Here is a 115,343-nt window from a genome sequence, read left to right as displayed (position 1 = left end):
AATGACCGCTTGATGGAAGAGGTGATGCTGTTCATTTATCGACTTTGCGTTTTGCGCCATCAGCAAGTAAGCATCCGGGCTGTTTGGATAAATGTCCAGTGCTTCTTGAATCAGCTTTCTTCGTTTTTCTCCTTTTTCCGCTTGAGCCTCATACAGCTTGTCCTGAGCCTGATCGCGTGGAGAGGATGGGACAGGATATGGAATATCCTGGCTTTTCATGAACTCATCCATAAATGCATCCAATTCCGCTTCCGATTCGATGTTTTGCTCTTCCAGTGCTTTTTGCATATCACGCATCATTTTTTCTATATCTATACGTTCATCGATAAACGACTCATACAAGTCACCTTCCTCGACCATGTCTTGGAGGGTCTCTTCCATTAGACTCATTGTTCTTCTGATATAACGAGATTTTTTCGATATGGAACTTGCATTTGTACGATATTCTTTGGCAAGTTCACTTTGAGATATATGCCCGATTAATTGGTTATAAATGAGGTGTTCAAGTGCCGCTGCATAGGCTCCGGGTTTTTTGAAAGATGGGTGGTGCATGTGACAATGTGCATTCCAAATTAAAACACCTGTAGCGATCACATCCTCATCATCTGTTTTTAATCGCATATGGCTCGTGAAAAGGTCAGCGACCATTTCATATAACGGGTTTTCCCATTCCAGTTCTTTCGTTGTTTCGGTTGATAGTGCCTCACCTATAAAATTAGGGAAGTCGTTAGCGAGACCAGTTTCCCCAGCCTCGTCTATATAACGTTTACCTAAATGAATTATATCTTCTTTCATCTGGCCGGGCAATTCCATCGTTGTGAAAAGAAACTGGTGATGATCTACATAAGGAAGTAGTATTCCAATGGCCACGTTACCTTCTTCAAAATCATTCCCTTCATCTTGCGGGACGTCATAGGTTTCATGTGTAAATACATCCTTTAAAGTTGCTATTTTCTTTGTTTGGTTGTCGACGGTTAGAATCTCGTAAACAGATGGCTTGCAGTTTCCCCATTCTTCAAACGTGTTCTTTATTCTTGTATGTTTGATTTTTGCCTTTTCCTTATGATAAAAGGCTTCATATATCGTCCTGCCTCCAGCGAGGAGGGGTACGTTCATGATTATCCAGGGCGTTATCCCAGTCATATACGTATCCATTGCTTCTCCGTCATCCTGCAAAGATGGCTGCGGATATTTTATAATGAGGTTCTTCATTTTAGATTCATGCTCGTCTATGGCAAAAGCGATAAGGTTGTTGTGCAGTGTATCCAATTCAACGTTATACCGTCCCATGCCAATCTCAACAACATTCGAAGCCCCACAGCATTTCTTATACTTTTTCCCACTTCCACATGAACAAGGATCATTTCTACCAAGTTTACTCATAAGGAGCCTCCTTATTAAACGTCTATTTATCCTTTATTATGTAGAAAAATGGCGATTTGTTCAAGGGAATTCGGGTGGTGCCTGTCACGCCCCGGTTTTTGTCAAATTATGTCGAATGCTTAAGAGGCCTCTCCCTCACCACGCTACACTTTAGTGTGGTGAGGGAGAGACCTGCTGTATTATAATGATAATAGACTTTCTTATTACATTGGAGGTTTTATCATGAGCTATAGTTACATTTCCCATCTTGATTGCCCGAAGTGTGGGGAAACGTATTCGGATCAGGAGGTACAGCAGTTATGCGAATGTGGGTCGCCGTTGCTTGTTCGATATCGACTGGATGAAGTAAAGTCCCAATTTAAAAAAGAACATTTACTTACACGCGAGAATAGTTTATGGCGCTATCATGAGGTCCTGCCGGTGAGAGATGATAAAAACCGCATGTCTTTAGGTGAGGGGATGACGCCTCTCGTAAAGATGAACGCGTTAGGTGAGAAGATGGATCTGTCTCACTTATATATGAAAGATGAGGGGATCATCCCGACAGGTTCCTTTAAAACGCGAGGCGCTAGTGTGGGGATCTCGAAAGCAAAGGAGCTTGGGGTTGAGCGACTGGCCATGCCAACAAATGGAAATGCGGGTGCGGCGTGGGCACTGTACGCGGCGCGAGCAGGGATGAAAGCAACGATTGTTATGCCTCTGGATGCGCCAAACATCACCAGAAAAGAAGTTGCCATCTCTGGAGCAGATCTCCATTTAGTCAACGGATTGATCAGTGATGCTGGAAAAATTGTCGGTAAAGTCGTCAAGGACCAAGGCATTTACGATGCTTCGACGCTCAAAGAGCCATACCGTATCGAGGGCAAAAAGACGATGGGCTATGAAATGTTGGAACAGTTGAATTGGAAAATACCTGATGTGATCTTGTATCCGACCGGGGGAGGCGTTGGGTTGATCGGCATCTATAAAGCACTTCTTGAGCTTCGGGAGCTGGGCTGGATTTCAGCGGAAAAATTCCCTCGACTTGTAGCCGTACAGGCAGAAGGCTGCGCGCCGATTGTCAAAGCATGGGAGGAGGGCAAGTCTGAATCAGCGTTCTGGGAAAATTCCAAGACGAGTGCTTTTGGTATCAATGTGCCAAAAGCGATTGGCGACTTCCTTGTCCTTGAAGGGTTATATAAGACAGAGGGCTGCGCTGTTGCTGTTTCTGAAGCTGAGATTTCCCGTGCGCAAAAAGAGGTTGCGGAGTCGGAAGGAAATTTCATTTGTCCAGAGGGAGCTGCCACATTTGCTACAGCAGAAATGTTGCGACGGCAGGACTGGATAAAGGCGGAAGAAAAGGTTGTCTGCTTGAATACTGGCCAGGGTGTGAAGTATCCGGAATCGGTTGATATGGAGGATGTGAGTGTATTGGAACCTGGGGAGGAGATATTTTAATGAATATCGAACGTTCATTCTTTTAAAGCTATTAATCTATCAGAAAATGTGGTAAAATAAATTTAGCAACTACATAGGTATAGTGGGCGGTTGGCCATGTCCTGTCCCCTAAGTCACATGAGAACTTAGGAAGGGAGGTGGTAGGATGACGACATATGAGGCACTAAGTTTGGTAGCACAATTCAGTATTACACTGATAGCTACTCTAACTTTAGTTTTTACCATTGTCGATTATCTAACAAAAAAGAAGTAACCGCCCCTACCATGGCCGCGATTACTTCCTAGATAATGCATATTAAACCGGCCAACTGCTCTTTATGCAGTTTGTAGTTGCCGGTGCCGGGTAGTTGACGCTACTCGGTACCTTATTTATAAGTATAGTATAAAATACATTTATTATACTGTCAATTCGAACGGTTATTGCAAAAACTAAAAAAGACAACAGGGACATCAGAAGCCCTAGATTGTAATTACAGCATTTTTTCTTTATCTATATTTACGCATTCCATTCGATTTTACTTGTATTATCCAGTCATCGATTTGTTTTTGTGTCCATCCTGCCCTTTTCCCGATCATAACCGCAGGCTAGGGCAATAACTCTCTGCTTTTATAGAGGGATAGCTCCCGTGTACTATATTCTATGCCTTCCTCTTTCCCAAAATCGGAAAAGTCTTTTAGGCCATAATACTGTACCGGTTTTTTAGAAGCCATATATGCTCACTCCATTTACGCGAATTTAGCTTTTTCTTCTTTTGGCTTTATAAATAATGGTTAATGTTGTACAACTGATGAAGATCGAAACAAGCGAAATAATAAGAGTAGCTGTTTGCATCAGTCCAACTCCTTGACAATTTTATTATAATCAGGGTATGATATGCATATAATAGTGGTAAGGAGAGGGAGTTTTAATCCCCCTCGTCCTTAGTTGTTGTCTTTAGAATCCTTTTCCGGTTGGGACGGAGAAGGATTCTTTTCTGTGCGACTATATAATTCTCGGTACGCTGTTACCATTGTTGTAACAAGCCCAACAATTGACGTAACAAGACTTACAATAGCCGTTAGAAGTATGGCCATATCCACTATTATCACCCCCTTTCATAAAGGGGTCGGGCATTTATCATACCCTCTATTTAAATATACCCCATTCCTTTGAATAGGTCATCATATTTGTTAAATTTTCCAAAAAATAAGCATGCAATTTATTTAAAACAAATTGCATGCTTATTTAGCTGTTTACTTTTACCTCACTATCCCCTTCATTTGACCTCTACAGCCAAGTGTCCCCTTGGATTTAAATGTTTTATCATTCCGCCTTCAAAAAGGTAGTGAATCATATTGCAAAAAGTAGGGGATTATTAAGCTTAGGTAGCTTCATATACAAACCCAATAAACAACTGTAACGCACTCGCCAATCTCCATCCACCAACTTATTAAATAATGTCAACATCGCCCATGACAAATTAGCATTTAAATTCAATTGAAAAGCCCGTTGTAAGCGCATATCATTAAAGGTAGGAAAACGACATCCATAAACTTTATCATATAAAAAAGGAGAATTTTAAAATGGCTGAAAAGAAAGGATTTCGTGCGAAGGCCCAAAAGTTTGGCAGCTATTTGAGTGGCATGATTATGCCGAACATTGGCGCGTTTATTGCCTGGGGGATTATCACGGCTTTGTTTATTCCTGATGGCTGGTTTCCTAATGAGCAATTGGCAGCATTGAACGATCCGATGATTACTTACTTACTGCCACTGTTAATTGGTTTTACCGGTGGACGAATGGTTCATGACCTGCGAGGCGGGGTTGTCGGTGCGACTGCTACGATGGGAGTTATCGTAGGTGCAGATATACCGATGTTTTTAGGTGCCATGATTATGGGGCCACTGGCCGGTTATATCATGAAAAAAATTGATCAGAAATTCCAGGATAAAGTTAAATCCGGATTTGAAATGCTTTATAATAACTTCTCAGCAGGTATTTTGGCAGCAATTTTAGCGGTTATTGCTGTGCTTGGCATTGGGCCATTAGTAGAAGGATTAAATAATGCACTAGCAGCAGGCGTAGACGCGATTATTGCTGCCGGATTGTTGCCACTTGCCAATATTATTATTGAACCAGCTAAGATTTTGTTTTTAAATAATGCAATCAATCACGGGATACTAGGTCCGATTGGGATTGAACAAGCTACAGAAACAGGGAAATCGATATTGTTCTTACTTGAGGCAAACCCTGGCCCGGGGCTTGGAATCTTGCTTGCATTTGCTATTTTTGGAACAGGCATGTCGAAAAGTTCGGCATCAGGTGCAGCGATTATTCAATTTTTCGGGGGTATTCATGAGATTTATTTCCCATACGTCTTAATGAAACCTACCTTGATTTTAGCGGCTATCGCTGGCGGTGTAAGCGGTGTGTTCACGTTCTCACTCTTTGATGTAGGGACAGTAGCTACGGTATCGCCAGGGAGTATTTTTGCTTTATTTGCATTAACGCCACAAGGGAATTATCTTGGTATGGCTCTTGGTGTAATCGTTGCTGCAGTCGTCTCATTCGTGATAGCTGCATTTATTTTAAAAACAAGTAAGACAGATGCGGATGATTTGGCTGAAGCAACCGGACAGATGGAAGAAATGAAAGGGAAGGAAAGTTCTGTATCCGCGAATTTAACACAGGATGCGGAAGAGGAAACATTTGAACAAGCAAATGAAGAAGTCGAGGAAAAAAGCGCAGAAGAAGTGGATAAAGTTATCTTTGCCTGCGATGCGGGTATGGGTTCCAGTGCAATGGGATCATCGTTGTTAAAAAATAAATTCAAAAAAGCGGATATTGATACTTATGTTACGAATACCGCGATTAATGAAATCCCGGATGATGCAGATATCGTTGTGACCCATAAAGATTTAACTGATCGTGCAAAAGCAAAATTACCAACTGCAGAGCATATTTCCGTGGAGAATTTCTTAAACAGTCCGAAGTATGATGAGCTGGTTGAACGTCTTAAAAAATAAGAGGTGAGCCGTTTGTATATTGCTGGTCGACAGCGGAAAGTGATCGAGCTTTTACTCAATCACTCGGAAGGCATAACGGTAAAAGAGATGGCGAACAAGCTAGGAGCAAGCAGCCGAACGATCCACCGTGACTTGAAAAACAGTGAAAAAGTCCTGTTTGATCACAATCTGATACTAGCGAAAAAGACAGGTGTGGGTGTTCGTGTTACGGGGAGCGAGCAAGACACAAACCAACTGAAGCTGGCACTTTCATCCACGGCTTCTTCGGATTTTACACCGGATGAACGACGGGCCGTTATTTTATCAACCTTGCTTGAAGCGAATGAACCAATCAAATTATTCGCTCTAACGCAAGATCTGCACGTAACGGTTGCGACGATTAGTCACGACCTGGATTCTTTGGAAGAAGCGCTTTTAAGCTACAACCTCTCCCTTATCCGAAGAAGAGGGTATGGCGTTAAAATCGAGGGAGATGAAAAAGATAAACGGGCTGCGATCAGTAATTTAATCACACAGTACATGGATCCATTCGAATTTGTCTCGGTTTTAAAAGAAAACATCCAGAAGAAATCGCAATTAAACACCATTTCAAATCGTCTACTCGGCTTAGTCAATCCGGAAAAATTAAGCCTGATTGAATCCCGGGTGGAACAAACAAGAGATGAATTACCATATACGCTGGCTGACAGTGCGCATATCGGATTAGTTGTTCACTTAGCTTTGGCCATAGAACGATTGCAAAAAGGCGATACGATAACCATTGATCCAGCGTACCTGCAGCAAATCGAAGGAACTAAAGAATACGCGATTGCAAAAAAGTTGATACGTGACCTGGAAATCTCATTTGATATGGAGATTCCTGATGATGAGATTGGCTATATCACGATGCATTTAATGGGGGCAAAACTACGCCGAGATCCGTCTTATCTCATGGAAGATTCCAGTATCAATATAGCGCATAAAGCAAAGGAATTGATCCAATTTGTCAGTATAAAATTGGATATCGACTTAACGGCAAATAGTGCTTTATTGAATGATTTGGTTACACATTTGAAACCAACGATTTATCGCATGAAACAGGGAATGAACATCAATAATCCGATGATTGATGAAATCACGCGAGATTACGGGGATCTTTTTCAATTGATCACGCAAGGTGCGGAGGAAATTTTTCCGGATGCCCCCTTTCCGAAAGACGAAATCGGCTATCTAGTGCTCCATTTCGCATCCGCTTTATTGCAAGATGAAAAAGAAGTGGCCGTGCAGGCATTAGTGATATGTTCCAGTGGCATTGGCACAGCAAAAATACTTGCCACGAAGCTTATGCAGCATGTTCCGGAAATTAAACGTGTTGAAAATAAATCCCTATTTGATTTGGATCGATCCCAAATAAAAGCATATGACCTTATTGTGTCGACCATTCCGCTAAAAGGGTTCGAGGGTGACTATATTCTAGCCTCACCAATGCTGACACAAGCAGAAGTTCATCGGATTAAAAAAGCAATCCGGCAAAAGACGCTTACACGTAGAGCAGCCCCTAAGCGGGTGGAAAAGATAAGCACGGATACTGTCTTGCAAATAGAAGCAATGCATAATTATTCCAAGGTGATTTTGGAACTTTTACATGCTTTTTATGTGAGCGAAATAGCGAAAAAGCGGACCATCGAAGAGATTTTACAATCCATTTGTATCGAATTAGAAAAAAGTCGAATGATAGATGATAAAGGGGCCGTTTTGGAGAAGTTGCTGAAAAGAGAAAAGGCAAGCGGACTCGGCATTCCGGGAACTACACTCGCCCTGTATCACACGCGATCCGGTGACGTGAATGCGCCGAATTTTACCATCTATTCCTTAAACCATCCCATCATGATAAAAGGGATGGATGGGGATACGATGAAGATGGAGCGAATGCTGTTAATGCTGTCGCCAGAGGATACGCATCAAGAAGTGCTGGAGATCTTAAGTTATGTAAGCAGTTTGATCATCCAAAGTCAGGAAAGCATGACATTGTTTCAGTCAGGAGACGAAGCACAAATTAGAAAATTCCTGACGAAGGAGTTTCAGGCGTTTTTAAAGGATGTTTTATAAAAGATTTTTTGATGAAAAAGAGATATAAAATACGACGCAGTGAAAATTCATTTGGAAACGCTGGTTGAGAGCAGGGATTCGCTCCGGAAACACACTTCGCTTTCCGCGGGCGGCTGGTGAGCCCCCTCGTGCTATCGCACTTCAGGGTCTCACCTATGCCTTTCCTCCCGCAGGAGTCTTCGTGTGTTTCCTCCGCTGAAGCTGTGCTTTGCAACTTCATTACATTTTACCTCTAGCTATCCACTTTTATGATCGTTGATTGGAGCGGAGCACAGTCGACTCCTGCGGGAATAGCATGTGTCCGAAGACCCCGCAGAGTGGTTTTCTCGAGTTATCATGAACGAAACTAGCTCCTTACTCGTAAATTCGTAGGTTAATCTGGTTAGAATGACTACTAGAAAGACAAAAACCAAATCAGAGCTACATTACGGAAGGAGCTAGTTATTATGAAGGATACCATTAAATACGTTGGATTAGACGTACACAAAGAAAAAATTTCAGTTGCTATTGCAGAGGAAGGCCGAGAAAAACCAAGATATTGGGGAATGGTCCCTCACAAGTATGAAAACGTTAGAAGGTTAGTAAAGAAATTAGGGGATCCTAAATTACTTCGAATATGTTATGAAGCGGGGCCAACAGGCTACAAACTGCACAGATTCTTTCTTAGTCTCGGAATTGAATGTGATGTAATTGCTCCATCTCTCATTCCCCAAAAGCCTGGTGAGAGAATCAAAACGGACAAAAGAGATGCTGTTAGACTCGCTCAACTTTTTCGTGCTGGTGAATTAACATCTATTTATGTACCAACCGAGGACGATGAAGCCCTTCGTGACTTAGTTCGGGCAAGGGAAGATGCGAAAGAAGATGAATTAAGAGCGAAACATCGGTTAACCAAATTTCTGTTACGATATAATATCTATCCTCCAGAAGGAGTAAGAAAAAGTGGACCTATAAGTATAGGGAATGGTTAAGTACTTTGAAATTCGAACGGTCTTCATCAAGCATTGTCTTTCAGGAATATTTTCATCAATTACAGGAGATTGAACAGCGAGTAAAAAGGTATGAAGAAGAGATAAAATTACAAGCAACTGAAGGTGTACATGCCCAAAAAATTCAGGCACTACAGTCTTTGAGAGGGGTGGCTCTAATTACGGCTACAAGCCTTGTAGCTGAGATTGGATCATTCAAAAGATTTACTACCCCTAAACACTTTATGGCTTATGTTGGATTAATTCCAAGTGAGGATTCAAGTGGTGACAGAAGAAATCAAGGGAATGTTACAAAAACAGGAAATCGACATGTACGTCGTCTATTAGTAGAATCAGCTTGGAGTTATCGTTATCAACCTGCCGTGAAAGGAAAGCTGAAGAAAAGACAAGAAGGTCAGAGTGCCAGTGTTCAAGCAATATCCTGGAAAGCACAAAACCGGTTACACAAAAAATATTATCGATTATTATCCAGAGGAAAGGAAAGTGGTAAAGCGATTACGGCAGTGGCAAGGGAATTAGCAGGTTTTATATGGGCGGTTACGCAAGAAATTGAGGATGTTCCAACAGTCTAATGTCTAATAAATGATGGAAGCAAGCATACAAATTTTATTAATAAAAATAGAAGAATGAGAATAGGGCTCGAAGGCAAAGAGAAAAACCGGAAAGGAAAACCCACGCGCCTCCTCTGTGCCATTTCTGTATAGAATAACGCACGTCTCGAGTTAGTGGAAAAGTCCTTTATACGGAAAGATAAAATGTGAAAACCCACGAATATCAGAATGCTAACCGCAGTAGAGATTTTTGCCTTCGTGCCGTGTTCTTATCCCATCTATATCCAAAAATGATGAAGGAGGTAAGATTATTTCTTCTTTAGCTTAAAAGAGTGTCTCACCTCTTCGAATGGTTGTAAAGGAGAGCACTTGACAACCATTCGAAGAGGTGAGAAGTGCTCAGTAAGCTAAAGAAGAAGCCACTCTAGCCAGTAGGCTACACATTTAACCAAGAAAGTAAAGAAGCCAAAAATCGCTTCTCTTCTTAGAGTTGTCAAAAATAGTTCAAAACCTGGCGCAGAGTGGGGGCCTTGACAGTTTCGTTCATATCAGGAGGCTGAGGCCGTGCCCGCGGAAAGCGACTGTCCGGAGTGGAAATCAACGTAGCAGTCATGTCGCATTTTTAATCAGCTGGATGAAAAGCAGCAAAACTTACGAAAAGAACCTTACTAAAGGAAAAGAAATTATTTTAAAGGAGTGCATGAATCATGGCAAAGGAAATTTTAAGCAAAGATAATATAGCGTTGAATGTAGAACTGGGAGGAAAAGAAGAGGCTATTCGTTATACTGGCGAACTTCTAGTAGATAACGGATACGTGGAAGCATCCTATGTTGATAAAATGTTGGAGAGAGAGGAAGTGACCTCCACATTTATGGGCAATAATGTCGCTATCCCGCATGGAACCGAAGACGCGAAGGAGGCTGTTCTAGAAACGGGACTTTCTATCGTGACAGTACCAGGTGGTGTTGATTTTGGTGATGGAAACATTGTAAAAGTGCTCATCGGTATTGCAGGAAAAGGGGACGAACACTTAGAGGTTCTGTCTAAAATCGCCATTGTTTGTTCTGAAGAAGAAAACATTGAAAAGATCGTAGGCGCAGAATCAAAAGAGGAAATCATAAGCTTATTTAGTGAGGTGGACTAAATGCTGGCTGTACATTTTGGGGCAGGGAATATCGGCCGTGGCTTTATCGGCTCCCTACTCTATCAAGCGAATTACCACACGACATTCGTGGATGTAAATGATAAAGTAGTTAAGCAGTTAAACGAGAAACAGCAATACAATGTCATACTAGCTGCTGAGAACAGTGAAACAATAACGGTAAAAGATGTCTCCGGGATTAACAGCATCAATGATCCCGGGGAAGTTATCGAGGCGATTACGAAAGCAGATATTGTGACAACTGCTGTTGGACCTAACGTGCTAGCGATTATTTCCGAACTTATTGCAAAAGGCTTGCGCGAGCGGTTGAAAACGAACCAGGAAGACCTAAATATCATTGCTTGTGAAAATATGGTAGGCGGAAGTTCCCTATTAAAGGAAAAAGTGTTTGAACATCTGGATGAAGCAGAAAAGCCAGCATTTGAAAAGGTCTATGGCTTCCCAAATGCTGCAGTAGATCGCATTGTTCCCAACCAGGTGAATGAGGACTTATTGGAAGTATCCGTTGAACCGTACTATGAGTGGGTAGTGGAAGAAGCTCACGTCAAGGGCCAAAAGCCTGCGATCGATGGCATTACGTATGTAAGTGACCTAACCCCCTATATCGAGCGGAAATTATTCACGGTCAATACAGGCCATGCGGCAGCTGCATATATTGGTAGTTACTTGGGACATGAGGCGATTGCCGATGCGATGAAGGATGAAAACGTGCAAGAAATCATCAATGGTGCCCTGTCCGAATCAGGCGAAGCATTGATCCAAACCTATCATTTTAATAGAGAAGAACATCAAACATATATCCGTAAAATCGTGCAGCGGTTTATGAATCCATACATTTCCGATGATGTAACCAGGGTAGGGCGAGGCCCGATCCGTAAGCTCGGAGCACGCGATCGTTTGATTCGTCCAGCCAGTATGTATATGGAAGTGACGGGTAAGAAGCCGCATTATCTTGCTAAAACAATCGCAGCCGCGTTGCAATTTAAAAATGAACAGGACCAAGAAGCTGTTGAATTGCAGCAAATGATTGATGAGCATGGGGTTGAAAAGACGTTGCAGTCAGTGTCTAGGTTGGATGTTGACGGCGAGTTGATGGCGGTTGTTTTGGAGGAAGTGGACGCGGTTCGGAATTTGCGAGGCTAGAGATTGTTCACCGTTTCCGATCGTAGTGGATAGGATGCAGCATAAGACTGGATGCCATTTTGGTGTCTGGTCTTTTTGCGTTATATTCCATATACCAACTAATATTTATCGAACAATTATTCTCTTTTTTGCTATTAATCTATGAAAGGTATGTTAAAATAAAAAACAGCAACTACATAGGTATAGTGAGCGGTTGGCCATTTCCTCATCTTTAAAGTCCTCATGAGAGGAGGTGGCAAGGAATGACGACGTATGAAACATTAAGTCTATTAGCTCAGTTTGGATTACTCCAAATTGCTAGTTTGACTTTGAATGTAACTATTGTCGTTTACCTGATAAAAAGAAGTAACCGCTCCTAACCCAAGGCTAGCGGTTACTTAATTTAGGTAAACACGGCCAACTGCTCTTTATGCAGTTTGTAGTTGCCGGTACCGAGTAGTTGACGCTACTCGGTACTTTCTTATTAAGTATAGTATAAATTTAATTATTTATACTGTCAATGAAAACATTGGCTTGACGTGTGATGTAAGTATAAGTAAATGGATTATCGAGATAATTCTCTGGATGGATAAAATTACTCCAAAACAACGCTGACTGTCTATCTACCCGTAAATTTAGCTGATGCATAATATTACCGAACCAGATCCATACCCATTATTTCAAAATAATAGTTAAACGCAAAAATGTTATGGATTTGCCTTTCCTTCGCATTATTTAATGGTGTGAATTATTACTTAAGACGTGTATAAGGTGAATAAATACCAAGAAATGTACGATTTATATCTCATCAGGATTATCATTGGTGACAAATGATTAAGATATTTCTAAAAAATGATTAGCACTGATACCAAAGGAGATGAATTTCAATGGAAAATCATAAAGGATGTATTAAATGCGGAAGTAGAGACGCGGATAAGAAAGATGTAGCAATGACCGGGACTGGTTTATCTAAAATGTTTGATGTTCAGAACAATCAATTCACAGTTGTTTTCTGTAAAAACTGTGGGTACTCGGAGTTTTATAATAAAAATAGTTCAAGTGGAAGTAACGTTTTTGACTTTTTCTTCGGTTAAGATAATCACTTCGTTTAAAGAAGCTTAACTTGAATTGGATCAGCATGCTATTCTTTTTAGAACCGTATTCTGCTAAGCGATGAGGCGATATTAGTAACGCCTTTGATCAAGCTATGATACCCCATGTGAATGATTTAGTTTGATCACACCGAACAATAAGCCAGCAGGCAAGTTTTTCTAGGTTATGTTAAGATTGGGCAATACGTGTTCAACGTTGAAATTGTTTACTGTGGAGCATCTGAGAATGAACGAAAAAAATACCAAACATGAAAAATTAATTATCTTAACCATTTCCTGAAAGAGGTAGATAGTATTTCGCCTCAAAAATCGATTGAAAACTTAGCCGATTCCTATCAACGCTATTACAAGAAACAAAATAAAAAACCTCGCTTTAAAAGCAAAAAGAACAAGGTCCAATCTTACAGTACCAAGCAAACAAATGGCAATATTCATGTGGCAGATAAACACATCAAACTACCAAAATTGGGTCATGTCCGTTTTGCCAAGAGCCGTGAAGCAGAAGGGCGTATCATAAGTGTCACCATCAGACGGAATGCCAGCGGGAATTATTTTGTGGCCATTCATACCGAAACGGAAGTTCAAGCATTGGCAAAAGTCAATTCGGCAGTTGGAGTGGATTTGGGGTTGAAGGATTTTGCGACACTTTCAGATGGAACCGTATTCCGTAATCCAAAGTGGCTCCGCACATTGGAGAAAAAATTAACAACGGCACAAGTTATTCTCTCACGACGTACAATTGGTGGATCCAATTGGAACAAACAACGGATCAAAGTCGCCCGTATTCATGAAGCGATAGCCAATGCTAGAAAGGATTACCTGGACAAGATTTCAACCTATCTCGTCAAAAACCACGATGTGATTGGCTTGGAAGACTTGTCTGTGAGCAATCTGCTTAAAAATGGAACCCTTTCCAAGGCAATTAGTGAAGCTTCCTGGTCCCAGTTCAGAACGATGTGTGAATACAAAGCAAAGTGGTACGGCAAAAAGGTCATCATTGTCGGCAAAAACTTTGCAAGCAGTCAGCTCTGCTCAGGTTGTGGCCATAAAAATAAAGACGTTAAAAATCTCGCTTTGCGTGAATGGACTTGTCCTTCTTGTGGATGTCATCACCAAAGAGATATTAACGCAGGATTAAACCTTCGAGACGAAGCCATTCGTCTCTTAACTGTCGGAATGGCAGGGATAGCCTAATAAAAAACTGGCGGGTACACCGGTGTTCTTAGGAATCCCCCACTTCAAGCGTAAGCTAGGTGGCGGTAGTTCAATTGACAAGGCATGAAAAGAAAAGGAAGATGGAAAGTCAGTGATGTTTATGACTTGGATTTCCATAACTAAGCCTTTTGCCGTACAGGCTTGGCAAAATCCAAGTTTTCTAAAAGTTATTGGAAAGTAACTCGTTGTGGTTAATAAAAAACGAAGCTCTAAGTAGAAATATTCTTAGGAGTTGAATACAATGAAAATGCATCAGTTTGGCTGCTTTTTTCTAGTTCATGCCCATTGTATTTTTTATGCGATGTATATCCACTTTGTTTTCCCATGTATCGTTACGTAGAAGCTCCAAGTTAGTAGATATATTTCCCCAACCTTCTTTGATCTCCCCAAACTCCCTAGCATTAGAAACTTTCATCCCGTCTAATTCCGCCTTGAGATGTTCTTGTCCAGACCTGAGCGCGGTAAGTATCTGGCCATGTTCTTGTAGTGTGGACTCGTGATTATCTAATTTCTGGCTGTGCTCGCCAAGGATAGCTGTGTGCTGATCAAGTATCTTCGTGTGCTCATCCAAGATTTGACTGTGCTCGTCCAATTTTTGACTATGTTCATCCTGCTTACTCATTACCTTTTCAAGCATTCCGATTATCTGATCTTCTTTTTGCATTAAAATCACCTCCCATTTGATGTATCTATTATAGCATAAGAACATGCGAACATAATGTGACATTTTACTTTACTGAAATAGCAAAAATTGCAGGAAGGCTTGGATAGTTTAATTTCTCTGTCATTAAATTTACTAAAATCGGTAAACGTAGATGCAAAATAGATTTTTAGGCATTAAATATCCATCGAAAATTTTTCATGATAAAAAGTACATAGAGATCATTTAGAAAGCGACAGTTGAATCGGGACAGAAGTGAGTTAAATCGGGAGAGAGCCAGGCCCAAGCGGGAGAGCACGCGTTCAAACCGGGAGAGATCCAGGCTGAACCGGGAGAGCGCGCCTTCAGATCGGGAGAGAGCGCTATCTCCGAAACCGGGACACACACCTACCCTGAATCGAAGTCTGTTTCCCAATAATATTCAGCAAACCCCACAGCCTTACATCACCTTCACATGAAACTTCCGACTCCGTGGTCCATCGAACTCACAAAAATAAACACCTTGCCATGTACCTAGCACAAGTTTGCCGCCGGATACTACCAAGTTCTGAGCATGTCCTACTGTACTTGTTTTCAGATGGGCGGCTGTGTTGCCTTCGCCGTGTTTATCTTGCTTGTGATGCCATGGATACACTTCGTCAAGCCGCATTAGCATGTCCGTCTTCACGTCGGGATCGGCATTTTCATTGACGGTAATTCCCGCAGTGGTGTGCAGGGAGGACACTATTAAAACGCCGTCCTTCACGCCTTGTTCTTTGATCCAATTTTCAATGGTTGATGTGATATCAGTCATTTCGGAGTGCTGGTTTGTTTTTACATTAAATAATTTTTCCAAATTAGCTCATCCTTTCTAATATGTCTTTTCCTCCATTTTACTAAAATGAAACCATAAATAAAATCTCCTGCTGGTTATCAGCGGGAGATCAAGTTCCTAATAATAAAAACCATCATATTCGCTGAATACATTTTCCAGGAATAGATTCATATCGAACACATCTAATTCCATGCCGTCGATGGCGACCGAAGACACTTCGAAATCTTCGCTATCTGCAAAGATTTGAAATTGAATGGCAACATCATCATTTTGGGAGTCGATGCCGGTGTATTCCACGATGTCATAGGTGTCGCTGTCTTCTACGTGATCCCACTCGCCATCATCGAAAACGGAATCGAACATGACACTGATTTCAACATCAGGGTATTCATAAAATGAGCTGTTTCTGACTTCATCAACCGCATTGACATTCATTGGTATGAACAGGCTTGGGATGACATAAACACCTATTATGATTAGGAATGCAAGAATTGGGCCATACCAGACCTTACCGCCCTTTATCTTTAATTGCAGCTCTTTTTCACCTGTCGTGGTTGTTGTATTTTGGATCGATTGAACGCGTTTTTCTGCTTCTTTTTTGTATAAATGATTGCCATAAAGTCCAAGCATTGTAGCTACACCTATGCCGATTCCTCGATCAATCGGGTCAATACCCGATACGTTGTATTCATATCCTATTAAATATAATACTAGATCAAAGGCTAAAAATAGGAGTGCAATATAAAGAACGAACTTATACATTTTTCTATAACCAAGCCAAAGCATTGATAAAAAGAATGCCGCAAAATTAAAGGAGACCCCATTTTTTTCTTCGGCTTTCTGCCATTTTCTATCGTAATAGTCACTATTATGGCCGACGAATAGCCGTATGTCTTCCTCGAAAATTACGTCGTCTGGGGTGTCGTCCGACTCCGTGGCTGCTGCTTGATTAATTTGTGTTGTATGTAATGGATGGCTGCAATGCGTGCAAAAGCGAGCATTTGGATCAACTTCTTTTCCACAATTGGAGCAGTACATTTTCAATCACCTCCTTCTACATCCATTATTATACAGTTATTTTTGGAAAAGTGAATAGGGGATTTTAAGCGGGGTGCTGAACCGGGAGAAAGGCACGCAGAGGGCATCGAAATGGGAGGGGAGAGGTCCAAATCGGGAGACAGCACGCTCGAATTGGGAGAGAATAGCGCCGAACCGGGAGAGAGCACCGGAAAGTTGGGAGAGAGGCACATCAAACCGGGAGAGGGCACCGCAAAGTCGGGAGAGCGACACATCAAACCGGGAGAGCGCGCCGCAAAGTCGGGAGAGAACCACACCGAACCGGGAGAGAACCACATTCAATCAACACCCTTCCAAACAGGGCCCAGCGCCACGAAAACAGGGGATCCCCTCGGCCCCACCTCCAAGTTCAGTTATCAAATTAAGCGGCTCCCTCCTTAAGTAATAGGGATTTAGAATTATAAAAATTAGTAAACTATTAACGTTATATTAATCTCACGTTAATATTCATTCGTTATACTTGTCCTGTAATAAAAATAGATAGGAGCGGTTGGATGTTTAAAAGAGTTGGAGCTGTTGCACTAAGTGCGGGGCTTTTATTTACAGCTGGTAGTAGCGGGGTTGCTGCGGCGCCGCCAGAATGGGCTGGCCCTCCGGATTGGGCTGGGCAACCAGGTGGCCCTGGGAACGGAAATGGCAACGGCAACGGGGATCAAAAGGTAGAAAACATAATTTATATGATTCCAGACGGCTTTAATGCCGATTACGCTACCAATTATCGCATGTACAAAGGCGAAGAGGCGGTGTGGGATGAGCATATGAAAGGAATGTTTACTACTTATTCCGCTGATTCCAGCATCACGGATTCTGCGGCTGCGGGGACGGCGATGGCTACCGGGAACAAAACGAATAATGGTGTGATCGGACTTGATCCAGAAGGCAATGAGCTGGAGACGATTTTGGAAGCATCCCAGGACGAAGGAATGGCATCTGGATTAGTTGCGACATCTACCATTACGCATGCAACGCCAGCATCTTTTGCCTCTCACGTGGAGGATCGCAATAATGAAACAGCCATCGCGCCACAACTACTTGCCAACGAAGTAGACGTACTTCTTGGCGGTGGAAAAAATAACTTCCTACCTGAATCAGAAGGTGGAAACCAAGAATCAGATAATTTGATCGAGCAAGCTGAAGATCAAAACTATGAATTTGTAGAAACCCGAGACGCGCTACTAGATTCAGAGATTGATATCGAAGACGGGGAAAAATTACTCGGCCTTTTTGCAGGTGACGCGCTTGCGCCTGAAATGCATCGTGCTGAGACCGAGGAGCCAAGCCTTGCTGAAATGACCGAAAGCGCAATTGGCAGTTTAGAAGAAGATGAAGATGGATTTTTCCTAATGGTGGAAGGCAGCCAGATCGACTGGGCCGGCCATGCCAATGATGCAGCATGGGCCATGCAGGACACTGCAGCCTTTGAAGCGGCTGTTGAAGAAGCCATCGCATTTGCGGAAGAAGATGGAGAGACCCTCGTCGTTGTCGGTGGAGATCATGAAACAGGCGGAATGACAGTTGGCACCGGAGAAAATCCTGATATGAGCACCAATCCATCCGTTCTTAAAAATGTTACGGCAACAGGTGATCATATGGCATCAGAATTAAATGAAGATCGCTCCAATATCAATGAAGTTATCGAAACATACACAGACTTTGAGCTATCCGAATCAGAAGTACAAGCGATTCAAGAAGCAGACAATGCTGCGATGGCGATTAACACAGTAATTAGCGACAGAGCACTCATCGGCTGGACAAGCACGAACCACACCGGTGTCGATATTCCCGTCTACGCGTACGGCCCGGAAGCTGATGAATTTTCAGGCTATCTGGATAACACCGATTTGCCGAAAATTATGGCTGATGCGCTGGGCGTTGAATTGGGAGAATGATTTAATAGATAGGGCTCGCCTTGAGGGGTGGGCTCTTTTTTAGTTGTTGAGGTTGGGGGTCGGGTCGAGCAGCGGTGGCTCGGTGGTTCAATCGCTAGCATTCTTAGGTCGAGCATCAGGACCATTAGGCCGAGCGCGAGCCCCTCCAAGCCGAGCAACGGCCGCCTCAGGTCGAGCGGCAGATTTCAAAATACCCCTCGCTGCTCGAGTAAGGCCCACTCTGGCGCGAGAAAAAGCGCCTGTTGCTCGAGTAGAAGCTCTTACTACTCGAGTGAAGCATTTTCCCGCTCGTTCGAGCAACACTACCTCTAGGACGAGCGCCAGTTCCGCAGAAAGTGCTTTACTATAGTAAAATTAATTTATCTGATGAAATTTTTAAATTTTGCTTATGCGATTATGTGTAAAATTCAATAAAATAGATTAAAAAGCCCCTTTCAGCCTGTTCTTTATCGTGATTTTTCATTTTTTGATAATTGCATAACTAATCGAATGCAAATATAATTTGAGTACTTAAAATCACGAAAAGGAGTTTAAAATTATGACAGGTCGAACGAAACCGCTTGTACTTAAAAAATATGAAATCCTCATGTTGTATCTGAAGCGGAGTTTTCCACGTTTTAAGGATGTGGAGAAGGAATATAAAAAAAGGAAGAAAGGATACGAGGGAGAATTGCAGGTTGATTATCATCTTGATCTTTTATCTCATCAATTTCTGATTCTTAGGGATATATGTCTAAGTGTCCAAGGCAGAACATTTCAGATAGATAATCTCATTATTACCCAGAACGCTATTTTCATAGTGGAAGTGAAAAATTATCAGGGCACGATTATTTTCGATACCATCCTTGATCAATTCACTCGCGACAATGGCAAATTGGAAACAGGATTTAGTCATCCGGTGTCACAGGCAGAACTCCAACGGCTTCATCTTCAGCAATGGTTTCAAGAGAGAAATTATCCTACCATCCCGATTTATTCCTTTATCGCAATCAGTGATCCAAGCACCATCATAAAAGTAGAAGGGGACAGAGAGGAGATTGCCAAGGTGGTTGCTCACGGGGCAAATATTCCACGAAAATTAGTGGAGATCAACAAGCAACTTCCGGCTCATGCTGCACTGCAAGATCGGAAAATTGGAACGGTGATACAAAAGGAATCCAAGGAATATGAAATTGACATCATGAAGCGTCATGATGTGAAAATGAGTGACCTGCTCCCGGGCGTGCAGTGTCCGGCTTGCAAGGTTTTGGGCATGGAACGGATTTATAATAATTGGCAATGCAGAAAATGTAATTACCGTTCGCCTAATGCGCATGAACAAGCACTCACTGATTATATGCTGATTGGTAACATGTGGATAACCAATTCGAACTGTAGGTGGTGGCTTCAGATTGATTCTAGAAACACTGTAACCAGGCTATTGAAAAAATCCAAATTAGTTTATAATGCAAAGCGACGGCGCTGGGAAAAGTGATTTCACAATAAAGCAGGAAATACGTTCATGCTCGAGTAGAATTCCTTATTGCTCGATTGAATCGATCCCCCGCTTACTCGCGCACCAGCACCACCATCGGGACGAGCGAGAGCACCCCGGGGACGAGCACCAACCCAACCAGGTCGAGCGTCACTCATGAAAATTCCCGATGTCGCTCGATTGAAATACGTTCATGCTCGAGTACAAGCCATTATTGCTCGATTGAATCGATCCCCCGCTTACTCGCGCACCAGCACCATCAGCTCGAGCGAGAGCACCCCAGGGACGAGCACCAGCACCACCAAATTTGAGCGTCTCGCAAACCTCTTAACCAAAAAAAGGAACCCCAGCCCCGCTGGAGTTCCTTCATCTTTCTTCTTATTGCAACGCTCGCTTTCTTCTCAAATAACCCACTATCCATACGGCAGCACCTGTCATAATCAACAGCGCTCCAATCAATAGATAGTTAAATAGATTTGTAGCAGTATCCGGTAATGGACTTCCGCTTTCATTTTCACTTCTATCACCGTTACCACTTGATGCATTTTCAAATAACGGGCTTTCGCCTTCTCCTTGATCACCCTGGTCATTGCCATTCACAGACACATTGTTCACATGATTCATACCAGGCTGCTCACCGTCATTCCCAGGCATCTCTGGATCAAGGGCGTCACCTGGAAATTCCTCATCTCCAGGCAATGATGGATTTAAAGGAGAATCGTCGCCTCCATTATTCCCGGGCGCCCCAGGATCAACAACCTCATCCTCACCCGGCGCACTAGGAGTACCATCCCCATCATCTCCAGGCACTTCCGGAACCTCAGGAGGCTCGACAACCTCGCCCTCTTCCGTCAAAAAGCTCCATATATCCGAACGCCGCTCACCGCCGTATTGATCAGTGGCCACGACATGCCAGAAGTACTCGCTATTAGGTGGGAGTTCATTCCATGTTACCGATGCTGTTTCGCCGCTTGGTACATTTTCGACCACGTCGATAACCTCATCCGTGTAGACATTGACCTCCACATGATCTGTTGCAACTTTTTTCACTTGTGGCGCTGTGTCAAAGTCCATTTGGAATTCGTCTTTGCCAGGGAATTCCGCGGGATCATAGTAATTATACTGATCCAGGTATGGAGAATAGGTTTGGACTTCAATTTGGTCTGTTAGCATATTAAAATGAAACAGACGCATGAAGCCTTGTCCACCCTCTGGACCGCCTTGGTAATCGGCCAGTAGCTGGTATACCGTACGATCGGACGAGCCATCCCCATCGTCGTCAATGTCATCGATCAGTGTTTGGCTATTATGGTAATGGCCGGAAAGAACCATAAACACGTTTTCGTTCGGGACGACTACTTTTTCGAAAAGTTCATCCCCAATCGGGCTTCTGTTTCCCGTGGCTAGTAGGTATTCATGAACATTAAGAACCGCTTTTCGATTCGGGTGCTCCGCGAGAACCTCATTCATCCATGCTATCCCTTCATCGTCAACGCCCCATCCCATGTATACCATGATAAAATCATTGCCATTTACGGAAATTAAATCATAATGCCCCCGGTTATCTTCGTAGGATCCGCCATAATAGGAGCGACCCTCAAATCGTTCTTCCCCGAAGTATTCCGAGTAATTTTCGTAATTATGGTCTTTGTTATGGACATCATGGTTTCCTGCCAGTACACCATAAGGGATTTCGGCATCGTCCAGGACTTTCATTGCATTGTCTGCAACTTCCCATTGGTCAAAATCATCATATACATTCACTAAATCCCCTGTGTGGAAGACGTATTCAATATTCAGTGCTTCCCGGGTTTCTTCAATCCATTCCACCTGTTGCCCATAGATGTGCGGATAGCTTTCGGAATAATATTGCGTGTCCGTCATCCAAACCATGGAGAAATTTTCGCCTTGACCCGCGATTTGATCCTGCACGATGACACTGATTTTCTGATCCTGGATGTATGCCGGTCCCGTAACAGACCCTACCAGTTCAAATGCCTCATCGCCGGCAATGGTGGTGACAAGCGCTTCCCAATTGCTTGTTTCATAATTCCATGCATACATCGTTACTTTTCGTCCTTCCAGGGAGGATCCGTTCCAGACAATCTCCACCTCATCGTCCGGTTCTACTGCCTCATCAACGGTTACGTCAAAACGATGGTATGGAAATTCTGTCGCTGATTCGGTAGAAAATTCATTCCCGTCAACCTGCATTAATTGATCGCGCTCATCATCTGTCAATCGTGTTTCGTTTTCCGGTAAATATTCCTCCGGCGGCTCGGTGCCAACTGCGTTATGCGATAGTGTTATATTTTCTTTGTCTTCTGCTGTGTATTGATAGGATTCATAGAAAGCAACATCCATCGCATCATTCGTCGGATCGTTCACCCGTACCGATAAGTCGGCACTTGTATGATCCGAGTTGCTATCAAGGAAATCCGGCAGTAGCGGATGTTCGTCCACAACGGTAAATTCAATTGTTTCCGTTGAAGTATTTCCTGCCGCATCTGTTGCCGTAAACACCACTTCATGTGCTCCCGGATCCAGCATGGCAGAAGAAGTTTCGTAAGGCATTGAGATATATTCCCCGTCGAGTTGGGCCGTGAGCTCCGTGACTTCACTTGTTGCATCATGCGCTCTCGCATCAATCACAAATTCACCTTTATATTCAGCCCCATCCGCGATGCTTGGTTCAATCACAGGGTTCGTGTTATCTGTCAAAACAGTTGCGGCAATTTCCTCATTACCTGAAACTGCTTGTATTTCATGGGCACCATCTTCAACTGTTGTTGTATCGAAAAGATAGGCGGTTGATGCAAAGGCCTCATCTTCCAGTGTGAAGGTGAAATCATAAATAGGATCCTTCCCAGGGCTGTCGCCGATGGGATGTTCTGTGTTCGGATCACTATATTCCGGATCGTAAATGATTGTTCCATCCGATAACACCAATCGAATATTTTTGATGGTAAAATCATCCCGATTTTCGTTGGATGTCTCATCAAATGGACCCACCTTATTTCCGGCACGGATCGTGATCGTATTGTCACCCGGCTCAAGGCGCTCTGCTGAGATAGGGACGGTCAATGTTGTGAAATTGGTATACGTATCGTCAAAAATCTCTAACGTTTCGTCTCCCATGGTGACACCATTTTTAAAATAGATATTGGTTTCACTCACGTCAAAGGCAAAATAAGCTTTTGTTTCCATTGCCATGAACGTATCCGTAACTTGCGCGTCATCCATATATAACTCGGTTTCTTCGGTATATTCATCATCTGTTGCTTTAATGATATGTTCACCGGAGAGCAGGTCATCATCTGCAACATTTAAGCGCAAGCCTTCTTCCATGTTCGGATGCTCAATCGGAAGGACTTTACTTTCTGTTGTGGCTTCATTCCTGCCGTCACTTGCTACAAAATAGTATTCCAGCTCATTTTGGCCGATTAATTCCGGTTCATAGATCACGTGCTGATAGGTATCATCCTCGGATCTTTCCAGGTTTACGTTTTTAAAATTTTCCCCTTCGATCGTGCGGTAGTATAGGGAAACAGCTTTTACCTGATTATTATCTGTAATGTTCGCTGTAATCGTAACCGGTTCTTCGGATGTAATATCCGTTTTATTTGTTGTATCCTCAATCACCGGGTCAACAGGGTCTGCAGGAAGTGATACTTTTTCCGCTGGCACTTGTTCTGGTAAAACAGACCCTGGTGTTGCGTCGGTTTCTCCAGCGCTGATTTTCGTAGAGATGTTACTGCCATCAATCGGATATTTGTAAAAAATCCCCTTATCAGCAACCGTATCATCTACACCTGCTTCATCATTATAGCTGGCATAGGAAAGTTCATAGCCGGATTTGGTTGCCATGACCAGTGTACGCTCACTGCCATTGGCCATCCCATTGTTGTGAATTTTGATCAGGTCGGTGCCTTCCGTTAGGTCTGAGCCGAAATTCGCATTAAAATCAGCACCTGTTTTGTCTGTATTGCCACCATTGATGACCCAAAAAACAACCGTCTCTCCAGATGGGATGACTATCTCCTGATCGCTAGGCGGTCCCCATAATAAGTCCCCAGCCGGTCCTGAATTTGGATAACGGTAGCGCATCGTATAATCACTAAAATCGATTGCCTCCGTTGTATTGTTGTAGACTTCAATAAACTCGTAGCCATCCGCACCGCCGGAATTTGTCGTATCCGGAACCACTTCTGTAACAAGCAGTGGTGGAATAGATTCATAATTTAAATCAGACTGCGGAACGTCCATTTCAGCTATATCCGTTGTTGTTTCGCCAGCTTGATTGGCTGCTTGAAAATAATACTGGACGCGATCACTCCAAATGGCTTCACGTGGAATCGTGATCGCATAGACGGATGGATCATCTGTTGCTTCCATTGGCAGTGTTTGAAAATCCAGTTCGCTGCTTTGTCTGACATACATATTCATACCAAGGAGATCCTGCCCGGATGTGACATCTACTTCCACGGTAATATCCGATTCTGTCGTAGAAAGGGATGGCTCTCCGATAACAGGAACCGCCGCGTCGGTATCCACCGCAACAGGTTCACTTGGAACTTGTCCGGGAATGATGGACAAAGGTGTAATCGTCTCACTCAATCCAACCTTATGCATGGATGTTCCTTCCCGAGGGTATTGATACTGAATACCCTGATCAACAAAAACATCATCAGCCCCGTCGTTATAAGAAGCTTGTACGATTTCATTGTTGAATGCATCAGCCAAAATCAGTGTGCGCTCACTGCCATTGGCCATCCCGCCGCTTTCAACAATCGTGACCTTATCTTCTGTTAAGTTCAACCCATACTGTGCATTAAAATCAGCAACTGTTTTATCCTGGTTGCCATCATTATGAATCCAGACAATAAAACTTTCCTGTGGTTCGATGACTTTATCATCTGTTAAATTCCAAATTTGATCCGCTGTACTCGTCGGATAACGGTAAATAATCTTGTAATCTTCCATATTGATCGGTTGATCGGAGTTGTTATAGATTTCAATAAATTCATAGCCATCTGCCCCGTTTAAATTTGCTGTATTCGGTGTGATTTCTGTAATTAATAGGGGAGGCAGGCTTTGCGTATCCGGCTGATTCGTGTAGCTTACTTCTGCTTCTATGTAGTCATTTTCCGGATAGGTAAACGTTTCTCCACTTTCATCTTCCGCAATGATTTGATAGTTGAAATCAGGTGACCAGAAAGCCGTACTCGGAATTTCTATCGCGTAATTGTCTGTTTCTTCTTGCTGTGTAAAGGCGAGCTCTTGGACTTCCATGTTACTACCTGATTGATAGTTTAATGTTACGTTCGCTGCATTGGGAACAACAGCTTCGAGGGTTAGGTTCGTTTCCCCGTCAATTTGTGTAGTAGGGCTGTGTTCGATAGCCGGTTGTTCTTGTTCGTTCGTGTTATTTTCGTTGTTTTCTTGGTTTGTTTCGTTTTCAGATGATTCTTCTTCGGTTCCTTCTTGCTCCGTTGAAGAAATTTCTTCTTCGGATGCTTCTTCTTCATTTGAAGGACCTTCGTCTGCGGGAGCGTCTTCTTCATTTGAAGCCGTTTCTTCATCAGTTACTTCTGTTTCTTCCTCGCTCGGAACATCTTCGCCCTCCACGTGTACAACTTCTGCTGGGGCTTGGCCTGCGATGAGCGTGCCAGGACGCGCATCAGCTGCAAAAGCCCCATGGCTCATTTCACGTTCCCCAGCGTAATATAAAATTTGGCTTGCGGCTGTTTCGGATTGGTTGTAAATAGCTGTTACTTCTGCTTCCTGCGCTTCTTTTTCCGTTAGCGTGATGCTTGAATCATTAGCCGCTGCAGGAAGTGCTTCGACCATATCCATCTGTTCTTCGGCAAGACTGCTATCGTAATGATTGTTAAAATCACTAGCAGTTGAATCGCTTATTACGATCGTTTCTTCCTTATTAATCGTCGCATCCGGAAGTGTAAAGTCTTCCCCTTGAATGTTTAAAATGTAATCTTCCAATTGGATCGGTTGATTTGTATTGTTATAGACTTCGATAAACGGATGTGCATCCTCGCTTAGATTTACTTCAGTCATTAATAGTTTTGGCGCCGCATCTGCTTCTGACTCCGTGTTCGTACCAAGCGTCACGGTATAAGCATCTGTTTCTACTTCTTCCTGCTCATTTTCCGCTACGAACCAGTATTCGATGTCCGCTGACCATAAAGCTGAACTTGGAATCGTAGCTGCATACGTTTCCTCGTTTTCTCTTTCCATTTCTACAGTTACTGGCTCCGCATTCGGTGTAGACTTGTAAAAAAGTGTCACTGTTTCTGCATGCGGACTAGTAACATGAACTAGGAAGTCTTCAGCAGGCGACAATTCTTGCGGTTGTTCATGCTGCACTTCCAACGCTGGCTTTTCCTCCGGTGACTCCGCATCTTCTGCTGGCTCTTGTTCTGGTTGCGATGGTGCTTGTTCATTCGCGTAGACCAGCGCAGGGCCCTGAAAAATAGTAGTAAATAAGATAAGCGCAATCATCAACGTCGACAAAAAAGCCCTATTTTTTCTCTTTCTCATCATTTCCCCTCCCATTTATTAAATTCTCTTTAAGTATATATGTTAACTATTAATAGAATGTAAAAATTGGAAATAGTTTTTGTAAAGATGTGTTGGACTAAGGTAGGGGGTTGGAAGGCCTAGTTGAGGTGTAGGGGAGGGGATTTGGAATGCACCTACAGGACGAGTAAAAGGACGGCCAGGTCGAGCGGCAATATTTCAAGGTCGAGCAGCAGTACCTTAAAGTCGAGCGCGAGGATTCAAAATAGTATCTGCCGCTCGTCTAGTACTCCTTCTTGCGCGAGTAGAAGTATGTGACGCGCGAGTGCGCCCTTCTTCCGCTCGCTCGAGCACCAGCGCTTCAAAGACGAGCGTCAAGCTATCAAGATCGAGCAGCAGCACCTCAAAGACGAGCGCGAGGATTCAAAATAGTATCTGCCGCTCGTCTAGTACTCCTTCTTGCGCGAGTAGAAGTATGTGACGCGCGAGTGCGCCCTTCTTCCGCTCGCTCGAGCACCAGTACTCCAAGGTCGAGCGGCAAGATATCAAGGTCGAGCACCAGCATCTCAAAGAAGAACGCCAGGACTCAAAATAGTGTCTGCCGCTCGTCTAGTACTCCTTCTTGCACGAATAGAATCATGTGACGCGCGAGTGCACCCTTCTTCCGCTCACTCGAGCACCAGTAGCCTAAGGTCGAGCGGCAAGATATCAAGGCCGAGCAGCAGCATCTCAAAGACGAGCACCAGGACTCAAAATAGTGTCTGCCGCTCGTCTAGTACTCCTTCTTGCGCGAATAGAATCATGTGACGCGCGAGTGCGTCTTTCTCCCGCTCGTTCGAGCACCAGTACTCCAAGGTCGAGCGGCAAGATATCAAGGTCGAGCACCAGCATCTCAAAGAAGAACGCCAGGACTCAAAATAGTCGCTTCCCATCGATTGGTATCCTATCCTGCTAGGGTAGAACTTCTGTTGAAAATTCAAGCACGTTTGCGCTTTTGTCCCGATAGCAGGGGGAGCGCTCTCCTAATTTAACGCTTCTCTTTTCAAGTCTTTTCCTATAACTGGATTTTAATTAACTAAGCACGAATTGGTAAAATCGAATTGAGTTGTAAGTGGTTCTGGAAAGGGGGAGAAGCGCGCCTCGAAACCGGAAAAGAAGCATACCAAGCCGGGAGACAGTCGCTGTGAATTGGAAAACGGGAGAGAGCCGCCCCATCACGAGACGACTCCACACAATCTCACACTTCCTTCACCGAAATAGCCGCCGAATAGCTGGTCATTCTGCATCCTTCCAGATCTTCTTCACGCAATAATCCCAGTTTAACAGCTGAATTTATTTTCTCACTATCCGGTTTTCGAACGACTTGAATCAGGTCATTCATCTTCATTTCTTCCAATCGGCTGACCGTTGTTTCTTCATTGAATTTTTCAGACTTGCGAATCTGGCGCTGCAGTTTGTACCCGCCATCGACCAATTCTCCTTTGTTGTTGGTGCCGACCTCTTTGTCAAAATAAGCATGAAAATCCTTCTTCAGCTGGTTTATTTCCTGCTCAATTTCCTTCTTTTTTCGATTCAGTGTATAATATCGCGCTAACTTGTCCGCGCTTATTGCATCATGACTCATCGTATCCCCCCAAATAGACGTGATAGTAAATTCTATTTTGGTGGAAGGTTAAATATGCCTCTACTTGATCCCTAATGTATTTTTAACAGCACTCCGAAAGAAGTCTCCCACCTCAAGGACTGTGAAGGGCAATAATCCAAGGACTAGGTGTGAGATGAATTTCGGTTGACCTCAGCCAAACGACTTCTGTTCAATTTGCCAATTGTTGTTATGGTTGACTCTTGTCAAATCCTTGAGACCAACCTGTTTATAGCTTTTATTGGGCATGGTGATATATTCCCCATCAATAGTCTTGACGTAAGCACCACTTGTCCCTGTAAATCCTGTAATGTAGCCGGTTGCTTCATATAGCCATACGTCTGACCCTGTTGGTAGGACACGCCGGCAATATCCGGGTCGATCATCTTTTGCACATCGAATTTGCCAACCTCTATGGCTAACGAAGGATTTGGCACAAGATTGTAAAACTTGTCGATCCAAAAGAAGGTGTTTTCCACCCGGCTTTGGATACTTGGCGGCAACCATCCTTTCTCCCGGCTGCGGTTTTGAAAGCGCGGCTTGCGATAACGCGTTTTCCGGTTTCTTCTGGATCGCCTGTAAGTTCTTCTGGTATCAATCGCAGCTTTGACATCCTGACGCAATTCCAGTTCCCCTTTAGCTAGCACCTTGTCGTCACTTGTAATAGCGATGCCAACATGTTTGGCTCCCAGATCCACCCCGATATTCACTTCTTGCGTATATCCACTGCTTCCATACAGTAATTGAATCGTAAAAGGGTTGTGAGATACAATCTTTGCTTTCTTTTCTTTCAGTAAAACCCGAGCTTTCCTTGGTTTACAAGGCATCAAAGGATTGCCGTGCTTGTTGATAACGAACACTATCATAGAGTGTTCCTCCTCTCAGAGTGGTTACCCTTCGCCAATGTTGGTAAGGCTTTGCTTCTATAAGCCAAATTCAGGTTGACCGTTCCTACCCATTCAGAACAATTACAGCGCCTGCACAGAGCAACGGACTAGGGTATCATCCGAGGGTGTGATAACCAAACCAACGTAGTCAATGAAGACTTAGGCTAGACAACCAAAGGCTTTTTCAAGCCCCCACTTCAATCGGAACGAAAGTTCGATAAGTGGTGGGTAGTTGACTTCGTTGGATATCTAATCTGTTTTGCCATACATCTTCATACAAAAGTTCTGTTTTTGTAGCTAAATCTTTTAAAACAGCAGACTCCGTATGACTATCTCCAGCGCTATGATTTTCAGCAGGTTCACTACGCTCGTCCAACTTACTCCGGATATCCTCCAGTATATTAATGATTTGATCTTCCCGTTGCATGATGACACCTCCGCTATTAGTAGTGCCTTAAGTATAGCAAAGGAGCATGCGAACATAGTGTGCCATTTTATTATACTCGAAAAATTAGTTGGATAGGCTGCAAATTTCCAATTTTACCAGGGCAATTATCCATAAAAATGAAAAAGGTAATCGAAAGCGTTTATTTTACCCATTTTTAAAATCGTAAAATTAATTTTTGGACTTTTGACAATAAAAATAGTGGGGATATACTGTTTTTACAAAGACATGAACAAAAAATAGTTTTGCATTTATGCTCTTATGGAATATAATAAAAGCATAAATGCAAAAAGGGAGGTTAACATTATGGATTATCGTTCGGAATTATTAAATGTGGTCAAAGAAAATAATGGATTAGTTCTTACTAAAGATGTAGAAGGTTCCGGGATTCCACGACATTATTTAACTACGCTGGTGAGGGAGAATGTACTGGATAGGGTTGGTCATGGCGTTTACATTTCCCGTGAGGCTTTTGAGGATGAGATGTACATTCTGCAAGCAAGGAATAAGAGTGTTATTTTTTCCCATGAAACGGCACTTTACCTCCATGATCTAACAGACAGGGATCCGCTTCAATTAGTTGTGACGATTCCAACTTCCAATAACGGGACTAAATTGAAAGAAGATGGGGGTAAGGTTTATAAAATAAAGAGGGAACTTCAGACCCTGGGGATGATGGAAGCAGAAACTGTCTACGGAAGGCCTGTTACGATTTACAATAAAGAAAGAACAATTTGTGATCTTGTAAGGAGTAGAAGCAGCATCGATATTGCTGTTTTAAATGAAGGCATCAAGCGATATTTGGAAAGCAATGATAGAAACATTCCCCTGTTATTGAGATACGCTGATAAATTTAATGTCCAACGAATTTTAAGAAATTACTTGGAGATATTGTTATGAAAAGTTCGAGACAGTTAAAGGACTTAATTAAAAATATGGCAAAGGAAAAGGATATCAATTCGCAGATTCTTCTAAGAAACTATATGCTCGAAAGGCTTCTTGAAAGAATCGCACTATCCGATTTCAGAAATAACTTCATTTTAAAGGGCGGTATGTTAGTTGCAGCAATTGTGGGTGTGGATATGCGATCAACAATAGATATGGATGCAACTATGAAAGGTTTTCCTTTAACGAAGGAATCTATTCAAAGAGCAATCAATATCATCCTTTCTGTACCAGTCAACGATGGTGTAACCATGATGCTCAAAAAAACGGATGAAATACGTGATGAAGGGCTATATGCGGGTTTTAGATTATCACTAGAATCTAGAATAGATAATGCAAGAATTCCAATTAAAGTAGATATAACAACAGGGGACCAAATAACGCCGAAAGAAACTATATATAAGTTTAAGCTGCTATTAGAGGATCGATATATTGATGTTCTTGCATATAATATTGAAACAGTAATGGCTGAGAAACTTGAAACAATGATATCAAGAGGTATTGCTAATACAAGAATGAGAGATTTTTACGATATCTATATTTTATTAAAACTTCAGGAAAGTAATATTACACCTGAATTATTAACAAAAGCAGTGTTAGATACGGCTGAAAGAAGAGAAACAATGTTTCAGCTAATGGAAGGCACTACTATTTTGGAAGAGGTCTTATCAAGTGAAGTATTATATAAATCATGGCAGCGATTTCGAAAAAAGTATATGTATGCGGATGACATTACGTGGGAAGCCATAACAGAATCAGTCTTCAAATTATGGAAGATGATAGATTTCGGGAGTGAAAAATAAATGATTACGAATAAAGTTATGAAAAAACGAACCAAACCACTCATACTTAAAAAATACAAAGCCCTCCTTCCGCGCTTGCACCCAAATTTCCCGCGTCTAGCTGATGTGCGGCATGAAGACAATAAAAGCAAGAAGGGCTACGAGGGCGAGTTAGAAGTTGATTATCATCTTGAACCGTTGTCTCGTGAATACACGATTCTACAGGATGTTTGTCTGCAGGTACAGGGGAAGACGTTTCAAATGCACAACCTTGTGATTACGCAGCAGGCAATCAACATTGTCGATGTGAAAAATTATAATGGGACGATTATTTTTGATACCCCGCTCGATCAATTTACCCGCGACGATGGCGCAGTTGAGACTGGCTTCAGTCACCCCATCACTCAGGTCCAACTCCAAAAATCTAACCTTCAACAATGGCTTCTAGAGAGGAACTTCCCTAACATTCCCATTAATTATTTCATTGCAATTAGCGACCCAAGCACGATTATAAAAGTCGAGGGCGATAAAGAAAAAATAGCTGAGGTGTCGGGCACGGAGCAAATATTCCTAAAAAAATTATCGATGTGAACAAGCAGATTGCAGGCCGTGCTACTTTGCACGATCGAAAAATTGGACAGGCAATATGGAAGAAGTCCACGGAATTTGATATGGATATCATGGAGGTGCATGGTATCAAAAGTAAGCATATATCGCCGGGTGTAAAATGTCCGGAGTGCGATGTGCTAGGGATCAAGCGCGTGCACAGTGGGTGGATTTGTTATAGATGTAAGAAGAAATATCGCGCTGCACATAAGCCTGCACTCGCAGATTATCTTCTATTGGTGAGGCCATGGATTACAAATTCGGAGTGTATGCGTTTTTTGAAATTTAATGGTAAAAATGTTGCGACAAGGCTGCCTGAGGGAGTATGGGTTGTTTTATGATGGGGCTCGGCGGCGGTGGGTTGAGAGATGGTGATTTGGGGGAGTGGGGTTGAAACGGGAGAGGATGTCGCCGAAACGGGAGGGAGCGCAGTCAAATCGGGAGAGAACGCGTTCGAAAAGGGAGAGCGCACGTTCAAACCAGGATACAGCATACTTTCCCCCATGGAAGAATATTACCAGAAAAGGATATCCATAAGAAGCGGCTGTGGCTATACCTGATCAGAAGCTTCCTCCTCTAATTTAAACAAAAAAGAGAGCATTTCCACTAAGGTGACCAAACCCGTGTGTGCTCTCTTTTAGACCTTAAATGGCGTTCGAACTAGAACTGTTTACTAAGTAGATTATCCTACTTTATCATTATTATATGGTATCCCTATAAAATTACAAGTAAAAAATTCAAGAATAGTGGCAGACTGGATTGTTTACTATAAACTCAACACTTGACTCTTCCGCAAAACCATTTAAAATAAAAGTGCAATAATGAATTTATTAAATATTGCCCTTGCAAATTGTATAATTTGTAGTGCGGCCATAAAAGCTTTATGACTGTATTAATAAGTCGAAAAAGGAAAAGTCACTCCATTACGGGGTGGCTTTTTACGTTATTTATTGAAAGTTGAAGACTCTATTGTTTGACAGGCCAAGGTACAGGATCTTTATCATATAAAGAGAACTCCAATCTCGCTGGAGTTCTCTTAAAATGAGTCTTATATTGGCCTTATCGATACATATCCTGTTGGATTTTAATAACATGATTTGTATCGATCCCTGTGGTCTCAGCAACGAATTCAACGTTTGATCCCTTCAATAAAAGTTCACGGGCAATTCGCTCTTTTGTCTTTTGCTGTGCTTCTGCAGCCGCTTTTGCAGCCTTTTCCTCTGCTTCCTGCACTCGAAGTTCCATTTCGCGTGGAAAAGCTGCTTCATCAAGGATCCACTTCAGACGTGCTAAGTAGGCAAAGTATTGATCTTGTGTAGCGGAATGGTCTTCTTCTTTATGGTTCTGGGCTAAAAGCTGAGCCATTTTTATCTCAAGTTCTCCTGCTTCATCGAGAGAAGTCATGGTAACTGCATCTTCCTTTTAATTTCAATGACTCGCTCTTTTTCAAGTTCTGTAGCAACAATAATGGTTTTGATGTCCGCACCACTCGCTAAAAGACGTCGGGCGGTTTCTTCTTTTTCATTTTGTTTCTCTTCCTGCACCCGCAACTCAGCTTCCCGCTGCGCAGCTTCTTCATCGAAAATATGTTTCAAACGTGCTTCATAAGCAAAGTATTCATCCTCTGAGCTACTTAGATGTTCCCAGTTTTGGAAGGCGGTACGTAATGTTTCGTCTTTCATGGCTATTTCCTCCAATTCCTTGAAAATGTCATCGTAGACTTTGCCATTTCGGCGGTCTACCATACCGAGCATCAACAACCATCTGGCCAAGACGTCATTCCATGGATTTAGTTTGTCTTGTTTCCAATCTCTTATTAGTTTTGACATTTCTATAAAATGAAATTCCATGACATTGGTTAATTTAAATTTTTCTTCATCCTCATATAAGTGATATGATGTGTGAAAGCGCTCCGTTTGATCCAATAAATCAAAATTCAGAATGTTAATGGCGATCGATGGTTGCAATTCGCTATAAGCCATCCCTTTTTTCAACGGCGATTGATATACTTTAGACCAGTAATAAATGGAGCGCTTAATCATATGGTGTTTATTAGTAAATTGAATTTCCACATTGATCCTTTCGTCAGCGTCTGTAACAACTAACAAATCTAATCTGGATTGCTTGTCATCGACATATTCAGCGCTGGATTCCGTATTGGAAAATGAGATGTCTTTGATGCGATCCCGCCCTGTCCTTTGTAAAATAGCATTTAGAAAAACAATCGTGATATTTTTATTTTTCTCATTGCCAAATAGCTGTTTGAAAGCATAGTCGATTTTCAAATCCATTAATCGTTCAAGCGGTATTCGTTTCAGTAATGTTGATCGCATGAGACTCACCCCATTATTAAGTTATCTTTAGTATATCATATTTTTGGGTAGTGCGGTATCGCATGGCGAGGGATAGTGGGAAAAGTTTTGTGGTATATTGCGCGTTGAGTGAGAGCATTCTTAGAGCTTAGAGTATACAAATAAAGGGAACTGCATAATATAAACTAATCAATTATTATATAGCTCATTTAGACGATGGGGGTTGCGCCTGTGAATAAAGAAGAATGGAGAAATGCATTTCTCAGTAACATTCATAATACGAATTGGAAAGAAAAGTCTTTTTCGGTCAAGAAAGTGGAATTTGGTGGCCCAGAAAGCACGCTGCGTCGATTAGCTCCAGAGATTCTACGCATATTAAAAAAACCCTATTTAATAGGGTTTTTTTACCTGTACATATACTTTTTTAGCTTAGAGATGATCGCATCATTTTTAAGTTCTTTTTTTTCTACTTTGAAATCCTTGAGCAGCTTCGCGATAAAACTTCATTAACGCTTCTCCATGCTCACTTCTGGATTTTTTAGTAACCGGTCGTTTCGGACGTTCTTTTAAAGTTTTTCCCATAAAATTCACGCTCCTCTTATTTAATTATATTATATAGTCGCTTTTGATGGAGGAAGAATGAAATAATATGAAGAATAGCATACCAATTTGCGTAATGGTTGGTATGCTATTTTATATATATCAATTTAGCAAATTAATAAAACCGCTTATACCCCTCAAAATGCTTACTCCAATAATAAGGATCATTAACATTCGAAATTGTTACACCGGTAGATGATCCTGCATGGATGAAGTCACCGTCGCCGAGGTAGATTCCCATGTGGGAGATGCCTGCTTTGTAGGTGCCTTCAAAGAATACGAGGTCGCCTACTTGTGGGTTGCTCACGTCGTATGAACGGTCATAGTATCCTTGGGTGTTTGTGCGGCTGATGTCCATGCCTGCTTGTTTGTATGCATAGTAGATGAAGCCACTGCAGTCGAATCCGCTTGTTGTGGAGCCGCCCCATACGTAGGGTGTGCCCATTTGAGCTTTCGCCGCGTTGATCAGTTGGTCGACATTGTAGTCGACGTCTGATGGTGCGCTTGATCCGCCGCCGTTGCTGCTGTCAGATCCCGAGCTTGAACCGGAGCTGCCACTAGAGCCACTGGAACTTCCATTGATGCTCAGTTGCTGTCCGATCACAATTAAACTTGAGCTCAAGTTGTTCCAGTCTCTCAAGTTGGAGACGCTGACGCCGTGTTGTACCGCGATTTCGGATAGTGTATCACCTGATTTAACGGTGTAAACACTGCTACCGGATGATGATCCGCCTGAACTCGATCCGGAGTCACCGCTAGAGGATCCACCAGAACTTGATCCTGAACTGCTACCGGAGGATCCACCGCTAGTCACTGTAAAAACATTCCCCGGATAAATCAGCGTTGTATCTAAGTTATTCCAGTCCATCAAGTCAGATATGGAAACATTGTGTTCTGATGCGATGCCGCTAAGGGTGTCACCACGTTTTACCGTGTATGTAGATGAATTGCTGCTACTATTATTGTTAGAGTTAGAGGACGATGATTGGGTACTTGTTTCGATTACCTGGTTCGGAAAAATCAGGTCTCCAGACAAGTTGTTGATCGATTTCAATTGGGAAACACTGGTGCTGTATTGCTGTGCGATCGCCCATAACGAGTCTCCGCTTTGGACCTTGTGCGACGCTGCTTCTGCTTCTTCTGCCGCGAAAATTGCCGATGCAATTGCTGCACTTGCAGTTACTGACATAAGTATCTTTTTGTTGGCCATTCTTAGTATCCCCCTAGTTTATTTAGATTTAATTGGAAAGTAGGATTTCTAATTCTGAAATTTTTAAGATTCGATTGGAAAGCACGATTTCTGTTTCTGAAATTTTTTCGTTTGAAGAAGTACGATTCCTGTATCAACATTTTTTCGATAAAAAATGCACCGCATCTGTTTCAGCGCTTCTCGATTGGGAAATGCCTCACTCACTCCGGTATCAACCAGGAAATCCACACCTCATCTTCATCAATTTTCACACTCCAGAAACCCACTCCCTACATTTCTACATTATTTTTCCAAGTACTATTAGTATATCTTTTTCCGCAAAAATTAGATAGACTAATAGAGCATTTGTAATACAACTGTAATGTTAAATATTTCCAGTTATCCAGCTTCATTCAAATTTAACAATTCCAGCAACCCTACAACGATGCTGTATCTCAGCATCAGATTGTAAATTCCCTGAAATTAAGTATTGATTTTTCGGTAAATGTGTTATAATTTCGTTGGTAATGTCGATATATAGTATAGGCAAGAAATTATGTAGAAATAAAAACTAGATTCACATCATGTCTGTTTCTGCTGAATCTGACGAAATGTCCATACAACTAGACTAGAATCAAATGGAGGCTTACACATGGAAGAAACGATTTCCCTCAAGGAAATATTTGAGGTCATTAAAAAACGCTTTTGGCTTATCGTCGCTTTTGTTTTAGGGGCGGCATTAATTGCGGCTGTTGTTAGTTATTTTGTTTTGACCCCAACCTATGAAAATAGTTCACAATTTCTTGTGAATCAAAGCAGTGACCAGAACGGCGAGGAACAATTTAATTCATCTGATATCCAGACGAATGTTGAACTCATAAATACGTATAATGTTATTATTAAAAGTCCGGCTATTTTAGATAACGTCATTGAAGCATTAGATTTAAATATGACAAGTGGGGCACTTTCAAACAAGATTGAAGTATCGAGCGCGGAACAATCGCAAGTCGTAACTGTTACTGCAACAGATCCCAGTCCAGAGCTGGCTACGAATATAGCGAATTCAACGGTAGAAATCTTCCAGGATGAAATTCCTGATATCATGAATGTTGATAATGTCACGATATTGACAGAGGCAGGATTGTCCGAGAATCCTTCGCCAGTTGCGCCTAATCCGCTTCTCAACATCGCGATTGCAATTGTATTAGGTGGCATGGTCGGCATAGGACTAGCATTCTTACTGGAATATCTGGATAACACGATTAAATCTGAAGATGATATTGAGAAAAATTTAGAAGTACCTGTGCTTGGAGTTATCTCACATATTGACGATGATGATATTCATGTGGAGCAATTGAAGCAGGCGCAATACAACACGAGAAGGGGTGGCTTTGATGGCTCGCAAAAAGAAAAAGAATCAGTCTAGACAAAATAAAATGCGGTATTTAATTACAAAATTAAGCCCTCGCTCGCCGGTGTCTGAGCAATATCGAACGGTTCGTACAAATTTACAGTTCTCAGCGGTGGACGCGGATCTGAAATCAATGGTTGTCACGTCAGCTGGACCGGGCGAAGGGAAATCGATGACCACAGCCAATTTAGCGGTTGTTTATGCACAACAAGGTAAAAGAGTTCTTTTAATAGATTCTGATCTGCGTAAGCCAACGGTTCATTACACATTTCGTGTAGACAATCTTAAAGGATTAAGCAACTACCTTGTGGGGGGCGATGCGCTAACAGACGTGGCTACACCAAGTGATGTAGATAATTTAGATATTATCTCTTGTGGGCCAATCCCACCGAATCCATCTGAGCTACTTGCATCGAAGCGAATGGAGAAACTGATGGAAGAAGCAAGGCAAGCCTATGACATCATTATATTTGATACACCCCCAGTGTTAGCTGTTGCAGATGCGCAAATTCTCTCTAGTATGTGTGATGGCGCGATTCTGGTTGTACGGAGTAAAGAAACGGAATATGAAGGAGCAAATAAGGCAATCGAATCACTGCAAGCAGTGAATGCGAAAATTTTAGGCACGATTCTAAATGATCGTACCAAACAAGATTCCAATTACTATTATTACTATGGTCAATAATGAACCCATTAAAAAACTTCTCATCTATCATGATGGGAAGTTTTTTAGTAATATGCTACTATCATTTGATAACTTGCTTACTGTAAGTATCCATCCAAATGCCCGCCTATTATAATATGACTTTTTCCCAAAAAAGTGATTAAATGATGACTCTCATAAACTTCGAATAATCACTAATTTTGATATACTAACATTCATTAGGTTTTTTTACCTATAGATACCGTGGAAAAATAGAGAGATTAATTAGAAGCTATTAAAGGGGTGGTCAAAATGATCGATATTCATTGTCACATTTTGCCGGGCGTAGATGATGGCGCTGTTTCATTACCAGAGAGTCTTGCAATGGCGCGGGAAGCTGCTAATGAGGGAATACAGAAAATAATTGCTACACCACATCATCAAAATGGATCGTATATGAACCCGGGAGCGAACATTATTGGAGCAACGGATTATTTGAATGGAAAGCTTCAAAAGGAGCAGATTCCAGTGCAGATACTCCCAGGTCAGGAAACGCGAATTTACGGGGATATAATTGAAGATATAAAAAGAGGCGACATACTTCCGTTAAACGGGGATAGTGGATATGTATTGGTGGAATTGCCGTCTAATCATGTTCCCGGGTATACGACGCAACTATTGTTTGATATGCAAATCGCAGGATACAAGCCGATCATTGCCCATCCAGAAAAGAATCATGAAATTCTGGAGAATCCTGATAAGCTGTATCGAATTGTAAAAAATGGTGCATTAACACAAATTAGCGCGTCTAGTTTGATTGGGAAAGCCGGGAGGAAAATTCAACGTTTTTCCCATCAGTTACTCGAAACAAATCAGGTTCACTTTATGGGGTCCGATGCACATAATAATAAACGGCGCGGGTTTTACTTGCGTCAAGCTTATTCGGAAGTTAGAAAGAGCCATGGAAATACACTTGAATATCAGTTGATGGAAAATAGCGAAGCACTTCTTATTGGCAATAAGATTCAAATGGATGCGCCTGAGCGAATCTCCTTAAAAAAGAAATGGGGTTTATTTAAGGTATAGACCAGAGCACCTTCTGAATGGGGTGTTCTATTTTTTTGAGCAATTATAATTCACTGAAGATACTAGAAAATCCATTTTATTTCGTGAGGTATATATCCATTTGGGCTGGATATATTGAATAATATATAGGAATAAAGTCATGCGATTATGTCCCACTAATTTTTATTGAGAGGGCGAGAGCGTTGATAGAAATTATGATTGTAGAAAATCAGCGACTGCTTCGGGAAGGGGTCGAGGCGATCATTGATCAAACAAATGATATCCGCGTAATGGAAACAGCAGAAAACGGTGAGACTGCTATTCAAAAAATAAAAGAAACCCAAATAGATGTTGTATTGATGGACAGCCATATGCCGGACATGGACGGGATCGTCACAATGGTATATTTAAAAGAGAAATACCCTTTGATAAAAGTTATCATGTTAACAGAGGATCTAGAGGAAGACTTTGTGATAACTGGTATAAATGCCGGCGTAGATGCATTTTTATATAAAAATTTATATGCGGATACACTGACCCAAACGATTAGAGCCACATATAGATGTGATATTGTCCTGTCTGGGAAGATTGCACAGATTATTACGGCTAAAATATGGGAGTTAACATTTGATAGAGAACAGTTACTTGCGAAAAGATTAGAAATCCGCGGATACAAGTTTACAAAGCGTGAGCTAGATATTATGTATTTACTTAAGAATAGATACACGAATCAGCAAATAGCCGAGGAAATTCTTTTAGGCGTTGGAACCATAAAGAATTATATTAGCGGAATATACGACAAGTTGAACGTACAAAATCGCAAAGAAGCCATCGACCTTCTCCGTTTATTAGAACGTAATAAGTGAACAAAAAACATCTAAGAATACAGGTAGGTAAAGAACAATGACGAAAATATGTTATGTAAGCAAGAAATTTTTCATGGAATCTATCTATGATATAATGAATGATCAATCTGATAGCCTATTTAAATGAAATCCTGCCATGCCGAGGGGGACTGTCCCCAGGTACATTAACGCGTTAAAGTACCGGTGCATTCTAAATGCAATCCAGTTATTGTAAAAAAATGGCCCACTCTGTTACACTACGTAATAATTGAACAATTTCGACGGCTATAACAATTAACAAAAATTATAGGGGTGATATAAAATGATCGATATTCATAGTCATATATTGCCTGGTGTCGATGATGGGGCGAAAACGGAAGCGGACAGTCTAGCGATGGCTAAAGCGGCTATCAATGAAGGAATTGATACCATCATCGCAACTCCTCATCATCGCAATGGACAATTTGAAAATGATCGTCAAATGATTTTAACGAATGTATCTATTTTAAATGATCTTTTCGTCGATGAGGATATCCCACTCACTGTACTACCTGGCCAGGAAGTGCGGATAAACGGGGACATGATTGAAGATATTAATAACGGAGAGCTTCTCGCATTAAACAACACAAAGTATCTATTTGTCGAATTCCCGTCTGATCATGTACCTAGATATGCGAAGCAGATGCTATTTGATATTCAAGTGACAGGCTTCACACCGATTATTGTGCATCCGGAACGGAATCGAGAACTTCTTGAACATCCTTCCAGATTGTATGAATTTGTGCGCAAAGGGGCACTAACTCAAGTTACCGCAGGAAGTGTTGTCGGCAAGTTCGGTAAAAGCATCCAGAAATTTTCTAATCAATTGATTGAAGCGAACCAAACGCATTTTATTGCTTCGGATGCGCATAATACGACTACGCGTGGATTTTTGATGGATGAAGCATTCCAGGATGTAAAGAAAACCCATGGCGCGGATTATTTTTATATGTTCTATGAAAATAGTCAACTCCTTGTTGGCAACATGAATGTAAATCGGATGGAGCCTGAGATGATTAGGAAGAAGAAATTTTTGGGATTGTTTTAGGAGTTCGGCTGAGTGGGAGCATGATTCTGGGAGGGTGCGGCTTCGAATCGGGAGAGCATGCGTCGAAAACGGTAGAGAATGGCTCCGAATCGGGAGAGCGCATCTTGAAATCGGGAGACAGCATCTCCAAACCGGGAGAGCGCACCTCCAAAACGGTAGAGAATGATTCTAAATCGGGAGAGCCCCACACCGAATGGAAAAATCAGCCAACTCGCTCAAGTAGAGAGCGAGTTCTTGTATTTCCTCTTCTCTATAACCGGCACTTCATTAACTAAGTTCCAATTGGTGAAATCGTTGAAGTTCGAATTTAGTGAGAGGTTTCGGGAGAGAGAAGCACTGAAGTGGGAGAGAGGCGCAGCAAAACGGGAGAGCGCCGCACCTAGACGGGAGACAGCACCTCTAATGCGTGAGAGCGCGTCTACAATAGAAATAGAAACAGAAACCAAAAAAGGGAAGTGAACAACGGCAAAATTAAAAGGGGCAGTTAGTTATGATTAGGATACTGTTAGCCGATGATCAGCGGCTATTCACGGAAGGGGTTCGTGCGTTAATTGAGCAAATTGATGATATGGAGGTAGTTGGAACAGCTTCTGATGGGGAGGAGGCTGTGAGGTTCATGGAACACTCGGAGGTTGACGTTATCCTAATGGATATTTATATGCCTCGGGTTAGTGGGATCATAGCGACCACGCACCTCAAAGATAATTACCCGGATGTCAAAATTATTTTGTTGACCTCATTTGCTGATGAGGATTTAGTTGTAGCGGGGCTTGTTTGGGGTGCTGATGGCTTCCTTCTGAAAAGTCTGGATGCAACAAGGTTGATTCAATCGATTCGAAACGCCTATGACGATCAGGTTGTCATATCCGGGGAAGCGGCAAGTATCCTGGCAAAAAAGATCCAGGGATTCAAATACAGCAAGAAGCAGCTGCTTGGCCGGGAACTCGACAAGCGGCATATTCACATGACCAGAAGAGAGCTTGATATTGCCTATCTCATCATGAAGGAAACAACAAATAAATATATCGCTCAGCAGCTTTTCCTTAGTGAAGGTACGATAAAAAATTATATCAGTGAAATTTATAATAAAATCGATATCCATCATCGCAAAGATGTTATCGTCTATTTACGTGGATTGCTTCCGGAAAATACGTAACCTATCCCTATCTTTGACCGTTCAAGCATAAAATATGACTAAATTCATCAAAAGTCACTAGAAATATGACTGGGTATTTAGTATTATAATAGTTGTGCGTTTTTTACTAGGTGCAGTAAAAGCATAAATGTGTCAACTTTACATGAATTTAACAATAAATAGTCGAAAAACCTCATTAGAAAATGAAATATGTATGTTATGATCAAACTAAACCAATCAAGAAAGGAGACGCATAAATGAGCTACAGCAAGCGGCTGACCTTATTAATCATTCTCGATTCCATCATCGTCAGTACCGCCATTTTCATCGCGTCATGGATTGTATATCCGTTCACAGAGGCGTTAAACATGAGCGCCATCGTTATTAGCGCTATTGCACTACTAATCTTTCATCATTTATTTGCGGCGCTGTACAAGCTCTATAATAAGGTTTGGGCCTATGCGAGTGTGGGAGAATTAGTCTCGATTGTTCAAGCTATTACATTATCGGTAGCAAGCGCCGCGGTCGTCATGTATTTCGTCAATGACTTTGCACTGTATCGTAGAGCACTCCTTGTAACCTGGATGTTACATATTATCCTGATTGGTGGATCACGCTTCATGTGGCGCATCTACCGTGATCGATACATAACGCCTAAAAATAAACAAAAACGCACGCTGATTGTCGGTGCAGGCTCTGCTGGTGCAATGATTGCCCGGCAATTGAAAAATGAAAATGATGCCGAATTGCTCCCGGTAGCGTTCGTCGACGATAACCAGAAAAAGCAGAAAATGCAATTATATAATTTATCCGTCTTAGGAAAAGTCAAGGACATTCCGGATATCGTCGAGGATATGAATATCGAGCATATCGTCATTGCCATTCCTTCCTTACGTAATGGCGCACTCGAGAAAATTGTCGTACAATGTAATAAGACAAACGCCAAGGTGCAAATGATCCCGAAAATTGAGGATCTCATGACAGGGAAGGTATCAGTTAGCCACCTGAAAAATGTAGAAGTCGAGGATTTACTCGGACGTGACCCAGTCGAACTCGATATCAACGCGATATCCGATTACGTCACAAATACGACCGTCATGGTAACCGGTGCAGGTGGATCGATTGGCTCGGAAATAACGCGTCAGCTCATGCGCTTCACACCGGCAAAAATCCTCCTCGTCGGCCACGGGGAATTCAGCATTTATACGATTAATATGGAACTCCGGGAAAAGTTCGGAGACACTGAAACGGAGATCATTCCCATCATCGCTGACGTGCAGGATCAACAACGGATTTTTGACATTGTCGAAGCGTATCAACCGGCCATCATTTACCATGCTGCGGCTCATAAGCATGTGCCGTTAATGGAAGCCAATGCACATGAAGCCGTAAAAAACAATATCATCGGCACGAAAAATGTCGCAGAAGCTGCTGATACATTCGGTGTAAGCAAGTTTGTGCTCGTATCGACAGACAAAGCAGTCAATCCGACAAACGTCATGGGTGCAACAAAACGTGTCGCGGAAATGGTTGTCCAAGACCTGGCAAGCCGCAGCAAAACAAAATTCGTTGCAGTGAGATTCGGCAATGTACTCGGAAGCCGGGGCAGCGTGATCCCGCTATTTAAGAAACAAATTGAAAAAGGCGGCCCCGTCACCGTAACCGATCCGAAAATGACACGGTACTTCATGACGATCCCGGAAGCATCCCGACTCGTCATCCAGGCAGGGACGCTAGCCAAAGGTGGCGAAATCTTTGTCCTGGATATGGGTGAGCCTGTGAAAATTGTTGATCTAGCTCGTAATCTTATTAAACTATCAGGCTATACCGAAGAAGAAATTCCAATCCAATACGCAGGGATCCGGCCTGGAGAGAAGCTGTATGAAGAGCTTCTCGGCGAAGATGAAGTCCTTCCTGGTGAAGTTTATGAAAAGATTTATGTTGGGAGAACGGTTGAGGTCGATCCGGATGTGTTGGTTGATCTGATCGCTCGCTTTAACCAGTACGCGCCTGAAGACCTAAAAGATGCATTAATGCAAATTGTATATATGGAACGGACAGAGTTGTCAGTGAAGGGCTCGTAAACTCACGGACGTGTACATAATAGATTTAACTTGGAGGTAATACACTTGAAAACAGTTAAAAAAGCCATTATCCCAGCAGCTGGCCTGGGCACCAGATTTCTGCCAGTAACGAAAGCCATGCCGAAAGAGATGTTACCAATTGTAGATAAGCCTACCATTCAATACATCGTCGAGGAAGCTATTGAATCCGGCATCGAAGACATCATCATTGTGACCGGAAAGGGTAAGCGTGCGATTGAAGACCACTTCGACCACAACTTAGAATTAGAAGAGAACCTAGTGAAAAAAGAGAAATTCGACCTATTAGATAAAGTAAACTACGCCTCTAATGTCGATCTTCACTTTATTAGGCAAAAAGAACCAAAAGGACTAGGTCATGCCGTATGGTGTGCCCGTAAATTCATTGGGGACGACCCTTTCGCCGTGTTATTAGGTGATGATATTGTCAAAGCAGAAACACCTGGACTCCGGCAGCTAATCAAGCAATATGAAGAAACAGAGAGTTCCGTTGTAGGTGTACAACAAGTACCAGACGACGAAACGCATCGTTATGGCATTGTGGATCCAAGCACCATCGAAGGCAGACGCTATCAAGTAAATGACTTTGTTGAAAAGCCAAAACAAGGAACAGCTCCTTCTAATCTAGCCATTATGGGACGTTATGTCTTCACGCCTGAAATCTTCTCCTATTTAGAGAAGCATCAAATTGGTGCAGGTGGCGAGATTCAACTTACAGACGCCATTCAACAATTGAACGAATTGCAAAAGGTATATGCGTATGACTTTGAAGGCAAACGCTATGACGTTGGGGAGAAACTTGGCTTCCTTCGCACGAACTTGGAATTTGCCTTAGATAATCCAGAATTCGCGGAAGACATAGAGAAAATGATGAAAGACATGTTACTGGAAAAAGCTAAGTTATAGTAAAAAAACATCCAAAGAGGTGGTGAGATCATGCGTATTTCTGTCGTTGGCACGGGTTATGTCGGACTTGTAACAGGGGTAAGCCTGTCTGAAATCGGCCATCATGTAACCTGTATTGATATTGACGAAGCAAAAGTTGAAAAAATGAAACAAGGACACTCTCCTATTTATGAGCCAGGCTTAGCCGAACTCATGACTAAAAATATAGAAGCAGGCCAGTTGTTTTTCACAATCGATCATGCAACGGGATTCCACCAAGCAGATGTCATCTATATTGCAGTTGGAACACCGGAAAAGGAAGATGGATCTGCGAATCTGGCATTTGTAAAACAGGTAGCTACACAAATTGCATCTCACGTTTCAAAAGACACCGTTGTTGTGACGAAGAGCACGGTACCAGTTGGCACAAATGACAAGGTAAAAGAAGTGATCAATCAAAACCTCGTCAACAACGTACACGTAGATGTCGTTTCCAATCCGGAGTTTCTAAAAGAAGGATCAGCCATTCATGATTCCTTCAACGGTGATCGTATCGTGATTGGCTCGGATAGTGAGCATGCGGCTAGTCTGATTGAAGAAGTGAATCAACCATTTGGTGTTCCTATTTATAGAACAGATGTCAGAAGTGCGGAAATGATTAAGTATGCTTCCAATGCTTTCTTAGCTACGAAAATCAGCTTCATTAATGAAATTGCGAATATCTGTGATCGTGTCAATGCCAATGTGGAAGACGTTGCCAAAGGCATGGGAATGGATAGGCGCATCGGGGATAAATTCCTGAATGCCGGTATCGGTTATGGCGGATCCTGTTTCCCTAAAGACACAAAAGCACTTATTCAAATTGCCGGGAATGCCGGTTATGATTTTGAATTACTAAAAGGTGTCGTAAAAGTAAATCAGAAACAGCAGGCATTATTATTAGATAAATTATATGAGCGTTTCACTTCATTAGATGGCAAACGAATTGCGGTACTAGGCTTAGCTTTCAAACCGAATACAGATGATATGCGAGAAGCAGCTTCAATTGTACTGACGGAAAAACTAATCGAACAAGGTGCGGAAGTGGTTGGCTATGATCCAATTGCCATGGACAATGCGAGAAATTGGTTAAGTGAAGATATGTTCTATGCGGAAAGCGTGGAAGATGCAGTTGAAGGTAGTGACGCCACATTAATTGTAACCGAGTGGGATGAGATTAAGCATGTTGATTTAGATGTGTTTAAGACGATGAAGTATCCACTCGTTGTTGATGGCAGGAATTGTTTTGGACTGGATGAGATGAAGGAAGTTGGGGTTGAGTATCATTCGGTTGGTAGGCCCGGAGCGAGCATAGAGGACAATGTGTTGTTGCAGGGCTAACCTTTAATCACTATAATCCTAGAATAATAACAGGGTGATGCCTCCATTTTACGGAGGCATTCAGCCGTGTTGTGGTAGTAATTAGTGGGTTCGTAGTTTGTTGGAAAAATTCCATTCCAATTAAGAAACAACTAACCTCCAAGGAGTGTTAAAGCATGTATTTGAAAATAAAAAGATTGATAGATATCGTTTTATCGTTAATTGGATTAATGATATTATCACCCATATTTCTTATATTAATCACAGCAATAAAGCTAGACTCCAAAGGTCCTGTACTGTTTAAACAAAAACGTATAGGCATTCATAAGCGTTATTTTAATATGCTGAAATTCCGTACCATGCGAATAGACACACCAAAAGACACACCAACACATCTTCTTAAAAATCCAGAACAATACATCACAAGGATGGGAAAATTCTTAAGAAAAACCAGCTTGGATGAACTTCCGCAAATCTGGAATATCTTTGTTGGGCAAATGAGTATCATTGGTCCAAGGCCAGCGCTTTGGAACCAGTATGATCTAATAGAAGAAAGAGATACCTATGGTGCAAATAATGTACCGCCTGGACTTACCGGTTGGGCGCAGATTAATGGTAGAGATGAACTTCCTATTAATGTGAAGGCGAAGCTTGATGGGGAATATGTTGAGAAGATGAGTCTCTTCATGGATGTTAAGTGCTTCTTTGGGACGTTGGTGAGCGTTGCTAAAAGTGACGGTGTTGCTGAAGGAGGCACTGGGAACCAGGAAGTTGCTTCTACTAAGGAACAGGCTAGTAAGGAGACCGTATCGAAATGAAAAATGCATATTTAACTATAGACGTAGAAGAGTGGTACGACTTAGATTATCTTAAGAAATTTGATCTCAATGAAGAGGTAGAAGTAATACCAGAAATAATTGACTTCTTAGATTTACTTGACGAATTACAGGTTAAAGCAACGTTTTTTGTACTAGCAAACGTTTTGGATAAGAATGCAGATATCATAAAAGATATTGTAAGAAGGGGACATGCTGTAGGTTGTCATGGTTATGATCACGAGTTGCTGTATAATAAAAATATTGAGGAGTTTGGAAATGAGATAGCGAAAGCCAAGGAAAAAATAGAAGAGGTCACAAATCAAGAAGTTAATGGATACCGTGCAGCTTGTTTTTCCATGGAGAGAGATAAACTGGATGTGACTTATGAGTCTGATTATAAGTATGATAGCAGTTATATAAAATTCGAGGAACATCCGTTGTACCGAAATCTTGATTTAACTGGATTCGAGAAAATTGATGATCTTGTATATAGAAAGAATAATTTATTTGAATATGAAATACCTACGTTAAAAATCGGTGGTTATAGCTTGCCAATCTCCGGTGGAGGATATTTGAGATTGTTTCCATTTTGGATGCTCAGGATTTTAATTAAAATGTATGAAAAACAACAAAAGAACTTTTTACTTTACCTTCACCCTTTTGAATTAACAGATTTAAAACTCCCATTTACCAAAGAGATTGGTTGGAAGGATCGTTTTCGTGCATCTGTTGGAAGAAAGTCTAATAAGAAAAAGATCACTAAAGTTATTAAACTTTTAAAGTCTATGGGAGCTGAGTTTCGTACTCTTGATCAAGATGTGTTAGAAAGAGTGAAGAATTGATGGGGAAAAAGAAAAGCATACTTGTTACGGGTTGCAATGGGATGCTTGGTCAGCGATTAGTTATTGATCTTTTGGACGCGGGTTATAATGTTACGGGTGTTTCCACAAGTAAAAATAGTGCATGCTATCATGAAAGATTTTCTTATATTTCTGCTGACTTAACTAGAATATCTGAGGTTGAGAGGATTTTTAATGAGAATAAATTCTCTCATGTAATTCACTTGGCTGCTATTGCTCATGTATTTAAAGGATTAAATATTTCATGGAGCAAATACTATCGAGTTAACACATTAATGAGTCGTTCAATATTCGAATATGCTTCATCTGCTAGTATTCCTGTTTTCTTTTCCAGTACAGTAGATATTTATGGCACAACTAAACAAATTATTAATGAGGAAAGCAATCCGCATCCAGTTGGTTCATATGCAAAATCAAAACTTCTGGCAGAAAAGAGTCTTTTAGAGGTAGCTAGTCAGCCTTTCCTGATCGCAAGGTTTGCACCAATTTATAGAGAAGATAACCAAAGGGATATTCGTAGACGGTACTATATTAAATATCCTAAATTGTGTTATTTAATCGGGGATGGAATGGAATATGAGTTTCTTTCAGTGCAAAACGCTATAAAAATGATTGTAGAATGGGTTAAGGCCCCGGATACTATTCAAGGAATATTAAATGTTTGCGATATTGAGAGGCATAACACTAAAACATTAATAGATCTAGATAAGAAGAATGGAGCAGCCAAAAAAGTTATATGGATTCCAGAGTGGATGAGAAAGATTATGCATGTTAGTGTAAACATATTATTTTATAAGAAGCCTTTTTTGAAGTTTACTGCATATAAAATCATATCTCCTATGAGATTTGAACGCCGCAAGTTAGTTACAAAAAAACTAGTAAAGGCTGAACAATGAAGTTAAAGTCTTTCAACTTAAGTTAATTAGAAAACTTTTAACAACCTAGAATGGATGGTATGGGAATGAATTACAATGAGATTAACGTACTTTTAACGGAAGGATATAGTCGTCAAACATTACCAATGGCTAAAGCCTTCAGAGAATTAGGTTGCCAAGTTACAACTTTAAATGCATCCTCTTTTGATGTAGGGTATACTTCTAAATACCCTACAAATAAGATTATTGGTTGCTGTACAGAGGAAGATTATATTGGAACTGTAAACACTATAAGACAAATACTTAAAGACGATAATTTCGATATTGTCGTACCAATGTCTGATTTCACAGCATCTCTTTTAGCTGAAAACAAAGAAGAATTTAGTCAATATGTTGAAGTTGCAACTAATGATTCGAAAGTGTTTAATAAGGCCTTTGATAAGCTCAATACGATGGAAATTTGTATGAACAATGATATCCCATGTCCACAGACTTTTATAGATGTTAAGTCCATAGAAGATTTGAAAGGTATAAAATATCCAGTTGTTATAAAACCTAGGAGTTCATGGGGATCGGTAGGTTTTAATGTTGTTAACAATGAGGATAAGTTAAAAGATATATTATCAACGGTAGATAAAAATCTGGGACCATTGTTTATTCAAGAGTACATACCTCATACTGGAAAGCAATTTAATGCACATATGTTTTTAAATTCCAACCATGAAGTCAAGTCAGCAGTCATAACGGAAAAATGTAGGTGGTTTCCTATAGACGGTGGGGCGAGCACACTGAGCGTTACTATTGAAAGTCCTGAGATAGTGAACATATGTAGTCGACTTCTAAAGGAAATGAAATGGGTTGGATACTGTGATATTGATTTGATGCTAGATCCCAGAGATCAAATCCCAAAAGTAATTGAGGTAAACGGAAGAATATCAGCTAATGTAAAAATATGTTATATGGCAGAAGTGAATATTGCAAAACAAATATTAGAGAATGCATTTAGTTACCATGTTACTAGTTATGAGTCATATAAAGAAGATTTAAGACTGAGGTATTTGCATACAGATATTTTATGGTTTTTAAGTTCTACAAAAAGGTTACAAAGTAAACCATCTTGGTTTAGTTTAAAAAATACGACGGATCAGATATTCTCTCTTGATGATCCATTACCATGGTTTACTTTTACATTTCAGGCATTAAAAAAGTATAAAAAAGAAATGCGTAAAAGAAAACGTAAGTAATTTCAGGGGGACGAATAGATGGGTAAAGATCTTAAGTATGTGAAAACTCTTGGAGTACATGATTATTATGAGTTCATCCCTAGTTTAACAAATCTTTTTTATAAAGATTTAGAAAAGTTGACTCTAAGAAAACGTATAAGATTCACTTTAGAGCTATTTAGCAGCTACAAAATATTCTATATGTGCGAAGATAATGAAATTATAGGGTATTGCTTAGTTTCTCGTGGCGGAGGTTTTCGTTTTAAATTTACAAGTCGTGAGGATATTATAGTTGGTCCTTACTATATTATAGGAAGTAGCAGAGGACAAGGGAAGTCTAAAGTTTTAGTTCAAGATGTACTCAATGGACTTAACCTCACTTATAAAAATGCTTATGACTATATTAGAAAAGATAATATTCCTAGTATAAAAGCAACTGAAAACGCAGGGTTCAAATTATTATCAAATGCAAAAATATCTAAAATCTTAAGAAGAGTTGAACTCTGTGAAAGTAACAATGGGGATTTTTTAGTTTACAAATATGTAAATAAAACGTAATTAATATCCAAGGAGAAAAATAATAGATGACAAAAAAAAGAAAAACACCTAAAATTTGCTTAATTTCATCTTCTGGAGGCCATTTTGAGCAGCTTAAAATGTTAGATGTATTATCCGAGAATTATGATGTTTTTTGGGTAACTGAGAATGCTGATTATGGGGTCTCAGCGGACTACTTAATGAGACAAACTCGTCCAAGCAGAATAGCAAATTTAATTATAATGATATTTAATTTTATGTTAGCTATTAAAATATGGATGAAAGAACGTCCTGATTATGTTATTACTACAGGCACATTGGTTGCTTTACCAATGGCAATTTTAGCAAAGGTCTTCAAAAAAAAGCTAGTATTTATAGAAACGTTTGCCCGAATATATGATGGTACAAGAGCAGGTAAACTAATGTATAAACATGCAGATTTATTTATCGTACAATGGGAAAGCCTTAAAGAGATATACCCTGAAGCAGTGTTTGGAGGGAGTATATATTGATATTTGTATGTGTCGGATCCAGGAAATTTCAATTTGATAGACTACTTAGAGAGTTAGACCAATTAGTGTCTAAAGGTTTACTGGAGGAAGAAGTGTTTGGGCAGATAGGACAATCAAACTTCGTTCCGGAAAATTTTGCTTGGAAACAATTCTTATCAGCTGAAGAATTTACAAAATACCAAAACAAAGCAGATATAATAATATCTCACGGGGGACAGGTGCTTTAGTTGGCGCTCTCAAGCAAGAAAAACAAGTAATCGTAGTGCCTCGTCTTGCAAAATTTGGGGAACATAGCGATGACCATCAAACGCAAATATCTAGCATGCTAGAGAATGATGGATATTTAAAACAAGTTCTCGAAATTAAAGATTTATTTGGTGCGATTACGTCAGTCAAATCAGATCCCATAATGAAGAAATTTAATAAACAATCGGAAATAGTTTCAATAATCGGAGAATTTATTGAGAGAACAAAAAGAATTCAATAAGAGGCTCGAGTCTTGCAAGGAATTATGGGATCGAAAAGGCGACTGGTGATTATCCTTATTTTAGGTTGATGTGCTAAATCTATCAGCTATATCAATACTAGTTGAAGCAATGGAATCTCAACAATGTGATATCAAGTTGCTATTGGTTTCAAAAGAGTGGATCAAAAAGGGAAATTGGCTAGTAGTATCAAACAATATGTAAATTGCTATACTTCGTAGGGAAAAGTTTGTAGAATATTCGGATGATCGCTAGTTACAGATTGTAGAATTTTTTTGAGCAGCGTTTTATGCGAAGAGTAGAAGAGATGGTAAATCTAAGTGCTGCTTTAAAAGGTATTTTAGAAAAACCTATAACTAAAAGATTTCAGAGTGAGGGTCGGATAATTGAGATTGTTGAAGAATTTATAGAGGGATATTAGATTAAAACAGCTCTTTTTATATTTAATATAGCACAGTAAGTATTATGCAATAAAAATTAAGAAAATTTGAGGGGAATGAATCTTGAAGGAAATTTGCGTGATTACAAATAAATATCCTAATCCAATAGAAAAGAATGTATTAGTGTTTGTGCAACAACTTGTCTGGACATTTGCTGATTTAGATGTTAGATGTACTGTGATTTGTCCTGTGCCTATTAATATTAATCCTAAATACATGCAAATCCCGTTTAAAACTTATGAAAAGACAGAAAATGGCGCTACTATAGAAGTTTACTTTCCAAAATATATAGGTTTTGGACAAAGTGATATATTAGGTTTCAATCCCGCTCGTATAACTACTAAAACATTTGAAGGCGCTGTTGATAAAGTTATAAAGGAAATCGATAAAACACCTGATGTAGTTTATGGTCACTTTGTAACCCCTGCTGGAATTGTTGCAGCAAGAATAGGTCGTAAATATAATATTCCTTCTTTTATGGCTTATGGCGAATCAACACCAAGAACAATAGAGCATTTTGGTTATAAACAAGTAAGGAAGGAATTATCATCACTCGATGGAGTTATTGCTGTTTCAACTCATAGTAAGGAAATACTTCAATCAGTAAATGCAGTTGAAGAAAAAAAGGTCAAAATTTTCCCGAATGGATACCGTAAAGAACGATTTTATCCTCGCAATACAGTTGAATCTCGAAAGAAATTTGGCCTTCCGGAGGATAAATTTATTGTAGGTTTTGTTGGCAGTTTTGATCACCGCAAAGGAATAAAAAGACTTCTTGATGCCGTTGAAGAAGTTGATGATGTATATGTTATATGTGCGGGAAAAGGTGAATTAACTCCAAGTAGTAATAGATGTCTATATAATGGACCAGTAAATAATGAGGAATTACCGTATTTTTATAGTGCTGCTGATATTTTTGTACTCCCTACCCTTAACGAAGGATGTTGTAATGCGATTATAGAAGCTATGGCCTGTGGGTTACCCATTATCTCTTCTGATTTACCTTTTAATGATGATATATTGGATGATACCTGCTCAATTAGGGTAGATCCATTAAGTATAAATGAAATCAAAGCTGGAATAGAGGAATTGAAAAATAATAAGCAAAAAACACAATGGCTTATTAATGGTAGTTTAGAGAAGGCAAAGTCACTTACAATAAAGGAAAGAGCACAAAAAATTATTAATTTTACAAGTCAAAAAGTCAAATCAAAATAAATTATGTTCGTGAAATATGACAGATATATAATATTATATTTATAAGGCTGATTGAAGAAAATAAGGATGTTACTTTATGACAAATGAAATGTGGAGTGGTTTACTTTTTTATGCTGCAATTGCAGCAGTTACAGCTGCATTTGCAGATTTATCTGTTAGAAGGTCGTCGAAACCGTTAAATATATTTTTTACGATACTAGCTATATTAACCCCTTCATTATTTGCAGGGCTACGGTATGGAATAGGGACTGACTATTCTAATTATTTAGAGGGTTTTTTTGAGATTAATAGCCCTATTTTTGATGTGGATACTGAATACTTATTTCTTGGAATTAATAAAATTGTAGGATATTTAGGTTTAGACTTTCAATTTGTTTTATTTATTACATCGTTTATAACAACTTTATTCATATATTTAGCGTTGAAAAGATATAAAGCATCATTAAATATAGGGATAGGGATGTTTGTTTATATGATGATGTATTATCAAATATCTTTTAATGCTATACAACAAATAGCTGCAATGGCTATATTGTTATTTTCAATTCACTATATAAATGAAAGGAAATTTATTAAATTTACTTTATTAGTTGTAATCGCTGTGGGATTTCATGAAACAGCTATATTATTTTATCCGTTATACTTTTTACATTTTTTATATGGTACTTCAAAACATACATTACTGAAAGTATTATCTTTTTCCGGATTAATTGTACTAATGATAAATTTCTCTGCAGTTTTATTTCCTATAGCAAGTAGTATCGATTCCCTTTCATATTATGCAAATAGTTATTTAGATTCTGATCGAGAATTTGAATTGGGGCTAGGGATACTTTTTCGAACTTTACCGTTTATAATAGCAGGCATTATTTTTCGAAAAGATATTAAATCAAATAAAGATATGATATTTATATTTAATGTAGTAATAATAGGTTGTATCTCTTTACTAACATCTTATGGGTCAGTCAATTTTACTGAAAGAATCTCTTATTACTTTTTAAGTTCATTAATAATTTTTGTGCCTTTTATTTATAGATTAAGCGCCATAAAGAAAAAAAGGTATATAGGATTTTTAGTTATCTTTTCGGTGATAGGTCTGTGGTTTATGGATTTTATATATTTGGGCAGAAACGAAACAATTCCATATGAGTGGATATTAAATAACTAGGTAATAAATGAAATCTTTATTTTAGAATTGAGGTATGAATATGTCAATGGCGATAAAGGTATTGAAATATATTAAAAATCCTTTAAATTTGGTAGGCCTCTTAGGGGCAAGAGGATTTTTAAATTGGGTTCCCGATAAATTGTATTTAAAAGTTATATTTAGAGCCAAAACAGGGAAAAAGCTTAATTTAGATAATCCTAGGTCGTATAATGAAAAGTTACAATGGTTTAAAGTGTATGACCGGAAAGAAGAATACTGTAAATATGTCGATAAATATGAGGTTAGATCTTATGTTAGTAGAAAATTAGGTCAAGATTATCTAATTCCTGTTATTGGAGTGTATGATAGTGTTGAGGAAATTGATTGGAACGCACTTCCCAATCAATTTGTACTAAAATGCACACACGGGTCGGGTACAAATATAATTTGTAATAATAAAGAGGAATTAGATATTAACGCTTCTAAAAAAATGTTAAATAGGTGGATGAAAAAAAATTGGTATTGGTATGGAAGAGAATGGCCATATAAAAATGTAAGACCTCGAATAATCTGTGAAAAATATATGGTTGATGAATCTGGAACCGAATTAAAGGATTACAAAATATTTTGCTTTAATGGTGAACCAAAATTAATTCAAGTGGATTTTGGTCGTTTTACTGAACACAAACGTCACCTTTACTCAACGGATTGGGAGTTTATTGATGCTGAAATAAATCACATCCCAAATAATCCTTCTATTATTCCTAAACCGAGAAGTCTAGATGAAATGCTACGGTGTGCAGGTATAATTTCTAAATATATACCACAAGTAAGAGTTGACTTTTATTCCATTAATAACCAAATTTATTTTGGTGAAATGACTTTTAGTCATCATTCTGGGTTTGCAAAATTCGAACCGGAAAGTTTAGAAATGCAAATGGGAGAATGGATAAAACTGCCAAATTAACATCGATATAATATCTTGAATGTTATATAATATGGACTTTTTAATTTGATCTATATTTAATGATTGTAAAAGATGATTAAATAGTTTTTTTCCTCTTATTGATTATAAGTAAATTGTAGAGAACGGACACGTCTTATAGCTATGAAAAGTATTAACTCTTGATTTAGTACTTTTAGCAAATAACTATATATATTAAATGTTCTATTAGAGTATATACATGTGTAGAAAACTCATGTGCCATGGTAAGTGAAAAATTCCAGAAACGTTTCCTATTGACCTACGGGAAAGGTTAGTTATGCAGAGAAATTAACGAATCAAGCTGTGACTATGACATAGTTTAATACCATGGATTGAACGAGCATTGTCTTTCCCCTTCTTACCTCCTTAGCTATTCTCAGTATCGGTGAGCATGAAAGACAAAGGGAAATGACTTTGCAAGACTTAATAAGTGAATAATTTAAAGCAATAATTAGTTGAGTGAATCCATTTTATATGAAAGAGGCTTTGAAATGAACTTTTCAGTTATTATCCCTTTATATAACAAAGAAAAACATATAAAAAGAGCTCTTGATTCATTATTGCAACAAACTCATCAGGAATTTGAAGTTATTGTTGTGGATGACGGATCAACAGATTCGAGTTATAAAGAAGCAATAAGTGTAAATGATCCAAGGATAAAGGTATTAAGAAAGAATAACGGTGGTGTATCAGCAGCTCGGAATTATGGTATAAAGCAATCAACATTTGACTTTATTGGTTTTTTAGATGCTGACGATGAGTGGAAACCCTCATTTTTAGAATCAGTATCTAAATTGATAAATAAATATCCAGAAGCAGGAGCTTATGCAACATCATATGAATTTAAAAAAGATAAAAAAATTAAACGTGCAAACATTAACATAGAACTAGCTGATGGAAAATCAGGTGTAGTGGATTATTTTAAAGGTACTTTAAAAGACCCCTTAATTTCAGCCTCTTCCGTGGTAATTAAGAAAAGTGTCTTTCATGATGTTGGTTTTTTTTCGAGAGAACTAACTAGAGGAGAAGATTTGGAAATGTGGTGTCGTATAGCCTTTAAATACCATATCGTATTTTTCAATGAGGTATTATCTACCTATTTTCAGGATGCCGATAATAAGATAACAAAAACTAAACAAATCTATTCGACATCCTTTATGAGTCGAGTTGAAAGTATATTGATTGAACAGAAAAACTTAGGGAATAACAATTTTTACTTTGAAGAGTATATGATAACTAGGATAATGAATAAGGTTAGTTATTTAATTGGAATCAGAAGAAATAAAGAAGCTAGAAAACTTTTATGGAAATACAAGCATACTAAATATAATAAAAAGAAATGGCTAAAAAATTATATATTAAGTTTTAGACCTTTTTACTTATTATACCAAAATATAAAGTAATAAAGCATGTTATTAATAACGAAAACACTTATGAACTCGGGGATAGTATATGGGAAATATAATCAAAAAACTAATGAAATCAAAATTTGTAAGAGATGTATTTATCATGGCTACGGGAACAGCTGGAGCTCAGGCTGTAACGGTGGCTCTATCTCCTATCATAACTAGGCTGTATGGCCCTGAAGCATTTGGTGTGATGGGGACTTTTACTGCCTTGACACAGATCATCATTCCAGTTGCGGCTTTGACATACCCTATAGCTATAGTCTTACCAAAGAGTGATAAAAATGCCAAGAGTTTAATAAAATTATCTTTATATATTACCTTGACTATAGCAACTATTACAACTTTAATTCTATTATTTTTTAATAATACTATTGTGAATGTTTTTCAGATAGAAGAGATTGCTCCTTTCTTATACTTAATACCATTGGTTATTATATTTGCTGGAGTCATGCAGGTAACTGAACAATGGCTTATTCGGACAAATCAATTTTCAATAAACGCGAAAGCAAACTTTATGCAGTCGGTTATTACAAATGGAAGTAAAGCAGGTATAGGTTTTATTTATCCAGTTGCTTCAGTTTTAGTTGTTCTACAAGCCGCTGGCAATGCAATAAAGGCGTTTATAATGATAATGTTTGTAAGAAAGTCTAGTTATAAGGGTGAAACAAAGCCACAGGAAGAGAACTATTCTGTAAAAGAGCTCGCTAAAAAATATAAGGACTTTCCAATATATAGAGCTCCACAGACCTTTTTGGGAGCTTTTTCAGAAAGTCTACCCATCCTTCTATTAACGACTTTTTTTGGCCCGGCATCAGCTGGTTATTATAGTATAGGAAGGACAGTATTAGGATTACCTTCAAGGCTTATTGGACAGTCAATAGGAGATGTGTTTTACCCTCGTATATCTAAAGCGGCCAACAATGGAGAAAATATAAGTGATTTGATAGTAAAAGCTACCTTATCGCTTGGGGCTATAGGAATTATTCCTTTTGGAATTGTAATTATTTTTGGCCCGTGGCTGTTTGAATTCGTATTTGGTTCTGGCTGGGATGTGGCAGGTGAATATGCAAGGTGGATTTCACTTACATCTTTTGCAGTGTTTATGAACAAACCTAGTGTTAGGTCAATGCCTGTTTTGAATGCACAACGATTACACTTGATATATACTATCATACTTGTTGCGACTCGCGGTTTAGCTCTTGTTGTAGGTTTCTACGTCTTTAAAAGTGACATTATGGCAATAGCACTATTTGGGATATCAAGTGTAATATTAAACATTTTTCTATTTATAATAACATTATATATAGGTAAAAGATTTGCTAAGATAGAATGATAGTAGCTAGATAGTATACTAAACATATGAAAGTATAAAATGCAATATATAAATTATTATTTTGGTAAAGGTGATTCAATGCGGAAAAGAGTAATGATATATGCTTATACAAATTTTAATTTAGGTGATGACTTATTTATTAAAATATTATGTGAAAGATATCCAGAAACCAATTTTATTCTGTATGCACCTAATGAATATAAATACAGTTTAGAAAGGTTGGAAAATGTTTCTGTCTGTCCAAGTGATAATTTCTTTATTAGATTATTTAATTTTGGGATGAGAATATTAAAAGTGAATTTTTCTCTCCGAAAATTAATTGCTCGTAAGTCTGATGCCATTGTTCATATTGGTGGTTCTATTTTTATACAAAAAGGCCCTTGGAATGGAATACCACGAGACAAACAAAATTTTGCTAATAAACCTTATTACGTTTTGGGAGCAAATTTCGGTCCATTTCATGATCAAGAGTATTATAAAGACCACTATGAATTATTTAAGCAGTATACTGACGTCTGTTTTCGTGATAGTTATTCCTATGAACTTTTTAAGGACTTAAGTAATATTCGATTGGCAGATGATATTGTTTTCCAACTAAATAAACTACAACCGGTTAAAGTGGAAAAAAAGATTATTATCTCTATCATAAAACCTTCATTTAGAAAAGAACTTTCTGGTTATGATGAAATTTATTATCAACGGATTAAAGATATAGCAGTATACTTTGTGGAAAAAGGATATCAAGTGACATTAATGTCCTTTTGTGAAAAAGAAGGTGACCAAGAAGCAGTAGAGGAAATATTACAGCTGATTCCTGATGACACTAAGAATAATGTGAATAAGTATTTTTATAGATTTAACCTAGAAGAAGCTTTAGATGTTATTGGGTCTTCATCATTTGTGATAGCCACAAGATTTCATGCAATGATATTAGGTTGGGTCTATAACAAGCCGGTCTTTCCAATTGCGTATAGTAAAAAGATGAATCATGTTATGAAAGACTTATCTTACAAGGGTTCATATATAGATTTAAAAGAAATAAATAATTTAAGACCTGCTGATGTTTATGAAAGTATGAACACAAATTATGTTAACATATCAGATCAGGCAAAAGATGCTGAAAACCATTTCAAAAAACTTGATGAGTATCTGTTAAATTCAAATGCATAGGAGATAAGAATATGGTTCAGAACACAATAAATACAAACAAAACCTACCTAGTAACTGGAGCAGCAGGTTTTATTGGTTACTATTTATCTAAGACACTATTAGAACAGGGATGCAAAGTCATAGGCATTGATAACATTAATAATTATTATGATGTAAATCTTAAACAAACTCGTTTGGAGCAACTTGAACCTTATGAGAAGTTCAAGTTTGTGAAAGGTGATATTTCGGATAAGGAAATGGTTACAAGCCTTTTTGAGGAGTACAAGCCCAATATTGTAATAAATCTAGCAGCACAAGCAGGAGTTCGGTATTCCATAGAGAATCCAGATGTATATATTCAAAGCAACATTATTGGATTTTACAATATCCTTGAAGCATGCAGGCATAACCCTGTAGATCACCTTGTATACGCTTCGTCAAGTTCTGTTTATGGTGCAAATAAAAAAGTCCCATTTGAAGAGTCTGATTTCGTGGACAATCCAGTTTCACTGTATGCATCCACTAAAAAGTCAAATGAATTAATGGCTCATACGTATAGCCATCTGTATAATATTCCAGCTACAGGACTTCGTTTCTTTACGGTCTACGGCCCAATGGGAAGACCGGATATGGCATATTTTGGATTTGCAAATAAATATTTTAATGATGAACCAATTAACATATTTAATAACGGAGATTTCGAGAATGATCTTTATCGGGATTTTACTTATATCGATGACATTGTAGAAGGAATTGAACGTTTATTAAATACTCCTCCTGTAGGTGAAGTGCAACATAAGGTATATAACATCGGAAATAATAGCCCAGAGAAATTAATGGTGTTTATTAATGCGTTGGAAAAAGCTTTGAGTAATGCTTTAGGAAGAGATGTGGAATTTGAGAAGGAGTTTGAATCTATTAAGCCAGGAGATGTGCCAGCAACATATGCATCGACTGAACTGTTGCAGGAGGCTGTAGGGTTTAAGCCGGAGACATCGATTGAGGGAGGACTCCAGCAATTTGCCGATTGGTATGTGGAGTATTATGAGATAGACTAACAATTGACTAAAGTCACTGTAATTAATGATAATTCACCTAAAGGTTGATAGACTACATTGATTTTTAATATAGGCATTAATGCGAAGTAGGATGATTGTTGGTTATATAAAACCCAATAGAATCGTCTAAACTTTTAATAGCAAAGGGAGCCCATTTGCATGAGCATAAGAAAAATGATTTCCTGGACAGCAGTAATACTTATGATGGTATTACTCTTCTCCCTATCCAACCAACCATCGATCAAGTCAAATGTACTTAGTGAAGGAATAACGGATAATATCGTACTAACTATCGAGACGATTATGCCTAATTTTAATATAGACAGATACAGTTTCAACATCATGTTAAGAAAGAGTGCCCACTTCTTTGCCTATTTAATACTTGGAATAATTGTGATATATGCTTTAAGGAGAAGTGGGGTACGTGGATACCGGAGCATTGTTTTGGCGCTAGGGATTTGTGTCCTCTTCGCCATAGTAGACGAAGTACATCAGTTATTTGTTCCCGGTAGAAGCGGACAAGTTAGGGATGTGGTCATTGATGGTGCTGGGGCGATTGTTGGGGTGGGGTTGTATTTGATTGTTGGTAGTGTGGTTAAACATATAAATTAACCAATCCATAGGATTGGACATAGAATTTGGTATTTGGATATTTTTTCTTGCGAACAAAGGGACCTGAAAGACTATGCTATCATAGAGTGAGTAGCCGAAGAAAACATAGAATGATGAACCAACAGGAAGCCGCCAGATGATCATTGAGAACTGGCTAATAAAATCAAATCTTTGGATGAATATTTCTGGATAACACAATCCCCCTATTACCATAAAGTGTCCCTTTTGCAATCGGTAACTGTGGTGATGATCACACATATTATTTCGTTGAACAATTACAATATATTTTACATTGTAATAAAAATTTTGCTCATAACAAGAGCAATAAAAAATTCACTTGATGATATTGTCAAAGACGTCCTAAAACAGTAGTTGCATCAACAAAGTCTGTCCCAGATACTGGATTTATATTTATTTTAGTGGCAACTGCGCCAGCTGCAGACGGATCATGGCAAGGGTCAGAATGTAACCGGTCATAATAAACAGGGTAAGTGAAATGAGGGAAGGAAGTTTTGAAAATAAGAAAAATAGATAAAGGTACGTTATACACAATTAATTGGATTTCACTAATCCTTCTTCTGGTGTTAATTGTAGGTATAATAGTTTATTGGACTCCATTTAGTCTTAATTCAAAAGCTTGGGGGCCCATTTCAACTTTTACGGGTGCACTATTTGGGGCATTAATTACAGGAATTGTAGCTATCTTCATTAATCGTAGTGAAAGCAGAAGGAGAAAAAAAGAGATAAGTGAGTCGATAGATAAAAAGGTCACAATACTTCACCTCTACAGTGAGGAAATTAATGAATGTCTAAGTATCCTTAAAAATGCAATAGAAAGTCTAGATGAAATTGGAGATCCCTTTGCAGATTATACAAATGAAGAGGGGCAGTTTATAGGTAATATACCATCACCTGATCAACGAGATGAACTTGAAATGCAGGTTTGGCCGCATAGAAATGCAATCTGCCGTTCGATCAATAGAATTATAGATATTTTAGAAGAAATAAAATTAGTTGATATAGAAGTTTTAAGACCAGGGCAATTTAAACGCATTTTGTGTATTAAAAATCATTTCAATAAGCATGTAGAGCCTCTACTCAAGAAAAATATAAATGAAAAAATATATTACTTAAATGAAAAGGAAGTTGAGACTTTAATTAAAGCTTTTGATGAATTTCATAAAATAGTTTCAGAATCTAGGCAATCCAACCACTGATTTAAAGGTTTTAAAGTGAATAGATTTTTTTCAAAGAATATAGAGATTTTCATACTGGCAGATAGATGGCGTGAAGTATTTAATTTACGTATCATCTAGTTCGATATATGGTGCAAACGTAAAAATGCCATTCTCAACTTCTGATGAAGTCAATCATCCGGTCAGTTTATATGCAACAACAAAGAAATCAAATGAATTAATGGCACATACATATAGTCATTTATATGATATCCCAACAACGGGACTGCGGTTCTTTACGGTTTATGGACCGCATGGTCGACCTGATATGGCGTATTATTCATTTACAAAGAATATTGTTGCAGGCAACACAATCAAGGTGTTTAACAACGGAGAAATGATGCGAGACCTTACCTATATAGATGATATCGTTGATGGTGTTGTTCGGTTATTAGACCATCCACCCAAAGTGAATGCATCCTGGGATAAAGAAAACCCGGCTCCAAGCTCAAGCTATGCACCGTATAAACTGTACAATATTGGTAACAACCAACCAGTCAAGCTGATGGACTTTATTCAAACGTTGGAGAAACACCTTGGTATCGAAGCAAAGAAAGAATTTTTGCCAATGCAACCAGGGGATGTACAAGCTACGTACGCAGATATTGATGAATTGACGGATGTAACTGGGTTTAAACCTACTACGACCATTGATGAGGGATTGAAGAAGTTTGTGGAGTGGTATAGGGAGTATTATGAGTTAAACTAGGTATTTGGAAGTAAGAGCTCTTATCATGGTTCTCTTGCTTCTTTTAACAGGTTAATAAAAAGGCTGGCATAAAATAGTTCAGTTGACTTTCTAAAAACGATGTTGTCACCTCTAAATTCTGGGGGCAACCGCTGGGCCAAGTTAAAAAAACGTATAGGTAAATAGACTATAAACACCATAAAGTGGATTAGAGGACCAGTATGCTAGATGAAAGATCTGATAAAAATGCAAGAGAGAATATAGTTCACATCTTATGGACAGGTGGGTGGGATTCAACATTAGTAGAGGTGTTGACAGAATGATGGCCAATTACTTTATTAAAGATTAAGGGGTAATGTTATTAAAAGAATTAAGCTTGAGTCAGTATGACCGAGCAAGGTTATAAGACACATTTGTTTACTTTAGTATCTAAGTTACAACGCTATCATGTGAAATATAATTATAAAGATTAGAATTTGTTATAGATAGAGTAGAGAACTGGTTTTTTAACAAAATACGATTTTGATTTAGGAGGGTGTAATCTTGTCAAATCAAAAAACAAAAACTGCAACCATAAAAGCTTATGAGTTTACAACTCCAAAGTTTTCAGGGGACATGCAGTATGAGCATACATTTGACAGTGAATTAATGATTCTTTTGTTTAGAACAATAATGAAACTAGATAAATCAAAAAGAAAATATACGAATGAAACAGTATCACTCAATTTAGGGAAATTTCAGCAATCTGATGATGCAAATTTTGTTGAGGGACATTTTATAACAGCCAGACATGGGGTACGACGCACACAAATTGATGTACATTCTCAAGAAGAAGTAGGGACGATAGAAAGTTATCATGGAGTAGAATATAATGTTAACTTCATGATAGATAGAAATACAGGGCTACTTCTAGTACAAGAGGATTTTAACAAAGTGTTTTCAAGAAAGTTACTACATACTTTCCTTCATTTACATAAAAACTTAATATATCCATATATAGATGAATTTAATAAGCTAAATAAATCTCATCCTTTCATAATACATAAAAGGTCATGTTATAGACTACAAACATTGCCACCTATTAATTTTATGGATAAACTACAGGAGTTTCAAAAGGTCAAAAGTGCAGTTCTTACTTTGGATGATACTACAGATAAAAGTGATGTAGACGTTAGTGAGACATTAGATGCTGAGTTGCAAAATAATGAAATAGAAGACTATGATATGGAAATAAAAATAAAAAACAAAACTGGAAGATCAATGGTAAAAGTGTTTGAAAGGTACTTCGAATCTATTATAGTGCAACAGAAATATGATTCTTATGCAATAGAAGGTGTACTTGAAAATGGAAAAACTAAAAAGATAACCCCCGATACGATAACCAGGGATTTCTATGCTCAAGTAAGTCACAATTCAAATGGAATACCATCAATAGATGATATCTTTAATAGGATGATTGATATAATTAAAAATGAAAACCCTCTTGCAGATAAAGGTGGAACACCAAATATAACTCCAGTAGGTGAGAACGTTAATGTTAAAGCCGAAATCGAAAAGAAAGTATCTGAGAGGAACCAAGATAAAGCCCATCAGGAACAAACAGTCTGATTTTGCTTTAATATGGAGGTCATACTCAGAAGGTTTTAATAAAAAAAGAATCCTTTTTGAATTTATACTCCCTAGCTTATTAGCTATATTAGGTATGAGCATATCCTATTTGTCTTATTCTACCAATATGGAAATATTAATGAATATTAAAGAAATAAATTCAGACTTTTTTACTGTTATTGCTGTTTTAGTGGGATTTAATATAACATCTGTTTCTTTAATATCTGTTTTTAATAAAGATACTTTGAGAAATGTTTTCTCCAAATTAAAAGGAGGTAAAGAAAAGGAAAAAGTATTAAAACAACTTATATCATCATTTATTTATTGTGTTTTTATACAAATTGGTATTATTGTGATGGGGTCCTTTTATAACATAATTGTAGAAGATTTAATTAAAATTGAATTCTTACAAGGGATTTATAATGTTATTAAGCGGTTAGTTATTCTCAGCCTATATGCGCTATGGATAGGAATTATATTTCATAGTTTTATAGTATCTATAAGAAATGTCTTTTTAATATATAAATTTATCTTGGCGGTATATAAGGAGTAAGGCAACCTGTGCTGGGACGTGGATATCGGAGCGTATTTTTTCACTTTGCCATAGTAAACGAAGTACATCAGTTATTACTCCCGGTAGAGGCGGACAAGTTAGGAATACGATAATTGATAGTGCTGGTACTAGTGTTGTTGAGTTGTATTTAATTTTAAAAATAATATCTTTTCTAAGTTACACCTGATTTATTAATTAAACAAAATTAGGAGTGAAAAAAGTGAAGGATAACAAGATTCAACAAGCGGCTTCCAATACTTATGGCGATGTATTGAATCATATACAAAAGTATCTGAATGTTAAAGATGACGTTCTTGATAGTGAGTTTGGCCAATTAGCAGGAGATGCATCTAGAGTTGTTTCGTTTATTAGAAAAACTAATGAGTTAATAATCAATAAAAAGTTTGAAAATTTTTTAAAGGGATTCTCTATGGATGAGCAACCTACTGAGAAACAAGTGCGAAAACTTATAAATTATATTGATGATGAATCAAAAGCAGAGTTTATTTCTGATACATTATCTAAACTCTTGCTTTCTAATTCAACCAAGGCCTGTACTGTACTAGGAAGTGTTGTCAACAGTATAGATAAAGAAGGTACATTAAGTTATGAAAAGTTAATTTGCGTAAATGCTTTAACATCTCTTTACGATTTTGACATTGATAATTTACTTATAATCAATAGATTTTTAGAATCAAAACCACGGTATAAAAGACATTTTGGATTAGGTGTATTACATAGTTACTGTAAGAAAAATAACTTGAATAAAGACAATCTATATTTAACAGTTGATAAGGCTGTGAACAATCAGCTATTTAATAGATCATTCGAGACAAATATAGATGTGGGAAATGTGGATGTGGAAAATGAACAAGTAGACATAGATAATGGGGATATTGATGAGTACTATATTATAAATTCTATAGGAATTAAGTTAATAGGATATTTAAAGCGAGTAGTTTGATTTTGAGACCCTATCATTTCACTTATTATTTATTGAATGCAGATGGTGAAGTGGTAAGTAAATTTATATCATACTCTATATTCTATAGCAAAGCAAGGGCGAATCTTCTTCTTCTCATCACCAACCATAGGAGCAGAATCGAATAGAAGTACATATGCTAAATGTAAAAAGAGAGGAATTATGAATGAATTTAGTAGGATTGATAAATCCAAACGGCTGGATTGTACCAATATTCACTTTAATTCTTGGGACATATTTAAATTCATTATTCGCAAAACGTAAAGAGAATATAATGAAGGTTGCTGATAAAAAGGGAGAATTTTATGCACAATATTTAAAGGTATTATACATGAATTTAACCCTCGTTTTATTCAAGAAGGTACAAATAAATGGCAAGCGGGCGAGGCGCAATTACAGACGCCGGCTGATACTACACTTCCGGGATTCCAGCTGTAGTCTATGGTCCCGGTGATATTAATCAGGCGCATGCCATCGATGAGTTAGTTTCCCTGGATGATCTTACCACCCACTGTAAGGCGATGACCCGTTTTCTATTACATTACTGTGGAGTGGCTGATTAGTAAAAAGCTGTTTCAGGAAGTCGATGAGAAGTTATTGACAACCACTATGACGTGAATTATAATTAAATTTATATTAATTAGATAATTACATATTTATAATACTAACTGCTGAGTCTAATAGACTTTACTGATGAAGTAAAGCATTCCTTAGATACAACCAGTTATATAAATAGGGATTGGTTTGTTGTTAACCTCCTATTCATATAACTGGTTTTTATTTTCTTGAAAGTTAGTAAGTAAAAATTATTATCTAGAGAGAAGTGAAAAAAGAAAGAATGCAACTTTTAATGTAAGCGGAAACATTTAGAAATAAGTTTGATTAGATTTACATTTATAAAACGTATAGGTGGGATTTTATGGGTAAAAGGAAACCAACATATGTCGAATCAATTTCAGCATTGTTACTAATAGTTGTATTTATTTTTGGGGGGTATTTTTTATTTAGTCTTAACGTTCAGATGATGATGGTGGCAGCTGCTGCCGGGGCAGGGCTTTTGGCTCTTAGACTAGGTTACACATGGGGAGAGCTAGAAACAGCGATAAGTAAAAGGATAGTAAGTGCTACCCCCGCCATTCTGATCATTTGGATAATTGGTGCCATTATAGCAACATTCATCTTTAGTGGTTCTATACCTATGTTGATTTATTATGGTATTCAGGTAGTGGATCCAAGATATATATATGCTTCAGCATTTGTTATTTGTATTATTTTTTCAACAATAACTGGAAGTTCGTATGCATCTGCTGGAACAGCGGGAATTGCATTAATGAGTATAGCTGCGGGTTTTGATGCTGCATTACATATAACAGCAGCTGCCGTTATATGTGGTGCAATTTTCGGCGATAAAATGTCACCATTATCAGAAACCACAAATTTGACAGCAGCAACTACTGGAGTGAATCTATATGAACACATTAAATCCATGATGTGGACTACTTTTCCAGCAGCTATTATTACATTTTTTGTTTTTATTATTGCTGGTCAAGGTCTGATGTGACTGATAAACTAAAGTATACAGTTTCCGCTAGATAAAAGTTTACACTTTTCCAGATGTTAGTGCAGTTTTTATATGGCTGCCCGAGGGCAGCCATATAAAAACTGTCCGGCGCGAAAATGGGCATAAAATAAAAGAACCATCACTGCTATAATGGTAGTTTGATAGACTACAACAGTGATGGAGGCAAAAAAGGTGGATAAGTGGGAAATGTATATGGAAATTAAGCAATTATTAAAACAAGGTTTTAGTAAAGTAAAGGTGGCTGAAAAACTTGGTATATCCAGGGTAACTATATACCGTTACTTAAAACGTAATCCCCAGGATATGGCGAAATGGGTTACACAAACAAAGACTAGAAAGAAGAAATTAGATGACTATCAAGAACTGATTCTTTCCTGGTTACGTGAACACCCTGACCTGACAGCTGCCCAAGTATTTGATTGGCTTATGGAGAAATATCAGGAGCTGCAGGTAGCTGAAAGTACGGTACGACTCTATGTAAGGGAACTACGCAGGGAATATGATATTAAAAAGGAATCGAACCCTCGATCTTATGAGGCTGTACCGGAGTTGCCGATGGGAAAACAAATGCAGGTCGATTTTGGGCAAACGGAGCAATTAACTCCCGATGGCAAAAAGGTAAAGCTTTATGCGATAGCGTTTGTCCTATCTAATTCACGGTATAAATATAAAGAGTGGTTGGATAGACCCTTTACTACCAGGGATGTGGTTCGTGCCCACGAGAATGCCTTTCACTATTTTGAGGGAGGAATTCCAGATGAGATTGTTTATGATCAGGATGCGCTGATCCTTGTCAGTGAAAATAGTGGGGACTTAATCCTGACGTATGAATTCCAGACTTATAAAGAAGATAGAGATTTGACGATAAGAATGTGTAGGAAAGCTGATCCGCAGAGCAAGGGAAAAATAGAAAATGTAATCAAGTATATCAAATATAACTTTGCGAAAAACCGAATATATTACGGACTTGAAGCCTGGAATGAAGCAGGTTGGGATTGGTTAGAGCGCACTGGTAATTACAAAATTCATCATACAACAAAAAAGAGACCGGTAGAAGTGTTCACCCTCGAAAAGCAACACTTGCGACCAATCTCCCAACGTATCGACGAATATGCCGATAACCACTATGAATCAAGTATAACAAGAAATGTTCGTAAGGACAATGTCATTTGGTATGATTCCAATCGATACAGCGTCCCTCTCGGGACATTTCATAAGACAAAAAAGGTTTATATTGAAACAACTGATGATGCATACCTTTGTATACGAGAATCAAAAGGCGGGCCGATCATCGCAAAGCATAAAATAGACCCTGGAAAAGGAGAACTGATTCAGAATAACAAGCATAAGCGTGATCGCACCAAAGGTATCGATACATTTATTGAAACAGTTATATCAGGATTCACAGATGAGGAAAAAGCAAGATTGTATTTGAACGAAATCTATAAGCGAAAGCAACGTTACATTCGTGATCAACTCCAGATGATAGCCAAACAAATTAAGAAATATGAACATCGATTATTAGACTTGGCTTTGGAAGAGTGTATGAAGAAACAACTATTTAGTGCAACAGATTTTAGCGATGTCATTCACTATCTTGAACGACAACGGGGAGTAACAGTTACTGAAGAAAAAATATATCCCCGAGGGAATGCGCCAAGGCCACTCCACCCTTTGGGTGATTCAATTGTTCAAACAAATACACAAATAAGGGATATAAATGAATACGTATCCGTTTTAGAGGGGGATAAACGATGAATCAGTTAACGACATTACAGAGTAAACTGAAGTCCCTTCGCCTTGCGGAAACGGCAGATCATTTACCAGTACTCTTACAGGAGGCTGAGTCAAATGATGAAACATATGCGAGCATGCTTATGAAAATGGTGAATTACGAACAACTAAGACGTGACGAAAAACAAGTAGAAAAACGACTGAAATGGGCAACATTTCCCTATCAGAAAACGTTGGATTCGTTCGATGTAAGTGAGCAACAGTCCATGAGCAAAAAGCAATTTAATAAATTGAAGGAGTTATTGTGGATTGAGCAGCTATTCAACATTATTCTGCTTGGACCGCCGGGTGTTGGCAAAACACACCTGGCGATTGGGCTGGGGATGCAGGCCATTAATCAAGGTTATAAGGTTATATTCACCTCCATGGGAGATCTGATTCATGCCTTGAAAACCGAGGAAATCACACGCAAATCGCAAACTAGAATGAAGCGTATACGAAACGCTGAGCTCGTTATTATTGATGATCTGATGTTTATGGCAATGGACCAACACGAAGCAAACTTATTCTTCCATTTAATTAATGATTTATATAATAACGCCAGTATTGTACTAACTTCCAATAAGGCTCCGAAGGAGTGGGGAGAGCTGTTAGGCGACCCGGCTATAACAACAGCTATATTGGATCGAATTATTCATCGAGCAGAGATCATTCACTTAAATGGGGATAGTTACCGGATGAAACATAGATCATCTATTTTTGAAGAAGAAAGTGTAACAAATTAATTAGCGAAAACTGTAACTTTTTACGTGACGGTTACATCTGAGTATTTCAGCGGAAAATGTTACTGTGAGTAATCTAGATTTTATAAGAGATTTAGAGAATATTTACTCTTGGAATCTATTATTATTAATTCCATTTATTATTATTTTGCTTGGGGCTATATTTAAAAAGCCACCTGTGCCAGTTATGCTTTTATCTTGCCTCACTGCACTAATTATTGGTGTGGCTTATCAAGGCTTTTCTCTTGAAGATGGCTTTACCGCAGCATTAAGTGGATTTGATTCCAGTATGTTACCAGGTATAAGTTCTGATCAATTGTCCGAAGAGACTCTTACATTGCTTAATCGTGGTGGCATTGTTTCAATGGTAGGTGTCATCGTTATTATATATTGTGGCTACGCATATACAGCTATTATCAGTGAGACGGGCTTTCTTGAAACTGCACTAAACCCGTTAACTAAAAGGGTTAAAAAACGTGGTCCTCTCATGTTGACGACCCTGTTTACGGAATTTTTGCTACTAGTATTTTCGGGAACTTCTTACACGATAGCAATCATTGTACCTGAGATGTTCAAAAAACCGTTCTTAAAAGCCGGAATGGCGGCTAAAACTCTCTCCAGGAGCATGGAGGACATAGGGACTATAATGGCATGTTTGGTCCCCTGGGGGCAATCGGGAATGTTTTATATCACTACTCTAGGTGTTTCTGTTTATGGTTCAGACGGCTATGCCTCCTGGGCTGTAATGGCTTATATAACTCCTGTTATAGCGATCTTCTTAGCCTTTTCTGGGATAGGGATTTATAAATTGGGTAAAAAAGATAAGGAAGAGGCATTAGCCGAATATGAATTGTCTAAAACATCTTAGAAAAAAATGTGCTGTAATAAAATTATATAAAAGTGAGGTATATTTATGGATGCGGAAATTGGAATAATAGGCTTGGGAACAATGGGAAGTATGGCTGCATGGCAGTTAGCAAAAAGCGGAACATCGGTTATAGGTTTTGAACAATTTGGGATTGGTCATGATCGATCAGCTGCTGGCGGGGAAACGCGAATATTTAGAACGATATATAAAGAAGGATCAGAGTATGTTCCATTATTAAAAAGGGCACACAAATTATGGAGGGATTTAGAAAACGAATCAGGGGAAAAATTATTGCATATAACTAAGGCATTAACTATTGGAATTCCTGATTCTTCTATGGATAATATTTGGAGAAGTATTGAAAGTCATAATTTAGATTATCAAAAATTAGACTATGGACAGGCTAAACAATTGTTTCCGCAACATAAATTAAGTCCTGAGGAAATAATAGTTGTTGATCCAAAAGGTGGTTATATTAGACCACAACAGGCTATTGTTGCAGCAATAGGCCTTGCTAAAGAACTGGGAACAAGAATAATGGATTATACTAACGTTGAAGATATAGAACAAAAGCATGATAAAATTATTATAAAGGCAAATGGACGAAATTATTCAGTTAAGAAGGTATTAATTGCCGCAGGCCCTTGGTCAAAAACAATTATTCCAGAGTTGAATAATCCTTTAGAGGTGCGTCGTCTAGTAAATGCGTGGTTCCTGCCTAAGAAAAAGGGTACCTTTGATCAAGAACAATTCCCTGTTTTTGCTAGAAACTCTAATCTAGGAAACTACTATGGAATACCAGCTGTAGATGCTAATATGATTAAGATTGGAATGTTTTCAACAACAAATGAGAAAATTAGACTAGCCGATGAACTAAACAAAAATATAACGAAAGACGAAACTAATATTTTTACCAAAATAGTAAAGAATCATTTACCTTTATTGCATGCATCTCCTTCTAGGATAAATGCCTATATGGAAGTCTATACAAATGACAAGCATCCAATTATAGGGAATATGCCAAATAATAAAAATATTGTAGCCCTAACAGGTTTTTCTGGACATGGATTTAAAATGGCGCCTGTAATCGGGGAAATTGGAGCAAGTTTGTTATTTAATGGAAAAACAGATTTTAAACTTGATCAATTTTCTCCATCTAGGTTTTTATAGGAGATGCTATATTTATGAAGTTCCGGAAAATGATCACCTATCACATTAAAAAATTCTAATTAACTGACTGAACAAGCCCAACAGCTTATCAAAGTTATAAGCTGTTGGGCTTGTTTTAGTCATTCGTAAAATGACTGATGAAGTAGTGGGTTATGGGGAAACAATGGGGGCGTGGTGATTTAGTGTTTATGTATGTTGTTTAAAAATTTTTTTAGCATACCATTCATACATGTAGCCGTGGTTATGGTTGTAGAATTGAGAGCAAGAGAATCTTATTAAGGTTCTCTTCTTTTTTTAGATAGAGAGTGTAGTAAGCTAGCGTATTACGGATGCTTGCGATCTTGTCTTTTATATTACAAGGTTCCATTAATTATTTAATCATAGTATGAAAGATTGTCGAAATATTTCTGCCAATATAAACATTAATTCCCTATTAAATATAGGATAGTTAAGGTGCAAAAAAAGCGATAATCATTTGCCAATAAAGTGACCATTATTTGAAGGGCATAAAGTCTATACCTATATCTTTATAAATTTCAAAATCAATATTGACTTAACATCATATATCATATATGATATATGATGTAAGCGATTCCTTTTATGAGAGGGGGTATTTAGCATTGAAGGAATACCAAACAAAGAAAGAGATGATTTATCAAATTTTAAAAGAAGAAATATTCGAGGGGAAATTCGAATTTGGGGAGAAACTGGTTATTAGTCATTTATCAAAGCGTTTTAATAGCAGCGAAATTCCTGTGAGAGAGGCTTTAAACCAATTGAACTCCGATAGTTTGATTGTATTTAAGCCTCACGTCGGTGCCGTTGTAAGCACTTTGTCATCAAAGGATATCCAGGAAATATTCGAATTGAGAGTTGAATTAGAAGGGCTCGCAACAAGGTTAGCTGTCGAACAATTTGACGAACAAAAATTAATAGAAGTTCGAGAAATTTTAGACGCTTCAAGTCTCGCATTTGAAGAAAAAGATTATAACAAATTTGAAAAGCTTAATACTGATTTTCATATGAAAATTTATTCTTATTGTGACAACAAGCTGTTAATTAAGACGATAAAGGATTTGTGGAGTAATACAAATCGCTATCCTTCTTTATTTAAAAAAAATGATGAACATATTAGACAATCTATGGAGGAACATAAGGATATTTATACTGCAATATTAAACAAAGATAGTCTCTTGGCAGAAAACTACATGTTAAAGCACAAGGCGCGTGCAGGTAAGGAAATGTTGAGGCTTACACAGCAGGATTTTTATAAAAACTTAGATAGATTATTTTCAAACCATACGAAAAAGTTACAAAAAAAATAATTTGCTATATGTGAAGGGGAGTAAGGAAATGAAGTACGTACGCTTTTATACGAATAACGAAGTAAACTATGGAGTATTGGAAGGAGAAAAGATAGCAAAATTAGAGGGGGATTTTATTGAAGAAAAAACCAAAAAGGTCGGTGAAATCTTTAATCTTTCAGATGTTAAGTTACTCTCGCCTGTGGAGCCCAGACAAATCATTGCAATTGGTTTAAATTACGCTTTGCATGCAAAAGAAAGCGGTAAACCAACTCCTGATGAGCCAATGATGTTCATGGTTTCACCAAGTGCAGTTATTGGTGAAGAGGATTCTATCAAATTGCCTAACCTCGAACACAGAATTGATTATGAAGCAGAATTGGCAGTTGTCATTGGGAAAAAAGCTACAAATGTGAAAAAGGAAGAGGCGTTATCGTATGTATTAGGCTATACATGCGGCAACGATGTTTCTGATCGAGTTCTTCAAAAGAAAGACGGACAATTTACTAGGGCCAAATCATACCCTACATTTAAGCCATTGGGGCCTGTAATAGAAACTGAGATTTATGATCCTAACAATGTAGAAATTAAATTGTCAGTAAACGGTGAAGTCAAACAGCATTCAAACACCAATGATTTAATACACAATGTTCAAAGTTTAATTGAAACAGTAACAGAAGTGATGACCTTACAACCTGGAGACGTGATCCTAACAGGAACACCTTCGGGGGTGGGAGCACTTAAACCTGGCGATGAAGTTGAGATGGAAGTCGAAGGCATTGGCACACTTAAGAACTCAGTTATTGGTTAATTCATTAGGAGGTGTTTAATTATGAAAGTTGTTTCTACATCCCCGTCTTTCGGGCATTATTCTTCCGAACCAAAGGAGTATTTATACGAATATGGCTTAGACCTTGTGGTTATTAATGATAATCTCCCTGAGGATGAACTCATTCAAGAACTCCAGAATACTGAAGCGGTGATTGTTGGTTATACAAACCTTACCGCAAATATTATGGAGCAGTGTAAAAAACTAAAAATTATTTGTAAAAATGGAGTTGGGGTAGATAACATCGATCTACAAGCAGCAGCAGAGCGGGGGATTGTTGTAACAAACGTGCCAGATGGTAACAAAATTGCTGTTGCTGAGCTCTCCATAGGTTTAATGCTCTCTTTGGCACGACAAATACCTCAAACTGTCGTAAACACAAAGGACGGGAAATGGCCAAAGGTAGTGGGATATGAGCTTTTCGGGAAAACACTTGGAGTCATCGGCCTTGGGAGAATTGGAAGAGAGACAGCACAAAGAGCAAAGGCGTTCGGTATGAATGTGATTGCTTACGATCCCTACCCTGACCAAGAATATGCCACTTATCAAAATATTGAATTGATTGATTTTAACGATCTGTTACAGGAAAGTGATTTCGTAACACTGCATATGCCCTGAATGAAACAACGTACAACTTGATAGGGGAAGAAGAATTAGACTCCATGAAAAATAATGCTTTTTTGATTAGTGCTTCTAGAGGAGGTATTGTCGATGAGTATGCCTTATATAAAACATTACGACAGAAGAAAATAGCTGGAGCTGCCCTAGACGTATTCAAAGATGAACCACCAAAAGGGAATCCGTTGCTTTTACTTGATAACTTTATCGCTACACCTCATATGGCCGGGTTCACGTACGAGGCAATTAATAGAATCGGTATGGTAGTAGCTGAAAATATAGTAAATGTCACCGTGAAAAGTGAAAAAGCAATTTGGCAAGTAGTTTAATCGGAAAGAGGAGGATGTTCAGTGTATATTAATCAGGATAAAATCAGAAAATTTTCTAATCAATGTTTTACGGAACTCGGCATGCCTGAGGAAGAGGCCAGGGTTATTACCGAGGTTTTGCTGGAAGCAGACTTACGCGAGATTCATAGCCACGGTTTTTTGAGATTACCGATTTATGTAGAAAGAATTAAAAAGGAATTAACCAAAACTAAAGCTGAAATCAGCTATGAAAAAGACACTGATACAATGACTTTGATAGATGGAAATAATTCTGCCGGACAAGTCGTGGCGTATCAGGCCATGGAAGCATCTATAAAGAAAGCAGAACATTTTGGAATTGGATTAGCCGCGGTAAGAAACAGTAATCATTTTGGGATTTCTGCTTACTATTCATTGATGGCAGCTAAAAAGAATATGATTGGCATCGTCATTAGCAATACTGCTCCCCTTATGCCAGCCATAGGCGGAGCCGAAAAGGTGATTGGGAACAACCCAATATCGATTGCTGCTCCTTTGAAAAACTATGAACCACTTGTGCTGGATATGGCCATGAGTAACACAGCCTTTGGGAAAATTCTCTATGCGAAAGAGAAGAATCAAGAAATCCCGGAAGGATGGGGTGTCGACGCAAAGGGAGCCCCTACAACAGATCCTAATAAAGTCGTGAATGGCGGATTTCTGGCACCTGTAGGCGGTCCAAAGGGATTTGGGCTGGCTCTAATGGCAGAGGTATTAACTGGTGTCCTTTCAGGAGGGGATTTTTCCAAAATGATTCCTTCTATGTATGACGTAAATAAGAAACAATCGATTTCCCATTTTATGCTATCAATTGATATCAATCAGCTTATTCCATTAGAGACTTACTACAATAATGTAGAACAATTGATCTCCTACGTAAAGGATTCTAAGAAAGCAACAGGAGCATCTGAAACTTATTTGCCTGGGGAAATAGAATTCCTTAAAGAAAAGAAAAACAAAACACAGGGTGTTCCTATGCAAGAGCAGACTTTCGATAAATTGAATGAACTTTCAAAAGAACTGAAAATAGACAGTTTGACTGAATAAAGGAGCAATAAAGTAGGTGTTAATCAAAAAGTTTCGCAAACAAGTGACAATAGAAGAACACAAAAGTAACCGATACAGGTGTTCATCATCAAACCCATTCTATTGATGTTTAGTTCCATGAAGCAATAGTCGCAACTGGATGGTTTGATCACAGTAGCAAGAGCGGGTTTCTAAAACGATTATACAATAGAACATTGACTTGGTATTGATAAACATTGAGTACTCTAGTGATGAAAGGTATAAAGATATTATAAAATTTAGAGTTTAAAGAGATGAAAAATTGAACTCGAATGGTACGGAAACTATTATTATTGGGAATAGAACCCTAGATATCATCACTTCTAAAAGGAAAAGAGACATAAGCACTGGGGAAAATCCGTTCTCATAGGGGTCCTGCATTTTTGTCAGATGATATTTTGGATGTGTTTATTAATTATCTGAATTAGTAGAATGCCCAATTGAAAGTCACTCGGAAAACTTAAAGTAACCATAGAATAGTTGTTAATTTGATACTAAAACTGAATGTTCATGTTTGATCCCAAAGGTGTACGAGCTTGCACTTATGAAGTGACTATTTGAGGAAATACCTATAGCACTAGTCGGAGAAGGTTCAATTACTTTGAAATAAGGAGAGAGAATAAATGTCGGAAAATAAATTGCCAAGTCTTAAATTTTCAATCCTAACTTTGCTTACAGCTACATTGATTATGGTTATTGGTCTCATAGTATTTGATGCAAGCTTACAGATCATGCTTTTTATTGGTTTCATTACAGTAATACCATTTGCTATGAAACTTGGGTTTAGTTTTTCGGAAGTGGAAGCGTTCGCATATGATATGGTTCGAAAGATTCTTCCAGCCGCTTTAATATTATTAGCTGTAGGTGCATTAATTGGTGCATGGATGTATTCTGGTACGGTGCCAACAATAATCTATGCAGGCCTGAAGGTTATTTCACCTGAATATTTTCTTTCAACCGCGGTTATTATGTGTATTTTTGTATCTCTTGCAACAGGAACATCTTGGGGTACAATTGGAACCGCTGGTGTAGCGCTTGTTGGTGTTGGTAGTGGTCTTGGAATTCCTGCAGGGATTACAGTTGGCGCAATCATTACTGGTGCCTGGTTTGGTGATAAAATGTCCCCATTGTCTGCTAGTACGAATATGGCACCTGCAATTTCAGGTGGGGTGGACCTTTTCAAGCACATTAAGCATATGATGTGGACGACTGTTCCAGCTGTTATATTATCGATTATTGTCTTTCAATTAATTGGGTTTAGATATAGGGGAGCAGATCTTGATTATGAACGAATTAACATGATAACAAGTTCGTTAGATGAGTTGTTTAAAATAGGATGGATAGCGCTTATCCCTGCAGCTGTAGTTCTGACTTTGCTAATTATGAAAAAGCCACCTGTCACTTCCATATTTTTAGGGGCGTTAATTGGAGCCGTAGTGGGAGTTTTACATCAGGGATTCTCAATAACAGATGGATTTTCTGCTTTGTATGGCGGTTTTTCGATAGAAGCTGGCAATTCTTTTATAAATGGTCTGTTAAATCGGGGTGGAGTCACAAGTATGTATGAAATTTTAGCCCTATTTATATTTGCTTTGGCATTCGGTGGAGTCCTATCAGGGGCTGGCTTCTTATCCTCAATTTTAAATTCCTTTTCAAAAAGGATAAAAACAAATCGTGGGCTACTGTTGTCAACAATTGCGGTGAGCTATACATCTAATATGATTGGTGCTACACATAGCTTTGCCTTAATCATGACTGCAACTTTAATGCGGCCATTATATGAAAAACGCAAAATCAAAAGGGAAAATCTATCACGCTTAATTGAGGATGTTGGAACACTGGGTGGGCCTATTATTCCGTGGAATACAAGTGCAGTTTTCATAGCAGGTACGTTAGGCGTAAGTCCAATGGAATTTATCCCGTTTTGTTTATTAACATTTTTCACACTATTGATCACCGTAATTTACTCTATAACAGGGTTTACAATTACATTGGAAAATGATAAAGATACATTAGATGATTCCTCAAAGCAGTTATCTGAACATATCGCTAAATAATTGTGGTTTTTGTCTCTTGTTTTTCGTGTTGTCGATTGCAAGTTAATTCGTTGAGTGAATATAGATGGTATTGGAATGGTTCGCCCCAGCAGTTATCAACTGTGCTGAGGTAGGGTTACAAAGGTAGTCATTTTTTAAAAATGCTATATGAAGTGTCAAATCTCAACAAATAATGAAGAGATGTGAATAAAAGGCGAACGAATGACGAATAAAAATGCCTAAAAAAGCAGTTAGATTATTAGTATCAGGAAGTTTATAACTTCCCATTAACTCTTTTCCTTTAAGGAAAGGAGTTTTTATTTCGGTAAGATAAGGAGGTGAAACTGAAACAATGGGTTGTCAGATTTTCGCTTCTGTGTTTAATTCTGTCAGGACAGTTTGTAGATGTTCTTTCTCGCGGGTTTTCCTTGCGTAGAAGATCAATCAGTCGGTTGAGGATCATGAAGTTGAAATAGGTCGCCATCAGCCCCTTATCGGGATCATACTGCTTATAGGCATTCCACATCGCACAGAGTCCTTCTTGAAAGTATTCCTGGTGGGGGTCATAGAGTTCAGGTAGTGGATCTGATAATAGATCCGTCGTTCGCTGCTTTCTTAATAGTCATGGTATTGCTTATTTGTGAAGTGGATAAAGAAGGGGGCCGGGGGTCATGCAAAGAATTAGAGTGTCAGCAGAAGTATTATACATACGTGGGATAAGAGGTCTTGTTGTCTAGATGTCATCCTCTTATGCAATTGAATCAATCATCGGATGAGGAAGATGTAACGCCTCAGATAGCTTATAGAGTGCTATATAGATAGGATTCTCTCTTCCATTTTCCAGTCCGGTTATATACTTCTCGTCTAAATTAGATCGTTCTGCCAATTCTGCCTGCGACATGTGATTTATTATTCGATGTTTACGGTAATTTTGCGCCAATCGATGCAGCAAAGTATGTATGTCCAACTTCCATCCCTCCTTCTCAAGGATTATTATCCTTAGGGAGGATGGTAATTGATACTACTTATATAGTATTTTGTTGTTTGTTGCATTTACATTAAGATTGTGGTAATAACTGGTTTGGTAAGGAAATTGTCGAATGTTAGCACTGATTTCTTGCTTTTATTCAAAACTATTTTTTCTGTTGAAAGCTTGGATAAAGTTGGTATAATGGATTATAGATATAATTTGTAATTTTTCAATTATAGATAGAATAGAGGATATATTATGAGCAATGTAGTAGATGGTGGATATTATGCAATTAAAGGTTTTAACTTTCAATATGATTATATACTTATGAAAATTATAGAGGAGAGTGATTATGAGAAGCTGATAGAAATAGAACAAACGGAAGATTACAGTGATAAAAATGTTATTGTCCAAGTGAAGTATAAAGAAAGAACGAGTTACACCAAATCCCAGATTAAAAAGCCAGTTTGTCAATTATTACAATTGTTTAAAACCGATAAAAGAACTCCGATTTTGTATGCTTTTTTCCAAAATAAGAAGGAAGAAGAAATATTAACTATAGATGTAAATTATTTAAATGAAATTATTGGTGATTGCAAAGTTGGTAATACTCAATATACATTTGATGAGAAGTTAAAAGTAGAATTTGTTGCTAAGTTTAACTTAATATTTACATCTGCATTTCAAAGTCAATTTGAGAATTTGATTTATAAAATAACTGAAGAATTCAGCTGCAGTGAAGAAGAAGCATGTATCTACTATGCTCAAATGTATAAATATATTGAACAAAAGGTTGTTAATAATCCTCCAGATCAAAAGAAAAACAGAATTTGTAATAAATACGAATTAATAGAGTTAATTAGAGGCAATAAAGAATTAATATTTTACTCGGCTTACAGTGATTTTTTAGGTAAGGAAAAGTATTATTCATTAATTTACAATAAATATTTCAGAGAAAGTAATATTAACTTTCATGAAAGGATTTTTATAATTGAGGTACATGGTAATACTGACAAGAATGAATTAAAAGAAATAATTTATAGACTTCGAGACAGATTCTTCAAAAAAGCGAGTTTGAAGAAGGGCACATTAATAAAGTCCCCAGCTCCCTATATTTGTTTTTACAATATCAGCGCTGAAGTATTAAAAATAATAAAGACTGAACTTTTAGAAGAAGGTTATTTTTTTAGAGATGGTTTTAGTTTTGAGAATGCGGATTTCAATTTACAAAATGTTATTGAAAAATGTAACCCGCAAAATAATATTGAACTCAAATTTATAAACAAGATAGATTATTTAGATGTAATTATTAATAGTATAAAAGGTATAAAAAAGGTATATAATTTATATACTGACAGCTCCATAGCTAGACAAGGGTTTACTGATTTTAACTATATACAAATAGAAAAACCAGATGATATTACAGGTTTTCTTTTTCAGAGGTGATTAAAGAATGGGTGAATTTAATGCAGAAGTAATAACGGTAAAGCCTGATAAAGTTAAAATATCTGTCGAAAGGTTAGAAGATTTTAAAATTGCAGAGGAAGATTTAAAAGTAGGCTCATACTTACAAATAGCAGATGATAAAGATGTTATATTAATAGCCATTGTCGAAAGTTTTTCAATAGATCTAATAGAAGTAGAAAAGATTGATGAGAGAAATAGTAGTTATTTTGATTTAGAAAGAAAATATATTATAGAAGCAAGTCCTTTAGGAGTGTTAAAGGACGAGAAATTCTACAGAGGTGGAGATACTTTATCAATTCCACCGAAATCTGTTAAACCAGCAGAGATTACATACATAAAGAAAATATTCGAGGACTCAATTGAAGAAGATAAAAAGTTTGCTTTTTCTACTTTATCTAATAACAATACGGTTGCAGTTCCAGTAGATGGTAATAAGTTTTTTAACAAACATTTAGCAATAGTAGGGGCAAGTGGATCAGGGAAGTCCCATACAACTGCTAAAATAATACAAAATGCGTCTTCTATTAAGAAAGGTCATTACGAGGGTTTGAATAATTCACATATTGTAATTTTCGATATTCACTCTGAGTATGGTAATGCATTTCCGAGGGCTAATAAAATAGATATAGATAACTTAATACTACCATATTGGCTATTAAATGCTGATGAATTAGAAGAATTGTTTTTGGAAGCGGGAGACTTTAATAATTATAACCAAGCATCTATTCTAAGAAAACTAATAACTATCAATAAAAAGAAAGAAAATAAGGATATAGGCGAAGTTTTTTTTGATAGCCCACTTAAATTTGACATCATAGAAATACTTAACGGTCTTAAAAATTTGAAAAATGAAACCAAAAATGCCAAATCACCAGATAGAATCACTTTTGTAGATGATTCCTACCAGCTTGAAAAAGAAGGGAAAACTAACATAGACACAGGTGTGTTATTGAGTGAAGAGGAAAAAATTATTAAATTTTTCGATGGTATTTTGGACTTTCATCCAACAAAAAGTCAGAATATAAAAAGCGGTAATTTTGCAGATCTCTAGATAAGTTTGTTTCGAGGTTCGAAAGTAAGATTAATGATAAAAGACTAAAATTCTTATTTGGTGAAGAATCAAGAAATATCTCATTTGCTGAAACTATTAAAAGTTTTATAGGTTACGAGAAAGATAAAAAGTCAAACGTAACTATTATTGATTTAAGTGGGGTACCGTTTGAAGTGCTAAGTATTACGGTATCCCTGATAACCCGTTTATTATTTGATTTTAGTTACTATAAAAAGAAGCTATATGGTAAAAATGAAACGCCATTACTATTAACTTTTGAGGAGGCTCATAAATACGCCCCTAAAAGCAACTTAGCAAAGTATAGAAGCTCTACCACGGCAATTGAGAGAATTGCAAAAGAAGGTAGAAAGTATGGCGAAACACTAGCTATAATTAGTCAAAGGCCATCTGAGATTTCTGAGACAATATTTTCACAATGTAATAACTTTGTGGCTATGAGGTTAACAAACCCCGAGGACCAAAATTATGTGAAAAAGCTCTTACCTGATAGTCAGATTGGTGTTACAGATAAATTACCCTCTTTACAAAGTGGAGAAGCGTTATTAATAGGGGATTCGGTAATAATGCCATCCGTTGTAAATATTGATAGATGTGATTTGGAGCCTTCTTCTAATGATGTTAAATATATTGAGGCTTGGAAAGAGAGGTGGAATGATATTATATTTAAAGATATTATTGATTCCTGGGTTTAATTTATAATATTAAAACTCTGTTAGTTAGGATACGTGCAATCCACATACGATATTGATAAAATAATAACAGTGTTCAACCTCGTTGTGGCTATTGATCAAGGCAGGGGCTGTATATAGCGTCTTCATATCTGTTTGCAATAAGGAAGGTTTCAATGGTTGATGTCGATGCCCTTTGGTTTAAACACATCCAGTGTTGTGAATTTTAGGTTTTGGATTGACTGAAAAGTAAGAGTATATTTAACCAATCTATTAAATCGTTAGATAACAATAATTGATGTGTAATTTAATGCTTATATGATCTTATATGGAAGGTTTCTAATGTTTGAAAAAATATTATTAAGTTCCGACAAAGCACGTAACTATAGATATAAATCTTAGCCGCTGCACTTATGGCAGTGGTTTTATTTTTGAAAGCCCCGAGACTAAGTTAAAAATAGGCCGAAGCACTCTTTCCCCACAGCAACATTATTTATCATGAAATGCAATGCCTACATGATTAATCACCCATAAACAATAATGGAGTTTCAGTCTGTCGATCTGATCATAGACCCATCACTTGTTTTGCTGTTTCCTTTAAACCTTATCCCCACATAAAAGCATTTTAGTAGAAACTTTTAATAAAAAGCGGTAATATTTATATGTAATTAAAATACATTTAATTACATATATTTGTCACTTTTAATAGTATCTTTATTAATGTGAAATACTGATTATGGAGAGCTGTTAAAAGCAATCACATCGTAGAAGGAGAGAGCGATCATGCAATTTGATGATAAAGTAGTATTAATTACAGGTGCTGCTGGAGGCATTGCTGTCGAAGCGGCAAAAGCATTTGCTAAAGAAGGGGCTAAGCTGGCTTTAGTTGATTTGAAAAAGGATGCATTAGAAAAAGCAGCGGAGTCTATTGAAGCAAAAGATAAATTATTGCTTACAGCAAATGTAGCGAAAGAAAATGAAGTGAAAGAATACGTAGAAAAAACAAAAGATCATTTTGGACATATTGATGTTTTTATTAATAACGCAGGGATTAATGGAGATTTTGCTCCGATCACAGAGCAAACGGAGGAGAATTTCAGAAATGTACTCGATGTTAATACGATGGGCGTATTCTTTGGGTTGAAATATGTGCTGGAAGTGATGAAGGAGCAGAAAAGCGGCGCTGTTGTTAACACAGCATCGAATGGCGGCTTATTAGGTGCACCGGGAATGAGTGCGTATGTTGCATCGAAACACGCAGTTATCGGATTAAATAAATCTGCTTCTATGGAGATGTCAGAATACGGCGTACGTGTGAATGCTGTGGCTCCATCAGGTGTAGATACAGAAATGATGAAATCGATTGAAAAGAATGCAACAGGTGAAAGTTCAGAGGAAGCAAGAGAACAATTTGCATCTACTGTCCCAATGAATCGCTATGCAACAGCAGAAGAGATTGCAGATTTAATGGTTTTCTTAGCGTCAGATAAGGCTTCATTTATAAGTGGATCCTACTATCGAATTGACGGAGGACAAGGCGCCCAGTCTGTTTAATTTTAAAGTAAGGCAGTGGGGCTTTGGAATTACGGTGAAAATAAGTTTGGAAAAAAGGGGTGGTAAAACTGCTCCTTTTTTCTGTTTCGAGCGGGAATAGGGACAGTGGACCTCACCCTATTCTCGTAATCTCTGTTCCACCGTCCATTCCAGGTTCTTTATCAAATATTTCAAGTCTTCCTTTGCTAATATCAAGGGGATATCCTTTCGCATAAGGATGGAAGTATCTATCTCATGTGTGTGAAAGGCATAAATCCAGTTGTTGAAGGCTTTCTGCTTATCCTGTTCTTCTTTATGTTGTTGAAATTCTTTGCCATAAGCAAGATAATCCAGCGAAACATGGTGAAATTCTGCCAGCTTCATCATGGTTTCGAAGGTAGGGATTCTCTCTCCTCTTTCCCATTTTCCGTATGCGTCTTCCGAAAATCCAATCTTCCTACTTATTTCCCTCATTGATAAATCCTTATTATCTCGGAGGTTTTCTAACCTATGGGGAAATCCTTCCATCATGCATCACGCCCCTTTTCGCGTAAAATTATCATGATTTCATCAGGAAAATAGAAAACCGGACAAAATGGGAGGTTTAATTTCACAAAAATAAATAACAGACAATTTGGGCGGTTTACCCATATACTGGAAATCGTAAATTAAAATAAAAGTAGTTCTTTATGACTAGGTCTAATGGAGGTGATTATTAAGAGAATCGTATAATCGGATGAAGCGCATATGTAGCAGCTGGGTAAGGATAAATACATATGGAATGTCTAATTAGTGGAGAATTTAGACTAGGAGGAGTACGAATAATGGCGAATGAAAAAATGACATTTGACGAAATCTACGCACAAAATGAGCGCAGAATGTATTATCAGATCTACAAAATGAACATCAGCAACCCTCAACAAGAGTTCTACCCCCATGGATTAGTTGCCATGTGGAAAGCCTACGAGAAATATCAGCCTGATAAAGGCCCGCTTGCAACTTATTTTACTTACACCATTCAGAGCCGTATCATTAATCAATGCTTTAAGCAAACGAGAGAAAAAGAAAAGCAAGAAATCTATTTACAGGAAAAAGAGATGAATGATAGCAATTACCAGCAAAATGATACCGCTATCTATTCAACCATCAAGCCCGAAGACCCCATATTTTTGATAAAGCATTTTGAAAGGGCATTTAATAAGCGCTCACGGAGACCCAGGGAAATGGGGGGCCTGTCACGTTATTCGACAGTTACGAAACTATTTTCTTATTGCATAAGTGCATCGCTGAAAGACTTGGTGACAATCAAGTTTTCTAAGAAATGCCTTTGAAGGAGAAGATTATTTTACGGGATAGCGTTACGATTGATGAGGGAAGCGCTTGGGGAGACAAACGAGTATTGCATTACAGATGAGGGAGCACACGAGTCTCATGCTCCTTTTTCAAGGAAATGGTTCACAAAAAATAGTGCGTGAAGGAGAAAATGGAAATGAATTATTTGAAGGAAATTATCACATTTTATGATCGTATCGAGCAAAGTCAACTCTCAGCCTCTGCTGTGTCGCTTTGGCATGGGCTGATGTATATCAATAATAAGGTGAGATGGAAAAAAGAGTTTACGGCACCTAGCACGTCGCTCACTTTAAGAGCCGGGGTGTCGATGAGTTCGTTTAAACGTGCGCGCAAGGAGTTGGTGGAGAAGGGGTATCTTCATTATGAGTCACGTGGCAGTAACCGTGCTCCGGTTTACCGGTTAGTGAAATTGTCTGAAATGTGGGATGAGGGATTGGATGTGACGGATGACAGGGGCGCGTCCGATGATAGTTTAGAGGCTATGGAGGTTAACGCGCTTGGGGAAAGCAGTCCGGCGGAGAATAGGATGGACCATATGGCAGGGAATGTGGCAGCAGCATCAACGGACAAATCGAATGCTGATGTACAGGTGGACCACAGTGTGGACCAGCAAGCGGTCCGCACGAAGAACGACACGACGACCAGCGCGACGAGCCACAGTATGGACCGCAGTACGGCCTCATTATATAAACATAAACAAAACCAAATGAAAATCAAACAAAATGAAAATCTATTATCTATGGACGTCCGTACCTATTACACGGAAAATTTTATCGGGAAATTAACAAAATCTATACGCACATCCATAGAAGAACAGGTGCGAGAGCTTGGTGAGCCTTTGGTGATGGAGGCAATGAAGCGGGCGGTAGAGCGTGATAAGCTGAGCTGGGGCTATGCGAATGCGATATGCAATGGCTGGAAAAAGAAGGGGATTTCAACACTGGAACAGGCGCATACCGATAAGGAAGCATTCAAAAGGAGGCACAGTTACCAAGGATCTTCTGCAGGTCATCAGGAGGTTGTTCCGGATTGGTTTAAGGATCGGCAGAAGAGGCCTAAGCCGAGCAAGCAGCCAGCGGAGGATGACGTGTCTGTGGAAGAGGTAGCAAGGATGTTGGCTAGGTTCAGTAGTAAGGAGGGAAAGTCTGGTGAGAGGTTGGTGTCTTATTAATGTAGTGCTGATTGTTGCTATCTAATCATCTACATGTCAATTGCTTCACTGGTTTATATTTTAGCGGAAACATTTGCAAATACGGAGAAAGGAGGAAATACTTTTGTATGTCGTCTTTCTCCTTATTTATAGAAATGGTAATTTTTATGGGGCTGAGTATCTGCCATCAACTACTAGCTCGGATTCTGCCTGAAAATCTAGATTTATCGGACCCCAAATAAACTGCTGCATGACCAATTATTTCAGGATCGCCAAATTCATTTATAGGATTCGTGACTAAAATCTACTTTTTATTCGGAACTAATTTCATCAATTCGGTATGGTGGTATCCAGGGTGAATGCTATCTTGGTTTTGTTTTTGGCCAGGTGTAGTGCCGCTTCTTTTGTTAATTGCTTAACTCCGTCTTTAGAAGCGGCATAAGCGAGAAGTTCGGAATCGTCAACAAGACCAGCGACGGAGGACATATTAATAATGGAACTGTCATTTTCATTTTTGATCATTGCTTGTGAACCATATTTCTTTCCTGGAAACGCACTGCCCGCTTCATATGTGGTAGTTTCAATGTTTCTGTGTGTACCAATCTCAGCATTGTTATTAATCGTATTTTCTACTTCTTTCATTCCTTCTTCGTTAATATCGGCTGGGACAACTTTTGCTCCTTCTTTCACGCAGGATAGGATAGTGCAATAGCTTTTCCTAAACCTTGTGCTTATCCTGTAATAATTGCTACCTTACCATCTAGACGTTCCATTTATTCATTCCTCCTGTTGTTTTTTGAGTAAAATAGTCTTCTACTTTTTTGTGTTTTATTGTATTAAATTTTGATATTTCCATGAAAATGATGATACAAAAAATGACGCCGTCTATGCCTTGTTATAAGTAGTAGCATTAATAAAGGAGATGACTTTCCTGCTTCCAATGGCTGAGCTGCAATAATGCGATTGTGTTAAAACAGTCTTCCTCACCACTACAATCGAAAAAAGGTAAGACGAAGGGGCATTTTTTAAAATATTTTTAGAGAACATATTAGAACATTAGTTCTAAAATATAATTATATTACTATTGTTAATAAACTCCCAGAAGGCAGTATGAAATTTTTTCACTTTCATGCCACCAAATCAACTTTCGATACGATAGTAATTAAAAAGAGATGTGTCTATAAAGCGGCAGTGCTTTTTAGACGAGGGGAGCTATTATAAATGAATAGAGATAACGTGACTTTCGAGGAGATTTTTAAGCAGAATGAAAGAAGGATTCACTATCAGATTCACAAACTGAACATCAGAGATCCACATCAGGAGTTTTATACAGAAGGACTGGTCGCGATGTGGAATGCTTATGAGAAATACCAGCCGGATAAGGGGCCGATGGCGACATACTTTAACTATACGATCCGGAACCGAATGATTGATTTGATGCGTAAACAGAATAGAGAACAGGATAATGGAGCGAGTTATAAGCAGGAGCATAAAACGCAGATTGATGACGGCAATTATTATCGGAGTGGAGCTTTTTCCTATCCGATGATGAAAGTCGCTGAAACAGGAGCTGCGCTGTATGATGCGGAGTTTTGGCAGGACGTGCGTGGACAGCTGACGGAAAATCAGTGGAAATGGGTGAGGTATTTTGTGATCGAGGACATGCCGGTGAAGGAGATTGCGGAGCAGGAGGGTGTTTCGGTGGAGGCTGTGAAGAGTTGGGGGAAGGAAGTGAGGCGGAAGTTGAGGGGGAGAGTGGGTGATGGATGATTTATTATTGCCTGACATTAGATAGCTGTTAATTTGGATGTTTGTTGTGGAGGATTATTTAATCTTTTAGATATTATAGCTGAATGCACAGGGGAGTACATTACTGGATGGCATCGTGTTATCAGATGAAAGTGCAGACAAGAACAGGAAGGCTCCCCTAGTAGTGAATTCATTTAGAATAGTAGTGGATAATATAACAGTGCTATTATTATTTTGCCTAAATAGCAAGACAAGACTTGAAAAGTTATGGATAATTGATAATAATGTATTAGAGGTGACAAAAATGCTCTTAAATGATACAGGAGTAAGAAGTCTATTAATCGAAGAACTTTATTCTCAGTATGATAATGATCCTGATACTCGAATAATCAATGAATTAGGTATTAATAATGGCAAGTCTAGAGTGGATGTAGCTGTTATTAATGGAATTATTCATGGTTATGAAATTAAAAGCGACGTTGATACGCTGGAAAGACTTCCAAGGCAAATGGCGTATTATAATAAATTGTTTCAACGTATGACGATTGTGTCATCTAGAAAATATTATAAATCAATCTGTGAAACAGTACCTAAGTGGTGGGGAATAAAAGTAATTAGTTCTGATGGAATGCGTTTGATTGAAAAAAGAAAAGGCAGAAAACAAGATTCCCAGGATAAAGATATTCTACTTAGTTTACTATGGAAAAAGGACCTAGAAGGATTAGTTGATGTATTGGAATACCCAAAGAAAATGAAAAAGTTAAAAAAACACCAGCTTCTTGAAATTTTTTCTAAAGAAGCTGATGTCAACATTATCAGGGAACATGTATATAGGTCATTAAAAACTCGGGAAAATTGGAGACCGGATCTATAATTGTCTTGCAGTCAATTCAATATGGTGGTTTATGCCGAATTCTATTGGCTTTGGATGATTCGTAATTTCTAGATTACCTTCAGCACAATCATAGATGGCTTTATCTCCAGCAGAAAACTCAGGATGTTTATATACATCACTATTTACTATCTCCTGACAAACATCTTGAATTGTTTTCACACCATCGTTTTCCAATAATGTAGACTTTCCAATATAGTAATCGTCTTCAGATGAATAGAATATCTTTAGATAAGTGTTGTAGTAGTTTATGTTGGAGCTTTCTAGAGGTGGCTTTAATCTTACTGTGTAATCTCCATATTCTAATTCAGGATAATCATCTCGTAATTTGAAATAAGTTTTTAGATCATCTCTACTGTTAACAAAGGAAAAGGTATTTGGTGACACTTTATCTGCATTTTCTGGACAAGAAGTAAGAAGTAATACCATTTTACTAACTTTGATCTGAGAGAAGTTATTTAGTGCACTCATTATTCTATTTTCATTGATTGGAGAATTGTAGAAGTCTAATAAAAGTATAAAGCTTTTATTAGTTGCTTGATGAATAATTTTATCTGTAATTCTTTCTACAATCATTTCTTCCAACGGACTGTTAAAGTCGTGACACCGTATTCTAATTGCAATTTCTGGTTGATCTGAACGAAGAACTGAATCAACTATCCAGGCTGGATCATCAAAATGTATACAAGGTATAAAATCCAGTTCTGCTTCAACTAATTTATCGATACAATGCTCTACTAGATTTTTACTGCTTTTAGAGTCTATTAACTCATGAACTTCACCGATTTTCTCAAAAGCTGAATGAAAGTCGTAGATGAAATTAGTTTCACCTATTTTACCTGAGATGTATGTTCCTAAAGTGCGAAAGGTTGATTGCCAATCTGTAACTTTCTTTGCAGGAATCATTTTAGATTCTATGATGGGAGTAATTAGCTCTTTTGTTTCCTCCTTCAAATTGGATAACGCTCCCATTTCTGCATTAGATAATTTTAAAACCGGGTAATAAGACATGTAATTCCTCCTAGAATTTTTATTTGCGATACATTATACCTAATTCGACAAAATTTTAGTTATTCCTGCAAAAAATGAAATAAATTTAAATTTTTATAAATCCTTTATTACATTGGAATTAGTAAGTAAAAGGGTTTTAGACTCGTAGGCTTAGTGTAGCCTTTTACCTTTTTTACTTTGATTAACGAAAGGGGCAGTCCATCGTGGATAAAGAACAAATTAAAATAAAATTGATGTTATACCATTAGTAAAGGAAGTAAAAGCAGATTATTGTTTTTGCTTCTTTTTTTGTGTGTTCGTATTCGTATCGTATAATCTATTTGATACGAGAGAACAGCCTTGATAGAGATCCTCCTGCACTTGACTTAATGAGGATCCTAATAGGCGATACCTATCTATGGGACCATGGGGAGGGTATGCTAACGGTAAATCAGTGGAAATGGATGAAATATCATATTTTAATGGACATGCCGATAAAGGAAATCGCTGCACGACGAAGGTGTCACGATTGATGCGGTGAAAGGCTGGCAAGACTGGCGAAGCGAAGATTCTTGTTCTAGAAAATATTTTTCTATAGTTATCGCCATTCTCAAAATCCTCATGCTTCTTTCACTAAAAAATGTTTTCAATAAAAAAATAAAAATAAAAATTATTTTTAAAAAGTATTGAAATATTTCTATTAAACAAGTAAGATGGTAATAAGAAAACGCTTTCCCAATTGTGATAGGGCGATTTCTAAAATGATAAGGGGGTAAGAAGATGAATAAAAGAGCAAAAAGGATGTTGTTAGCACTACTTACTATGGTTCTTTCAGTTGGATTAGTTGCTTGTGGGGGTGATGAAGATACTTCATCGACAGCGGATTCAGGGTCATCCTCTGATGAACTTTCAGGTGAAGTTACTATGTGGACTGCTTCATTATCGGGTGAGCCATTTGACTCGTATTTTGCTGACCTTGAGGCAGAGTTTGAAGAGCTTCACCCTGAAGTGGATGTAATTATGGAAGATATTCCACAAAATGAAATACAACAAAAGGTCTTGACTTCCCTTACTGGCGATGACGTTCCTGATGTTGTCAATTTGGCCCCTCGTTATATGGTTAACATTGCCGAACAAGGTGGGTTATTAGAGTTAAATGATTTGGTAAGTGATGAAACAAAAGAATCTTATTTGGAAGGTGCTTTTAATGCAGGGTTTTATGACGATAGTCTGTATGCATTACCTTGGTATTTAACGACAACGGTTAGCTGGTATAATGGTGACCATTTTGAACAAGCAGGTATTACCGAGACACCTAAAAGTATGCAAGAAATTTATGATACTGCGAAAGCTATAACGGAAGAAACAGGAAACCCTTCATTTTACCAGATTATCAACGAAGGGGACACGGTAATGGAAGAAATGATTACTATTGCTGACGGAGAACCGATTGTTAAAGATGGGAAGACAGTATTAGGAGAGAATGAGGAAATTGTTGAGTTTTTCACGTTGACGCAGCAAATGTATGAAGAAGGCATCATGCCTCAAGAAAATGCGGAAGGTAGTTTTGGAACTGCACAGGAGTTATTTATGGCGGGAAATCTTTCCCTTCTTGAAAGTGGAGTAACATTCTTAGGGCCAATTGAATCTGGCGCACCAGAAGTATATGACGTGTCAAGATCTGGAGAGCCTTTAAACAGTGCAGATGCACCTATGAATATTGCTGTTATGAATTTTTCGATTCCTGCAAAAACACAAAATCCAGATGCTGCTGTTGCATTAACTGAATTTGTTACAAATGCTGAAAATCAGCTTGAATTCGCGAAAGTTGCAGAAACAGTACTCCCTTCTACAAGTGAATCTTTAGAGGATGATTATTTCCAAGATCCTGGCGATTCACCAAAAGCAATGGGGATGCTTGAAGCATCTAAGACGCTGCAGCGCGCTGAATCATTAATTCCTCCACTAGAAAATAGTGCAGATCTTCATGAGGCAGTTAAAATCGCATATGTAGAAAACCTACAAGGCGAATTAACTCCAGAGGAAGCGTTACAACAAATTACAGAACAATGGAATGAGTCATTTGAAGAAATAGGAGAAGCGCCGACATTTTAATAAAAAAACTATGAGGCTAGCTTTTACTATGCTAGTCTCTAAAATTCAGGAGGGGATAATATGAGTAGAGATCCTTTCACATTATCGAAAAAGGGAATAAAGCGAAATATGACACCATGGTTATTCTTACTTCCATCGATTGTGATTTTAATGACATTTCTTGTTATTCCAATTATTGAAGCATTCCAATGGAGTTTTTTAGACTATGAATTGATTAGCAATACAAGTGAATTCGTTGGGTTTGAAAATTTCCAGGAAATATTTACGGACGACATGTTTTGGATGGCTTTTATAAATACGATTTTATATGTTGCAATTGTTCTTCCCTTGAATATTTTTCTGCCAATGATTTTAGCGTCCTTAGTTAATCAGAAGATAAGAGCGGTTGGTCTATTTCGTGTTTTATATTACATACCAGTTGTTACCCCGATCGTTGTTGGTGCAATCATGTGGAAAATGTTGTATTCCCAAGATGGCGCTTTATCCAGTTTCTTAGTGTCGATTGGCATTATTGATGATCCGATGAATTTCCTTACCAATTCAACCACTGCGTTAATAGCAGTTGCCTTTATCACGGTTTGGAAAGGGTTAGGTTATTATATGATTATTTACTTAGCAAACCTGCAATCGATTCAGAGTCAGTTATATGAATCAGCAAGTATTGATGGGGCTACTAGCATTCAACAATTTAGGAAAATTACTGTTCCAATGCTCGTACCATCTATGACATTGGTTTCTATTTTAACAATTGTTAATGGATTAAAAGTATTTGAAGAGATTGCATTGACAACAAATGGTGGTCCTGCTGGAGCAACAACCACTCTTGTTATGTATATCTATGATAAATTTATAGATTTGGATGTTAGTATTGCTTCTGCCGCCGGGTTAGTTTTATTGGCATTAGCAATCATAGGGTCCTTGATTCAAATGAAATTGACAAATCAACGTGAAGATGATTTGAGAGCATAGAGGAGTTGAATAAAATTGAAGTCAAATTCACGACAAAAGAAAATCTTGATTTATATATTGATGATTGGTATTACGTTCATCACGTTTGGGCCATTTTTATACACCCTATTCATCAGTTTGAAATCGCCAGGTCAAGGTATCTATGACGGGTTATTGCCAGACGATCCGACACTTGTAAATTTTATTGATGCGTTTAATCAAACAGATTTTTTGCTGTATCTATGGAATACAATAATTGTCACAGGTATTGCCGTTCCATTAAATATACTATTTAGTAGCCTTTCAGGTTATGCGCTTGCTCGAATTGACTTTAGAGGAAGAAGCATTGTGCTCACCCTAATAATTGCTACAATGACGGTACCTTTCCAACTCTATATGGCTCCACTATTTCAAATTGCTGGAGATTTGGGACTCAGAAATTCACATATCGGTTTAACGATCTTACAAATTTCAACTGCATTTGGAATATTTTTCATGCGTCAGGCATTTCTACATGTTCCAAAAGAATTAGAGGAATCTGCATATTTGGATGGTGCAAATAAATTTCAAGTGTGGTATAAAGTTGCAATGCCCCTTGTAAAACCCACTGTTATATCATTAGCGATCTATACCTTTACATTTACATGGGGAGATTATTTATGGCCGCTAATAAATACAACCGAAAGTAGTATGTACACATTATCTATTGGTCTTGCGCAAATGTCACAGAATTTTGATGGTGGTAATTTGAAATTAATAAGTGCTGCATCCATTTTGACAACCATTCCAAGTTTATTAATTTTTATTTGGCTACAAAAATATTTTATCTCTGGGACAGCAGATGGTGCAATAAAAGGATAATGATTTATTGTTAGCAAACAAGATGTTGAGGAGAGTTATTATGAGGAATTTTTTGGCATTTGATATTGGGGGTACGCTACTTAAATATGGTGTTCTAAATGAAACGGGAGGTATTATTGAAAAAAATGAAATGGTAACAGAGGCCCATTTGGGTGGGATAGAGGTGTTAAAGAAAGTAAAACACATTGGCGATGGATTGATGAAATCGTATAACATTAGTGGGATATGTATTAGTACTGCTGGGCAGGTAGATTCAAAGAACGGGGAAATTTTGTACGCCTCTTCTCTTGTCCCTCATTACACAGGGATGCATATAAAGAAAGAGTTAGAAGCTTATTTTAGTTTACCTGTTGCGGTCGAAAATGATGTGAATTGTGTTGGGATAGCAGAGTCGTGGATTGGTAAAGGAAAAGATGCAAAAAGCCTGTTTTGTTTAACCATCGGTACTGGTATTGGTGGAAGTTATATTATTGATAATAAGTTGCATACCGGTCACAGCTTTAGTGGTGGTGAAATTGGTTATATCCCAATTGAAGGAAGTCAATTAGAAGAACTTGCTTCAACAAGAACTTTAGTTAGAAATGTAGCAAGTGAAAAAGGGATTGAAGAGAATAAAATAACCGGTAAAGAGATTTTTGAATTAGCTCTTAAAGGCGATGACATTTGTATTCAAGAAATTGAAAGACTTGTGTACTACTTATCGAAAGGAATAGCTACCATTGCTTATATGATGAACCCAGAAATGATTGTTATTGGTGGGGGCATTACAAATCAAAAAGACTATTTATATCCGTTAATCATGGAACAGTTAGAGAAAGATATTATTCCGTCTCTTCTTCGTAAAACAAAAATAGAAATTGCGGATCATCTCAATGATGCGGGTATGATTGGTGCATTACGACATTTTCTAATACAGGAATCATTGCAACCCTATAATCGAATTACAACGATGATTGAATCGAATAATCATAAACTAACAAAAGGGGAAAGCATGATTGCAAAATATATTATGATGAATTTGAGTGATGTTCCAAGTAATACGATTTCAGAAATGGCTCAGAAAATAAATGTATCGGAATCGATGATAACAAGATTTTGTAAAAAGTTAGAAATTGGTTCATTTAACGAGCTGCGTCTAATGGCCAAAGAAGCGATTATTGGTACCCGTTTACATGATAAATCAGATACAAGCAGTTTGGTGAAAGTAAGGCAGGATTATATAAATATACTTAATAATATCGAAACATTAAACCAATCGAATGATATAAGATTGCTTAAGGAGCAATTTACTAAAGCAAAGCAGGTATTATTATATGGATCCGGAGATATGGCATTCATTATGAATTCCGTTAAATATAAATTGATGAAACTAGGTAAGCCAATCGATGCTTTTTCCAATCGTTATCAGATGGAAATGTCAACTGATTTATTAAACCCGGATATGATTGTCATTGGTCTAAGTCTATCAGGATATGACACGGAAGTTATTGATATGTTTCAGGTAGCTAAAGCGAAAGGCGCCATGACGGTTGGAATTACAAGCCAGCAAGATGCTCCATTATTAGAGGGAGCAGATATGTCATTCTTAATCCCAACGGCGGATGAAGTAGATAGTGAACTGAACTCAATAAGTGAAATTTCCTTGTATTATTTACTAGATATATTTTTTAAAGAAGAACAAACGATAAAAACAAAAGAAGTTATCTAGCTTATTGAGAGGTGTAATCATGAGAATTATCTATATTCCAATAGACGAACGGCCATGTAATACAGAGGTTGTTAAACGGATAGCAAACTCAACATCAGATATTGAATTACTATTGCCTCCTGCAGAATTGTTTGGATTGAAAAAGAGCCCTTCAAACACGGAGAGATTATGGGAATGGCTTCAAAAGGAAGCAGAAGATTCAGATGCTGTTATTCTAAGTATTGATATGATCATTTATGGTGGCATCATACCTTCACGTTTACATGAGATGTCTGAAGAGACCGGTTTGATGTGGATGGAACGATTGCGTTCATTTCACAAAGCTTTTCCAAATCTACCTATCTACGCATCGAATTTAATCATGCGTACACCAAAGTATAGTTCAGGTGATGAAGAGCCTTCGTATTATGAGTATTATGGTCGTGAAATATTCTTACAAGCCTATTTGAAGGATAAAAAAACACATGATATTCTATCTTCTGAAGAATTGGACCAGCTCCAGGACTTAGAGCGCGAGATACCTCAGGAATTTATCGAGGATTATGAAACAAGAAGATCGTTTAATGTAATGATTAATGAATGTGTCCTAGATCTTGTGAAGGAAGGAGTCTTGACCTTTTTAGCCATCCCACAAGATGACAGTGCGGAATACGGGTATACGGCAATGGATCAAAAAGTGATTAGTTTCAAACGCATTAAACTACGCTTATACAAACAGGTTCATATTTATCCTGGGGCAGATGAAGTTGGGGCAACACTACTTGCACGTGTTTATAATGGTTTAAAAGGTTTAAAACCAAAAATTTATCCAATTTGGAGTAGTACACTTGGGGCGCAACTCATCCCAATGTATGAGGATCGTCCTTTTGCAGAAAGCATGAAAGGACATATCTTGGCGGCAGGATGTCAACTGGTAGATCATCCTGATTCTGCGGATTTAATTTTAGCTTATAATACACCAGGTCGTGTTATGCAAGAGTCGTGGGATCAGTCTAAAAAGGACATCACCTATTCGACTTTTCGAAATATGATGTCTTTCACTGATCAAATAAAGCAGGCGATAGAGTCCGGTAAAAAGGTGATCGTTGCGGACTCTGCCTATGCAAATGGTGGTGATCTAGAACTTATTGCGTTATTGGATGAAGAGGAAATCCTTGATAAATTGCTATCGTATAAGGGATGGAATACAAATTGTAATACGTTAGGTACGACCATTTCCCAAGGTGTCATCGGACAGTTTGGGAATGCAGATAGGATAAAAGAAAATATTATGTATCATCTATTGGATGATTATTTCTATCAAGCGGAGATACGAATGGAAATGGTAAGTGATTTTCTGTTAACCCATAACCTTAGTTATTTTGATTTAAAGGACAAAGCTAAATTAGTAAATTTAGAACGAGATCAACGCTTGCTTAGTCGTTTTCAAGCGGAGATTAAAAATAGTTTTAAACATAGTGAAATTGAAGAATTACATACCTATGCTCCATGGAATCGGATGTTTGAGTGTGGAATCGAGTTGAAAGTTAAATTTAAGTAAAATAGGAGGAAATGGTAATTTGAGCAATCATAACGTTCTTTTTGACATAAACCAAAATCTCATTGTATCTTGTCAGGCGCTTGAGGATGAACCGTTGCACGGCTCAGAAACAATGGCAAAAATGGCGGAGGCTGCCAAAATAGGTGGTGCAAAAGCAATCCGATGTAACTCCGTAATAGACGCTTTAGCAATAAAGACACAAACCGATCTGCCAATCATTGCGATTATCAAACGTGATTATAGTGGAAGCGATGTCTATATCACTCCTACCATAAGGGAAATTAAAGAATTGCTTGCCGTTAAACCGGATGTGATTGCCTTGGATGCAACCATTCATACGAGACCAAATAATGAAAAACTAAACGATTTGGTTACCTTTATTCATGAGAACAGTGACACGTTGGTTATGGGCGATATTGCAACACTTGAAGACGCTGCCTATGCATATGAGTGTGAGGTAGATATTCTATCTTCTACTCTTGCTGGCTATACAAAAGAAACACGACATGTACAGGGCCCTGATTTTAATCTAGTAAAACAACTTAGTAAAATGTATGACATCCCTGTCATTGCAGAGGGGCAAATCCAAACCCCAGAACAAGCAAGAATTATGTTAGATATGGGCGCATGGTCCGTTGTCGTTGGTGGCGCCATCACGAGGCCACAGATGATCACTAAATCATTTGTTTCGGTTATGTCAGCGGGGCAGTAGTAATAGAACGAAGAGTTGGAGGAAATAGGAGGGATTGTATTGGTTAGGCAGGAAAAAGCACATGTTATTGTTATAGGAGGAAGTATTGGTGGGTGTATCGCATCTTTAGCTATAGCGAAAATGGGGCTAAACGTGATCATGACGGAAGAAACCGATTGGCTTGGCGGGCAACTTACCAGCCAAGCAGTTCCACCAGATGAGCATCAATGGATCGAAAAATTCGGATGCACTACGACCTATCGTGAATTTAGAAATCGCGTTCGCGCCTATTATAAAAAGAACTATCCTCTAACCAAAGAGGCAAAGGCAAACGACATTTTAAATCCTGGTAACGGATGGGTTAGCCGCTTGGCCCATGAACCAAGGGTTGCATTAAAGGTAATGGAGGATATGTTATCTCCCTATATAAATAGTGGCAAAATTCGTGTGCTATTAAACTATAAAGTAGAAGATGCTAGTACGAGTGGAGATCATGTCACTTCTATTGCGGTACAACATCTGTCCCATACTGAGAAAATTACATTGACAGGTGACTATTTCCTAGATGCAACGGAAACGGGAGATGTTCTTCCACTTGCAGGGGTAGACTATGTGGTTGGGGCGGAGTCTAAAAAAACTACGAGTGAACCGCATGCATTAGAACAAGAAAATCCATTAGATGTACAGTCTTTCACCTACGTTTTAGCGGTGGATTATGTGGCAGATGGAAATTTCACGATTAAAAAACCGGAACAGTATGATTTTTGGAAAGGATATATCCCAAGTTTTTCTGATTTACCTTTACTTAGTTGGTATGCAGCCAACTCAGCAGATACGACAACATTAAAGGAGTTCACATTATTCCCGAATGAGGAAAGGATCCCTTCGTTATTTACCTATCGCCGTGTGCTGGACGTGACGAACTTGGAGGAAGAGCTGTATGAAGGAGATATTTCGCTAATCAATTGGCCACAGAATGATTACTTTTTAGGTTCGATTATTGACGTACCGGAAGCAGAACGACAGAAAAACCTACATGCTGCGAAACAGCTTAGTTTATCGCTATTATACTGGCTACAAACCGAAGCGCCCCGTCTAGACGGTGGACAGGGATACCCAGGATTACGTTTAAGAAAAGATGTGCTTGATACAAAGGATGGGCTTGCAAAATATCCTTATATACGGGAATCAAGAAGGATAAAAGCACTCTATACCATTACCGAAAACGATGTAAGTAGAGACACTAAAGGCTATGGTGGGATTCGTACCTATTTTGATAGTGTTGGTGTTGGAAGCTATCATTTAGATTTACATCATACAACTATTTCGAACAGAACGTTTTATAATCCAAGCTACCCATATGAAATTCCACTTGGTGCGCTATTACCAATTCGAGTAAAAAACCTATTACCAGCTTGTAAGAATATAGGAACTACACAACTAACGAATGGGTGTTACCGCCTTCACCCGACCGAGTGGAATATTGGCGAGTCGGTTGGCTATCTAGCAGCTTATGCCATCTTGAATCAGATAGGTGTACATGAGGTACGAGAAAATGATACGCACTTAGAAGCCTACCAGAAATTAATAGAAGGAAAAGGGATACAAAGGCATTGGCCTGAAGATATGGATTTAAACTAATTGATGCAGAAAGGATTTAGGTATGTTGAATTTGATTAAAAAAGAATTCCATAGTGAGATCCAAAATAGAAATTATACCTACTACCTGTTAACATCAGCTGAAACTGTAGAAGATGCGTATGTGTTATACGTTCAAGATGGGAAGGACTATTTAGAATTAGGTGGGTTTGAAGAAACGTTTCAGAAATTAATCGAAACGGATTCAAATCTAGCTAGTAAAATCGTTTTTGTCCTTATCCACCCAGGAGATTCAATGGAAAGATGGCAGGCCTATCATCGTCAAGGGAACCAATTTGAAAACTATATGCAATTCATGACGGATGAATTTATTCCAACAGTTGAAAAAGAGTTAAATCGAAACATTGTGAAACGCGGTTTACTTGGTGATTCCTTAGCTGGCAATAGTTCTTTAAACCTAGCGATGCGCAATCCTGAGCAATGGACCCATCTGTTGCTACAGTCTGCAGCGATTGCTATCGAAGACATAGGTGCCTTAAGTAAAATGGACAAGCTAGATTGGAATATTTATCAAACGGTTGGTAGGTTTGAAGATGAGTTTATATCAGTGATTACGAATGAAAAATTATATATTTTGACAAGAAACCGCGAATTGCATGAAACTTTTATTCTTAAAAGAGCAAAAATTGAATATACGGAGCAGGAAGCATCGCATGAGTGGGTTTTTTGGAAAAAGGATTTGGTGAATGCATTGAATTATTTTATGACTACACCATAAAAGATAGGTGAAAGGTTTCTGGGGGAACGAAAAAAAGATTACACCCCATTGATTTAAAGGTAACGCTAATAAAGCGGGAATTACTTTTCATTAAGAAGGGAAGCAAATCGAGGTCTATCCACAGATTATCCGTGAAGTAACCCGTTTCATGAGGGGAATAAACGAGGACTTATGATGGATCAGTTGAAAAAATAAAATCAATTTATCTTAAAGGGGGTGAGACATTCTAGGTAGGGGTTAGGAACCTAATATAAAAAAAGAGAGAAAAGAAAAAAGACCATCGTAATAGGGTGTACTTGGAAAATGAATAGTTTAATAAATTTGGAGGGTTTTATCAATGAAAAAATGGATTAGTATCCTACTAATCAGCATTCTTATGATGTCCATTACAACTCCGATTCAGGCAGCATCAGACAAAGGACAGGAACAGGAGTTATCCGATCTGACAGACAGTGATAATATGAAAGGTAGAGTTCTTTGGTATGATTTATCTGCAAATATTCATAATCTAGATACACCTGAGAAAGTAGCAGATATAGTAGAGAAAACAGCAAACGTGAATATTGATACCATTGTGCTGGATGTTAAAAATTACACAGGGTTTGTCGGCTATGACAGTGATATTGCACCACATATGAGTACTGCAGAGATAGCCAATTACAGCGATTTTCCGGAGGGGTATGATCTGCTGGCAACCGTTTTGGAGGAAGCGGACAAGTATGGCTTGGAAGTTTTGGCAAATGTCAACGTTTTCTCGGAAGGAAACAACACCTATAAAGACGGTCCCGCTTTTGATAATCCGGAGTGGCAGTCGCAATTTTATACAGCAGTAAATATTGTTGAAGCCGCCAATGGTGAAACAATGGAAATCGATGACTTCAATACAGAGAGAGGAAATGATCAGCTCATTCTTTACACACCAGAAGAACATGAGGTATCCCCTTCGAATCGCTGGGGTATCGAAGTTCAGGTAGACGAAGGTATTATTACCAACATCGAGGATCGAGCTACGACAGGGTCAGATCCTTTAACAGTTCCGGAAAATGGTGTTGTTTTATCCGCTCATGGAGATGCGCGTACATGGGTGCTGGAAAATCTGGAGGTTGGAGATGAAGTGAGCTATGATCAGACAGAATCAACGTTCATTCCAGCATCTGAGTACCCATCTTCCTCGGTATTCACTAACCCGATTCGAGAAGATGTCAAAAATTATGAGATGCGTATTATAGAAGAAATTGTCACCAACTATGATGTAGATGGGATAGTTTTGGATCGGGCTAGATATGCTAATCAATATGCGGATTTTAGTGATCTAAGCCGGGAAAAATTTGAGGAATATATTGGAGATACGGTCGCAAACTGGCCAGAGGATATTTATGAAATTCAAATGGACGGCACGGAAGAAACAATCGTGGAAGGTCCGTTATACAAAGACTGGATTGAGTTCCGTGCACACAATATTCAAAGTTTCTTTAAAGAAGCCGAAGATTTCATTCATTCCTATGATGAAGACTTGATGTTCAGTACGTATGTCGGTTCCTGGTACCCGCTATATTACCATGAAGGTGTCAACTGGGCCAGCCAGACCTATCAACCGGATTATGATTGGGCAACCGATAGTTATCATGAAACCGGATATGCAGAGTACCTCGACTTTCTCATGACAGGAAACTATTATTACGAGGTTTCCATTGATGAATCGGATGCTTTGGACTTGCCGTATTGGTACAGTGTAGAAGGATCCGCCAATTTGGCAATGGAGGTGGTTAATTATGCCACTCCATTATATGGATCCCTCTATCTCGAGCAATATAATGGGGATCCGGAACAATTCAGAAGAGCCGTACGCACTGCAGAAAGTAATACAAATGGGATAATGTTGTTTGATCTGGTTCATTTGGAAGACTATGACTGGTGGTACATTCTGGAAGAGGAATTTTCCAAAGATACGAAGGCACCCCATCAAATGTCAACGTTTGCATATTTGCAATTTCTTGTTGATGAAATGAAAGATGGAGGCGAATTTAATGAAGAAGATGCAATCCGCCATGTTGAAACCCATTTAAAAACGCTTGCTCATTATGAAAACACAGACTCGATGGACAAAGCGGTAAAACATTTGAATGGATTTAAATCGCTGCTTGAGCATCAAAACAACAATGAATTGATTTCAGAGACAGCCTACAACAAGTTAATATCGGTATCAGATACGCTACTGGAAGAATGGCAATAGGCCAGATTAAAATGACTGAAGGTGTACCAGTAGTTTGATCTCTTATAATAAGCAGGGCAGGTGAAGAGCTGTCCTGCTTATTTTACGTAAAGATGTATTAGTCCTCGAAAACGGATAAAAGGGGCAAACTCTCCTGTGATACAGCCTCGACGTACATTTAATCCATTGGAAATGTAAAATAAATGTATTTTTGCCACCAGACAGGATTATTTTTCGATTGTAGGAATGACTATAGTACTATTCGAAAAACCGGTTTTTCAGAAAAGAGATAGGATATGAATCAAACAGGGGAGGAATCATTTGAAGTTTTTTTCAAGCAGCATCAACACCGTATTCATTATCATATCCACGATTTGGATATAAAGGACCCGCAAAATGAATTTTATGTGGAGGGGATTTGTGCGCTGTTTTATTATTGGAAGATGCAGCAGGCTGAAGCGGGCATGGATCTAGCGTATTTCGACATCGATTCTATTATTCGTGTTCGTTTGATAGCGTTATGGGATAGAAGATTGGATTGAAGATTTATAGCTGGGCGTCTTTCCCCGGGAAAAGGCGCTTTTTAAAAGAGGGCATTTGACGCATGGAATTTAGGAGAAGGAAAGGATTGGGGAAAATGAATTACATAAAAGAATTGAATGCATTTCACAATCAACAGGAAACAAATCCACTGTCAGCAACAGCAGCAAATCTATGGCATGTGCTCATGCATGTTAATAACAGGGCCGGTTGGCTGGAAACATTCACGCTAGCGGTATCGGTTCTATGCGTGAAAGCGTCGTTAACAGAAAGTACATTTAATCGAGCGCGAGCAGAACTCCGGGATAAGGGATATATCCGTTTTCACTCGCGGGGTGGAAAACAGGCAGCACGTTATGAAATGATTGCCTTGATTTTAGATGGGGAGACGTCTGGTTTCAGGGGGCATGTGGACGACAGCGTGAGCGACACGGAAGCGGCGGCTTGCGGTATTGAGGAGAGTACGATTAACAATGTGAGTGGCAGTAGGAGCGGCACTTCGGACTGCAGTGCTGACCCATTATCTAAACGAAGTAAAAGGAAACAAAGTCATACAACAACAGACGTGATTGCATTTTACCAGGAGAATTTCGGTTTGATTAGCCCTTATGTTGCTGATGAGCTAATCAACTGGGTGAATGATTTAGGCGAACCGCTTATTTTGGATGCCATGAAACGTGTGCTTGGGCGAGGAAGAGCAAATTGGGGATACGTTAAAGGAACTCTGCAAGCTTGGGGCAAAAAAGACATCACAACCGTTGAAGAAGCAGCGTGGCGAGGGTGCTTCTTTTTGGGAAGGAGTCGCGGGAGATTGTGCCTGAGTGGTTTAAGGACCAGAAGCGGAGGCGAGAGCAGGGAATGTGAAGAAATCGGGACGTGATATTGAAGCTGATGTTGAGGAGGTGGAGAGGTTGTTGGTGAAGTATTCGAGTAGGGGGGGTTGATAGTGTGGGGGAGTAGTTGGATACTGGACTTAAGAGGGTGATTCAGTATGGTAGCTTTAGGCTCCACTGTAAAGGGTTTGTCAAATAAAGTGTGTAAGTTAACTTTAACTCAAGATATTTTAAAACCTGTCTTTAAGATTTTCATGTAGGAGTAGTTGGTTCATAACCATTGACCAGTTTTGGACATGGCCACCTTCCCACTTGGGAGTTTAAACTCCCTTGTCACATGTACAGAAGATATTCATGCACTGTCTAAAACGATATTTTAAGATACTAAAAACCGAATGAATAAATGACATGTACTTTGACACCCTTAACTGCTATCTCTTGAACTTTTTGATAATGTCAATTGGTACAATAATATCCGAACGCACAGCACTCTTGGTTACTTAAGTCCTGTAACATATCGAAACTTGACCCTTAAAAAATGTTTGATTTAGTGTTGACATACCAAAAATAAAGCGAACGAAATCCAGGGGGACGCGCCCTCTGGATATTCGCCTTATACATTTGATTTACAAATTGAAAACTTTCTCTTCTGTAGAATCTTTCTTCCATATATCTTCCAGTTGTTCCAATGATTTCCCTTTTGTTTCTGGAATCATTTTCCATACGAAAATAATAGATAGTACACTCATTAAACCATAGAATCCATATGTCATGGATCCGCTAAATTCCATCATTGGAGGGTAGGTTGAAGAAATCAGGAAATTTGCTGCCCATTGTCCAGCAACTGCAATAGCCATTGCTTGTCCACGAATTTTATTCGGGAAGATTTCACTAAGTAATACCCAGCAAATTGGTCCCCAAGACATCATATAGGAAGCCGTATAGAATATGATAAATACCAGTGTCCATATTCCAATAATTTCATTTTGAGCAAGAATCGAAACACCAAACATACCAATTGCCATACCTATAGAACCCACTATTAACAGCGGTTTTCTTCCCCATTTGTCTACGGTTTGAATCGCAATCACTGTAAATATAACATTCACAATTCCCATAACAACGGTTTGCAGCATTGAAGCATTGGCTCCTGCTCCCATACTTTCAAAGATACGCGGTGCATAGTACAGTGCTACATTAATTCCAACAAATTGTTGGAACACAGACAAGAGAATACCAACGACGATAACCGTTTTTCCATAAGAAAATAGTTTTCCAGTTGTATCTTTGGCATTTAACGATGTACGAATATCAGATAACACAAGTTTTGCTCTGTCTTTCGAACCATTAATTTTTTCTAATATACTAAGTGCTTTATCTTCATTATTTTGCGATGCTAAATACCTTGGGGTTTCCGGAACATAGAATAGCAAAATAAAAAATAAAAGTGCTGGAATCGTTTCAGAAGCAAACATGTATCTCCAGCCAATATCATTTACCCATTCAGATGACTGTCCATTCACAATTCCCCAGTTAACGAAATAGACAACGAGCTGACCGAAAATAATAGCAAATTGATACCAGGATACTAATTTACCACGAACTTCTTGCGGAGCAATTTCCCCGATATACGTTGGAGAAATAGCCGATGCCATCCCTACACCAATCCCACCAATGATTCGATATAAATTAAACATAATTAATAAGCTGACACTCGGTTCACCAACATTAAAGAATAAAAATTCGGGGTAAGCAGAACCCAAAGCAGAAACAAAGAACAATGACGCTGCTATAATTAGAGAATTTTTTCTTCCTATATTATTGGAGAACAACCCAGAAATCAGACCACCAATGATACACCCAATCAATGCACTGGACACCGTTAATCCATGTACCCATGATCCTAATCCCAAGCTATCAATTAAGTACAGTTGTACTGACTGTTCAGCACCGGATATAACGGCTGTATCATAGCCAAATAGCAGTCCACCTAGAGTTGCAATTAACGTAATAGAAATGACGTATGAGGTTGTCGTTTTAGATTTCATGTTTTCCAAAGAGTAAACTTTCAAAAACGCTTACCCTTTTTCTCTCCCTTCGTTTAAAATTATTATAAAACGCTTTCTTTTTGAGGGATATTTATCTCAGGTAAAAACACGAATGGAGTTAATCTCTAAACTCCATTAACTTCATGCTCAATTCTTTGGTAGATGGGTATACCATTTGATAAATTTTATACAGTTTTTGGTATGTTTTCACATTACTTGGGATCGGCTCATATATTTGATCCACTTTCAAAAATTCATCCGCACAATCCTGTAGGGAAGAAAACCAGCCGTTTCCGTATGCTGCTAGCATTGCCGCTCCCATACCTGGGCCTTGCTCACTTTTTAATTTTATAACTTTCGCATTAACAATATCTGCCTGCATTTGCAGCCATGATTCATTTTTAGCTCCTCCACCAATTGAGATAACCTCATCGATCTTTTTCCCGTTTTTACGGAAAATTTCAACAGAATCATTTAAAGAAAACGTAATTCCTTCCAAAACCGCACGCGCAAAATGTTTTACTTCATGAGAAGCATCCATTCCAATAAAACTACCCCGAATTGTCGAATCAACATGTGGCGTTCGCTCTCCAACGATGTATGGTGTGAAGATCAATCCATTCGACCCTGCAGAGACGGAATCCACATCAGCTAACAATTCATTAAAATCTCTATCCTTGGCAAATGTATCTTTAAACCATGACAAACTATATCCGGCAGCGAGAGTGACGCCCATTGTATAGTAAACGTCAGGTACTGCATGATTAAAATAGTGCACTTTTCCTCCGAAATCCTTGTTTCCATTTGCTTCATAAGATAAGACTACACCAGACGTTCCTGTACTGATCAATGTCTTGCCATCTTTTAAAATACCGGAACCGATTGCTCCACACGCATTGTCCGCCCCGCCAGCAAAAACACAGGTAGCAGAACTTAATCCCGTTACTTTTGAAATCTCACTAGTAATTGTTCCAACTTTATCGTGCGAACCAACCAACTGAGGACAAATTTGCGGATCAATATCTAAAATGCGACAAATCTCACTGCTCCATTTCTTTTCATTTACATCCAATAATAGCGTCCCTGCTGCATCGGAATATTCCATGTGAAGTTTTTTTGTTAATTGATATCGAACATAATCTTTTGGCAAAACAAACGCGCGTGCTTTTTCGAAAATTTCCGGTTCATGATTTTTTACCCAGAGTATTTTCGGCAATGTAAGTCCTTGCAATGCTGTATTCTTTGTAATTTCCAGCAAACGTTCTTTGCCAACGCGTTCATATATTTCTTCACATTCTTTCGTTGTTCGCGTATCATTCCAAAGTATCGCATTGCGAAGTACTTCATGATTTTCATCCAGCAACACCAATCCATGCATTTGACCGGAAAAACTTATTCCTTCAATTTCTGCTGTATCGCCTTCGAAAGACTGAACCAGGTCAGACAATCCTGCAATTGTCTGATCTACCCAATCATCTGGGTCCTGTTCACTATAACCAGATTTCTCCTGAATTAACGGATATTCTTTAGAAACCTCATTGGCAACTTCTCCGTGCTGATTAACCAAAAGAACTTTAACAGCACTCGTCCCCAAGTCAACTCCAATCACATATTTCATCGCTAACCCTCCCAATTAATCTGCTGCATAAGCTTGTAATAAATATTGATTAATCGTTGCTTTAATATGTTCTAATTTACCAGATTCATTTTTAACTTCTGTTAATCCCAGCGCATGTTTTTCCAATTCTCGGAAATCTGTTTTTCCTTCCACAATATCTAATCCAATTCCTTCAGTGTAGCTCTTATAGCGATCATCAACGATGCCATCTAGCACGTTATCATCGACTAATTTTTTAGCCACTCTTAATCCTACTGCAAAGCTGTCCATTCCAGCGATATGTGCATGGAATAAGTCTTCCGGATCAAAGGAACCTCGACGAGCTTTTGCATCAAAATTCAGTCCCCCACGGCCGAGTCCACCATTTTTTATGATTTCATACATGGCTAGTGTTGTAGAATATAAGTCTGTTGGGAATTCGTCTGTATCCCATCCTAGTAATGTATCACCTTGGTTTGCATCAACAGATCCAAGCATGTTATTCACACGAGCATAATTTAATTCATGCTCAAATGTATGCCCGGCTAACGTCGCATGGTTCGCTTCAATATTAAATTTAAAGTGATCCTGCAAATTATAATTCTGTAAGAAAGCAAAACCAGTTGCCACGTCGAAGTCATATAGATGTTTCATCGGCTCTTTTGGTTTTGGTTCAATGAGAAATTGCACATCATTGCCGATTTCTTGTGCATAATCTACCGCCATGTGGTAGAAACGGCCCAGGTTATCCATCTCTAGCTTCATATCGGTGTTTAGCAGGGTTTCATACCCTTCACGGCCACCCCAGAACACATAGTTTTCTCCACCTAGCTCCTTACTAATTTCAAGTCCTTTTTTCACTTTTGCTGCAGCATATGCAAAAACATCTGCATTATTAGAAGAGGCAGCACCATGAACGAAACGAGGGTGCGTGAAGTTATTTGCCGTATTCCAAAGCAATTTTGTTTTACTATCTTTCATGTAATCTTTCATCATGCTTACGATCGTATCCAAATTTTCATTTGATTCTTTTAATGTAGAACCTTCTGGAGCAATGTCCACGTCATGGAAGCAAAAATATGGAACGTTCAATTTTTCAAAGAATTCGAATGCTGCCTCTACTCGAGCTTTGGCAAGATCCATGCCTTTGTATTTATCCCACGGACGAATTGCCGTACTAGCACCGAATGGATCAGAAAGGTCTTCTGTAAATGTATGCCAATATGCGACACCAAAGCGCAGTATCTCTTCCATCGTTTTATCACCGATTTTTTCTTCAGGATTGTAAAATTTAAACGCGAATGGGTTCGTTGACTTCGGCCCTTCATAATTAATCTTGTTTACGTTTGTAAAGTAACTCATTATTGTATTCTCCTCCCAAATTGTTTAAACTATTTTTATTTAAAACAAAGTTCGTTTAACCTTTAAACTAAGTTTAGGGCATATTGAAACCGCTGTCAATAATAAATTTCAATATATTATAGTTTTAGGACATTCAGGACATTTATTCTTCTGAAATGAAAACTCCTACATTGTAACAAGCTGAGCGAAGCGTCCTTTTACACTGAGAAGGAGCAGTGCAGTGCTAGTTTATACGCCAAATGACACCTAGTGGAATCTTAGTCATTTAACAGATAAGTCAGAGGCTCAGTGTCAAGGGTAGCCGTTTTAACCGCGCAGATGTCCTTATTAAGGTTTTTTGGAAATTATATTTGTAATATGTTTATCCTTTGTATATTATTTAAACAAACTATCCTTTAATAGGTGTATCAAACTGTTAAATCATGATAGAATTCATACTATCTAAAGACAAAGTAAGGAGAAGTAGACATGAAATCCATCCGAACCGGGGATCAAAACCTTGTAAAAAAAATTAATAAATCCATTGTTTTTCAGGCCATTAAAAATAAAGGCCCGATTTCACGGGCACAGGTATCAAAAGAAATGAAACTAAATAAAGCCACTGTATCCACTATGGTTTCTGAGTTATTAAACGAATCGCTCATTAATGAAATAGGTGAAGGACAATCAAGCGGCGGAAGAAAACCAGTTATGCTTTATTTCAATAATAACGCAGGATATTCGATTGGGATCGATATAGGAGTTAATTATATTCTAGGAATTCTAACCGATTTAAGTGGAAGTATTATTGAACAAACCATGACAAGTATGCATTCTATCCACGATCAAGATATAGTAAATGAAATGGATTCACTCATTCAAATGCTTATCCAAAAAGCTCCGGAAAGTACCTACGGCGTGGTCGGAATTGGGATTGGCTTCCCAGGACAAATTGATCAGAATGACCAAATTCTCTTTGCTCCAAATCTGAAATGGGAACATATCAATTTAAAAAAACATGTGGAAGATAGATTTCATATTCCAGTCAGAATCGAAAACGAAGCAAATGCCGGGTCACACGGAGAACATTTATATGGTGCGGGGCAAAACTTTTCCAATATCGTTTATATAAGTATTGGTATTGGAATCGGGACTGGCATTATTATTCAAAACCAGTTATACAAAGGTGGAGCAGGTATTTCTGGGGAGATGGGACACTTTACCATTGATTCAAATGGTCGAAAATGTTCGTGTGGAAACCGTGGGTGTTGGGAATTGTATGCTTCGGAAAGCACCTTATTGAACAAAGCCAAGGAACAAGGCATCGAGGGTGTTAGTGGAGACGATGCTTTAGAAGCTTTATTTGAAGAAGCAAAAAAAGGCAATCCAAACGTCCTCAAATTATTAAATAGTCTAGCAGAAAATATCGGGGCTGGAATCGTCAATATCATTAATACATTCAATCCAGAAGCAGTGATTATCGGGAATCGCATCGCACCATTCAGTACTTGGATATATAACCCAATTGAACGAGTATTAGAAGAACGACTTTCCAACAATCACAAAAAAAGTACCGAACTTCGCTTTTCAATTCTTGGCAACCTATCCACCGCACTCGGTGCCAACTCTTTTGCCATTACACAATTTCTAGCAACAAAACATATGGAAGAAGGAATATAGTGGCACTGAAGCTAGGTTGAGCACGTGAAGAGAAATAACCATTTCAATTTGTCAGCTGAAAACGAACTTGGATATGATAATACCGAATCTATAAGTGCGCTTCCCCTAACTTGCCTTCATGACATTTCGGTTAGAAGCACCTGGTAAGCAATCTGTTTCTGTTCTTCGTCTTCTTTTTAGGCGAACTGCAAAACTTTGGGCTCTTAACGGGATGCCGCGTTCTTTACAGTGCCGGCGGTTTGCACGGGGAAGTAAACTGGATTTGCAATACTCCTTTAAAGAACAAATATTCTATTTGGTTACAAAAGAATGTCGATTTATCTTAAACAAATTAGGTTTTAGCTAGTTAAGAAAAAATCGATAAAGCGTAGGCCAAAACGAGTTAATTTTCCAGAATGAAGTGTCTGTAATTTAATAGACTCTGGATCAGTAGTTAAGCCTATATTTGCAAAGTTCCTTAGTTGATACACGTAAATATCTTGTATTTCTTCTTGGTAATCAGCATCTCCCAGTTTTTCATATTGTCTTAGTTCAGGTATATGGGAAGCTCCAACCTTTCCATTCAGGAATAGTAAGTTTGGTTCCTAAGAATGCACCTTTTAAGTTAATCGCTATAACCTTATTCCCTTCATTTATGTCATGTTCAGCTGCTTTAGTTACAGAAGGCCCAACAGTTCCTGCTGTATTTACTAGAACATTCACTTTTCCATATGTTTCTAAAGTAGTTTTAACAGCGCTTTCCCATTCTTCCTTTGGAATGCCCTTCTTCAATACATCCCCCTAGAGATTGAAAATGACCAAATATCGCTACATATGATTTCTTATTACTTACGAATTACTTCGCGAAGCAACCTTTTTTCCTTTTTGATCTGCTAAACCAATATAAGTGTAATATCAATTCATCAGAGGACATTATGTACGTTACAACAAATATATCGTTGCTATACCGATGGTTATTTTTTGTGGGAGAGGACAGTTATGGATACTGTTATAAATTTATAAATCAAAAGAATTTTTTAAAAACTATTGACAAAGAAAATCTAGCCTATTACAATATATCTCAACAGGTTACAAAATTATTAATAATTTAACAATATTTGTAAAAATAGGCAGTTTTATCTTGTCTAATGGGAAGTAGATGCAGCAACGTCACATATAACAAAAAACGATTATTTTTTTAAGAATAAATGATATCGTTTACATTTGTAATAGTCGTTATAGAATAAATAGACATTATTTTTCGAGAAAATATATAAAACCATTTATTGGAGAATAGTATCTTAACTTAGCAACAAAGTATTAAATACTTTACATCTATAAAAAGGAGGTGTGATCTTGCTTATGAGTGTATCTTACAGTGGAAAGGCAGGTGATTTAATTAGTGTTCTAAAAGGTTCGTAGCAGTAGTTAGTAAAAGTGTTAATTTAATATGAAGAGGGGAGTAATGTATATGAAAACTGCCAAGAAATTTTCTTTATTGGCTGCTGTTCTTATGGTTGTCTCTATGATATCGTTTACAACATTTGCTGAAACTGATGAGACTAGTAATGATAATGATGAGGTGAAAAAGGTTTTAATGGTGACAGCTACAGAAATATTTCGACATGCATCAATTGACGATGCTCATGAGATTATGCCCCAGTTAGGCGAAGAACATGGATTTGAAGTCGATATCACGGAAGATGTGAGTTTGCTAAACGCGGAAAACTTGGCAAATTATGATGTATTAGCTTTTGTGCATACAACCGGAGAACTTCCGATCTCTGATCAACAAAAAGAGGATATTATAAACTTTGTTGAATCAGGAAATGGTTTTTTTGGTGTTCACGCTGCCACAGATACCTTTTATGAATGGGAAGAATACGGTGAATTAACTGGAGCCTATTTTGATTCACATCCTTGGGTTCATGAAGTGACGTATGATATTGAACAGGGAGATCATCCTTCAACTGAACACCTGGATTCCCAGCATACACAGTTAGAAGAAGTATACCTTTTTCAGGATAATCCTCGGTATAACGGCAAACATATCCTCATGAGTCTGGATATGGTTAGTGTCGACGGGGAAGCTCATGAAGATCACCCTGCAGCATGGGTTGATGAAATAGGAGAAGGTAGAATGTTTTATACAGCATTGGGGCATCACCCTGAAACATGGTATAAAGAGGATTTTCAGCAGCATCTAGTAGGTGGATTGCAATACGCTTGGGGAGATTCGGATTATGACGCCAGTGAACCAACCCCTGAGCCAAACTTGGATGCAGAAAATATGGTAGGACATGTGGAGGACTTTAAAGAAGATGGAGAATTCGAAACAGATGAGGCCGTTCGTAGCTTGACACTTCATTTGACGGCAGTAAATCATTACGAAAATCAAGAAGAGGCTACAAAAGTCACCCAACACATGGGGGATTCAAGAATTTGCTTAACCATCAATTAGATAATGATTTAATCACAGAGAGGGCATTTGATGTTCTTATGGCTCAATCTGATGCAGTAATTCAAAATTGGGATGATTAAGTGAATAGAAACTTCTTCTGTGGCAGTGATTAAGCTGACACAGAGGAGTTTATCCTAGATTTATAGTAAAAGAAGTAGAAGAAAAATTCTCCTATGTAAAAAGGGGGTGATAAAATTTAATAAAATTGTAATATTTGTAGTTATCTAAATGGTGGAACAAAATCAATTCGAACTCAAGAAAAGGAGGAAAATGATATGAAGCGTCCCATTAAGGGATCTTTACTAATGGCTATAGTTATGATTTTCATGATGATCCCGACCGTATTGTTTGCAGATCAGGAAGAAACTAATGAGACGGAGAATGACGATAACGATTATGTCATAGAAACCGTTACGGATGATATAGAACGTCCAGTTGATTTAGATATCACTGGTGAAGAGATTATTTATGCCATTAGCATTGAAGGGGGAGTCTATGAAGTCAGTCCCACTGGTAATGTTAATGAATTACTGTCTATTGATACAACCACATCTAGTGAACATGGATTAAAATCCATCGCACTTGATCCCAATTTTGAGGATAACGGTTATATCTATTTAGCTTATACGGAACCTGAAACATTTCTAGAGCATGTTTCTAGGTTCACATATGAAAATGGAACAATTGATTCTGATTCTGAAGAGGTGCTTTTGGAAATTCAGTCTGAAGATATATGCTGTCATCAAATGGGCGGTCTAGAGTTTGGTCCTGATGGAAAATTATATATTTCAGTAGGAGACAATAACCCAGCAACACATGGACCCCAAGTAGAATCAGTTGAGACTGCTCAAAATTTACAAGATTTAAGGGGGAAAATTTTACGCATTAACCCTGACGGATCTATACCTGAAGACAATCCTTTTGTTGATGATGATAATGCTAGGGATGAAATCTATGCTTATGGATTCCGTAGTCCATTTAAGATGGATATTGATCAGGAGACAGGAGACGTTTGGGTCGGAGATGTTGGCCCTGACCATCCAACCGATGACAATGATGTGATGAAAGTGGTCAGAGAAGGTGGGGAAAACCATGGATGGCCGTATATTATGGGCGGTGAATGCTACGATGAATTTGAAGAAGAGTGTGCTGAGGAAGATATCACTGAATCAGTATTTTGGTATCCTTACCCAGAAACTGAACGATGGGGTAGCGGTGGAAGATCCATTACAGCGGCAGGAATTTATCATCATAACTATGATGAAGAAAGTAATGCCGGGGGCCTAACTGCTGAACATGACGGAAAACTTCTAACCTATGATTTTTCACGAGAATGGTTAAAAGCTGTGGAACTTGATGAAGAATATAATGTCGTAGATGTGCAGGATATTGTACCGCAAGGAGAATTAAACTTACCAACATCAAGCGTTTATGGTCCAGATGGGTCCTTGTATATTACTGAATTCGGTGATGATTGGTGGGAGTCAAACGACAATGCCGGAATTCGAAAAATATACTATGGTGAAGAAATACAATATCCGGTAGCTCAAGGGGAAATAAGTGAAGAAGATGGACATGCTCCATTAGAAGTAGAGTTTGATGCCTCAAATTCATATGATCCTGACGGACAGGAAATTACTTTTGAATGGGAGTTTGGGGACGGAAATACGAGTAACGATGTAAATGCAACGCATACCTATACAGAAAATGGTCAATATCACGTTACTTTAACAGTAACAAATACAGAAACTGGGAGGATTGATATTTGGAGCGATACTATTGTTGTCGGTAACACAGCACCGGAAGTTGAAATCACCTCTCACTCTGATGGAATGTTTTTTAATGAAGGTGAAGAAATTACGTTAACCGCAGAAGCCTGGGATGATGAAGATGGAGAGATTTCCTGTGAAAATTTTCTATGGCAACTGAATTTGTTACACGATACCCATGGTCACCCTCAGGCAAATCAAAGTGGATGTGAAGCTACCTATGACCTATCCATGGATGGATCACATCATATGAGTGACAATGTATGGTGGGAAGCAGCA

98 protein-coding genes and 3 pseudogenes (2 of these 101 cut by a window edge) are annotated in these 115,343 nt (G+C 38.4%); 78 read left to right on the top strand and 23 right to left on the bottom strand.

The window, feature by feature from the left end:
* On the bottom strand, nucleotides 1-1,383 hold the 5' portion of the coding sequence (locus tag KFZ58_RS15945) for an SEC-C metal-binding domain-containing protein (protein WP_235792280.1). The gene continues 531 nt to the left of window position 1, outside the view; the window shows 1,383 of its 1,914 coding nt (coding positions 1-1,383); it begins with the start codon at nucleotides 1,381-1,383; its stop codon lies beyond the left edge, outside the window.
* A 222-nt stretch (nucleotides 1,384-1,605) separates the two neighbouring features.
* Between KFZ58_RS15945 and KFZ58_RS15940 the strand changes: the two genes are divergently transcribed.
* Both KFZ58_RS15940 and KFZ58_RS15935 read left to right on the top strand, forming a co-directional pair.
* Nucleotides 1,606-2,820: a threonine synthase gene (locus tag KFZ58_RS15940; protein ID WP_235792279.1), complete on the top strand. Its 1,215-nt coding sequence runs from the start codon at nucleotides 1,606-1,608 to the stop codon at nucleotides 2,818-2,820.
* A 145-nt stretch (nucleotides 2,821-2,965) separates the two neighbouring features.
* Nucleotides 2,966-3,073: a putative holin-like toxin gene (locus tag KFZ58_RS15935; protein WP_235792278.1), complete on the top strand. Its 108-nt coding sequence runs from the start codon at nucleotides 2,966-2,968 to the stop codon at nucleotides 3,071-3,073.
* Between the two features lie 668 nt (nucleotides 3,074-3,741).
* On the opposite strand, the gene KFZ58_RS15930 is transcribed toward KFZ58_RS15935, so the two are convergent.
* A complete protein-coding gene (locus KFZ58_RS15930; RefSeq protein ID WP_235792277.1) occupies nucleotides 3,742-3,900 on the bottom strand; it encodes a hypothetical protein in 159 nt (52 codons plus the stop codon).
* Nucleotides 3,901-4,383: 483 nt separating this feature from the next.
* Here KFZ58_RS15930 and KFZ58_RS15925 point away from each other — a divergent pair, with 483 nt between their 5' ends.
* The 9 genes and pseudogenes from KFZ58_RS15925 to tnpB all read left to right on the top strand — a co-directional run.
* On the top strand, nucleotides 4,384-5,826 hold the full coding sequence (locus tag KFZ58_RS15925) for a PTS mannitol transporter subunit IIBC (RefSeq protein ID WP_235792276.1): 1,443 nt from the start codon (nucleotides 4,384-4,386) through the stop codon (nucleotides 5,824-5,826).
* A 3-nt stretch (nucleotides 5,827-5,829) separates the two neighbouring features.
* On the top strand, nucleotides 5,830-7,914 hold the full coding sequence (locus KFZ58_RS15920) for a BglG family transcription antiterminator (RefSeq protein ID WP_235792275.1): 2,085 nt from the start codon (nucleotides 5,830-5,832) through the stop codon (nucleotides 7,912-7,914).
* Between the two features lie 446 nt (nucleotides 7,915-8,360).
* Nucleotides 8,361-8,885, top strand: a complete 525-nt coding sequence (locus tag KFZ58_RS15915) for an IS110 family transposase (RefSeq protein WP_235792274.1) — start codon at nucleotides 8,361-8,363, stop codon at nucleotides 8,883-8,885.
* A gap of 5 nt (nucleotides 8,886-8,890) precedes the next feature.
* On the top strand, nucleotides 8,891-9,475 hold the full coding sequence (locus KFZ58_RS15910; RefSeq protein ID WP_235792273.1) for a transposase: 585 nt from the start codon (nucleotides 8,891-8,893) through the stop codon (nucleotides 9,473-9,475).
* 686 nt (nucleotides 9,476-10,161) lie between these two features.
* Nucleotides 10,162-10,599, top strand: a complete 438-nt coding sequence (locus KFZ58_RS15905; protein WP_235792272.1) for a PTS mannitol transporter subunit IIA — start codon at nucleotides 10,162-10,164, stop codon at nucleotides 10,597-10,599.
* Nucleotides 10,600-11,760, top strand: a complete 1,161-nt coding sequence (locus tag KFZ58_RS15900; protein ID WP_235792271.1) for a mannitol-1-phosphate 5-dehydrogenase — start codon at nucleotides 10,600-10,602, stop codon at nucleotides 11,758-11,760.
* A gap of 242 nt (nucleotides 11,761-12,002) precedes the next feature.
* Complete coding sequence (locus tag KFZ58_RS15895; RefSeq protein ID WP_235792270.1) at nucleotides 12,003-12,119, top strand: putative holin-like toxin; 117 nt, start codon at nucleotides 12,003-12,005, stop codon at nucleotides 12,117-12,119.
* A 507-nt stretch (nucleotides 12,120-12,626) separates the two neighbouring features.
* Nucleotides 12,627-12,833, top strand: a complete 207-nt coding sequence (locus KFZ58_RS15890) for a zinc ribbon domain-containing protein (RefSeq protein ID WP_235792269.1) — start codon at nucleotides 12,627-12,629, stop codon at nucleotides 12,831-12,833.
* A gap of 291 nt (nucleotides 12,834-13,124) precedes the next feature.
* Nucleotides 13,125-14,045 (top strand): annotated as a pseudogene (gene tnpB, locus KFZ58_RS15885) (IS200/IS605 family element RNA-guided endonuclease TnpB); the annotation flags it as partial.
* Between the two features lie 292 nt (nucleotides 14,046-14,337).
* Here the strand turns inward: tnpB and KFZ58_RS15880 are convergent.
* The 3 genes from KFZ58_RS15880 to KFZ58_RS15870 all read right to left on the bottom strand — a co-directional run bounded on the left by KFZ58_RS15880 (nucleotide 14,338) and on the right by KFZ58_RS15870 (nucleotide 16,579).
* Nucleotides 14,338-14,730: a hypothetical protein gene (locus KFZ58_RS15880; protein ID WP_235792268.1), complete on the bottom strand. Its 393-nt coding sequence runs from the start codon at nucleotides 14,728-14,730 to the stop codon at nucleotides 14,338-14,340.
* A gap of 436 nt (nucleotides 14,731-15,166) precedes the next feature.
* Entirely contained in the window at nucleotides 15,167-15,562 is a 396-nt protein-coding gene (locus tag KFZ58_RS15875; RefSeq protein WP_235792267.1) for a secondary thiamine-phosphate synthase enzyme YjbQ, read from the bottom strand.
* A 96-nt stretch (nucleotides 15,563-15,658) separates the two neighbouring features.
* Nucleotides 15,659-16,579 carry a DUF2628 domain-containing protein gene (locus tag KFZ58_RS15870; RefSeq protein WP_235792266.1) on the bottom strand — a complete coding sequence of 307 codons (921 nt, stop codon included), beginning with the start codon at nucleotides 16,577-16,579 and terminating at the stop codon, nucleotides 15,659-15,661.
* A 533-nt stretch (nucleotides 16,580-17,112) separates the two neighbouring features.
* Here KFZ58_RS15870 and KFZ58_RS15865 point away from each other — a divergent pair.
* Both KFZ58_RS15865 and KFZ58_RS15860 read left to right on the top strand, forming a co-directional pair.
* Nucleotides 17,113-18,507 carry an alkaline phosphatase gene (locus KFZ58_RS15865; protein WP_235792265.1) on the top strand — a complete coding sequence of 465 codons (1,395 nt, stop codon included), beginning with the start codon at nucleotides 17,113-17,115 and terminating at the stop codon, nucleotides 18,505-18,507.
* A 538-nt stretch (nucleotides 18,508-19,045) separates the two neighbouring features.
* Nucleotides 19,046-19,981, top strand: coding sequence for an NERD domain-containing protein (locus KFZ58_RS15860; protein WP_235792264.1), 936 nt, complete (start codon nucleotides 19,046-19,048; stop codon nucleotides 19,979-19,981).
* Nucleotides 19,982-19,983: 2 nt separating this feature from the next.
* Here KFZ58_RS15860 and KFZ58_RS15855 read toward each other — a convergent pair whose 3' ends face one another.
* From KFZ58_RS15855 to KFZ58_RS15835, 5 genes are all read right to left on the bottom strand, one after another.
* Nucleotides 19,984-20,139 carry a hypothetical protein gene (locus tag KFZ58_RS15855; protein WP_235792263.1) on the bottom strand — a complete coding sequence of 52 codons (156 nt, stop codon included), beginning with the start codon at nucleotides 20,137-20,139 and terminating at the stop codon, nucleotides 19,984-19,986.
* Between the two features lie 220 nt (nucleotides 20,140-20,359).
* Nucleotides 20,360-26,539 carry a lamin tail domain-containing protein gene (locus tag KFZ58_RS15850; protein ID WP_235792262.1) on the bottom strand — a complete coding sequence of 2,060 codons (6,180 nt, stop codon included), beginning with the start codon at nucleotides 26,537-26,539 and terminating at the stop codon, nucleotides 20,360-20,362.
* Nucleotides 26,540-27,755: 1,216 nt separating this feature from the next.
* Complete coding sequence (locus KFZ58_RS15845; protein ID WP_235792261.1) at nucleotides 27,756-28,142, bottom strand: hypothetical protein; 387 nt, start codon at nucleotides 28,140-28,142, stop codon at nucleotides 27,756-27,758.
* A 224-nt stretch (nucleotides 28,143-28,366) separates the two neighbouring features.
* The gene (gene iscB / locus KFZ58_RS15840; protein WP_235792260.1) at nucleotides 28,367-29,026 is read right to left on the bottom strand and encodes an RNA-guided endonuclease IscB; all 660 of its coding nucleotides are present in this window, start codon (nucleotides 29,024-29,026) and stop codon (nucleotides 28,367-28,369) included.
* Nucleotides 29,027-29,231: 205 nt separating this feature from the next.
* Nucleotides 29,232-29,474, bottom strand: coding sequence for a hypothetical protein (locus KFZ58_RS15835; RefSeq protein ID WP_235792259.1), 243 nt, complete (start codon nucleotides 29,472-29,474; stop codon nucleotides 29,232-29,234).
* 324 nt (nucleotides 29,475-29,798) lie between these two features.
* Between KFZ58_RS15835 and KFZ58_RS15830 the strand changes: the two genes are divergently transcribed.
* Genes KFZ58_RS15830 through KFZ58_RS15820 form a run of 3 tightly spaced genes read left to right on the top strand, consistent with a single transcriptional unit; the run spans nucleotide 29,799 to nucleotide 31,810 of the window.
* On the top strand, nucleotides 29,799-30,392 hold the full coding sequence (locus KFZ58_RS15830; RefSeq protein ID WP_235792258.1) for a type IV toxin-antitoxin system AbiEi family antitoxin domain-containing protein: 594 nt from the start codon (nucleotides 29,799-29,801) through the stop codon (nucleotides 30,390-30,392).
* A complete protein-coding gene (locus KFZ58_RS15825; protein ID WP_235792257.1) occupies nucleotides 30,389-31,240 on the top strand; it encodes a nucleotidyl transferase AbiEii/AbiGii toxin family protein in 852 nt (283 codons plus the stop codon). Before KFZ58_RS15830 ends, KFZ58_RS15825 begins: the two co-directional genes overlap by 4 nt.
* On the top strand, nucleotides 31,241-31,810 hold the full coding sequence (locus KFZ58_RS15820) for a nuclease-related domain-containing protein (protein ID WP_235792256.1): 570 nt from the start codon (nucleotides 31,241-31,243) through the stop codon (nucleotides 31,808-31,810).
* Between the two features lie 1,074 nt (nucleotides 31,811-32,884).
* Here KFZ58_RS15820 and KFZ58_RS15815 read toward each other — a convergent pair.
* The 4 genes from KFZ58_RS15815 to KFZ58_RS15805 form a co-directional block, all read right to left on the bottom strand.
* Nucleotides 32,885-33,229, bottom strand: a complete 345-nt coding sequence (locus tag KFZ58_RS15815) for a hypothetical protein (RefSeq protein ID WP_235792255.1) — start codon at nucleotides 33,227-33,229, stop codon at nucleotides 32,885-32,887.
* Nucleotides 33,226-34,158 (bottom strand): Rpn family recombination-promoting nuclease/putative transposase, encoded by a 933-nt coding sequence (locus tag KFZ58_RS15810; RefSeq protein WP_235792254.1) that lies wholly within the window; start codon nucleotides 34,156-34,158, stop codon nucleotides 33,226-33,228. Before KFZ58_RS15810 ends, KFZ58_RS15815 begins: the two co-directional genes overlap by 4 nt.
* Before the next feature lie 429 nt (nucleotides 34,159-34,587).
* The gene (locus KFZ58_RS19205) at nucleotides 34,588-34,719 is read right to left on the bottom strand and encodes a hypothetical protein (protein WP_255694929.1); all 132 of its coding nucleotides are present in this window, start codon (nucleotides 34,717-34,719) and stop codon (nucleotides 34,588-34,590) included.
* Between the two features lie 133 nt (nucleotides 34,720-34,852).
* Complete coding sequence (locus KFZ58_RS15805; RefSeq protein ID WP_235792253.1) at nucleotides 34,853-35,947, bottom strand: C40 family peptidase; 1,095 nt, start codon at nucleotides 35,945-35,947, stop codon at nucleotides 34,853-34,855.
* Between the two features lie 631 nt (nucleotides 35,948-36,578).
* Between KFZ58_RS15805 and KFZ58_RS15800 the strand changes: the two genes are divergently transcribed.
* From KFZ58_RS15800 to nhaC, 39 genes and pseudogenes are all read left to right on the top strand, one after another.
* On the top strand, nucleotides 36,579-37,352 hold the full coding sequence (locus tag KFZ58_RS15800) for a YveK family protein (RefSeq protein WP_235792252.1): 774 nt from the start codon (nucleotides 36,579-36,581) through the stop codon (nucleotides 37,350-37,352).
* The gene (locus KFZ58_RS15795) at nucleotides 37,321-38,022 is read left to right on the top strand and encodes a CpsD/CapB family tyrosine-protein kinase (protein ID WP_235792251.1); all 702 of its coding nucleotides are present in this window, start codon (nucleotides 37,321-37,323) and stop codon (nucleotides 38,020-38,022) included. Before KFZ58_RS15800 ends, KFZ58_RS15795 begins: the two co-directional genes overlap by 32 nt.
* 270 nt (nucleotides 38,023-38,292) lie before the next feature.
* Nucleotides 38,293-39,066, top strand: coding sequence for a tyrosine-protein phosphatase (locus KFZ58_RS15790; protein ID WP_235792250.1), 774 nt, complete (start codon nucleotides 38,293-38,295; stop codon nucleotides 39,064-39,066).
* A gap of 182 nt (nucleotides 39,067-39,248) precedes the next feature.
* Nucleotides 39,249-39,911, top strand: a complete 663-nt coding sequence (locus KFZ58_RS15785; RefSeq protein WP_235792249.1) for a response regulator transcription factor — start codon at nucleotides 39,249-39,251, stop codon at nucleotides 39,909-39,911.
* Between the two features lie 301 nt (nucleotides 39,912-40,212).
* Entirely contained in the window at nucleotides 40,213-40,977 is a 765-nt protein-coding gene (locus tag KFZ58_RS15780; protein ID WP_235792248.1) for a tyrosine-protein phosphatase, read from the top strand.
* A 490-nt stretch (nucleotides 40,978-41,467) separates the two neighbouring features.
* Nucleotides 41,468-42,133, top strand: a complete 666-nt coding sequence (locus KFZ58_RS15775; protein ID WP_235792247.1) for a response regulator transcription factor — start codon at nucleotides 41,468-41,470, stop codon at nucleotides 42,131-42,133.
* A gap of 236 nt (nucleotides 42,134-42,369) precedes the next feature.
* A complete protein-coding gene (locus KFZ58_RS15770; RefSeq protein WP_235792246.1) occupies nucleotides 42,370-44,196 on the top strand; it encodes a polysaccharide biosynthesis protein in 1,827 nt (608 codons plus the stop codon).
* 45 nt (nucleotides 44,197-44,241) lie between these two features.
* Nucleotides 44,242-45,120, top strand: coding sequence for a UTP--glucose-1-phosphate uridylyltransferase GalU (gene galU, locus KFZ58_RS15765; protein ID WP_235794761.1), 879 nt, complete (start codon nucleotides 44,242-44,244; stop codon nucleotides 45,118-45,120).
* 30 nt (nucleotides 45,121-45,150) lie between these two features.
* Complete coding sequence (locus KFZ58_RS15760; RefSeq protein WP_235792245.1) at nucleotides 45,151-46,479, top strand: UDP-glucose dehydrogenase family protein; 1,329 nt, start codon at nucleotides 45,151-45,153, stop codon at nucleotides 46,477-46,479.
* Between the two features lie 155 nt (nucleotides 46,480-46,634).
* Nucleotides 46,635-47,276 (top strand): sugar transferase, encoded by a 642-nt coding sequence (locus KFZ58_RS15755; protein WP_235792244.1) that lies wholly within the window; start codon nucleotides 46,635-46,637, stop codon nucleotides 47,274-47,276.
* Nucleotides 47,273-48,118, top strand: a complete 846-nt coding sequence (locus KFZ58_RS15750; RefSeq protein ID WP_235792243.1) for a polysaccharide deacetylase family protein — start codon at nucleotides 47,273-47,275, stop codon at nucleotides 48,116-48,118. The genes KFZ58_RS15755 and KFZ58_RS15750 overlap by 4 nt, the downstream gene beginning before the upstream one ends.
* Nucleotides 48,118-49,032: an NAD-dependent epimerase/dehydratase family protein gene (locus KFZ58_RS15745; protein ID WP_235792242.1), complete on the top strand. Its 915-nt coding sequence runs from the start codon at nucleotides 48,118-48,120 to the stop codon at nucleotides 49,030-49,032. Before KFZ58_RS15750 ends, KFZ58_RS15745 begins: the two co-directional genes overlap by 1 nt.
* 65 nt (nucleotides 49,033-49,097) lie before the next feature.
* Nucleotides 49,098-50,255, top strand: coding sequence for a carboxylate--amine ligase (locus KFZ58_RS15740; protein ID WP_235792241.1), 1,158 nt, complete (start codon nucleotides 49,098-49,100; stop codon nucleotides 50,253-50,255).
* 18 nt (nucleotides 50,256-50,273) lie between these two features.
* Nucleotides 50,274-50,792 carry a GNAT family N-acetyltransferase gene (locus KFZ58_RS15735; RefSeq protein ID WP_235792240.1) on the top strand — a complete coding sequence of 173 codons (519 nt, stop codon included), beginning with the start codon at nucleotides 50,274-50,276 and terminating at the stop codon, nucleotides 50,790-50,792.
* Between the two features lie 26 nt (nucleotides 50,793-50,818).
* Complete coding sequence (gene pssD, locus KFZ58_RS15730) at nucleotides 50,819-51,283, top strand: PssD/Cps14F family polysaccharide biosynthesis glycosyltransferase (protein WP_235792239.1); 465 nt, start codon at nucleotides 50,819-50,821, stop codon at nucleotides 51,281-51,283.
* Entirely contained in the window at nucleotides 51,280-51,510 is a 231-nt protein-coding gene (locus tag KFZ58_RS15725) for a glycosyltransferase (protein ID WP_235792238.1), read from the top strand. The genes pssD and KFZ58_RS15725 overlap by 4 nt, the downstream gene beginning before the upstream one ends.
* 761 nt (nucleotides 51,511-52,271) lie before the next feature.
* Nucleotides 52,272-53,426 carry a glycosyltransferase gene (locus tag KFZ58_RS15720; protein ID WP_235792237.1) on the top strand — a complete coding sequence of 385 codons (1,155 nt, stop codon included), beginning with the start codon at nucleotides 52,272-52,274 and terminating at the stop codon, nucleotides 53,424-53,426.
* A gap of 76 nt (nucleotides 53,427-53,502) precedes the next feature.
* Nucleotides 53,503-54,594 carry an EpsG family protein gene (locus KFZ58_RS15715; protein ID WP_235792236.1) on the top strand — a complete coding sequence of 364 codons (1,092 nt, stop codon included), beginning with the start codon at nucleotides 53,503-53,505 and terminating at the stop codon, nucleotides 54,592-54,594.
* Nucleotides 54,595-54,634: 40 nt separating this feature from the next.
* Nucleotides 54,635-55,540, top strand: coding sequence for an ATP-grasp fold amidoligase family protein (locus KFZ58_RS15710; RefSeq protein WP_235792235.1), 906 nt, complete (start codon nucleotides 54,635-54,637; stop codon nucleotides 55,538-55,540).
* Nucleotides 55,541-56,049: 509 nt separating this feature from the next.
* Complete coding sequence (locus tag KFZ58_RS15705) at nucleotides 56,050-56,961, top strand: glycosyltransferase family 2 protein (RefSeq protein ID WP_235792234.1); 912 nt, start codon at nucleotides 56,050-56,052, stop codon at nucleotides 56,959-56,961.
* Nucleotides 56,962-57,010: 49 nt separating this feature from the next.
* The gene (locus KFZ58_RS15700) at nucleotides 57,011-58,300 is read left to right on the top strand and encodes a lipopolysaccharide biosynthesis protein (RefSeq protein WP_235792233.1); all 1,290 of its coding nucleotides are present in this window, start codon (nucleotides 57,011-57,013) and stop codon (nucleotides 58,298-58,300) included.
* 78 nt (nucleotides 58,301-58,378) lie between these two features.
* The gene (locus KFZ58_RS15695; protein WP_235792232.1) at nucleotides 58,379-59,470 is read left to right on the top strand and encodes a polysaccharide pyruvyl transferase family protein; all 1,092 of its coding nucleotides are present in this window, start codon (nucleotides 58,379-58,381) and stop codon (nucleotides 59,468-59,470) included.
* An 11-nt stretch (nucleotides 59,471-59,481) separates the two neighbouring features.
* Nucleotides 59,482-60,507: an SDR family NAD(P)-dependent oxidoreductase gene (locus tag KFZ58_RS15690; protein ID WP_235792231.1), complete on the top strand. Its 1,026-nt coding sequence runs from the start codon at nucleotides 59,482-59,484 to the stop codon at nucleotides 60,505-60,507.
* Between the two features lie 159 nt (nucleotides 60,508-60,666).
* Nucleotides 60,667-61,119, top strand: coding sequence for a VanZ family protein (locus KFZ58_RS15685; protein WP_235792230.1), 453 nt, complete (start codon nucleotides 60,667-60,669; stop codon nucleotides 61,117-61,119).
* A gap of 512 nt (nucleotides 61,120-61,631) precedes the next feature.
* Complete coding sequence (locus KFZ58_RS15680; RefSeq protein WP_235792229.1) at nucleotides 61,632-62,336, top strand: hypothetical protein; 705 nt, start codon at nucleotides 61,632-61,634, stop codon at nucleotides 62,334-62,336.
* Between the two features lie 67 nt (nucleotides 62,337-62,403).
* Nucleotides 62,404-63,063: pseudogene (locus KFZ58_RS15675) on the top strand (NAD-dependent epimerase/dehydratase family protein); the annotation flags it as partial.
* 522 nt (nucleotides 63,064-63,585) lie between these two features.
* Nucleotides 63,586-64,650 carry a hypothetical protein gene (locus tag KFZ58_RS15670; protein WP_235792228.1) on the top strand — a complete coding sequence of 355 codons (1,065 nt, stop codon included), beginning with the start codon at nucleotides 63,586-63,588 and terminating at the stop codon, nucleotides 64,648-64,650.
* 127 nt (nucleotides 64,651-64,777) lie between these two features.
* Nucleotides 64,778-65,203 carry a hypothetical protein gene (locus KFZ58_RS15665; protein ID WP_235792227.1) on the top strand — a complete coding sequence of 142 codons (426 nt, stop codon included), beginning with the start codon at nucleotides 64,778-64,780 and terminating at the stop codon, nucleotides 65,201-65,203.
* A 220-nt stretch (nucleotides 65,204-65,423) separates the two neighbouring features.
* Entirely contained in the window at nucleotides 65,424-66,167 is a 744-nt protein-coding gene (locus KFZ58_RS15660) for a hypothetical protein (RefSeq protein WP_235792226.1), read from the top strand.
* Between the two features lie 937 nt (nucleotides 66,168-67,104).
* On the top strand, nucleotides 67,105-67,746 hold the full coding sequence (locus tag KFZ58_RS15655; protein WP_235792225.1) for a Na+/H+ antiporter NhaC family protein: 642 nt from the start codon (nucleotides 67,105-67,107) through the stop codon (nucleotides 67,744-67,746).
* Between the two features lie 192 nt (nucleotides 67,747-67,938).
* Nucleotides 67,939-69,525 carry an IS21 family transposase gene (gene istA, locus KFZ58_RS15650; RefSeq protein WP_235792224.1) on the top strand — a complete coding sequence of 529 codons (1,587 nt, stop codon included), beginning with the start codon at nucleotides 67,939-67,941 and terminating at the stop codon, nucleotides 69,523-69,525.
* Nucleotides 69,522-70,286 carry an IS21-like element helper ATPase IstB gene (gene istB / locus KFZ58_RS15645; protein ID WP_235792223.1) on the top strand — a complete coding sequence of 255 codons (765 nt, stop codon included), beginning with the start codon at nucleotides 69,522-69,524 and terminating at the stop codon, nucleotides 70,284-70,286. Before istA ends, istB begins: the two co-directional genes overlap by 4 nt.
* Nucleotides 70,287-70,350: 64 nt before the next feature.
* On the top strand, nucleotides 70,351-71,151 hold the full coding sequence (locus KFZ58_RS15640; RefSeq protein WP_235792222.1) for a Na+/H+ antiporter NhaC family protein: 801 nt from the start codon (nucleotides 70,351-70,353) through the stop codon (nucleotides 71,149-71,151).
* 45 nt (nucleotides 71,152-71,196) lie between these two features.
* A complete protein-coding gene (gene solA, locus KFZ58_RS15635; RefSeq protein WP_235792221.1) occupies nucleotides 71,197-72,321 on the top strand; it encodes an N-methyl-L-tryptophan oxidase in 1,125 nt (374 codons plus the stop codon).
* 620 nt (nucleotides 72,322-72,941) lie between these two features.
* Nucleotides 72,942-73,646, top strand: coding sequence for a GntR family transcriptional regulator (locus KFZ58_RS15630; RefSeq protein WP_235792220.1), 705 nt, complete (start codon nucleotides 72,942-72,944; stop codon nucleotides 73,644-73,646).
* 28 nt (nucleotides 73,647-73,674) lie between these two features.
* Nucleotides 73,675-74,436, top strand: coding sequence for a fumarylacetoacetate hydrolase family protein (locus KFZ58_RS15625; RefSeq protein ID WP_235792219.1), 762 nt, complete (start codon nucleotides 73,675-73,677; stop codon nucleotides 74,434-74,436).
* 21 nt (nucleotides 74,437-74,457) lie between these two features.
* Nucleotides 74,458-75,401: pseudogene (locus KFZ58_RS15620) on the top strand (phosphoglycerate dehydrogenase).
* A 21-nt stretch (nucleotides 75,402-75,422) separates the two neighbouring features.
* A complete protein-coding gene (locus tag KFZ58_RS15610) occupies nucleotides 75,423-76,466 on the top strand; it encodes an Ldh family oxidoreductase (protein ID WP_235792216.1) in 1,044 nt (347 codons plus the stop codon).
* A 641-nt stretch (nucleotides 76,467-77,107) separates the two neighbouring features.
* Nucleotides 77,108-78,541, top strand: a complete 1,434-nt coding sequence (gene nhaC, locus KFZ58_RS15605) for a Na+/H+ antiporter NhaC (protein ID WP_235792215.1) — start codon at nucleotides 77,108-77,110, stop codon at nucleotides 78,539-78,541.
* 280 nt (nucleotides 78,542-78,821) lie between these two features.
* On the opposite strand, the gene KFZ58_RS15600 is transcribed toward nhaC, so the two are convergent.
* Both KFZ58_RS15600 and KFZ58_RS15595 read right to left on the bottom strand, forming a co-directional pair.
* Nucleotides 78,822-79,046 carry a hypothetical protein gene (locus KFZ58_RS15600; protein ID WP_235792214.1) on the bottom strand — a complete coding sequence of 75 codons (225 nt, stop codon included), beginning with the start codon at nucleotides 79,044-79,046 and terminating at the stop codon, nucleotides 78,822-78,824.
* 222 nt (nucleotides 79,047-79,268) lie between these two features.
* Entirely contained in the window at nucleotides 79,269-79,487 is a 219-nt protein-coding gene (locus KFZ58_RS15595) for a helix-turn-helix domain-containing protein (RefSeq protein ID WP_235792213.1), read from the bottom strand.
* Between the two features lie 261 nt (nucleotides 79,488-79,748).
* Between KFZ58_RS15595 and KFZ58_RS15590 the strand changes: the two genes are divergently transcribed.
* From KFZ58_RS15590 to KFZ58_RS15575, 4 genes are all read left to right on the top strand, one after another.
* On the top strand, nucleotides 79,749-80,936 hold the full coding sequence (locus KFZ58_RS15590) for a DUF4297 domain-containing protein (RefSeq protein WP_235792212.1): 1,188 nt from the start codon (nucleotides 79,749-79,751) through the stop codon (nucleotides 80,934-80,936).
* Between the two features lie 7 nt (nucleotides 80,937-80,943).
* Nucleotides 80,944-82,008 carry an ATP-binding protein gene (locus tag KFZ58_RS15585; RefSeq protein WP_235792211.1) on the top strand — a complete coding sequence of 355 codons (1,065 nt, stop codon included), beginning with the start codon at nucleotides 80,944-80,946 and terminating at the stop codon, nucleotides 82,006-82,008.
* 173 nt (nucleotides 82,009-82,181) lie between these two features.
* Entirely contained in the window at nucleotides 82,182-82,721 is a 540-nt protein-coding gene (locus KFZ58_RS15580; protein ID WP_235792210.1) for an ATP-binding protein, read from the top strand.
* 759 nt (nucleotides 82,722-83,480) lie between these two features.
* A complete protein-coding gene (locus KFZ58_RS15575; protein WP_235792209.1) occupies nucleotides 83,481-84,251 on the top strand; it encodes an SDR family NAD(P)-dependent oxidoreductase in 771 nt (256 codons plus the stop codon).
* A 117-nt stretch (nucleotides 84,252-84,368) separates the two neighbouring features.
* On the opposite strand, the gene KFZ58_RS15570 is transcribed toward KFZ58_RS15575, so the two are convergent.
* Nucleotides 84,369-84,761, bottom strand: coding sequence for a helix-turn-helix domain-containing protein (locus KFZ58_RS15570; RefSeq protein ID WP_235792208.1), 393 nt, complete (start codon nucleotides 84,759-84,761; stop codon nucleotides 84,369-84,371).
* Between the two features lie 293 nt (nucleotides 84,762-85,054).
* On the opposite strand from KFZ58_RS15570, the gene KFZ58_RS15565 reads away from it, so the two are divergent.
* Together KFZ58_RS15565 and KFZ58_RS15560 are read left to right on the top strand one after the other, a co-directional pair.
* Nucleotides 85,055-85,561: a sigma factor gene (locus KFZ58_RS15565; RefSeq protein WP_235792207.1), complete on the top strand. Its 507-nt coding sequence runs from the start codon at nucleotides 85,055-85,057 to the stop codon at nucleotides 85,559-85,561.
* Between the two features lie 158 nt (nucleotides 85,562-85,719).
* Nucleotides 85,720-86,754, top strand: coding sequence for a DnaD domain-containing protein (locus tag KFZ58_RS15560; protein ID WP_235792206.1), 1,035 nt, complete (start codon nucleotides 85,720-85,722; stop codon nucleotides 86,752-86,754).
* A gap of 309 nt (nucleotides 86,755-87,063) precedes the next feature.
* Here KFZ58_RS15560 and KFZ58_RS15555 read toward each other — a convergent pair whose 3' ends face one another.
* Entirely contained in the window at nucleotides 87,064-87,423 is a 360-nt protein-coding gene (locus KFZ58_RS15555) for an SDR family NAD(P)-dependent oxidoreductase (protein ID WP_235792205.1), read from the bottom strand.
* A gap of 531 nt (nucleotides 87,424-87,954) precedes the next feature.
* Here KFZ58_RS15555 and KFZ58_RS15550 point away from each other — a divergent pair.
* Nucleotides 87,955-88,503 carry a sigma-70 family RNA polymerase sigma factor gene (locus KFZ58_RS15550; RefSeq protein WP_235792204.1) on the top strand — a complete coding sequence of 183 codons (549 nt, stop codon included), beginning with the start codon at nucleotides 87,955-87,957 and terminating at the stop codon, nucleotides 88,501-88,503.
* 115 nt (nucleotides 88,504-88,618) lie between these two features.
* A complete protein-coding gene (locus tag KFZ58_RS15545) occupies nucleotides 88,619-89,356 on the top strand; it encodes a sce7726 family protein (protein ID WP_235792203.1) in 738 nt (245 codons plus the stop codon).
* Here the strand turns inward: KFZ58_RS15545 and KFZ58_RS15540 are convergent.
* The gene (locus KFZ58_RS15540) at nucleotides 89,351-90,385 is read right to left on the bottom strand and encodes a beta family protein (RefSeq protein ID WP_235792202.1); all 1,035 of its coding nucleotides are present in this window, start codon (nucleotides 90,383-90,385) and stop codon (nucleotides 89,351-89,353) included. The genes KFZ58_RS15545 and KFZ58_RS15540 overlap by 6 nt on opposite strands.
* 759 nt (nucleotides 90,386-91,144) lie before the next feature.
* On the opposite strand from KFZ58_RS15540, the gene KFZ58_RS15535 reads away from it, so the two are divergent.
* The 12 genes from KFZ58_RS15535 (at nucleotide 91,145) to KFZ58_RS15480 (ending at nucleotide 104,740) form a co-directional block, all read left to right on the top strand.
* Nucleotides 91,145-92,479, top strand: a complete 1,335-nt coding sequence (locus tag KFZ58_RS15535) for an ABC transporter substrate-binding protein (protein ID WP_235792201.1) — start codon at nucleotides 91,145-91,147, stop codon at nucleotides 92,477-92,479.
* A 60-nt stretch (nucleotides 92,480-92,539) separates the two neighbouring features.
* The gene (locus KFZ58_RS15530) at nucleotides 92,540-93,448 is read left to right on the top strand and encodes a carbohydrate ABC transporter permease (RefSeq protein ID WP_235792200.1); all 909 of its coding nucleotides are present in this window, start codon (nucleotides 92,540-92,542) and stop codon (nucleotides 93,446-93,448) included.
* 15 nt (nucleotides 93,449-93,463) lie between these two features.
* A complete protein-coding gene (locus KFZ58_RS15525; RefSeq protein WP_235792199.1) occupies nucleotides 93,464-94,288 on the top strand; it encodes a carbohydrate ABC transporter permease in 825 nt (274 codons plus the stop codon).
* Between the two features lie 40 nt (nucleotides 94,289-94,328).
* On the top strand, nucleotides 94,329-95,996 hold the full coding sequence (locus KFZ58_RS15520) for an ROK family protein (protein WP_235792198.1): 1,668 nt from the start codon (nucleotides 94,329-94,331) through the stop codon (nucleotides 95,994-95,996).
* A gap of 19 nt (nucleotides 95,997-96,015) precedes the next feature.
* Nucleotides 96,016-97,536, top strand: coding sequence for a DUF4127 family protein (locus tag KFZ58_RS15515; RefSeq protein ID WP_235792197.1), 1,521 nt, complete (start codon nucleotides 96,016-96,018; stop codon nucleotides 97,534-97,536).
* A 19-nt stretch (nucleotides 97,537-97,555) separates the two neighbouring features.
* Nucleotides 97,556-98,248, top strand: a complete 693-nt coding sequence (locus KFZ58_RS15510) for an N-acetylmannosamine-6-phosphate 2-epimerase (protein ID WP_235792196.1) — start codon at nucleotides 97,556-97,558, stop codon at nucleotides 98,246-98,248.
* A 39-nt stretch (nucleotides 98,249-98,287) separates the two neighbouring features.
* Complete coding sequence (locus KFZ58_RS15505; protein ID WP_235792195.1) at nucleotides 98,288-99,868, top strand: FAD-dependent oxidoreductase; 1,581 nt, start codon at nucleotides 98,288-98,290, stop codon at nucleotides 99,866-99,868.
* Between the two features lie 25 nt (nucleotides 99,869-99,893).
* Nucleotides 99,894-100,604: an alpha/beta hydrolase gene (locus KFZ58_RS15500; RefSeq protein ID WP_235792194.1), complete on the top strand. Its 711-nt coding sequence runs from the start codon at nucleotides 99,894-99,896 to the stop codon at nucleotides 100,602-100,604.
* 337 nt (nucleotides 100,605-100,941) lie between these two features.
* On the top strand, nucleotides 100,942-102,837 hold the full coding sequence (locus tag KFZ58_RS15495) for an alpha amylase family protein (protein ID WP_235792193.1): 1,896 nt from the start codon (nucleotides 100,942-100,944) through the stop codon (nucleotides 102,835-102,837).
* A gap of 275 nt (nucleotides 102,838-103,112) precedes the next feature.
* Nucleotides 103,113-103,358 (top strand): hypothetical protein, encoded by a 246-nt coding sequence (locus KFZ58_RS15490; RefSeq protein WP_235792192.1) that lies wholly within the window; start codon nucleotides 103,113-103,115, stop codon nucleotides 103,356-103,358.
* Between the two features lie 95 nt (nucleotides 103,359-103,453).
* Entirely contained in the window at nucleotides 103,454-104,236 is a 783-nt protein-coding gene (locus KFZ58_RS15485; RefSeq protein ID WP_235792191.1) for a DnaD domain-containing protein, read from the top strand.
* A 381-nt stretch (nucleotides 104,237-104,617) separates the two neighbouring features.
* Nucleotides 104,618-104,740 carry an IS3 family transposase gene (locus KFZ58_RS15480; protein WP_370642508.1) on the top strand — a complete coding sequence of 41 codons (123 nt, stop codon included), beginning with the start codon at nucleotides 104,618-104,620 and terminating at the stop codon, nucleotides 104,738-104,740.
* A gap of 75 nt (nucleotides 104,741-104,815) precedes the next feature.
* Here the strand turns inward: KFZ58_RS15480 and xylE are convergent, their stop codons facing one another.
* The 3 genes from xylE to xylA form a co-directional block, all read right to left on the bottom strand.
* Nucleotides 104,816-106,237: a D-xylose transporter XylE gene (xylE, locus tag KFZ58_RS15475; RefSeq protein WP_235792190.1), complete on the bottom strand. Its 1,422-nt coding sequence runs from the start codon at nucleotides 106,235-106,237 to the stop codon at nucleotides 104,816-104,818.
* Between the two features lie 118 nt (nucleotides 106,238-106,355).
* Nucleotides 106,356-107,855, bottom strand: a complete 1,500-nt coding sequence (xylB, locus tag KFZ58_RS15470; RefSeq protein ID WP_235792189.1) for a xylulokinase — start codon at nucleotides 107,853-107,855, stop codon at nucleotides 106,356-106,358.
* Nucleotides 107,856-107,870: 15 nt separating this feature from the next.
* On the bottom strand, nucleotides 107,871-109,196 hold the full coding sequence (gene xylA, locus KFZ58_RS15465; protein ID WP_235792188.1) for a xylose isomerase: 1,326 nt from the start codon (nucleotides 109,194-109,196) through the stop codon (nucleotides 107,871-107,873).
* Nucleotides 109,197-109,664: 468 nt separating this feature from the next.
* Here xylA and KFZ58_RS15460 point away from each other — a divergent pair, with 468 nt between their 5' ends.
* Nucleotides 109,665-110,855, top strand: a complete 1,191-nt coding sequence (locus KFZ58_RS15460; protein WP_235792187.1) for an ROK family transcriptional regulator — start codon at nucleotides 109,665-109,667, stop codon at nucleotides 110,853-110,855.
* A gap of 531 nt (nucleotides 110,856-111,386) precedes the next feature.
* On the opposite strand, the gene KFZ58_RS15455 is transcribed toward KFZ58_RS15460, so the two are convergent.
* The gene (locus KFZ58_RS15455; RefSeq protein ID WP_235792186.1) at nucleotides 111,387-111,626 is read right to left on the bottom strand and encodes an SDR family NAD(P)-dependent oxidoreductase; all 240 of its coding nucleotides are present in this window, start codon (nucleotides 111,624-111,626) and stop codon (nucleotides 111,387-111,389) included.
* Nucleotides 111,627-112,305: 679 nt separating this feature from the next.
* On the opposite strand from KFZ58_RS15455, the gene KFZ58_RS15450 reads away from it, so the two are divergent.
* Both KFZ58_RS15450 and KFZ58_RS15445 read left to right on the top strand, forming a co-directional pair.
* Nucleotides 112,306-113,295 carry a ThuA domain-containing protein gene (locus KFZ58_RS15450; protein ID WP_235792185.1) on the top strand — a complete coding sequence of 330 codons (990 nt, stop codon included), beginning with the start codon at nucleotides 112,306-112,308 and terminating at the stop codon, nucleotides 113,293-113,295.
* A 275-nt stretch (nucleotides 113,296-113,570) separates the two neighbouring features.
* Nucleotides 113,571-115,343, top strand: partial view of a PQQ-dependent sugar dehydrogenase gene (locus tag KFZ58_RS15445; protein ID WP_235792184.1) — the 5' portion only. The gene runs 789 nt beyond the window's last position; 1,773 of the gene's 2,562 nt are visible here — the first part of the coding sequence; the start codon lies at nucleotides 113,571-113,573; the stop codon falls past the right edge of the window.

Origin of the sequence: Virgibacillus sp. NKC19-16 (assembly GCF_021560035.1) — a bacterium.
Taxonomy (GTDB): Bacteria; Bacillota; Bacilli; order Bacillales; family Amphibacillaceae; genus Virgibacillus_L; species Virgibacillus_L salidurans.
The sequence above is the reverse complement of the archived record's forward strand: the minus strand, read 5'-3'. Positions and strand labels throughout refer to the sequence as shown.

Excerpts from the sequence above, each read along its gene's own strand:
- KFZ58_RS15915 (WP_235792274.1), top strand. The coding sequence starts at position 8,361 with ATGAAGGATACCATTAAATACGTTGGATTAGACGTACACAAAGAAAAA.
- KFZ58_RS15705 (WP_235792234.1), top strand. The coding sequence starts at position 56,050 with ATGAACTTTTCAGTTATTATCCCTTTATATAACAAAGAAAAACATATA.
- KFZ58_RS15870 (WP_235792266.1), bottom strand. The coding sequence starts at position 16,579 with ATGTACTGCTCCAATTGTGGAAAAGAAGTTGATCCAAATGCTCGCTTT.
- KFZ58_RS15585 (WP_235792211.1), top strand. The coding sequence starts at position 80,944 with ATGGGTGAATTTAATGCAGAAGTAATAACGGTAAAGCCTGATAAAGTT.
- KFZ58_RS15855 (WP_235792263.1), bottom strand. The coding sequence starts at position 20,139 with ATGAGTGACGCTCGACCTGGTTGGGTTGGTGCTCGTCCCCGGGGTGCT.
- KFZ58_RS15490 (WP_235792192.1), top strand. The coding sequence starts at position 103,113 with ATGAATCAAACAGGGGAGGAATCATTTGAAGTTTTTTTCAAGCAGCAT.
- xylE (WP_235792190.1), bottom strand. The coding sequence starts at position 106,237 with ATGAAATCTAAAACGACAACCTCATACGTCATTTCTATTACGTTAATT.
- KFZ58_RS15820 (WP_235792256.1), top strand. The coding sequence starts at position 31,241 with ATGATTACGAATAAAGTTATGAAAAAACGAACCAAACCACTCATACTT.
- KFZ58_RS15690 (WP_235792231.1), top strand. The coding sequence starts at position 59,482 with ATGGTTCAGAACACAATAAATACAAACAAAACCTACCTAGTAACTGGA.
- KFZ58_RS15860 (WP_235792264.1), top strand. The coding sequence starts at position 19,046 with ATGACAGGTCGAACGAAACCGCTTGTACTTAAAAAATATGAAATCCTC.
- KFZ58_RS15825 (WP_235792257.1), top strand. The coding sequence starts at position 30,389 with ATGAAAAGTTCGAGACAGTTAAAGGACTTAATTAAAAATATGGCAAAG.
- KFZ58_RS15815 (WP_235792255.1), bottom strand. The coding sequence starts at position 33,229 with ATGACTTCTCTCGATGAAGCAGGAGAACTTGAGATAAAAATGGCTCAG.
- KFZ58_RS15600 (WP_235792214.1), bottom strand. The coding sequence starts at position 79,046 with ATGTGGAATGCCTATAAGCAGTATGATCCCGATAAGGGGCTGATGGCG.
- KFZ58_RS15770 (WP_235792246.1), top strand. The coding sequence starts at position 42,370 with ATGAGCTACAGCAAGCGGCTGACCTTATTAATCATTCTCGATTCCATC.
- KFZ58_RS15805 (WP_235792253.1), bottom strand. The coding sequence starts at position 35,947 with ATGGCCAACAAAAAGATACTTATGTCAGTAACTGCAAGTGCAGCAATT.
- KFZ58_RS15810 (WP_235792254.1), bottom strand. The coding sequence starts at position 34,158 with ATGCGATCAACATTACTGAAACGAATACCGCTTGAACGATTAATGGAT.
- solA (WP_235792221.1), top strand. The coding sequence starts at position 71,197 with ATGGATGCGGAAATTGGAATAATAGGCTTGGGAACAATGGGAAGTATG.
- KFZ58_RS19205 (WP_255694929.1), bottom strand. The coding sequence starts at position 34,719 with ATGGGAAAAACTTTAAAAGAACGTCCGAAACGACCGGTTACTAAAAAA.
- KFZ58_RS15900 (WP_235792271.1), top strand. The coding sequence starts at position 10,600 with ATGCTGGCTGTACATTTTGGGGCAGGGAATATCGGCCGTGGCTTTATC.
- KFZ58_RS15890 (WP_235792269.1), top strand. The coding sequence starts at position 12,627 with ATGGAAAATCATAAAGGATGTATTAAATGCGGAAGTAGAGACGCGGAT.
- KFZ58_RS15575 (WP_235792209.1), top strand. The coding sequence starts at position 83,481 with ATGCAATTTGATGATAAAGTAGTATTAATTACAGGTGCTGCTGGAGGC.
- KFZ58_RS15570 (WP_235792208.1), bottom strand. The coding sequence starts at position 84,761 with ATGATGGAAGGATTTCCCCATAGGTTAGAAAACCTCCGAGATAATAAG.
- KFZ58_RS15540 (WP_235792202.1), bottom strand. The coding sequence starts at position 90,385 with ATGTCTTATTACCCGGTTTTAAAATTATCTAATGCAGAAATGGGAGCG.
- KFZ58_RS15895 (WP_235792270.1), top strand. The coding sequence starts at position 12,003 with ATGACGACGTATGAAACATTAAGTCTATTAGCTCAGTTTGGATTACTC.
- xylB (WP_235792189.1), bottom strand. The coding sequence starts at position 107,855 with ATGAAATATGTGATTGGAGTTGACTTGGGGACGAGTGCTGTTAAAGTT.
- KFZ58_RS15755 (WP_235792244.1), top strand. The coding sequence starts at position 46,635 with ATGTATTTGAAAATAAAAAGATTGATAGATATCGTTTTATCGTTAATT.
- pssD (WP_235792239.1), top strand. The coding sequence starts at position 50,819 with ATGACAAAAAAAAGAAAAACACCTAAAATTTGCTTAATTTCATCTTCT.
- KFZ58_RS15715 (WP_235792236.1), top strand. The coding sequence starts at position 53,503 with ATGACAAATGAAATGTGGAGTGGTTTACTTTTTTATGCTGCAATTGCA.
- KFZ58_RS15450 (WP_235792185.1), top strand. The coding sequence starts at position 112,306 with ATGAAAACTGCCAAGAAATTTTCTTTATTGGCTGCTGTTCTTATGGTT.
- KFZ58_RS15790 (WP_235792250.1), top strand. The coding sequence starts at position 38,293 with ATGATCGATATTCATTGTCACATTTTGCCGGGCGTAGATGATGGCGCT.
- KFZ58_RS15795 (WP_235792251.1), top strand. The coding sequence starts at position 37,321 with ATGGCTCGCAAAAAGAAAAAGAATCAGTCTAGACAAAATAAAATGCGG.
- KFZ58_RS15700 (WP_235792233.1), top strand. The coding sequence starts at position 57,011 with ATGGGAAATATAATCAAAAAACTAATGAAATCAAAATTTGTAAGAGAT.
- KFZ58_RS15750 (WP_235792243.1), top strand. The coding sequence starts at position 47,273 with ATGAAAAATGCATATTTAACTATAGACGTAGAAGAGTGGTACGACTTA.
- KFZ58_RS15880 (WP_235792268.1), bottom strand. The coding sequence starts at position 14,730 with ATGCAAAAAGAAGATCAGATAATCGGAATGCTTGAAAAGGTAATGAGT.
- KFZ58_RS15830 (WP_235792258.1), top strand. The coding sequence starts at position 29,799 with ATGGATTATCGTTCGGAATTATTAAATGTGGTCAAAGAAAATAATGGA.
- KFZ58_RS15460 (WP_235792187.1), top strand. The coding sequence starts at position 109,665 with ATGAAATCCATCCGAACCGGGGATCAAAACCTTGTAAAAAAAATTAAT.
- KFZ58_RS15740 (WP_235792241.1), top strand. The coding sequence starts at position 49,098 with ATGAATTACAATGAGATTAACGTACTTTTAACGGAAGGATATAGTCGT.
- KFZ58_RS15520 (WP_235792198.1), top strand. The coding sequence starts at position 94,329 with ATGAGGAATTTTTTGGCATTTGATATTGGGGGTACGCTACTTAAATAT.
- KFZ58_RS15665 (WP_235792227.1), top strand. The coding sequence starts at position 64,778 with ATGGAAATATTAATGAATATTAAAGAAATAAATTCAGACTTTTTTACT.
- KFZ58_RS15800 (WP_235792252.1), top strand. The coding sequence starts at position 36,579 with ATGGAAGAAACGATTTCCCTCAAGGAAATATTTGAGGTCATTAAAAAA.
- KFZ58_RS15685 (WP_235792230.1), top strand. The coding sequence starts at position 60,667 with ATGAGCATAAGAAAAATGATTTCCTGGACAGCAGTAATACTTATGATG.
- KFZ58_RS15905 (WP_235792272.1), top strand. The coding sequence starts at position 10,162 with ATGGCAAAGGAAATTTTAAGCAAAGATAATATAGCGTTGAATGTAGAA.
- KFZ58_RS15530 (WP_235792200.1), top strand. The coding sequence starts at position 92,540 with ATGAGTAGAGATCCTTTCACATTATCGAAAAAGGGAATAAAGCGAAAT.
- KFZ58_RS15495 (WP_235792193.1), top strand. The coding sequence starts at position 100,942 with ATGAAAAAATGGATTAGTATCCTACTAATCAGCATTCTTATGATGTCC.
- KFZ58_RS15940 (WP_235792279.1), top strand. The coding sequence starts at position 1,606 with ATGAGCTATAGTTACATTTCCCATCTTGATTGCCCGAAGTGTGGGGAA.
- KFZ58_RS15535 (WP_235792201.1), top strand. The coding sequence starts at position 91,145 with ATGAATAAAAGAGCAAAAAGGATGTTGTTAGCACTACTTACTATGGTT.
- istB (WP_235792223.1), top strand. The coding sequence starts at position 69,522 with ATGAATCAGTTAACGACATTACAGAGTAAACTGAAGTCCCTTCGCCTT.
- iscB (WP_235792260.1), bottom strand. The coding sequence starts at position 29,026 with ATGATAGTGTTCGTTATCAACAAGCACGGCAATCCTTTGATGCCTTGT.
- KFZ58_RS15925 (WP_235792276.1), top strand. The coding sequence starts at position 4,384 with ATGGCTGAAAAGAAAGGATTTCGTGCGAAGGCCCAAAAGTTTGGCAGC.
- KFZ58_RS15745 (WP_235792242.1), top strand. The coding sequence starts at position 48,118 with ATGGGGAAAAAGAAAAGCATACTTGTTACGGGTTGCAATGGGATGCTT.
- KFZ58_RS15775 (WP_235792247.1), top strand. The coding sequence starts at position 41,468 with ATGATTAGGATACTGTTAGCCGATGATCAGCGGCTATTCACGGAAGGG.
- KFZ58_RS15710 (WP_235792235.1), top strand. The coding sequence starts at position 54,635 with ATGTCAATGGCGATAAAGGTATTGAAATATATTAAAAATCCTTTAAAT.
- KFZ58_RS15845 (WP_235792261.1), bottom strand. The coding sequence starts at position 28,142 with ATGAGTCATGATGCAATAAGCGCGGACAAGTTAGCGCGATATTATACA.
- KFZ58_RS15735 (WP_235792240.1), top strand. The coding sequence starts at position 50,274 with ATGGGTAAAGATCTTAAGTATGTGAAAACTCTTGGAGTACATGATTAT.
- KFZ58_RS15780 (WP_235792248.1), top strand. The coding sequence starts at position 40,213 with ATGATCGATATTCATAGTCATATATTGCCTGGTGTCGATGATGGGGCG.
- KFZ58_RS15835 (WP_235792259.1), bottom strand. The coding sequence starts at position 29,474 with ATGCAACGGGAAGATCAAATCATTAATATACTGGAGGATATCCGGAGT.
- KFZ58_RS15625 (WP_235792219.1), top strand. The coding sequence starts at position 73,675 with ATGAAGTACGTACGCTTTTATACGAATAACGAAGTAAACTATGGAGTA.
- KFZ58_RS15850 (WP_235792262.1), bottom strand. The coding sequence starts at position 26,539 with ATGAGAAAGAGAAAAAATAGGGCTTTTTTGTCGACGTTGATGATTGCG.
- xylA (WP_235792188.1), bottom strand. The coding sequence starts at position 109,196 with ATGAGTTACTTTACAAACGTAAACAAGATTAATTATGAAGGGCCGAAG.
- nhaC (WP_235792215.1), top strand. The coding sequence starts at position 77,108 with ATGTCGGAAAATAAATTGCCAAGTCTTAAATTTTCAATCCTAACTTTG.
- KFZ58_RS15565 (WP_235792207.1), top strand. The coding sequence starts at position 85,055 with ATGGCGAATGAAAAAATGACATTTGACGAAATCTACGCACAAAATGAG.
- KFZ58_RS15515 (WP_235792197.1), top strand. The coding sequence starts at position 96,016 with ATGAGAATTATCTATATTCCAATAGACGAACGGCCATGTAATACAGAG.
- KFZ58_RS15865 (WP_235792265.1), top strand. The coding sequence starts at position 17,113 with ATGTTTAAAAGAGTTGGAGCTGTTGCACTAAGTGCGGGGCTTTTATTT.
- KFZ58_RS15560 (WP_235792206.1), top strand. The coding sequence starts at position 85,720 with ATGAATTATTTGAAGGAAATTATCACATTTTATGATCGTATCGAGCAA.
- KFZ58_RS15590 (WP_235792212.1), top strand. The coding sequence starts at position 79,749 with ATGAGCAATGTAGTAGATGGTGGATATTATGCAATTAAAGGTTTTAAC.
- KFZ58_RS15485 (WP_235792191.1), top strand. The coding sequence starts at position 103,454 with ATGAATTACATAAAAGAATTGAATGCATTTCACAATCAACAGGAAACA.
- KFZ58_RS15760 (WP_235792245.1), top strand. The coding sequence starts at position 45,151 with ATGCGTATTTCTGTCGTTGGCACGGGTTATGTCGGACTTGTAACAGGG.
- KFZ58_RS15695 (WP_235792232.1), top strand. The coding sequence starts at position 58,379 with ATGCGGAAAAGAGTAATGATATATGCTTATACAAATTTTAATTTAGGT.
- KFZ58_RS15550 (WP_235792204.1), top strand. The coding sequence starts at position 87,955 with ATGAATAGAGATAACGTGACTTTCGAGGAGATTTTTAAGCAGAATGAA.
- KFZ58_RS15935 (WP_235792278.1), top strand. The coding sequence starts at position 2,966 with ATGACGACATATGAGGCACTAAGTTTGGTAGCACAATTCAGTATTACA.
- KFZ58_RS15655 (WP_235792225.1), top strand. The coding sequence starts at position 67,105 with ATGGGTAAAAGGAAACCAACATATGTCGAATCAATTTCAGCATTGTTA.